We start from the raw sequence: 113,731 nt of genomic DNA, 5'->3' as shown, positions 1-113,731 counted from the left end.
GCAGTGTGGGTCGGCGACGTCCTGATCCGCAAGGAAGCCGAAGGCACCGACAGCTACGAGGCCAACCGCAACCTGCTGCTCACGGACGGCGCCCGCGCCGACTCCGTGCCGAACCTCGAGATCGAAACCGGCCTGATCAAGGGAGCCGGCCACGCCAGCGCCACCGGCCGGCTGGACGACGAGCACCTGTTCTACCTCATGGCCCGCGGCATCCCCGAGGATGTTGCCCGCCGCCTGGTGGTCCGTGGCTTCCTGCACGAGATCATCCAGCAGATCAAGGTACCGGCCCTCGAAGAGCGGCTCACCGAGGCTGTTGAGCGCGAACTCGCCGTGACGAACAACTAGACGGCGCGGAAAACAGATGACTGACCAGCCAAAGGGCGAATTTGTCTGCAAGACGGATGAAATCCAGCTCAAGCAGGCGCTCCGGATCCTGATCGATGACTACCCGGTAGCCATTGTGAAGGACTCCATGGGAGACATCCACGCCATCGGGGACACCTGCTCGCACGCGGACATCTCACTGTCCGAGGGCGAAGTGGAAGGGTGCATGATCGAATGCTGGGGCCACGGCTCCCAGTTCGACCTGCGCAGCGGTGAGCCGCTCCAGCTGCCCGCCTACGATCCCGTCCCGGTGTTCGCCGTCGAGATCGTCGGCGACGAGGTCTACGTGGACTTCACGAACGTGCTCAACGGAGCGGAAGCCCCGAACTTCAGCTAGCAGCATCCCCGGCGCGAGCCGGACACCAAGCAACAGAATCAAACTTCCAGATACAGACCGCACCACCGCCGGAGGGCGCGGTGCAGAGGAGAACAAGACCTATGTCTACTCTTGAGATCAAGGACCTGCACGTCAGCATTGACACGGAGCAGGGCACCAAGGAGATCCTGAAGGGCGTCAGCCTGACCATCAAGACCGGTCAGACCCACGCCATCATGGGCCCCAACGGTTCAGGCAAGTCCACCCTGGCATCCACCATTGCCGGGCACCCGCGCTACAAGGTCACCAGCGGAACCATCACGCTCGACGGCGAAGATGTCCTCGCGATGACCGTTGACCAGCGGGCCCGCGCCGGCGTCTTCCTGGCCATGCAGTACCCCGTGGAGGTCCCCGGTGTCAGCATGACCAACTTCCTGCGCACCGCCAAGACCGCCATCGACGGCGAAGCACCCAAGCTGCGCACCTGGACCAAGGACGTCAAGGCGGCAATGGCCCAGCTTCGCATCGACGCAGACTTCGCCGAGCGCAACGTCAACGAGGGCTTCTCCGGCGGCGAGAAGAAGCGCGTGGAGATCCTCCAGCTGGAACTCTTCAAGCCGAAGTTCGCCATCCTGGACGAGACCGACTCGGGGCTGGACGTTGACGCCCTTAAGGTTGTCTCCGAAGGCGTCAACCGTGCACACGAAACGGGCAACATGGGCACGCTGCTCATCACGCACTACACCCGCATCCTGCGCTACATCAAGCCTGACTTCGTCCACGTCTTCGTCGACGGCCAGGTTGTCGAAGAGGGCGGCCCGGAACTGGCTGACCGCCTCGAAGACGAAGGCTACGACCGTTACGCCACGGGCGCCGGCGCAGCCACCATCGCTGCTGCCGCACAGGCCTAGATAGGACTTGCCATGACCGAAATCAATGCGGCCCGCACGGGCCTCGAAGATGTCGAAGAGGCACTCAAGGACGTCATCGACCCGGAACTCGGTGTGAACATCGTGGACCTCGGGCTGTTGTACGGCCTGAAGTACTCCGACGACGACGGCGCGCTGCTGATCGACATGACGCTCACCACGGCCGCCTGCCCGCTCACCGATGTCATCGAGGAGCAGGTAGGCAAGTCCCTTGACGGCGTCGTTGACGACTGGCGCCTGAACTGGGTGTGGATGCCGCCTTGGGGTCCGGAGCGGATCACCGATGACGGCAAGGACCAGATGCGGGCCCTCGGCTTCAACATCTGAGTTTTCACCGCTTAAAGTACGACGACGGCCGGTCACCTCCCCAGCGGAGGTAGCCGGCCGTCGTCGTCCTCGATGGAATCAGAGAATGGGCGCCGAGAATGTGTCGCACTGGTTGATGTCGCCGGTCTGGTAGCCGGTGTAGAACCATTTCTGCCGCTGTTCGCTGGATCCGTGCGTCCAGGCCTCGGGCGAGACCTGTCCGGTGGCGGCTTCCTGGATCCGGTCATCGCCCACCGCTGACGCTGCCGACAGGGCATCGTTCAGGTCCTGCTGGGTGATCGGTTCCAGGAACGGCTGGCCGTCGGGTCCGGGCTGGGTTGAGGCGTGCTTTACCCAGAGGCCGGCATAGCAGTCGGCCTGGAGTTCCACGCGGACGGCGCCCGACTCGGGGCCCTGCGGGTCCTGCTGCGCGCGGTCGATGTACCCCAGCACGTTCTGGATGTGGTGGCCGAATTCGTGTGCCACCACGTACTCCTGCGCCAGGGGACCTCCCGAGGATCCGAAGCGGTCCACGAGATCCTGGAAGAACCCGGGATCGAAGTAGGCGGTGCTGTCAGCCGGGCAGTAGAAGGGGCCCACCGCGCTGGAAGCCGTCCCGCACGCGCTGTTGACGGCCTGGTCGAAGATCACAGTCTCCGGCTGCGGGTACTGCACGTTGTATTGCTGGAGATACGCCGGCCAGAACGCGTTCAGGCTGTTCACCGTGCCGGTGATCCGGCAGTCCAGCCGCGCGTCGGCGTCGGCCCCCGTGGTGCAGGCCGGGGCCGTGCCCTGGTTCTGATCAGCCGTGCCCGCCCCGCCGGTCAGGCCTTCGAGCAAGGCGGGGTTGACGCCAAGGAGCACAGCTATCAGAAGGACGATTCCGCCACCGATGCCGCCGCCGACTTTGGCCCCACGGCCCATGCCACGCCGGTCCTGAACCTGGGAAGGGTCCAGCTGCACGTTGTCATTGAAGCTCATGAAGTCACAATAGCCCTTAGCGGCACCACCGAAGCGGAGTCCGGCCGGTAAAGTTGGGACGATGCCTTTTCTCGATAGAATCCAGCGCTGGGCCGAAGAACGCCCCCATGACACCGCCGTCGTGGTGGCGGGCCGGCGCCTGCGCTGGGCTGAGCTCCGGGACGCCGCCGCAGCCGCTCTTCCGGAGACAGCTGCCGTCACCGTCCTTGCCGAGGCCAACTCCGTAGACTTTGCCGTAAGGTTCGCCGCAGCCGTTGCCGGCCGGCGGCAATGCGCCGTCCTGGACCCGACCTGGCCGGAGTCCCTGCACCAGGAGATCGTTCAACGGCTGGCACAGTCGGCCAAGCCCGGCACGGTTTCCGCAGCGGATGCCTTGGCGGACGGGCCGCCGGACTCGACGTTCCTGATCGGACTCACCTCCGGCACCACGTCAGTGCCCAAGGCGTTTACCCGGTCCAGGCAGTCCTGGCGGCAATCCTTTGACGCGTCCGTTGCGTTCTTCGGCCTCGCCCAGGACGACGTCACGCTCGCGCCCGGGCCCTTGTCCGCCAGCCTTAACCTCTATGCCCTGGCTGAGTGCCTCTACGCCGGCTCTGAATTCCAGACGCTGGAGAGTTTCGACGTCGGTGATGTCCACGCCGCCATCACGCACGACGGCGTGACCCGGCTCATCCTCGTGCCCACCATGCTGCGGCTGCTCAGTGAGCGCGGCCTGACCGGTGGCGTGGATGCCTCCGGCATCCGTACCATCATCTGCGCCGGCTCGAAGCTGGACTCACGCACCCTCGAAGCGGCACGGCGCTGGGCGCCGAACGCCACCATCTTCGAGTACTACGGCGCGTCCGAACTGAGCTTTGTCTCCGGTGTGGGGCTGGCGGCGGGGGAGCTCCTGGACGCCGGGGGAACAGGCATCGGACACCCGTTCCCGGGCGTGGACGTCAGAATCCTGGACGATGAGGGTTCCGAACTGCAGGACGGCGAAGCCGGCAATATCTGTGTCCGCAGCGGCATGGTCAGCAACGGCTACCTGTGGGGTGACGACGGCCAGGCGCTGCGCTCCTTCAACGGCTGGTTCACGGTGGGGGACCAGGGCTACCTCGCCGACGGCGAACTGCACATCCTGGGCCGGCGCGCCGACATGATCCTGACCTCGGGAAAGAACGTCTATCCGCACGAAGTGGAACTCGCCCTGGCGGCCGTGCCGGGGGTGGCTGCTGCGGTGGCCGCCGGAATACCCGATGATCTCCGCGGCCAGCGGGTGGTCGCCGGCGTCGTTCCGTCCCATGGCGGAGTCACGGCCATGCAGCTGAAGGCCGGACTCGAAAACATCCTGCCGCGGGACAAGCGGCCCCACCAGTACTTCGCGCTCTCCGAACTTCCCACCACGGACCGTGGCAAGGTCAGCCGGAACATCCTGCTCGACTGGATCGGCTCCCAGGACCCCAGGGCGCGGAACCTTGACCGCTGACCTGCAGCCCCATGGCATGCCGCCCGGCGATGGGCTGCCGGCGGACCGGCAGCCCGTGATCATCGCGGCGCGGCGTACCGCGGTCCGGCGCGCCAACGGTGCGCTGAAGGAACTGCGTGCCCACCAGCTTCTCGCACCGGTTCTGGCCAACCTCCTGGCAGACACCCACGTACCGGCCGAAGAAGTCACGGATGTGGTGATCGGCAACGCCGTGGGCGGCGGCGGCAACGTGGCCCGCCTTGCCCTGCTTGAGGCGGGCCTGCCGGTCGGTGTGCCGGGACTGACCGTTGACCGCCAGTGCGGGTCAGGCCTGGATGCCATCGTTCTGGCCGCCCGGCTGGTTGCCGCCGGCGGCAACCCCGTGTATCTCGCCGGGGGAGTGGAGAGCATCAGCACGGCTCCGCTGCGGGCCCACCGGAACGACGACGGCGAGCCTGACTTTTTTGTCCGGGCCCAGTTTGTGCCGCACAGCTTCGGCGACCCGGATATGGGGGTCGCGGCCGAGAACGTAGCGGCCCGGTTCACGGTCAGCCGGGAGCGGCAGGATGCCTCGGCGCTGCGCAGCCACCAGCGGGCGCTGGCCGCCGCCAAAGCAGGATTTTTTGCCGGCGAGATCACCACCCTGGAGACGTCCGCTGGACCCATCAGCGCCGACGACGGCCCCCGCCCCGGCCTGTCCGCCGCGGTTCTCAAGCGGTTCCCGCCCGCCTTTGTGCCGGGGGGCACTGTCACCGCCGGGAACTCATGCTTCGACGCGGACGCCGCTTCCGCCGTCGTCATCACTTCATTGCAGCGGGCACGGGAACTGGGAGTCACAGACGGGCTCCTGGTGCTGGCCACGGACACCGCCGGTGTGGACCCCGAGCTGCTGGGGATCGGCGCAGCGGTTGCCGCGGAGCGGCTCCTGCAGGCGAGGGGGCTCTCGGCTGCCAGCGTGGACCTGGTGGAATTCAACGAAGCCTTCGCGTCCCAGACCCTGGCCTGCCTGGACCAGCTGGGCATTGATCCGGACCGGGTCAACCTCGACGGCGGGGCGCTGGCATTGGGCCACGCCTACGGGGCGTCCGGGGCCGTACTGGTGACCCGGCTTCTCGCGCAGGCCCGGCGTGCCGGCAATCCTGGATCGTTGGCGCTGGCGCTCATCAGTATTGCCGGCGGCATGGGCACGGCGGCGCTGCTGCGGTACGAGTTGCTGTCCGGCGACCACAAGGCTCCCTAAGCAGCACAGGAAGGACCAAAATCAGTCCTCCGCGTCGCCCAGCCCGCGGGCAGCCAGCGCTTCGCCGGTCTGACGGGCGAAGGCCACGGTGGTGATGAAGACGGGCAGCACGAGGGCACGCGGGTTGCGCTCAAGCCCGCGGGCCCGGGCGGAATCCCTGACGTCTGCAAAGGCGCCGGCGATATACGGGATGCTGCGGAGCATGATGGCGATGGTCAGCGCAAAACGTTCAGGGTCCGCGCCAAGGCGGCGGAATGGAGTGGCCAGCGACACCACGCCGTCCAGGATCCGCTGCATGGGCGTGGTGGCCGTCAACAGGGATGCCGCCACCACGCAGACCAGGATGTTCAGGACAATCCGGGCGGCTGTGGGGGCACCGAGCTGCCACCACTGGAACAGGCCGATGACCACCAGCACCAGGGCAACAGGACGGACAGCACTCACGAGCCGCTGGGCTCCGGCGCCGGTCAGGAGAAAAAGTGCGCCGAGCGCGGCCAGCACCGCGGCGGAGACCAGCCAGTCGACCACCAGGAAAGACACCAGGCCGCAGCCCACCACCAGCAGGAACTTTACTGCCAGCGGCGTCCGGTGGATGACGGAATTCCCCGGGACGTAGTTGGCCAGCAGGAAACCGTGCCCTCTCACGGCGCGGCCAGTCCGTTGGTGACCAGCGCCCGGTACGCGTCCACGGCTGCCGCCGCGCCGCCGTCGAACATCACGCGCCCTGCCTCCACTACGAGTACGCGGTCCATTTCCAGGGCAAGGTCGAGGTCGTGCGTGGACATCACGATCTGCTGGTCGAGGCCGGACAGGGTGCGGCGCAGGAGTTCTCGGTTCCGGAGGTCCAGGAGGGTGGACGGTTCATCCAGCACCAGGACAGCGGGGTTCACGGCCAGCACAGCTGCGAGGGCCATCAGCTGGCGTTCACCGCCGGAGAGTTCGTAGATGCTTTGGTCCGCGAGCGGCAGCAGGCCGAGGCGCTCCAGGGCCGCTTCGGCCAGCCGGCGCCGCTCCGCCCCGTTGCGGACCGGGCGGCGCAGCGAAAGCTCCACGTCCTCGCGCCCTGTGGGCATCACCAGCTGCGACAAGGGATCCGTGAAGACGAACCCCACCTGCCTGCGGACCGCCCGCACGGCCCGGACAGTATCGGCGCCCTCCACCGACACGGTGCCGGAAGTTGGCTGGACCAGGCCGTTTATCAGCCGCAGCAGCGTGGACTTGCCGGACCCGTTGGCCCCGATCACGCCGATGCGCTGTTCGGTCAGCTCAAGCGTGACGTCCTGGAGCAGGGACTTGGGTTCCGGGCGGTTGTCAACGGCAACGGCCACTTCGGCCTGCCGGAATGAAATGGTTGCCATGTCGGGACTAGTTGTTGATCCGCTTCACCCGGCGGACCAGGACGTCGGGAAATGCCCGGTGCAGAGCCACGGCGATCACCGCGGCGAGGATGTTCTTAATCACGTCACCGGGGTAGAAGATCAGGTCTGCGAGGAAGGCTTCACCCAGTGACGCTTTGGTGTTCAGGGCGATCCCGGCAACTCCGAGCGTGTGCACGACGGCGATGCTGGTGACCATCGCCGACGCGAAGAACAACAGCGCCCGGGCACGTGTTGTCCGCCGGATCACCACGGTGGCGAGCCAGCCTACAACGGCTGCTGCGATGGGGAAAGCAATGATGTAGCCGGCCGACGGTCCGGCCAGGATGCCCAGGCCGCTGCGGCCCTGGCTGAAGATCGGCAGGCCGGCCAGGCCCAGGAGGGTGTACAGGCCGACGGCGGCGAAACCCCGGCCCGGGCCCAGCATCAGTCCGGTGAGCATCACCGCAAGGGTCTGGAAAGTGATGGGGATGCCGAACACGTTCGCCGCGATGCCGGGCACCATGGCGGAGCCGGCAACGAGTGCAGCGAAGACGGCGATCAGGCCTAGGTCGGTAGCGTTCCAGCGGTTCCGGAGGCGGGAAGCGGTGCCGTTGACGGCAGTGTCAGTCTGGCTCATGGGGTGTTCCTGTCGTGGTCGTACAAGCGAAGCATGGGGTGATCCTGACGTTACCGGCCGCCGTCGGGCGCCATTTTGTAGGGGACCTACTAAGCGGGAAGCCCGGGACTGACGGCAGGGCACAAACGCTGAGTCAACGCACGACGGCGGTGCTGCGGTTATGGGGTCAAGCTGGGGCCGGTAGACTTGGAAAGGCCGTTCTGTCGGCCATTCTGCCGGCTGCTTCCAGACATCACCCGTTGAGCTGCGGCGTTTCCCTGTTGTGAAAGGCCTTACCTGCTGTGATTACTGTCCAGGATCTTGAACTGCGCGCCGGCGCCCGGCTCCTCATGGACCAGGTGAGCTTCCGCATCGACAAGGGCGACAAGATCGGCCTCGTCGGCCGTAACGGCGCAGGCAAGACTACCCTGACCCGGGTGCTCGCGGGCGAAGGCCAGCCCGCCGGCGGCAAGGTTACGCGCAGCGGCGAGATCGGCTACCTGCCGCAGGATCCCCGGACCCCGGACATGGAACAGCTGGCCCGCGACCGCATCCTCTCCGCCCGCGGCCTGGACATCGCCGTCAACAAGCTCAAGCAGACCCATGAGGACATGGCCAGCGAGGACACGGAGATCCAGCGCAAGGCGATGAACCGCTATGACCGGCTGGAATCCGAGTTCCTGGCCGCCGGCGGATACGCGGCCGAGGCCGAGGCCGCCGCGATCTGCTCCAACCTGGCCCTCCCGGACCGGCTGCTGAACCAGCCGCTCAAGACCCTGTCCGGCGGCCAGCGCCGTCGTGTCGAACTCGCCCGGATCCTGTACTCGGACGCCGAAACGATGCTCCTCGATGAGCCCACCAACCACCTCGACGCGGATTCCATCACCTGGCTCCGCGAGTTCCTGAAGAACCACCAGGGCGGCCTGATCGTGATCAGCCACGACACCGAGCTGCTCGAAGCCACCGTCAACAAAGTGTTCCTGCTGGATCCCAACCGCGCCAAGGTCGACTTCTACAACATGAACTGGAAGCGCTACCTGCTCCAGCGCGAAACGGATGAGCGCGCCCGCAAGCGTGAGCGCGCCAACGCGGAGAAGAAGGCCCAGGTCCTCATCGACCAGGCCAACAAAATGCGTGCCAAGGCCACCAAGGCCGTGGCAGCGCAGAACATGGCCAAGCGTGCCGAACGTCTCCTGGGCGGCCTCGAAGCCGTCCGCGCGACCGACCGCGTGGCAGCCCTGCGCTTCCCGGATCCGTCACCCTGCGGCAAGACCCCGCTAACCGCGGACGGACTCAGCAAGTCCTACGGCTCACTGGAGATCTTCACCGACGTGGACCTGGCCATCGACCGCGGCTCCAAGGTGGTTATCCTGGGCCTCAACGGCGCCGGCAAGACCACGCTCCTGCGGATGCTTGCCGGCGTCGACAAGCCGGACACCGGCGAGGTCGTTGCGGGCCACGGCCTGAAGGTGGGCTACTACGCCCAGGAGCACGAGACGCTCGACGTGGACCGCACCGTCTTGCAAAACATGCGCTCCTCCGCCCCGGACATGAACGACGCGGAGGTCCGCAACATCCTGGGCTCGTTCCTGTTCTCCGGAGACGACGTCGACAAGCCCGCCGGTGTGCTCTCCGGCGGCGAGAAGACCCGGCTGGCCCTGGCCACCATCGTGGCCTCAAGCGCGAACGTGTTGCTCCTTGACGAGCCCACTAACAACCTCGACCCGGCCAGCCGCGCCGAAATCCTCGGGGCCCTGAGCAACTACACCGGCGCCGTCGTCCTCGTGAGCCACGATGAAGGTGCCGTCGAAGCGCTGAACCCCGAGCGTGTCGTGCTGCTGCCTGACGGCATCGAGGACCACTGGAACGAAGACTACCTGGACCTGATTACGCTGGCTTAGTCCCCAACTGCAATGCTTGCGTTCGCTGCGCGGCGTCGGTGATTTCCCGCGTGCTGGCTCGTTCCTCGCCTCTGACGCACGCTACATAAATCACCCACGCCGGTCCGCTCGTGGGCATGTCACGTTTGGGTGAGTCAGAACTAGCGGACTGTTAGTTCTTCGGCGTCTGTGATTCGCTGTAGGTCTTCGTAGGTGATGCTGAACATTGAGTTGTGGTCTCCTGCTCCCGCTCAGAGGACTTTGTGGGCTTTGAGGGAGTCGTCCAGGAGTGTCCTGATCTTTTCGGGGTGGCCTATCGGGGCTACTCCGCCTACTTCCTGGCCCGTGTGGTGCAGGACGAACGTGGCGGTGGCCCGGCGGATCTTTCCTGTTTTCACCGGACCGACAACAAGGCTGTGTCCACTTGGCAGTACTGCCCTTGCTGGTGCGCAATTAGGCACGAGCGAAGTAGCGTGGGTGATTTATGTAGCGTGCGTCAGAGGCGAGGAACGAGCCAGCACGCGGGAAATCACCCGCGTTGCGAAGCGAACGCAACTGACGAAAGCGAACGCAACCACAGGGCGCTTTTTCACTTTCGCCACGGGGGCGGCCACTTCCACACCATGCATGCGTCAGTAGCCCTGCGCGTCCAGGAGTGCGTCTTCCTCTTCTTCGGCGGTGGCCTTCTTGCGCTTGCGGGCTACGGGGGGACGACGGCGGGCGGCGGCAGCCGCTGAGTGGACGGTACTGCCCGAATCCGTCAAGCCTTCTTCGCCCTCTGCGGTGTCTTCGGCGTCAATCGCGGCATTCCTGGCCTGCTGCCGTGCGGCGTACCCGAAGCCCACGAACATCAGCACCCCAAACGCGAACCACTGCAACGAATAGGACAGGTGCGTGCCTTCTTCGGTGGCCGGCTTCGGGAACGGGAACGGCATGTCAGCGGGGGCGGGAGATTCAGACGCCAGCTGCCCGTAAGCGCCGGTGAGTACGGGATAGCCCAATTGGTCCGCGTAAGTGGGGAGATCGATGGAAGCAAGCTGGCCGTCGGGGGCGCCGCGGTCCAACTGCGGCTCGCCGTGCTTGAGGCGGACGACGGCGGTCACGGGTCCGGCGGGAGGCGCCGGGATGGAATCAGGACTGCCCGGGTTCTTGTTGCCGATGGGCAGCCAGCCGCGGTCGATCACCACGGTTTCACCGGTCTCCAGCTTGAACGGGACAACCACCTCATACCCGGGCTGCCCGTTCAGTGGACGGTTGCGGACAATCCGCTGGCCGTCGGGATCATACGTGCCCTGCAGTTCCACCTGGGTCCATTCCTTCGACGGGTCCAGGGCGGAGAACTCGTCCCTCGCCTCGTCGAAGGAGATGGGTGTGGCGGAATAGTTGGTGACCACGCGGTTGATCTCCGCGAGGGTCTCTGCGCGGCGGTCCATCTGCCAGCGGCCGAGGAAGACGCAGGCAGCGGCAAAGATGGCGGCAAGCAGGAGGTATCCCAGCCACTTGCTGGAAAAGAGGAAGCGGTACATTCAGCCGTCCTGCCCTACCGGCGCCCGGCCGGTGTCCTGCCCCGAGTCCAGGACCAGGGTTTCCTTCCAGAGCCCGCGGGTCTGGAGGTAATCTTCCAGCCAGTCACGGTGGTCATCGCAGGCAAGCCAGGTCTTGCGGCGTTCCGGCGTATGGATTTTGGGGTTATTCCAGAGCAATTGCCAGGAAGCTTCCGAGCGGCAGGCCTTGCGGGAGCACATGGCCGCCATAGCCGGCGGCGGACCAGCGGTCCCTGCAGCCAGGTCAAAAATGTTCATGAGGCGCGCCGTTCCTGTCCTTGCGTGGGTTCGTCGTCGTCATCAATGAGCTCGCCCTGGATGACCGCGGACGTGGAGTCGTCCTGTTCCGGCGGCCAATACGTGCTTTCCAGCTCGGCAAGCGGGGCCGAGTCGAGCAGCGAGTCGCTGTGGACCTCCGCCTGGTCGCTGCCATTCGCGATCACCACCGCGATCCACGGGAGGAAGACGGCGCCGGCGACCATTACGAGCTTGAACCAGCCGTCCACCACAAAAATGAGGATGAGGCAGACCATGCGGATTCCCATGGCCACCGCGTACTTGATCATGCGCTGGCGCATGTCCTCCGAGTGGGCGGCCGCCGCGTCCGTAATGCTGTGGACCCCGGAATCCCCGGAGAACCTTTCGGGATCTCCGGGCACGGACTGTCCAGCATGGTTTTCAAGGGTCACGGCTGATTGATCACGCTCCAAAGGCTTGCCTCAATTCTCTCACCATCGTCAGTGGCGCCCAAACGCGGGCTAAGATCGGAGGCAGCAAAATCACACCCCCTTACAACCGCGGCTGCACATGCCGCAGAATCCCGGAGCGTTTTATGTCTGAAGCAGCTACAGCGGCCCGCAGCGTCCTGATCACCGGTGGAAACCGCGGCATCGGCCTGGCCATCGCGCAGGCTTTTGTGGCCAACGGCGACAAGGTGGCCGTGACTTACCGGAGCGCGTCGGAGCTGCCGGCCGGGATTCTGGGCGTGAAGGCCGATGTGACTGACGAGGCCTCTGTGGATGCAGCCTTCGCCGAGGTGGAAGCTGCCCACGGTCCCGTTGAAGTCCTGGTGGCAAACGCGGGAATCACCAAGGACACACTCCTGATGCGCATGAGTGAAGATGACTTCACGTCCGTGATCGACACCAACCTCACCGGCGCTTTCCGCGTCATCAAGCGCGCCTCCAAGGGCATGATTCGGATGCGCAAGGGCCGCGTGGTCCTCATTTCCTCGGTCTCCGGCCTCTATGGCGCGCCGGGACAGATCAACTACTCGGCCTCCAAGGCCGGTCTGGTGGGCATTGCCCGGTCCCTGACCCGAGAACTCGGTTCACGCGGGATCACAGCAAACGTTGTGGCCCCCGGATTCATTAACACGGACATGACGGCGGAACTGCCCGAAGCCACCCAGAAGGGCTACCTTTCCAGCATTCCCGTCGGCCGGTTTGCCGAAGCAACGGAAGTGGCGAACGTGGTCCGCTGGATCTCCAGCGACGAGGCGGCCTACATTTCCGGCGCCGTCATCCCCGTTGACGGCGGACTCGGCATGGGCCACTGACCACAGAACACTGACCGGGAGGCCTATCAAGCAGCAGCGTCGAACGCTTCCCAGAGCCAGGCGATGACCTCGGCGTCGACGTCCCCAGCGGTGTTTAGTTCCAGGTGGTGCATCCATACGCCGTGGGACGGATGGACCACTTCCTTGAACCGGGGCGACTCAACCCGCCGGGAAAGTGCAATGGAGAGAACCGCCGGCACCCCGGTCTTGAGGTGCTGGCGTGGATTCCAGACGTATGCGAAGCCGCGCCGGTTCCGGAAGGCCACCTGGCTGGTGGTGGTGCGCACGGTGGCCGGCACGGCGTTCATGATGGCGTCGTGGACTGCCAGGCAGAGTTGAAGTCCCACCGGCGAGTTGCTGAAGACTTCGTCCGGTGTGGATGCAGTGCCGGCGCTGCCCGTCATAGGGGGAGCATACGCCGGGCTGAACGCCGCCCGGAGCCTTCGCAGAACTAGCCTGACCGGGCTTCTTTGTGGGGGTCAAACAAGCGAATACGGGGCAGGCGCTGGCATGATGGACTGCAGACCTCAGCGATTTAGACGTTTCGAACAAAGGAGCCCGTATGGGACTGCTGGACAACAAAACCGCCATCGTGACCGGATCCTCACGGGGAATCGGCGCTGAAGTGGCCAAGAACCTCGCTGCCGAGGGCGCCGCCGTCGTGGTTAATTACCGCCAGAAGGCGCCGCGCGCCAACAAGGTGGTCGCAGGAATTGAAGCTGCCGGTGGCCGTGCCACGGCTGTGGGTGCGGACCTCACCACCCAGGAAGGCGTGCAGGCCCTGGCCAGCGCTGCCATGGAGAACTTCGGTTCGCTGGACGTCCTGGTGCTCAACGCTTCCGGCGGCATGGAGTCCGGCATGGCAGACGACTACGCCCTGAAGCTGAACCGCGATGCGCAGGTCAACATGCTCAACGCCGCCGTGCCCCTGATGAAGGAAGGCTCGCGCGTGGTCTTCGTGACCAGCCACCAGGCCCACTTCATCAACTCCGTGCCCACCATGCCCGAATACGAGCCCGTGGCCCGCAGCAAGCGTGCCGGCGAGGACGCCCTGCGTGAGCTCCTTCCGAACCTGGCTGAGAAGGGCATCTCGCTGGTGGTTGTGTCCGGCGACATGATCGAAGGCACCGTCACGGCGACGCTGCTGGACCGCTCGAACCCGGGCGCCATCGAAGCCCGCCGCGCCGAGGCCGGAAAGCTCTATTCCGTGGAGGAGTTCGCTGAAGTTGTGGCCAGCATGGCGACCGCGGACGTCGAATCCGGCCACACGGAGTACGCCGGCGGCTCCGACTACTTCGGCAAGGGCGCCGAATAGCATTTCCGGGCACACCTGAAGGGCCGTATTTCCACGCGGCAACCCATCACCATGACGAGCTCCGGGCAGTACTCCTGCCCGGAGCTTTGTCTGTCGCGAAGCAACGGTGAGCCCAGGGCGTTGTCTACGCGAGCAAGGCCGCCTAGGGTTTTGTGCATGGCACAGCAACCAGAGGTGACAGGCCGTAGCTATCCGGCAGGTGTTCCGTGCTGGGTGGACACCGAGCAGCCCGATGTGGAGGCCGCCATGCAGTTCTACGGCGGAATCTTCGGGTGGGAATTCGAGGACACCGCCCCGTCCGGCGGCACCGGCAGGTACGTCATAGCCACCCTTGACGGCCAGGAGGCCGGCGCGATCACGGGCCCCGGAACCGGTGCCGCCATGTGGAACACCTACGTCTCCGTCGACGAAGCAGATGCTGCCGCGCGCCACCTGCTCTCGGTCGGCGCAACACTGAAATCGGCCCCTGCCGATGCGGGCTCAGGAGGCGTCCAGGCAGTACTGGCGGATCCCGAAGGCGCCGAGTTCCGCATCTGGCAGGCCCGCGAGCGACTCGGTGCCCAGGCGGTGAACCTTCCCGGTGGATGGAACTTCAGCGACCTGCACACCACGGACACCGAGGGGGCCATCGCTTTCTACACGAAGGCCTTCGGCTGGCAGTTCGACGACCTCGGCTTCGGCACGATGATCCGCCGCCCCGGTTACGGTGATCACCTTGAGGCCACTGTCGACCCCACCATCAGGGATCGCCAGTCGGGCGACCTGGTTCCCAGCGGTTTCGAGGACGCTGTTGCCTGGCTTGCCGCCGCGGCGCCGGGGGAGCGTCCGCAGTGGCACGTGACGTTTACTGTCGCAGACCGGGACCGTGCGGCGGAGACAGCGGAGCGCCTGGGCGCGGTCATCTTGGGGCAGGACGATAACGAGTGGACGCGCACTGTCCTGATCCGGGATCCCGGCGGAGCCGTCTTCACCGCGAGCCAGTACACGCCGCCCGCGGGCTGAGCGGACCCGGCTGATTCCACCCGGCCAGCGGGATGGAGCCTGCCGGGCTTCAGACCCCGGCGATGTGGCGCACCGCGTCGAGGTACGGCATGTTGATCGCAGAGTCCGCAACTGCCCGGACCGCAGGTTTGGCATTGAACGCCACTCCCATCCCGGCGGCCCCGAGCATGTCCAGGTCGTTGGCGCCGTCGCCCACGGCAATGGTGTGTTCCATGGCGATTCCTTCTGCGGCCGCCCACTCGCGCAGGTACTTTTCCTTCGCCGCACGGTCGATGACGGCACCGAGCACCTTGCCGGTCAGGGCCCCGTCCACAATCTCAAGTTCGTTTGCCAGCCAGTAGTCCAGGCCCAGATCCTCAGCGATGGGCCCCAGGATCTGGTTGAACCCGCCGGACACCACGGCCACCACGTGGCCTGCAGCCTTGAACGCAGCAACCAGCTCAGCGGCACCTTCGCTCAGCCTCACTTCCGCCCGGACGGAATCGACGACGGCGGCCGGCAGCCCTGCGAGCACGGCCACCCGCGCGTGGAGGCTCTGCGCGAAGTCCAGTTCACCGCGCATCGCCGCTTCGGTGACTGCCGCCACCTCCTCCCGCTTGCCCGCATAGGCCGCCAGGAGCTCGATGACTTCCTGCTGGATCAGCGTCGAATCAACGTCCATGATCAACAGCTTCCGCGGAGCCGCACGCAGGCCAGCGGGAACGATGGCGGTGTCCAGGCCATCCTGCGCCGCCTCGGCCACCGCCCGGCGGAGGGCCGAAATGCCGGCGTCCGTGCCATCCGCGACGGCGACCTCGGCAGTGTGGACCTCAAACCGGCTGTCCCCGCCCCTTGATTCGGATTGGAGCGTGGCGCCACTGCCCGTCAGGGCGGAGCGCAGCTTGTCGAGCCCGGAGGCAGTCAGTTTTGGGCCATAGCTGACCGCAGTCACGTTCGAAGTCATGGCTGCAATCTTAGCCAGCGGGGGAGAGCCGCCCGAATTGATTGCGCCATGTTGATGGCGAACCCGTGGGCCAGCCAGCAGACGGGCCGTGGCCGGGACTGTGACAAGCGTCGCTGTCCACGTTTCAGTTATCAGTCCGTCCCTGTTTTGTCCTAGTGTCTACTCCTATGAGTGATGTTCTTGAATTGGCCGCCGTCAGCGTTGTCCGTGGGTCTAAGACGCTCCTGAACAAGGTGGACTGGCAGGTCAAGGAGGGCGAGCGCTGGGTCATCCTGGGACCCAACGGCGCAGGCAAGACCACTCTCCTGCAGATTGCTGCAGCCCGTCTTCACCCCACCAGCGGCATAGCCGGCGTCCTGGAGGAAATCCTCGGCTCCGTGGACGTGTTTGAACTCCGGCCCCGCATCGGCCTGTCCTCTGCCGCACTGGCCAATCAGATTCCCGGGCACGAAACGGTCCTCAATGTTGTTGTCACCGCGGCGTACGGCGTGACGGGGCGGTGGCGTGAGGGATATGAGAGGGCTGACGAACGCCGGGCCTTCAGGCTGCTGAATGATTGGGGCATGGGGCCGTTCCTGAACCGGGCGTTCGCGTCCCTGTCCGAGGGTGAGCGCAAGCGCGTCCAGATTGCCCGAGCCCTGATGACTGACCCGGAACTCCTCCTGCTCGACGAACCTGCCGCCGGCCTGGACCTGGGTGGGCGCGAGGACCTGGTGCACCGCCTCACCGAACTGGCCCGTGATGACGCCGCTCCGGCCATTGTTCTGGTCACCCACCACCTCGAAGAAGTGCCGCCTGGCTTCACCCACGCGATGTTGCTCCGTGAATCCAACGTGGTGGCGGCAGGACCCCTCGAGGGTGTGCTCACGGCGGAGCACCTCAGCAAGACCTTCGGCGTGGAACTCGACGTCACCGTCAACGCCGGCCGCTACACCGCCACCGCCCGCCGCTAGGCCGCGGGCGCCGCCAACCGTGGATCTTCTCAGCAGCATCTTTGTGTTTTTTGCCGGCCTGTGGGCTGGCACCATAAACGCCGTTGTAGGCTCCGGCACACTGGTCACCTTCCCGGTCCTGATCGCCCTCGGCGTCACTCCGGTGGTCGCTTCCATGAGCAACGCGATGGGCCTTGTGGCCGGCACCGCAGCGGGCGCGTGGGGCTACCGCCGCGAGCTCAAGGGCCGCGGCCTGCAGCTGCTGAAGCTCCTCCCGGCGTCGCTGCTGGGCGGCATCACCGGAGCCTGGCTGCTGCTGCACCTGCCGGAGAAGGTCTTCCACTACGTCGCACCGGTCCTCCTGGTCCTTGCCCTGCTGATGGTGGTGTTCCAGCCGCGGCTGCAGGCCTGGGTCCGCAACCGCGAGGAAAACCCCGTGCACGCCATCAAGGACAAACGCCATGGCATCCTCCTGATCGTGCTGGTGTACCTGGCCGGCGTCTACGGGGGCTACTTCGTGGCCGCCCAAGGCATCCTCCTGGTCGGCATTCTGGGCGTGTTCCTCACCGGCACCATCCAGAACGCCAATGCCATGAAGAACATCCTGGTCCTCGGCGTGAACCTCGTGGCCGCAGTGTCCTACCTGCTCTTCGCGTTTGACCGGATCAACTGGCTGGTGGTGCTCCTGATTGCCGTGAGCTCCACGATCGGGGGCCTCCTGGGCTCCAAGGTGGGACGGCGGCTGTCCCCGGCTGTGCTGCGGACTGTCATCTTTGCGCTCGGCCTGATGGCGCTGGGCTTTATGATCGCCAACCTGATGAAATAATCAGCCGGTGACAATCCACTACCTTCAATCGGCCGGGGATCCCCGTGTCTCCGACTACACGCAGCTGACGGACGTGCACCTGCGGAAGCTCCGTGAACCAGCTGAGGGAATGTACATCGCCGAATCCTCTCGGGTCCTGCGCCGGGCGTTGGCGGCCGGCCACCGGCCAAGGTCGTTCTTCCTGGCGGAGAAATGGCTGGCTGACCTGCAGGATGTCCTCAGTGCCCATCCGGACGTTCCCGCCTTTATTGGCAGCGCTGCCCTGCTCGAAGAGATCACCGGGTTCCACCTCCACCGCGGCGCCATGGCGGCCATGCAACGGCCGGAACCGGTGCCCCTCCACGACTTGCTGGCCGGCGCGCGCCGGGTCGCTGTCCTGGAGGACATCGTGGACCACACCAACGTGGGTGCCATCTTCCGGTCGGCCGCGGCCCTGGACATCGATGCCGTCCTGATTTCGCCGCGCTGCGGCGATCCGCTCTACCGCCGCAGCGTCCGGGTCAGCATGGGAACGGTCTTCCAGGTGCCCTGGGCGCGGCTGGAGTCCTGGCCGCAGGACCTGTCGCTGCTTAAGGAAGCCGGCTTCACGGTGGCCGCGCTGGAACTCACCGGGGATGCCGTGGACGTGGACGCGCTTGCCGCGCGCAATCCTGACCGGCTGGCCCTGGTGCTCGGCACCGAAGGTGCCGGCATGAGCGCCGAGACGCTTGCCGCCGTCGACCTCGCCGTGAAGATCCCCATGCGCGCCGGCGTGGACTCCCTCAACGTGGCCGCCGCCTCCGCCGTGGCGTTCTGGGAACTCCGGCCCCGCGGTTCGCAGGGTCCGCGTTGATCAGCTATTATTAACAGCTGGCTGTCCTGTGCTTTCTGCCATGCGGCAGTGAAGCAGGCACCAGCCATCCCATTCATACCTGGCAGCTGGCAAAATCCAGTTGTGCGAACAAAGGCCCCATTATGAAGTCTGATATCCACCCGAAGTACGAAGCTGTTGTTTTCAACGACCTGGCTTCCGGCGTCAAGTTCCTGACCAAGTCCACCGTGTCTTCCAAGAAGACCATCGAGTGGGAAGACGGAAACACCTACCCGGTCATTGACGTCGAAATCTCCTCCGAGTCCCACCCGTTCTACACGGGCAAGCAGCGCATCATGGACTCTGCAGGCCGCGTCGAGCGCTTCAACGCTCGCTTCAAGGGCTTCGGCGGCGCGAAGTAATTCACTTCACCCCCCAAGGTTCTTTGGAAAGCCCGCACCGGCAACGGTGCGGGCTTTTTGCGTCTGGGGTTTTGTCGTTTCGGGGAGCCCCTATCGTGGGGCAGGATGGATGTCATGACTGCCTCGCCGTTTGCCGCTGAAGACCGCCCCCGCAGCCACCACGGTGAGTACAAAGTCCCCGGCGGCAAACTTGTGGTGGTGGATTTCGACGTTGTGGACGGTGTCCTCGCCGACGTCTCCCTCAGCGGCGACTTTTTCCTCGAACCCGACGAGGCTCTGCCGGCCATCAACCGGGCGCTGACAGGACTTCCGGAAAGCACGACGGCGGCGGAGCTGTCCGTGGCCGTCACCGCATCGCTGCCGCCCGGCGCCGTCCTGTTCGGCTTTTCTGCCGACGCCGTGGCCGTCACCGTTCGCCGCGCGCTGGCGAATGCCACGTCCTGGACCGACCACCACTGGAACATCATCGCTCCCACCGTGCTGCCCACGCATATCAACGTGGCCCTGGACGAGGTGCTGACCGAGGAAGTGGGCGCCGGCCGTCGCAACCCCACCCTGCGGTTCTGGGACTGGGAAGAACCATCCGTGGTGATCGGCAGTTTCCAGTCCTTCAGGAACGAGCTGGATCCCGACGGCGTCGCCCGGCACGGCATCACCGTGGTCCGGCGGATCAGCGGCGGCGGAGCCATGTTCATGGAGGCCGGCAACTGCATCACGTACTCCCTGTACCTGCCGCAGACGCTCGTGGACGGGATCAGCTTCGCGGACTCCTACACATTCCTCGACGCCTGGGTAATGGCCGCACTCGAGAAAATCGGGGTAACGGCGTTCTACGTGCCCCTGAACGACATCGCGACGGACCAGGGCAAGATCGGCGGCGCTGCCCAGAAACGCCTGGCCAACGGGGGCATGCTGCACCACGTCACCATGAGCTACGACATCGACGCCGACAAGATGGTCGAGGTGCTGCGCATCGGTAAGGAGAAGCTCTCTGACAAGGGGACGCGCAGCGCCAAGAAGCGGGTTGATCCGCTGCGCCGGCAGACCGGGCTGGCCCGCACGGAGATCATCGCGGCCATGATGGAAGTGTTCACCGAACGGTACGCCGCCACCCCCTCCGAACTCACTGCCGCCGAGCTCACTGCCGCCAGGGACCGGGTGACCACCAAGTTCGGCGCCGAGGATTGGCTGCACCGGGTCCCGTAAGAGCCCTTCCGGTGATCTACAGAGCCTGTGCGCTGAGCGCCCTCAGAAGGTGGCTCCGCTGCTCCACAATGATCCGGCGCAGCGCCCGCGGCGCGTCAGAGTTGGCCGTCAGCCAGGCATCCGTGCGGAGCACCACGCCGTGCTCCGCAGGCAAGGTCCCCGCCGGCAGATCCTGCGCCAGGGGATAGAGCCCCTGGACGATCCGGCTGGCGATTTCAATGCTCCTGTTGTCCCAGACACCGCGGAGGCACTCGAAGTACGGCTCCACATAGGGTTCCAGCAGGGCACCAGAGGCGGTGGTAAATCCAACGATGGTGGCGCTGAGCAGCTGGTTCGACAGCTCCGTCCCCTCCACGGCAGAGTGCCATGCGGCGGCCTTCACACCAGGCTCCGGACGGGCGGCGAGGGCTGTGGCGTGGCCCGCCCGGCCCGAGGCGGTGGTGTCGCGTTCGAGTTCTGCGTCCAGCTCTTCGGGGGTGGCCTGCCCGTTGGCCGCCAGGGCGTGCCAGAGGCTCCAGCGCAGCTCGGCGTCCACGGCCAGGCCGTCCACCACCACCGTGCCCTCCAGAAGGCACCTGAGCCGGGGGAGGAGGGCAGCGTTATGACGGCTGACGGCGGCGAGCGTCCGCGCCCAGGCCAGCTGGTGGTCCGAGCCCGGCGCTGCCTTACCCAGCTGGGCGTCGGCCGCCGCCAGGAAGGCGCCGCGCACCGCGTCGCGTTGGGCCAAGGGGGTGTAGCGTTCGACGGCGGTGGCGGCGTTCTCGAGGATGTTCAGCAGCACGCCGACTCCCGTTTCGGACGGGCCGAACGACGTCACGGCCTCCACGTAGCGGGAGGCCGGGCTTTCCCAGTCGCGGGCGGAGTTCCACAGCGCGGTCCAGCAGAGGGCGCGGGCCATCGGATCGGTGATGCGGTCCAGGGATGCCAAGACTGTTTCCTCGGACACCGGGTCCAGCCGGACTTTGGCGTAGGTCAGGTCATCATCGTTGACGAGCAGGAGGGCGGGCCGCGGCTGCCCGGCCAACTCCGGGACCTCTGTCCGCGCTCCGGCAACGTCCGTTTCGATGCTCCCGGTGCGGACCAGGGCGCCGTCGGCGTCGAAGTTGTACGAGCCCACGCGCAGCCGGTGCGGCCGCAGTTCCTCCCGTCCGGTAACGGGGTCCACTGCAGCCTGGACGATCGTTACGGCGCCGAGGACGCCGTCGTGCGTGTCCGTCTCCAGCGACAGTGTGTCGTGCGTGTCCGTCTCCAGCGACAGTGTGGAGATGCCGGAGGTCTGCAGCCAGGCGGCAGCCCAGCCGGCAAGGTCGCGGCCGGAAGCAGCGCTGAGGGCCTTGAGCAGGTCCGCCAGGGTGGTGTTTCCGTAGGCGTGATCGCGGAAGTACTGCCGTGAGCCGGCGATGAAAGCATCGAACCCGACGTACGCCACCAGCTGCTTGAGTACGGACGCACCCTTGGCGTAGGTGATGCCGTCAAAATTCTGTTTGGCGGCCTCAAGGTCAGGGATGTCGGCAACGATCGGGTGGGTGGTGGGCAGCTGGTCCTGGACGTAGGCCCACGCCTTGCGCTTGTTGGCGAAGTTCACCCAGGCTGTCTCCCAGTCCGTGGCACGGTCCACACCGAGGGTACCCATGTAGTCCGCAAAGGACTCCTTCAGCCACAGGTCGTCCCACCACTGCATCGTGACCAGGTCGCCGAACCACATGTGCGCCATCTCGTGCATCAGCGTGTTCGCGCGGGCCTGGTACTGCGCGTCGGTGGCGCGGGACGTGAACACGTAGCTTTCGGTGAAAGTGACCAGCCCCGGGTTTTCCATCGCGCCCAGGTTGTATTCGGGCACAAAGGCCTGATCGTATTTCCCCCACGGGTAGGGAAAATCGAAAAGCCGGTTGAAGAATTCCAGCCCGTTTTTGGTCAGCCGGAAGAGCTCCGCGGCATCGAACGATTCCGCCATGGAAGCCCGGCAGTACAGCGCCAGCGGAACCTCCAGCTGCGTGCCGTCGTCGAGCGTGGCGCTCCAGTGGTCCTGGGCTTTGAAGTACGGCCCGGCGAGCACTGTGGTGATGTATGTGGACATGGGGCGGGTGGTGGCGAAGTCCCAGCGGCTGGTGGCCGGATCGCTGGTCAGTTGTGTCCGGGCCGCTTCCACGCCGTTGGAGGCCACCTCCCAGCCGGACGGTGCCATCACGTGGAATGTGTACTCGGCCTTGAGGTCAGGCTGCTCAAAGTTCGCGAACACTCGCCGGGCGTCGGCGGGCTCATACTGCGTGTAGAGGTAGCACTGGCCGTCGGCGGGATCCACAAAGCGGTGCATGCCCTCGCCGGACCGGCTGTACAGCGCAGTGCCGGTGACGGTGAGTTGGTTCTCTGCCTGCAGGTTGTCCAGGCGGATCCGGGAACCGTCCACAACGTCGGCCACGGGCAGCGCTTTGCCGTTGAGGAACACGCTGTGGACCTCACCGGCGATGAAATCCAGAAATGTAGACGCCGCCTGCCCCTGGCCCGGCACGGCGGCGGAGAAGTGGATAACGCTGCGGCTGATGTAGCCCGCCACGTCCGGGTCCGCTGCCTGCCGCACATCCAGGGAGACGTCGTAACTGTGGGTGCTGATCAGGGCTGACCGTTGAGCGGCTTCATCGCGCTGCAGATTCTCATGTGACACTCAGCTATCTAATCACGGGACCCGGGTGTGCCGGTCACCATCCGGCTGCCGGCCTAGGCCGTCATCAGCAGGGCCGCTGCCAGGCCCAGCAGCGCGATCAGCAGCCAGGCCGCCAGCGCCGCGAGCAGCGCCCTCGCTCCGGTGTGCAGGAGCGTGCGGATCCGCACGGCCGACCCGAGCCCGAAGAGCGCCGCTCCCAGGAGAATGTCCTGCAGCCCCGCACCGGCGTCGAGCCAGCCGTCCGAAAGCCAGTCCGTGGACCGAAGCGCCACCATGGCCACAAACCCCACCACGAAGAGGGGCACCAGCGGCGGCAGTGCATGTTGTCCTGACGTGCTCATGCGGTGGTGCACGCCCGCCACGGCCACCACCGGTGCCAGGAGCAGCACTCGCGTGAGCTTAACGACGACGGCGATGCCAAGGGCTGCGGTGCCCGCGGTCTGCGCCGTGGCCACCACCTGGCCGACGTCGTGCACCGACGCACCCGTCCAGGCGCCGAAAGCGAGGGGGCTCAACTGCAGGGGATGCATCAGCAGCGGCAGGATGCCGATCGCCAGCGTGCCGCACAGTGTCACCAGCGCCACCGGCAGGACAGTATCCGCATGCCGGATCCGCCGCACGGCCGCCATGGCACCGATGGCGGACGCCCCGCAGATCGAAAAGCCGGTTGCCACCAGCAGCGCGGTCTCACGCGGCAGCCGGAACAGCCGCACCAGCAGGTAGGTGCCGCCGAAACTCAGCAGCACCACACCCGTTATCAGGACCATGGCCAGCCAGCCGAGGCCCAGGATGTCCATGATGCTCACCTTGAGGCCCAGCAGGACGATGCCGCCCCGCATCAGGTGCTTGCCCGCAAAGTCCAGGCCCGGACGCGCCCGTCCGGCGATCCACACCGCCGTGCCGGGCAGGTTCGCGGCGAGCAGGCCCAGCGCCACCGCGACGGTCATGGCGGGCAGTGCCGGCACCACGGCATGTACCGCGAAGGCCACGGCCAGCGCGGGTGTGGCCGTCAGGAGGCCGGGCAGGAGCCGGCGGGAACGCATCGTCGCGTCACGAACGCGGGCCCTCAGGCCGCTGTTCCCGCCCTCGCCGGAGCCACCGGGATTACTTGATTCTGGCACTCACCTACTTTGCCGGATAGGACACGGATTCAACGAACCGGCGCTGTCCCCGGCAACACGCCACAATGGATGGCAGTAATGATTTCGAAACAAAAAGATGGTTGGCTAAAGGACATGTCAGACCTATTTCAGGATTACTCCGAGGCCGCCGGGCGCACGGGCGCCTACGACGAGATGTTCGCCCCCGGCCAGGAGGCCCGCGATTCGTATGCGGAGGTGGCGGATGCGCTCCGCAAGCTCTCCCTCGCCGATGTCAGCGCCCGGGCGGACTCCATGGCACGGACCTTCCTGGACCGCGGTGTGACCTTTGACTTCGCGGGGGAGGAGCGGCCGTTTCCGCTCGACATCGTCCCCCGCGTTATCCCCGCTGATGAGTGGACCGTGCTGGAAAAGGGTGTGGCGCAGCGCGTCCGGGCCCTGGAAGCCTTCCTCAACGATGTCTACGACAAGATGAACGTCGTGGCAGACGGTGTCATCCCGCGCCAGCTCGTCACTACCAGCGCCCACTTCCACCGCCAGGTTCACGGCTTCGAACCGGCCGGCGGAGTCCGCGTCCACATCTCCGGCATCGATGTGGTGCGTGACGCGGCGGGCACCTTCCGTGTCCTGGAAGACAATGTGCGGGTGCCGTCCGGCGTCAGCTACGTCCTGGAAAACCGGCGGGCCATGGCCAAGGGCCTGCCCGAAGCATTCGGCCAGCAGCTCATCCGGCCCGTGGAAGAGTACCCCCGCCGGCTGCTGTCCGCCCTGCGCAAAACGGCGCCCGCCGGCGTCGACGATCCCACGGTAGTGGTGCTGACCCCCGGCGTCTTCAACAGCGCCTACTTTGAACACACCCTGCTGGCCGGCCTGATGGGCGTGGAGCTTGTGGAAGGCCGCGACCTCATCTGCCGCGGCAACCGCGTCTACATGCGCACCACGGCCGGTGAGCAGCGCGTGGACGTGATCTACAAACGCATCGACGACGAGTTCCTGGACCCGCTGCAGTTCCGCTCTGATTCCATGCTCGGCTGCCCCGGGCTGGTCAACGCCGCCCGGGCCGGCGGGGTGACCATCGCCAACGCCGTGGGCAACGGCGTGGCCGACGACAAACTTGTCTACAGCTACGTTCCGGACCTCATCCGGTACTACCTCAGCGAGGAACCTGTCATCGCGAACGTGGACACGTTCCGGCTGGAGGAGAAAGAGTCCAGGGAGTATGTCCTGGACAACCTGGCTGAGCTCGTGGTGAAGCCCGTGGACGGCTCCGGCGGCAAGGGCCTGGTCATCGGGCCGGACGCCTCCAATGATGAACTCGAGGCCCTGCGAAAGCGGGTCGTCGCTGACCCGCGTGGCTGGATCGCCCAGCCCGTACTGCAGCTTTCCACGGTGCCCACCCTCGGCGGGGACAAGTTCGGCCCGCGCCACGTGGACCTGCGCCCCTTCGCTGTCAACGACGGCGACGACGTCTGGGTACTCCCCGGCGGACTCACCAGGGTGGCGCTCAAGGAAGGCTCCCTCATTGTGAACTCCAGCCAAGGCGGCGGCTCCAAGGACACCTGGGTGCTGGCAGACTCGCCCCAGGTGCCGGTGGAAACTGTTCCGCGGCCCACCATTTCCATCCGCGAGCGGGTTTCCGTCTGGCCAGTGGAGAGCAACTGGCGCGACCGCCAGTCGGAGCAGCAGCAGTGAGCCGGGCCATCGAACCGGCACAAATGTTCACGGGTTCATTCCCACAGATTTCGGACGCGCAGGAGGTCACCGCGAATGCTTAGCCGTATTGCTGAGTCCCTATTTTGGATCGGACGCTATGTGGAACGGGCCGACGGCACCGCCCGCATCCTGGATGTGCACCTGGAACGCCTGAACCACTTGCCCATGGACGAACGCCGCAGGGTGGCCCAGGAACTGCTCGCAGTGATGGGCGCCAGGCCGCAGAGCGAGGACTTCGGCCTTCCCGAGCTCCTCCACGCGCTGGCATACGACAAAACCAGCGCAACGTCCATCGCCGGGTCGCTGGGCGCCGCACGCGAGAACGCCCGCCGTGCCCGCGAGACCGTGTCCTCGGGCCTGTGGGAAAGCCTCAACACCACCTACTACGGGCTGAGCCAGCACCGCAAGGACGTGGTAGGGACGTACCGCTTCTGCAACTGGACGCTGGAACGGACCGCCATGGTCAGCGGCTTGGCCGACACCACCGTGAGCCATGATGAAAGCTGGCTCTTCCTGGTGTTGGGCCGGTCCCTGGAGCGCGCCGACATGACCGCGCGGATGCTCTCCACCCGGGATGTCCTCTCTGCTGGCATGTCCTGGGTCAACATGCTGCGCTGCGCGGGGGCTTATGAGTCGTTCCTGCGGACCCGCCGGGCCGCCTTCGGGGACCAGCACGCCGCCGAGTTCCTCCTGCTCGACCGGCTGTTCCCGCGGTCCATCGTCTACGCCCTGCGGGACGCCGATGAGTGCCTCGCCAAGCTGGACCCTTCGGCACAGCGCGTAGGCTTCATCAACGACGCCCGCCGGATCGTGGGCCAGGCCCGCACGTTCCTCGAGTTCCACCGGACGGACGATCTGATGTCCGAACTGCCCGAACACATGGAACGCGTGCAGAAGGCCGTCTCGCAGGCCTCGGACGCCATTTCCCGTAAATACTTCAATCAGGCAGACGAACTGGCCTGGGTGGGAGAAGTTTCATGACCCGGCTGAGCATCATCCACACCACGGCTTACAAGTACAACAAGCGCGTCACGCTGTCCTACAATGAGGCACGCATGACACCCCTGACCGATCCCCAGCAGGTGGTCCTTGAATCCGTGCTCAAGGTCTCGCCGTCGCAGGCGGCCGTGAGCAACTACCGGGACTACTGGGGCACCCGGGTCACGGCTTTCGACATGCAGATGCCGCACGACCATCTTGAGGTCGTTTCCAACATCACCGTCGAAGTTCACCGGGCGGAAAAGATCCCCGCGGACGCTGACATCGCCGGTTGGGACGTCCTGGCGTCGGAGGAGTCGCTGAACAGTTTCAGCGACTGGCTGCCGCAGTCGCAGCTGAGCGGTCCCGGTGCCGAGGTGCTGGGAATCATTCCAGGCGTGGTCGAAGGCAAGAACCCGCACGAGGCTGCGATGGCCATCTTCGAGTGGATGCGCGGCGAGATGACCTACATGTCCGGTTCCACCGCGGTCACCACCAACGCCGAAGAAGCGTGGGGACAGCGGCAGGGCGTTTGCCAGGACCTCGCGCACCTCGCCATCGGTGCGCTGCGCAGTTGCGGCATTCCCGCCCGGTACGTTTCCGGGTACCTGCACCCGAGGTCGACGGCGGCCGTCGGCGAGACAGTCGCCGGCCAGTCACATGCGTGGCTGGAGTTCTGGGACGGCGAGTGGCGCAGCTGGGATCCCACGAACCACAAGCCTGCAGGGGACTACCACGTCACCGTCGCCAGGGGCCGGGACTACCGGGACGTACCACCGCTGAAGGGCATCCTGTCCGGCGGCGGCGGATCGGCGCTCAGCGTGAGCGTGGAAATCACCCGCCTCGCTTAGGCAGTCGGGGGCGTGTCCTCGTCCTGCCCAGGGTCCGGCCCAGGACTACTCCGGGGCTGCCTTGGCCGCTCCGCTGAGCTGGGTCCACCAGGTCATGGGTGCGGTGACTTTGAACCGGCGCCCGGTCACCGTACCAGGGCTCACCCGGACAAACGTGTCCTTCTTCCCGGCCTGCCATGGGAAGAGGTACAGGGCTGCGGAGTCCAGGATGCCTTCGGTTCCTGTGATGGCCTTTGCCGGTCCCTTGACCACCACGCTCCAGGCCAGGCCACTGACGGCATCCACGCCGTCGGCCTCCAACGCCACAGCGGCACCTCCCGAGGCGGCGGCCAGCTTGGTTCCAGCGCCGGTGCGGAACACTAATGTTCCGCCGTCCACCGTGTAGTTGATGGGGAAGATATCAGGCTGGCCGTCCACCAGGACGGCCAGCCTGCCGACCGAAACCGTCCGCAACAGGGCCCAGCATTCGTGGTGTTCCAGGTTCTGCACCTGGGACGTTGACTCGCCGGAGTTGGACTCTCGGGACGTTGACTCGTTGGACGCTGGGTCACCGGACATTGGGTCACCGGACATTGGCTCGCTGCTCATGCCGCCGAGCCTACGCCCAACACCCTGCGCAGGACAGTGTTCGTCCTACCAGGGGCTGGGCTTGTAGTCCTTGAGGAAGACCCCGTACTGGTCCTCGCCGTTTTCGCCCATCACGATCGGATCGTAGACGCGGGCGGCGCCGTCCACCAGATCCAGGGGCGCGTGGAAGCCCTCCTCCATGAGGCGGACCTTGGTGAAGTGCGGCCGTTCGTCAGTGATCCAGCCGGTGTCCACCGCAGTCATCAGGATCCCGTCGGCGTCCAGCATCTCCTGGGCGCTGGTGCGGGTCATCATGTTCAGGGCTGCCTTGGCCATGTTGGTGTGCGGATGCCCGGGGCCCTTGTAGGCGCGGGAGAACTGGCCTTCCATGGCGGAGACGTTGACGATGTACTTCCGGTGCGCCGTGGAGCGCTTCATGGCGTCCCGGAGCCTGCTAACCAGCAGGAACGGGGCCGTGACGTTGCAGAGCTGGACTTCCAGCATTTCAAGGGGGTCAACCTCGTCCACCACCTGGGTCCAGCTGTTGATGTCAGCCAGGTCCGGGACCAGGCCGCCGGCGTCGATCGCTGTTCCGGAGGCGATCCGCTCCAGCGAGGCCGATCCGGTGGAGAGCGCCAGCGAAGTGATGGCGTCGCCGGCCAGCACCGGATGATCCGTGACACTGCTCGCCAGGGCGAGGGGGTGTTTGTCGTGGGCGTGGCCGAAGGTCACCAGTTCCGGTCCGCCGTTGGCCGGCTCCAGGGCGGCGGGCAATGGCTCGTCCTCGGCGTCCACCAGGGGTTTGTAGGCGTTGCCGGATCGGCGCACCGTCTGGGCGGCGTTGTTGATGATGATGTCCAGGGGGCCCGCTGCGTTGAGCGAATCCGTCAGGGCCATCACCTGTGACGGGTCGCGCAGGTCGATGCCCACGATCCGGAGCCGGTGCAGCCACTCGCTGCTGTCTTCCATTGCCGCAAAACGGCGTGCGGCGTCTTTGGGGAACCTGGTGGTGATGGTGGTGTGCGCGCCATCCCGGAGCAGGCGCAGCGCGATGTACATGCCGATTTTGGCCCGCCCGCCGGTGAGCAGCGCACGCCGGCCTGTCAGGTCGGTGCGGGCATCCCGCTTGCTGTGGCTGAAGGCGGCGCATTCCGGGCAGAGCTGATGATAAAAAGCGTCCACCTGCGTGTAGTGCCTCTTGCAGATATAGCAGGGGCGGGAACGGATCAGGTGCCCGGCCACCTTGCCCGTCGCCGAGGTCTCCAGCTTGTTGCCGCGGGTCTCGTCGTCGATCCGGTCCGGTGCTGCCGTTGCCGTCTGGGCGATGACGGCCCGGTCGGCTTCGGAGATCAGGTCCCGCTTGGTGACGCGGCGGTGACGCTTCACGGCCTTGAACATCTTCCCGGTGGCACGGCGCACCGAGACATAGTCGGGGTGTTCCTCGTCGTAGACGTGGATGGTGTTCAAAACCTTGAGGCAGGCCTGGATTTCCTCAGGCGTCAGATCGGGGGAGCTCATTGTACCGATTTTACAGCCTGGCGAAGATCCAGCCTGACCGTGCCGCGGGGTTCGCAGCCCGGCCAGGCCTGGCTGTCCTTCGTTTAGGCGCGGCGGCCGCCCGGGGCGGCCTGGGCTGCTGTTTCCGCGTGGACCGCAGCGGCCTGTTCGACTGATTCGCGGAGTTCGGGGTAGTTGGCTGTGGCCGCCTTGACGGCATCCGGTACCTGGTGGAGGTTCTTTGCGGCGAGCGCACGTTCCGCGTCCCCGGGCTCGGGCACCTGCTGGCCTTTGGCGAGCACGGTGATGCCGGAGTCGGTCACCTTGAAACCGCGGGCGCGGTCCAGGTCATGGTCCAGGCCGATCGCGGCGCCGGCCGGAACCTTCACGTTTTTGTCCAGGATGGCCCGGTTGACCACGGCACCTTCGCCGATGTTCACCTTGTCCATCAGGACCGAGTCGATGACCCTGCTGCCGTTCCCCACAAAGACGTCGTTGGACAGGACGGAGCCCTCCACGACGCCGCCGGAGATGACCACGCCGCTGGACACGATGGAGTCCAGGGCGGTGCCCACGGTGTCGTTTTGCCCGCGGACGAACTTGGCGGGCGGGGAGATGCTCTGGCGTGTGTAAATGGGCCATTCCGAGTTGTAGAGGTTGAACACAGGCAACGGCGAGATGAGGTCAATGTGGGCGTCGTAGAACGAATCAATGGTGCCGACGTCGCGCCAGTAGGTCCGGTCGCGTTCCGTGGAGCCGGGGATGTCGTTGAGGGTGAAGTCGTAGACTCCGGCCTCACCCTGGCTGACGAAGTAGGGAATGATGTCCCCGCCCATGTCGTGCTTGGTGTCGAGCCGTTCGGCGTCCACGTGAAGGGCATCCACCAGCGCGTCGGCGTCGAAAACGTAGTTGCCCATGGAAGCCAGGAACTGGGTGGGATCAGCGGCCAGGCCAGGAGTTGTGGCGGGCTTTTCCACAAATGCAGCGATCTTCTGCGGGTCCTCCTGGTCCACCTCGATCACACCGAACTGGTTGGCCATGCTCAACGGCTGGCGCACGGCGGCCACAGTGGCCTTGGCGCCGCTCTGCACATGCTGCTCCACCATCTGGGCGAAGTCCATGCGGTACACGTGGTCCGCACCAACCACGACGACGATGTCGGGGTTGGCGTCATGGATCAGGTTCAGGGACTGGTAGATGGCGTTGGCGCTGCCGAGGAACCAGCTCTTGCCGACGCGCTGCTGCGCCGGCACGGAGGCCACATAATTGCCCAGCTGCGTGGACATCCGCCAGGTCTCGGAAATGTGGCGGTCAAGGCTGTGGGACTTGTACTGGGTCAGGACCACGATCTGCAGGTAGCGTGAATTCACCAGGTTGGACAGCGCAAAGTCGATCAGACGGTAACTGCCGGCAAACGGCACTGCAGGTTTCGCCCGGTCTGCCGTCAATGGCATTAGCCTGTTTCCCTCGCCGCCCGCGAGGACAATGGCCAGGACTCTTTTATTCAACGGCATGGTAGTAGCTCCTGTACGCCTTCGTAACCCCAAACAGTCCGGCATGCCCGGACTCCTTCACACTAGAACAGATAGTGCGGAACGACTACCTTGGGTAACGTGCGAATAGACATTGTGACTAAAGAGTTCCCGCCCGAGATCTACGGAGGCGCCGGAGTCCACGTGGCCGAATTGAGCAGGGTGCTTAGTAAGCATGTTGACCTGCAGGTTCGTGCCTTCGGTGCACCCCGCGACGCCGATTACCACGGTGCCGGGGTGACTTCCTATTCCGTTCCCGAAGACCTGGGCTCGGCCAACGCCGCCGTCCAGACGCTCGGGGTGGACCTGCGGATCGTGCCGGACGTGGCAGGTGCCGATCTGGTCCATTCGCACACCTGGTATGCGAACATGGCCGGCCATCTGGCGTCCCTGCTCCACGGCATCCCGCACGTATTAAGTGCCCACAGCCTGGAGCCCCTGAGGCCGTGGAAGGCCGAGCAGCTTGGCGGCGGCTACGCGTTGTCCTCCTGGGTCGAGAAAACTGCCTACGAGGCGGCAGCAGCGATCATCGCCGTTTCGGAAGGCATGCGCCAGGACATCCTTCGCAGCTACCCCGACGTTGACCCTGCCAAAGTCAGGGTGGTCCACAACGGCATCGACGTCGAACTGTGGCAGCGCGACGAAAACCAGGACGCCGTCCGCGCCCTGGGCATTGATCCGGATAAGCCGAGCGTGGTGTTTGTCGGACGCAACACGCGCCAGAAGGGCGTGCCGTACCTGTTGCGTGCCGCCGCGAAGCTTCCGGCCGATGTGCAGCTCGTGCTGTGCCTTGGCGCGGCGGATACCCCCGAGCTCGCCGCAGAAACTGCACGCCTGATCGAGGAGCTGCAGAGCCAGCGGACCGGCGTCGTCCTGATCGAACGGATGCTGCCGCGGAACGAACTCATCCAGGTCCTCAGCCACGCCACAGCGTTCGCCTGCCCGTCCATCTATGAACCGCTGGGCATCGTCAACCTCGAGGCGATGGCCTGCGGTGCTGCCGTGGTGGCCAGCGCTACGGGCGGCATTCCCGAGGTGGTCCAGCATGGCGAGACGGGCCTGTTGGTGGACCTGGAGCAGGTCACCGACGGTACCGGCACGCCGCTTGATCCGGAGAAGTTCGTGACGGAATTTGCCGCCGCTCTGACCGAGGTGGTGTCCGATCCCGAACGGGCACGTGCCATGGGCCAGGCCGGCCGGCGCCGCGCGGAGGAGCACTTCTCCTGGGACTCCATCACCGAGACCACCCTCGAGGTCTACCGCTCAGTGCTTTCCTGACGGACGGCAGGAACAGCAGCACTAGTGACCAAACAGCGAACGACGGCGCCGCCCCCACCGAGGGGACCGGCGCCGTCGTTCGTACATAACGCCTGATCCAACGCGGGGTCACAAAGTGCCCATTCCGGGGCGTCGGAGGGGCTTGAAGTGACCTCGCGTTGCTTTATCGGGAGGTAGCCGTGCGCGCCAGCAGCACCTTTTCGTCGACGGGTGCGTTGCCGCTGGCCCGCTGTGCCCTGACGTAGGCGCGGGCCTCGTCCTGCCGGGTCTTCTCGGCACCGGTGGCGATTGATGCGCGCACGTGCTCGTCGCCGTACCCGAAGGCGTCCACCAGGTCCAGGGCGTGGGGCCTGATCTTGACCAGGAGCCGGTTGATGTAATCACCCACGGTGCGTGCCCGCTGCATGGAGAGCCTGCCGTTCATCAGGTACCAGGACAGGTTCTTTTCGATCAGCGACAGGCCGAACAGGTCGCGCAGCCAGGTCAGGACCCGCTTGGTGCCGGGGTCCGTGACGTCTTCCAGGGCCGCCGTGAACGCCTCCCATTGCAGGAGCTCCGCGTGGGCCTGGGCGGCATCGATCAGCTCGTTTTGGTGCTGGTTGAAGAGGGCCGCCCCCTTTTCGACGGGCAGTCTGTTGGCGCCTTTCAGGGCCGACCCGACGTCGGCCACCATGGTCTGGACCCGGTCGGTCAGGAGGGCGCGCTGGCCTTCCTCGTCCCGGAGCGCAATGGCGGCCTTCTGGACTGATCCCGTATCAGCGACAAACTGTGCCACCTGCCGCAGGCCGGTGCGATGGATCGCCACGCCCGTTGCCTGGGCCACCACGTAGCGGGCCAGGACCCCGAAATCGACGTTCCTGAACTCCTTGGCGTAGTCGGCCAGGAGGCGCTTGGCCACAAGCTGGAGCAGGACGGTGTTGTCGCCCTCAAACGTGACATAGACGTCCAGGTCCGCCCGGAGGGAGGCGAAGCGGTTTTCGATCAGGAAGCCGGCGCCGCCGCACGCCTCGCGGCATTCCTGCAGGGTGTCAAGGGCATGCCAGGTGCTCAGCGGCTTCAGGGCTGCGGCGAGGGTTTCCAAATCCTGCCGGTCCTCGTCAGTATCGTGGGCGCCGGAAAAGACGTCGTCGAATTTCTGGAGGAGCTGCTCGTGCGCGAAGCCCGCGGCATACGTCGTGGCCAGCCGGGTAAACAGGCGCCGCTGGTGGCGCTGGTAGTCCAGAAGGACCTCTTCGTCAGTGTGCGACGACGCGTTGAACTGGCGCCGTTCGGTGGCGTAGCGGATGGCTGCTGTCAGAGCGACCTTCGACGCCGCCACGGCCGCGCCGTCCAGTGACACGCGGCCCTGGACGAGGGTTCCCAGCATGGTGAAAAAGCGGCGGCCGGGGCTGGCAATGGACGACGTGTAGGTCCCGTCAGGTGCCACATCGCCGTAGCGGTTCAGCAGGTTCGTGCGGGGGATGCGGACGTTGTCGAAATGCAGCCGGCCGTTGTCGATCCCGTTGAGGCCGCCCTTGACTCCGTCGTCCTCGCCACCGATCCCGGGCATGAACTCCTTGGTCTGGGGGTCCCGGAGGTCAACGTAGAAGGCATGCACGCCATGGTTGACGCCATTTGTCACGAGCTGGGCGAAAACGACGGCGCCGAGGCCGTCGATGGCTGCATTGCCGATGTAGTCCTTCCACGCAGCGCGGAACGGTGTGTGGACCACAAATTCCTGGGTTTCGGCGTCGTAGGTCGCGGTGGTGGCGATGCTGGCCACATCGGAACCGTGGCCGGTCTCCGTCATGGCGAAGCAGCCGGGGATCTCCAGGCTCATGATGCCTGGCAGCCATTTGGTGTGGTGCTGCTGCGTGCCCAGGTGCATCACGGCCGAGCCGAAGAGGCCCCACTGGACACCAGCCTTGATCTGCAGGGACGGGTCGGCGGTGACCAGTTCCTCGAACGCCGCGATGTTGCCGCCGTGGTCATCGGAACCGCCCAGTGCCGACGGGAAGGCCCGGTGCACGGCGCTGTTGTCCACGAGGTACTTCAACTGGCCGAAGGCTCGCGTCCGGTGTTCGGTGTGCGTCAGTCCTTCAATTTTGTGCAGTGCAGGGTCACTGGCCAGCACGCGGGATTGGCGACGGGAGTCCGCCCATTTGCCCAGGAGTTGCTCGCCGAGGGCGGCAACGTCGACGGCGGGCTGCACAGCCGAGCCGTAGTTGGCGCTGGGGCTGGTGACCGCTGGGCCCGCAGCGGCTGTATTCGTTACGGCTGTATTCGTTACGGCGGCGTCCGGGCCGGTGGGGCGGTCCACTACTTCGGTCATGTCAATGTCCTTCGTTGGTTCTGACAGGAGGGTGTGAGGTTCTTGGGGCGGAATCATGCCGCGCTGGCGGGGCTAAGCTCGGGGGCGATCCCCACGCATAACCAGGCCGTGATCTGGCGCGCCATGGCTTCCTGGTCCGGCTTCGCCGCCGAAGCCGGCGTGCTGAGCCATTGCTCACCGGCATTTCGGACCAGGCCGATGGCCGCCGTGGGCCAGTAGCCGATCACCGCTTCTTTGCCTTCGCCGAGGTGGGTCCGCATTGGCACGGCGATCATCTCCGCGATGGAATCGAAGAAGTGGCCAAGGGCTCCCGAAATGGCCGCCGATCCCTGGTGGCTGTCCGCATCCACCGGCGCATAGCGGGTGACGAAACTGTAGACATTGGGGCTGGTTTCCGCCATCTGGAGATAGGCAGAAATCATGGCCAGCAGCCCTTCCCGAGGAGTCTGGGCACCCTGTGCCGCTTCGCGGATCTTGCGCTGCATCTGGCTCAGGACCACTTCCCCGACGGCGTGCTGAAGTCCTGCCTTATCGCCGAAATAGCGGTAGAAGACCGACTTTGAGGTGCCGGCGGCCGCTGCAATCTCCTCCATGGAGGCGTCGCTGCCCAGCGCGTGGACCGCGCGGCGTGCGGACCTGATGAGCTCCCGGCGTCGTTCCTCCCGGTGGGGCTGCCAGCGGGCCGAACGGCCGTCGGCAATTGCGCCGGCAGCCGGCGTCGGGACTTCTGCGTGGAGGTTGTTCACGATACTCAGCGTATCAGGTACGCTGGGTATCGGTAACCGTCGCAGATCAGAGGAGTCACCCATGCCCGTCAATGGACAGTCCGGCACCGAACCCCACGAATTCGTCAGCCCCACGACTTCCGGCGCGGCGCGTCCAGGCCGCCGGGCCGTAATTGTGGGTGGTAACCGGATCCCGTTTGCCCGGTCCGGCGGGGCCTACACGAAGTCATCCAACCAGGACATGCTCACTGCCGCACTGGACGGTCTTATCGCCAGGTTTGGCCTCCAGGATGAGCGGATCGGCGAGGTTGCGGCGGGGGCCGTACTCAAGCACTCCCGCGACTTCAACCTCACCCGCGAGGCAGTCCTTGGTTCGGCGTTGTCGGCGGAAACCCCCGCCTACGACCTGCAGCAGGCGTGCGCCACCGGCCTCGAAACGGTTCTGGGCCTGGCCAACAAGATCAAACTGGGCCAGATCGATTCCGCCATCGCCGGTGGTGTCGACTCGGCGTCGGATGCCCCCATTGCTGTCAGTGAAGGCCTCCGCGAGATACTCCTGGACCTCAACCGCGCCAAGACACTGCCCCAGCGCCTGCAGGTACTCAGCCGCCTGCGGCCCAGGGACCTGGCCCCCGATGCTCCGAGTACGGGGGAGCCACGCACCGGCCTGTCCATGGGCGAGCACCAGGCGCTGACCACCGCGCAATGGAACATTTCGCGCGAGGCCCAGGATGAGCTGGCTTTCAACAGCCACCGCAACCTTTCCGCCGCGTATGACGCAGGATTCTTCGATGACCTCCTGACGCCATACCGAGGCCTCGCCAAGGACTCCAACCTGAGGGCGGACACCACATTGGAGAAGCTGGCTACACTCAAGCCCGTCTTCGGGAAGAGCCTCGGCGCCGAGGCCACCATGACGGCGGGAAACTCCACACCGTTGACCGACGGGGCCTCCACGGTCCTGCTCGCATCCGAAGACTGGGCTGATGCCCATGACCTGCCGAAGCTCGCCACCGTCGTGGATGGTGAAGCCGCCGCGGTGGACTTCGTCCACGGAAAGGACGGACTGCTTATGGCTCCCGCGTTTGCGGTCCCCAGGCTGCTGGCCCGCAACGGACTGACGCTGGATGACTTCGACTTCTTTGAGATCCACGAAGCCTTCGCCGGGACTGTCCTGAGCACCCTGGCCGCCTGGGAAGATGATGAGTTCGGCCGCACCCGGCTGGGACTTAAGGGTGCCTTCGGCAGCATCGAACGCACCAAGCTGAACGTCAACGGCTCCTCCCTGGCCGCGGGCCACCCGTTCGCAGCCACCGGCGGACGCATCGTGGCCTCGCTGGCCAAGATGCTGCAGGCCAAAGGCACCGTCGAGGGAAGGCCTGCGCGCGGACTTATTTCCATCTGCGCCGCCGGCGGCCAGGGCGTCGTCGCAATACTCGAAGCACTCTAGGCGCACCGGATGACGGATAAATACACCACGCTCGTCAACCAGGGCGTAGGCAAGAACATCGCCAAACGGCTGGGCCTGCCCCAGCCTGCCGTGCTGCGCCGCTTCAAGCCGGGCCAGCCCCTGGTCACCGGCCCCGTCCTCGTCCAGGGCAACACCGCCGGTGCCGACGAACTGGCCGCCAAGCTGCTCTCCTGGGACCTGGACGTCCGGCGCCACGGGGTGCCCCGCGAAAAACTTGGCGCGATCATTCTGGTCCTGGATGAGCTGACCCGGCCCGAGGATCTTGAAAAGCCTGTGCTGTCCGCCGCGGCCTCACTGCGTGATCTCGGCCCCAGCGCCCGCGTCATCACTATCTCCCGGCCGGCCGCCGAAACCGCGTCCCCTGCACAGTCGGCTGCCCGGCAAGGCGTGGATGGCTTCCTGCGGTCGCTTGCCAAGGAACTCCGGGCCGGCGCAACAGCGAACGGCATCGTCCTGGCAGGAGGTGTCCAGAGCACCAGCCCCAGCGCTCTGGCAGCCCTGCGGTTCTTTCTGTCCGGCCGGTCGGCGTTCGTGGATGGCCAGTTCCTGACTGTCTCAACCGAGCAGGGCCACCTGCCCCCAGACTTCGAGAAGCCGCTCGCCGGCAAGGTTGCCGTGGTCACCGGCGCCGCCCGCGGCATCGGGGCAGCTATTGCCCGTACCCTCCACCGGGACGGGGCCACCCTGGTCCTCGTAGACATCCCGGCAGCCGGGGACCATTTGGCCGCCGTCGCCAACGAAGTCCGCGGCACGGCGCTTCAACTGGATATCAGCAGCTCAGATGCCGGCCAGCGGATCATCGACCACGCCGTGCAGCGTCACGGCCGTCTGGACATCGTCATCCACAACGCAGGAATTACCCGGGACAAGCTGCTCGCCAATATGGACCACGGCCGCTGGACCTCCGTCCTGAACATCAACATCGCCGCCCAGCTCAGAATCAACGAAGCGCTCCTTGCTTCCGAACACTTCCGCAATTCACCACGGATTGTCTCGGTGGCATCCACCAGCGGCATCGCGGGCAACCGCGGCCAGACCAACTACGCGGCCTCCAAGGGCGGTGTGATGGGTATGGTGCGCGCTTCTGCGCCCCTTCTGGCGGTGAACGGCGGGACCATTAACGCGGTGGCGCCCGGATTCATCGAAACAGACATGACAGCACGGATCCCATTTGCCGTCCGCGAAGTGGGACGGCGGCTGAACTCGCTGCAGCAAGGTGGCCAACCCTCCGACGTAGCGGAGGCCATTGCCTTCCTGGCGAGCGACGCCGCCGGGGGCATTAACGGCGACGTGCTGCGGATCTGCGGACAGAACCTGGTGGGGGCATGAGTACTGTCCAGCCGGTCATCCTGGGGGAGATGCCGTCCCTGTCCAAGCTCTACGTCAATGCCGCCGCGCAGACCGCGCGGCGGCGCGTCTTGGGCGCGCACAACGGATCAAACCTTCCGGTCACTAGCCACGAAGTGCGCGGGGTAAGGGCCGACGTCGGCAACCTCACCGTCTACCAGCACCTCATCGGGCTGACTGCCAGGGACACCCTGCCGGCCGGATACCTCCACGCACTGGCATTCCCGCTGGCCATGAGTGTGATGAACCGCGACGATTTCCCGCTGCCACTCCTGGGCATGGTCCATCTCAGCAACCATGTGGAGCAGAGGTCGCCGGTGCTCTTCACGGAATCCCTGGACATCCAGGCCAGGGTTGAGAACCTCCGGGGCCACCGGTCCGGCACGCAACTTGACGTTGTGGCAGAGATCCGTGCCGCGGATACGCCGGACATCAAGTGGACCGGGCGCTCCTCCTACCTGGCCAAGGGTGTGTTCCTCCCCGGCATCGACAAGCCAACGACCCACAACGGCCAGGCCGATTTCACGCCTCCGGACCCCACCGCGATTTGGCATTTGGGGGTCGACACGGGAAGGGCGTATGCCGCCGTTTCAGGAGACTTCAACCCCATCCACCTGAGCGTGCTTTCTGCCAAGGCCCTAGGCATGCGCCGCTCCATCGCACACGGGATGTACCTTGCCTCGAGGGCCCTCGCGGATGTCGGGCCGGCCAAGGGCGAAACGTTCACGTGGGATGTCACGTTCGAGGCTCCAGTGTTCCTTCCTGCCCGCGTTGCCTTGGCTATCACCGCCCTGGATATCACCACGGCACAGACGCCTGGCGAAGGCTGGCAGCGGGCCGAATTTGTGGCGTGGAACCCCCGCTCCGGCCGCCGCCACTTCAGCGGCTCCGTGGCACCGCTCTAGGACGCCGGCCGCACAGCCCTGAGGATACGGTGCAGGCTCAGGAGGATGGACTCGGACGCTGTCACGGCCGAATCCTCCTGGGCCCGCTCCGCAACCGTTGCCATACCGGCCTCCACCGCCGACTTTGCGGCAGCGAACAGCCGCCGCTGGTCTGCTTCATCCTCACCGTCGAACGAGGCCAGGAGTTCACCGGTGGCGGTCATGGCCGCGGCCAGGGGCGCACTGTCGTTGAAAGGCACCGTATAAGGTGCGTCGTCTGTCCAGATGACATCGGACAGGACTTCTGTCATGTCCTGGATGTGGAACGTCACCCGCTCCAGGTCACGAAGGTTGCGGTAGTCGAGATCCACATCGCGGGGATGGAGCCGCCGGCGCGGATTGGCGCGCCGGCTCGCATCAGCCTCCTGCACGAGATGGCGGACCGTGCTGGCTGCTTCGGCCAGCTCGGTCGACCGGCGGGACCAGTCCTCGTGCTCGGGAGGCCACTTTTCAGTCAGGGCCGTTCCCATGTCAGTCAGTTGCCGCCCGAGGGCCAGCCGGAGTTTGCCCAGGCTGGTGGCCGCCGCGGTGAAGTGCAGGGGAGGAAAGACCAGGAAGTTGACGGCAATGCCCACGGCGACGCCGACGCCCATCTGGATGAGGTAGCCGAAGGAAAAGTCGTCCTTGTTGCTTCCCCCCACCAGCAGGACCAGCAGCGCCGCCGTCGGAATCCAATCGCTGCCCGAGCCGATGCGGGGGAGACCGCCGAGCAGCACGCCGAGTCCCATAACGACCGCAACAGACAGCGGTGACGGATCACCGACACTGACCAGCGCAAAGGCGAGCCCAATACCCAGGGCGAGTCCGACGAGCGCCTGGAGACCCTGCCGGAAGGATCCGGCCACGTTGCGGTACATCGACACCAGGGCGCCGAGCGGCGCGTAGTACGGGTACTCGGCAGCGGATCCCGGCATCAGGGGAGCAATGGCGAAAGCGAGGCCGGCGGCCAGCGCTGCCTTCGCCGCCAGCTGCAGGCGCTGTACTGTGAATGCCGACGAGAGACCGGCCACCGAATTCCGCATGATTCGGGTTCCAGCGGAGGGCCGGCCCTGCGGCTGCGTTTGAGTGTCACCCATCAGCCCCACACTAGGTGCACCCGTGTACTAGGACAAGGCCGACGCCGCCCGCCGGATCTCCGCAGCCAGCCTATGAGCTTTGCCCTGGGTGCGTCCGTCCTCCGCCCGCTGCGGGATGTATCCGAAGGCGAGCCCGTATGCGGGATCGGCAAACCCCAGGGCAGCGTTCGCACCCTCGTGGCCGAAGGCACGGTGGCTGCCGAAATTCCGCGACACGTGTGGCTTCATAAAGACCACGGCAAAGGCGTTGTCCAGTCCGGACAGGCGGTCCAGGCCCCACACCTGCTCCTGGGACATGGCGCTGACGGTCTCAGGGGTCAACAAGGGGTCCCGGCCGTCCACACCGGTGATGGCCGCGGCGTAGAGCCTGGCCAGGCCCTCCGCCGTACCCACACCGCCGGCGGCACTCATCCCCGCGGCGCGGACGGGCCGTTGATTGGGAAGTTCCATGATTGTGCTGACTGCCGCGTTGCTGTTAAGCCCATCCAGGCTCAGTGGATCCAGCCATGGTTGAAGGGGATCGACGTCGTAGAGGACGTCACGGTAGCGCGGTTCCAGCTCTTCGGGCAGTCCCAGGAAGAAGTCGATGCCGTAGGCCGTGCGGATGCGCTGGTCATAGAGGCTCTGCAGGCTGGTTCCCGTGACCCGCCGGCAGAGTTCCTCCATAATGATCCCGATGGTGAGGGCGTGGTATCCGAAGCAACTGCCGGGACGCCATGCGGGGCTCGTTGCTGCCAACCTTCCCGCGGCCAGGGAGGTGGTGAATTCGTCCAGGGCGATGCCTCCCTCGACTCCCATCAGGCCGGCCTGATGGGACAGGGCTTCACGCACCAGCAAGCGGTCCTTGCCATGGCAACCGAACTCGGGCCAGTAGTGCGCCACTGTCCGGTCAAGGTCCAGCAGCCCGTCCTGGACGAGCAGCGAAATCACCAGCGCCGCCACGCCCTTGGAAACTGAATACGCCCCCGTGACGGAATCCGCGGTGATGTGGGGCCCGCCGGACAGGTCCACGATCTTCACGCCGTCCCGGTAGGCCGCCAGTTGGGCGCTGTACTGCGGATCCGCGGCGAGAAGGGCCTCAAACAGATCCAAAACGCCTTCATAACCGGGTGCTGCAAAGCCAAAAGATTTCTGCATGGGGCTAGCCTAACCGGTTAGAAAGCGCTTTCCCGATCCTAAGCCGCTCCATGGCCGGGGGAAACTTCTTCCCCTAGGCGCACCGGCCCCGGGGGAGTGCCGTCACCGAACGGCCGGCCGCCCAGTGATTCCCTGCCATGGGGCTCCAGCCAGCCCGCCGGATCAGGACCCTGCGGCACCATCCGGGTGGGATTGATGTCCTCATGGACGATGTAATAGTGCTGCTTGATCTGGACAAAATCGATCGTGTCTCCGAAACCGGGAGTCTGGAAAAGATCCCGCGCGTAGCCCCACAGGGCCGGCAGTTCGGTCAGCTTCTGCCGGTTGCACTTGAAATGCCCGTGGTAAACGGCATCGAACCTGGCCAAGGTGGTGAACAGGCGGACATCCGCTTCCGTGATGGTGTCACCCACGAGGTACCGCTGTCCGGTGAGGCGTTCCTCGAGCCAGTCGAGCGCGGTCCACAGCCTGGTGTAGGCCGAGCCGTAGGCCTCCTGGGAGCCCGCAAAGCCGCAGCGGTAGACGCCGTTGTTGACCTCGGTGAAGACGCGCTTGCTGACGGAGTCAATTTCGGCGCGGAGGTGTTCCGGGTAAAGGTCAGGCGCTCCGACCCGGTGGAAACGGGTCCATTCGGTGGCAAAGTCCAGGGTGATCTGAGGGAAGCTGTTGGTGACCACCGCGCCGCTGGCAATATCAACGATCGCTGGCACCGTGATGCCGCGCGGGTAATCCGGGAAGCGCCTGAAATAGGCGCTCTGGATGCGCTCGATGCCAAGCACAGGGTCCACCCCGCCCGGATCGAGGTCAAAAGTCCACGACCGGGCATCGTGGGTAGGGCCGGGCTGGCCAAGGGAGATGGAGTCCTCCAGGCCGAGGAGCCTCCGCACAATCACGGCCCGGTTCGCCCACGGGCATGCCCGCGCCGCAATCAGCCGGTACCGGCCAGGTTCCACTGGCCACCCCGGCTCGCCGTTGATGCCGGGGCGGCCGTCGTGGGTGATCCGGTCCTCAATGTAATTCGTGTCCCGGTTGAACTCGGCACCGCCGGTCACATATGCGCCCAGGGTGCTGTGTTCGTTGCTGGTGTCCGTGCTGTCGGAAGCGGTGGCGTTCGTGGCCTGCGGCCCGCTCGGAGATTCCTGGCTCATGCGGACCAGCCTAGGCTCCGGCGGCCAGGATTGCTGAGATGGGCTGCCAGGCGACCAGCCAGGAGCCGGCAATAACGGCGACAAAGAGCGCGATCCAGATGCCGGAGGGTATGGACGTTGCGCGGTACAGCAGGTAGGCGTCGGAACTGGCCAGCCTGTCACGGCGCCGCAGGTGCACGTTGGTGAGCTTCGCGAGATCCCGGACGGCGGCCACAAGCAGCGCCACGCCAAGCACGACTGCAACATGGCCGGTGAAGCTGCTGGGCACAACAAGGACCAGCACCCCGCCGCCTGCGACGGCAAGGCCTGTGATTAGCAGCCCCGCGAAGTTCCTGATGAACACGAGCGAAACCAGGAGGATAAGGGTGCCTGTGGCCAAGGCGGCCGGACCCCAGCCGGCAAAACCGGAGGTGACCAGGGCGGCGCCGGTCAGGGCAGGTACAGGATAGCCCCAGAATCCGGACCAGACGGCGGCGGCCTTGCCCCGGCTGTAACTGGTGGTTGTGCCTGAGTGGTCCAACCGGAGCCGGATCCCGCTCAGTCTTTGGCCGCTCATGACGGCGGCGAAAGCATGGCCGAGTTCGTGCGTGGCGGTGGCCAGGAGCCCAAAGTACTTCCAGGTGGCACGGGGGATGGACAATGCAGTTGCCAGCGCCAGCACCACAGCCAGTTCGGCCACCGTGACTTGGGGGATGGCGGCACGGCTGAAGGCTTCGACGATCCGTTGCCACAATTGCTCGGGAATCAAGGTCGTTTCCCGCCGGGCCGGGAGTAGTGATTGTCAGCCATAGCCCTCTACGGTACTAGAGGGATGGTTCACCACTGTCCTTCCGCCCTGCCGCCATGGGGCGCTCAACGAATCGAGGAATGCCGTGACCACTTTGAAGGAACGCCTGCACGCTGATGTTGTGGTGCACATGAAGGAGCGGAACAAAACCGCCCTGACAACGGTGCGCAATGTCCTGGGCGAGATCGAAACACGGGAGAAGTCGGGAAAGACGCCCATTGTCCTGGACGACGCCCAGGTGACCTCGTTGTTGCAGAAAGAGGCTGCAAAGCGACGTGACACCGCAAGGATCTATATGGAAGCCGGAGAATCCGAGCGGGCCGCGGCCGAGATCGCCGAGGCCGGGATCATCGAGGCATATTTGCCTCAGCCGCTGACAGCCGCGGAAGTCGAGGCGATCGTTGACGAGACAATCGCCGGGCTGAGGAGCGAAGGCGTGGAGCCCGGAATGCGTCAGCTGGGCGCCGTGATGAAGCCTGTCACGGCCAAAGTCGCCGGACGCTTCGACGGCAAGGCGGTCAGCGAGATCGTCCGCAGCCGTCTCGCCTGAGCCGTCAGCTCGAGCCTGTTAACAGGAAAGGCACGCCTACTAAACGTGGGCGTGCCTTAACTTCCTGTTGGCGGAACTCGGCCGCCACGGAAGAATATCCGGGTTTCTTGAATCAGCCTTCGCAGTCAGTGCAGTAGCTGTGTCCGTCTTTCTGCCGCGCAATCTGGGAGCGGTGCCGGACCAGGAAGCAGGAGTAGCACGTGAACTCGTCCTCAGCCTGCGGGATAACCTGCACGACCAGTTCCTCGGCCACGAATTCGCCGCCCGGAACGCCGGCGCCATCCAGCCCGTCGGCCTCATCGAGCTCGAGGACGACGCTGCGGGCGTCCGGAGCATTGGCGGACTGCAGTGCCTCGAGTGAGTTGTCCTGCGACTCCTTGACGTCGGAGCGAAGTTCGTCGTAATCGGTTGCCACTTAGGTGTATCTCTTTTCTTTGGTTCGTCTGTCGCGTATGCAACGTACAGCATCCGGCGGGTATTCCCCAATAGCCTGGCAAGAAAATTTCTCTGTGGAGCCTATATTTCCGTGCAAACACCAGCCGGGATCGGCGTCGGGTGACATTGGGCACCATGGTGTCCAGGAATGAAAGTCAGCGCACGGCCGCCGTCAGGCAAGGCTTAGGTGGGTTCCTTGGCCAAGGCTTTGGTCTGAGGCGGGGTAAGCCGCCCAAGGCGCTCGTCGAGCGTCACGCGCAGCCTGGCGGCAGCCACCTGAACCCGGTGCTCGGCAGGGGCGTCCTTCTTGGCTGGTGTCGAGGCGGCGTTCCGGGGCGGTTGGACGTTCCTGTGTTCGGAGGCACCTGCGCCCACCGTCCGGCCACCATTGTCCCCTCCAGCCACGTTCTCCCAAGCCGTGTCGAACAGTTTGAGCTCTTCGGTACGGGCCAGCTCACTGCGCGCCAGGACGTTCAAAGTCGCAAGCCCCAGGGCGCTGGTTCCTTTATCTTCGTCCAAGGCCCGGTCCAGGGCCCACTGGGTGCGTCGCCACCATTCCGCCCGGCTGTCCGCCTCTGTCTTTTGCCGCAGTGCCTGCTCGTCGGCTTCGCGCTTCTGATCCAACGCTGTCTTATCGGCCGAAGTTCGCTGGGCCAGCGTGCGCGAGTTGATGTAGAAGGCCAAGAGTGCCGCAATCAGGACAGCCAACGGTCCAAGCCCGGCAAGGATCACCCACCAGTCGGCCGGCCCGGAATGGACAACGACTTCAAGCGGGCCAGGCGGCGGGGTTGGATTCACGGCTCCAGCTTAGGCCGTCGACGGAGGCCTGAAGCATTTGCCCGCAGCCACGATGGCGTCGATCTGCACGCGCGCTCCGAGTGGAAGTCCGGCCACGTGGAGGGTTGTACGCGCAGGGAATGGCTTGGGAAAGTGACGGGCATAGGCAGCGTTGATGATATGGAAGTCGTCGTAGTCGGTCAGGTAAATGGTGGTGCGCAGGACGTGGGCCAGAGAAAGATGCACATCAGTCAGCAGCGTCTCCAGGTTGCTGAGCATGGACTCGCACTGCTCTTCAATCCCCGGGCCGACAAGTATACCGTCGTCGGCGCTCTGGCCAATGATCCCGGCTGTGTAGGCGGTGTCTCCGTGGCGTACGAGATGCGAAAACGGGGCAGGCGACTGATGAAGGTTAGGGCTGAAGTGATGGGCAGACCTGATCTCCTCAGCGTTCGGGACAGCCCATAGGGGCTCAGGGTTTTTTGAGGTCTGGCTTGTTTGCCGATCCGCTATCGGTTCGAGTTCCTGGAACAGCGTCACTTGAAGGCCTGCCGGCGCTGCAAGCCGGGAGTTCAAGGACTGCCAGGGAGTTATCCGCGGAGTCGCGATCAGTTCTGCTCCTGCGTTCACAAGGTCTGCCGTTACGGCCGCCGTGTCCTCCACTTCGAAGGCTACCCGGAGTCTGGCGCTGGGCTGCCCGTCCGATTCCACGCTGTCGATGAGGTTAACCTGGGCGGGGTTGGACAGCTCAAGCGTCGCCCGCCCGGCACCAAGTATTGTCACGCGCGCGTCCCCCTCTCCTTCATAGGCCTCTTGCTCGGGGAGTCCCAGGACATCACGGTAGAACGTGAGTGCCGCCTCGTAGTCCTCGGCTTCGACAACGAGGCGGAGCTGGCGGACGGGTGCCTTGGCGTTTTCCGTAGTCATGTTTGTACCGTAGTGCTTTGCTTCCCCCGGAAGCGGGCCTCGCGTGCGTGGAAACAGAAAAAAACCCCTGAAATCCGTGGATTTCAGGGGTTTTCCCATTTGTGCGCGGAGGGGGACTTGAACCCCCACCCCCTTTCGAGGACTAGCACCTCAAGCTAGCGCGTCTGCCATTCCGCCACCCGCGCAGGTGGTAATTCGGAGATCGTTTCCGCCTTTCGGCGTTTCGCTTTTCTCCGAAGCAGCGAGAAAAACTCTAACACGAACTTTCCGAAAACATGGAATCGGGGCTGATGGGTAGGCTGAGGGCACACGAGAACGCAGGTTGTTTGCAGCCTTCCCACTGCCCAAGGAGTTTCTATGTCTGACATCCGTGCCGAGGATGAAGTTGTCCGGATCTGCCAGGAACTCATCCGGATAGATACCTCGAACTACGGTGACGGCTCGGGTCCGGGGGAGCGGGTGGCCGCGGAATACACAGCCGGGCTCATCGAGGAAGTAGGACTCGCAGCCGAGATCTTCGAGTCGGCGCCCGGCCGCGCAAGTGTTGTGACCCGGATGGCCGGTGAAGATCCGTCCGCCAGCGCGTTAGTGGTGCACGGGCACCTCGATGTAGTGCCCGCCCTGCGTGAACAGTGGTCGGTGGATCCCTTTGGCGCGGAGCTCAAAGACGGACTCATCTGGGGCCGCGGAGCCGTGGACATGAAGGACATGGACGCCATGATCCTTGCTGTGATGCGGGATTTGGCCAGATCCGGGCGCAAACCCAGGCGCGACATTATCTTTGCCTTCTTCGCCGACGAGGAGGCCGGCGGTGAGTACGGCGCCCGCTACGCAGTCGACAAGCGGCCCGAGCTCTTCGAAGGCGCAACCGAAGCCATCTCGGAGGTAGGCGGCTTCTCGGCAACCATCGGCGGGCAGCGCACCTACCTCCTGCAGACGGCGGAGAAGGGCATCTCCTGGCTCCGGCTGGTGGCGCACGGCCGGGCTGGTCACGGCTCCCAGATCAATATCGACAACGCCGTCACCCGGCTGGCTGCGGCGGTAACCCGGATCGGCGAATACAAGTGGCCGATTGAGCTGACGCCCACTACGCGGCAGTTCCTGGACGGCGTGACTGAACTCACGGGTGTGGAATTCGATCCGGACAATCCGGACCGCCTGCTCGACCAGCTCGGCACCGTGGCGCGCTTTGTGGGGGCAACCCTGCAGAACACCACCAATCCCACGCTGCTCAAGGGCGGCTACAAGCACAACGTCATCCCCGAATCGGCTGAGGCCCTGGTGGACTGCCGGACGCTCCCGGGCCAGCAGGACCACGTGCTGGAGGTCGTGCGGGAGCTTGCCGGTTCCGGTGTCGAGGTCAGCTACGTTCACAGCGACGTCTCGCTTGAGGTCCCGTTCGCCGGAAACCTGGTGGATTCCATGATCGACGCCCTGCACACCGAGGATCCGGGGGCGAAAGTGCTTCCCTATACGCTCTCCGGCGGCACGGACAACAAGTCATTGAGCCGGCTCGGTATCACCGGCTACGGCTTCGCTCCCCTCCAGCTGCCCGACGATCTCGATTTCACCGGCATGTTCCATGGCGTGGACGAGCGCGTCCCGGTAGATTCGCTGAAGTTCGGTGCCCGGGTGCTCAACACGCTCCTCACCAACTACTGAGCCGGCCCGGACGTGACGCCCGAGGAAATCCTCCCGGAGCCGCTGCTCGAGGCAATCCGTGGCCGGGCTGCGGGCTATGACCGGGACAACACCTTCTTCTTTGAAGACCTTGAGGAGCTGACCGCCGCCGGCTACCTCAACCTCTTTGTGCCGGCGTCCGACGGCGGCCTGGGGCTTGGGCTCGAGGCGGCAGCGCAGTGCCAGCGGCGGCTGGCAACGGCGGCCCCGGCCACCGCCTTGGCCATCAACATGCATCTGGTTTGGACCGGCGTCGCCCACGTCCTGGCCGCAAGGGGCGACTATTCCCTTGGCTTCGTCCTGCAGGAGGCCGCCCACGGCGAGATCTTCGCCTTCGGCAATTCCGAAGCCGGCAATGATTCGGTACTTTTTGATTCAAAAACGGCAGCTGTTCCCCTGCCGGGCGGAGCATACAGCTTCACGGGTACCAAGATCTTCACGAGTCTTTCGCCCGCCTGGACCCGGCTGGGAATCTTCGGCAAGGACGGACAGGCCAGGGAAGGCGAAGGGGAGCTGGTGCACGGGTTCATCACCCGGGAGGCCGCGGGCTACGCCATCCTGGATGACTGGAACACCCTGGGCATGCGGGCCAGCCAGTCAAACACCACCGTTCTGGACGGCGCCGAGGTCCCGGCGGAGAGGATCTTCCGCAAACTTCCGGTGGGACCTAACGCCGATCCGCTGATTTTCGCCATCTTCGCGTGCTTCGAGACATTGCTGGCTGCCGTGTACACCGGCATTGGCGAACGTGCCCTGAACCTGGGTGTTGAGGCGGTCAAGCGCCGCACGTCCTTCAAGAACGCCGGCCGCAGCTATGCGCAGGATCCGGATATCCGCTGGAAGATCGCGGAGGCCGCCATGGCCATGGATAACCTCTACCCCCAGCTGCTGACCGTCAGCCGCGATGTGGATGCGCTCGTTGAGCACGGGCCGCAATGGTTTCCCAAACTTGTGGGGCTGAAGGTCAATGCAACAGAAACGGCCCGCCGCGTTGTGGACATGGCCATCAGGGTGAGTGGCGGCTCCAGCTACTTTCGTGGGTCGGAGCTTGAACGCCTGTACCGGGACGTACTGGCGGGGATGTTCCACCCATCAGATAATGAGTCGGCGCACAACACCGTGGCGAACGCGTGGCTGGGTCCGTTGGAGGACTGAACAGGCCGCTGGCCGGATAATCCCTATACGGTCCGTTGGCCGGATAATGTCTATACGGTCCGCTGGACCTGCATCACCCGGCGGCGGAGCCAGAAGCGCCTGCCGCCGCCCAAATACAGCTTGCTGCGTTCCAGCTCCCACTTGCCGTACTCGGAATGCTCCACGAGCCGGCGCCTGGCGTCAGGCAGCGAATCATCAGGGCTGACCGTCAGAACGAGGTACTCGTACTGCCTCAGAATGTCCCGTTCCCGCTGGACCGAGCTGGTGAGAAAATGTTCCTTCATTGCTCTCCATTTTCGTCCTTTTCCGGCTAACGTGAAGTCATGAGCATCGATCCGCGTGTCGCGCTTCAGTCCTTGACAACCGCATTGGAAGAACACCTTATAGCAGCATCCAACCGGCGTGGCGATGGCGATCCCGCGGTGGAAGCGGCTTTTTTTGCGGTCTCGGATGCGTTCGAGGTTTATGAAGACGCACTCTACGAGGCTTACAACGAAGTTACACCCCTTCAGGTCTTCGATGATGAAGAAGACGAGGACGATAAAGCCCGCATCGACGACGACGAGGACCTGGAAATTCTCGAGGACTGAGGACTCCACGCCGCCATCGCGGGCAATGCCCTAACTCTGCGGCCCTGAACGGCGCATCCGCCGGGCACGGAAACTCAGCCGGGCAGGGAAACGTCCTCGAGCGCGCGGGCAATTTCGGGCGGCAGCCTCGTCAGTTGGGCGGCCATGATTTCTTTCGCCTGCACGGGAGTCCTGGGCCCGACGATGGCCGTGGCCACGCCATGCTGGGACAACAGCCAGCTCAGCGAGACATCCAGCGGTGTCCGGCCCAGGCCCTTGGCCGCCATGGCCACGGCTTCCACCACGCTGGACGGCTGCGCCTCCAGATACGGCTCTACGTAGGGTGCGGAGTCTGTCCTTGCCGCCCGGGAATCGGCGGGAATGGCGCCGCGGTACTTGCCGGTCAGGACGCCGCGTCCCAGCGGAGCCCAGGCCATCAGCCCCAGGCCGGCATCTTCGACGGCGGGAACCAGTTCCGCTTCCGCCTTTCGCTGCAGGAGTGAATATTCAGCCTGCGCGGCTACGAGCGGAAATCCGGCCACCGCCGCGGCCTTGGCGCTTTGCCACCCGTTGAAGTTGGAGATGCCCGCATAGCGGGCGCGGCCGCTCCGGAGCGCGAATTCAAGTGCGGACAGGGTCTCGTCCAGCGGGACGTTGCCGTCCCACGCCTGGGCAAACCAGATATCCACGTAGTCAGTCCCCAGCCTTGCCAGGCTGGCGTCCAGTCCGGTGAGCATCGCGTTGCGCGACGTGTCCACCGTGCGCCGGCCGTCCGACGTCGACATCCCCGCCTTGGTGGAAATGCAGACTTCGGTGCGGGAGACGACGTCACCCAGGAGAGTGCCGATCATCGCCTCGGCGCGGCCGTCGGAGTAAGACGCCGCGGTATCTATGAGTTTTCCGCCACCATCGACAAATGTCCGCAATATCTCCGAGGCGTCCTGTTCGTCGGTATCGCCGGACCAGGACATGGTGCCGAGGGAAAGGGCGGAGACTCGCAATCCACTGTTGCCGACGTAACGCTGCTGCATAGCTGCAAGCTTACGGGGAATCAACAGTGTCCATGACGTAGGGTCTTAGCGTGAACTGGTTTGAGGCGGCCCTGCTGGGCCTAGTGCAGGGACTGACCGAATTTCTACCGATTTCATCGAGCGCGCACCTGCGGATTGTGGGGCAGTTCCTGCCCAACGCATCCGATCCCGGAGCCGCGTTTACCGCCATCACGCAGCTTGGTACCGAAACGGCCGTGGTGATCTACTTCTGGCGCGACATCGTGCGGATCGTCAAGGCTTGGGCGGGATCGCTGACCGGAAAAGTCTCCCGGCAGGACCCGGATGCCCGCATGGGCTGGCTGGTGATCCTGGGCAGCCTCCCCATCATCGTGCTGGGTCTGCTGTTCCAGGACCAGATCGAGTCGGTGCTGAGGAGCCTGTGGCTCGTAGCCACCATGCTGATCGTCTTCGGGCTCTTTCTGGCCGTGGCCGACGCGATCGGAAAGCAGGACCGGGACCTCACCCAGCTCACCTACAAACACGGCATTTTGTACGGCTTCGCCCAGGCCCTGGCTCTTATTCCCGGCGTGTCGCGATCCGGCGGCACCATCACCGCAGGTCTCCTGATGGGCTACACACGCGAAGCCGCCGCGCGGTATTCGTTCCTCCTGGCTATCCCGGCGGTGTTCGGCAGCGGCCTTTACCAGCTGTACAAAGTGGTCTCCAAGGAAGGCATTACCGGCCCCTACGGCCTTCCGGAGACGGCGCTGGCCACCGTCATCGCCTTGGTAGTGGGCTACGTGATCATCGGCTGGTTCCTCAAGTTCATTTCCACCCGAAGCTACCGGCTCTTCGTCTGGTACCGGATCTTCCTGGGCCTGGCCCTGTATCTTTTGCTCGGTTTCAATGTCATCAGCCCCTAGCCGTAGGCTTAGGCTGTGAAATCCTGGACCTCCCGCCCTGTCCCTGCGCTGCCCGGCGCCATGCCTGCCATCCGGCTGTTCGACACCGCAAAGGGGAGTGAGGTCACGCTCCGGGCCGGGGGAGAGCAATCCATGTACGTCTGCGGGATCACTCCCTACGACGCAACCCACATGGGCCATGCGGCCAGCTACGTGGCCTTCGATCTGCTGAACAGGGCCTGGCGTGACGCCGGCCAGCAGGTTTCCTACGTCCAGAACGTCACCGACGTCGACGACCCCCTGCTGGAGCGCGCGACTGCCACCGGGGTGGACTGGCGGGACCTGGCCGCGAGCCAGATTGAACTCTTCCAGACCGACATGGAGGCCCTGAACGTCCTCTCGCCGGACCACTACGTGGGTGCCGTCGAATCAGTTGACATCATTGTTCCGGCCATCGAACGGCTGGTCCGGCTGGGGCTGGCCTACCGCGTCCCTGGTTCGGCAGGGGAGCCCGACGGCGACGTCTACTACGACGTCGAAGCTGCCGGCAAGCAGTCGGTCGCCCCGGATGCCTGGACCCTGGGCTCCATCTCCCGCCTCGGTGAGGCCGAAATGCTGGAACTGTTCGCCGAACGCGGCGGCGACCCGGGCCGGGCCGGCAAGCGGCAGGCCCTGGACCCCCTGCTCTGGCGGGTTGCCCGTGACGGCGAGCCCAGCTGGCCGGGCGGCGAGTTGGGCCAGGGCCGGCCTGGCTGGCACATCGAATGCACGGTCATCGCCCAGCGGTACCTGCCGGCTCCCTTCACTGTCCAGGGCGGCGGCTCTGACCTCATCTTCCCGCACCACGAGATGGGCGCCGGTCACGCCTATTCGCTCGCCGAAGTGCCGCTGGCCCACCATTATGCCCACGCCGGCATGGTGGGCCTGGACGGCGAAAAGATGAGCAAGTCCAAGGGCAACCTGGTCCTGGTGTCCAAACTTCGGGCCGAGGGAGAAGATCCGGCAGCCATCCGCCTGGCCATCCTGGCCCACCATTACCGTTCAGACTGGTCCTGGACCGCTGACGGCTTTGAGGCTTCGAAGGACCGGCTGGCGGCGTGGCGCAGCGCCCTCGCCACTGCCACGGAAGGATCGGCGTCCGGCCTGATCGCAGAAATGCGGTCCGCCCTTGCAGCTGACCTGAACGCACCGGCCGCCCTGGAAGCTGTTGACCGCTGGGCTGCCTCGGCGGACTCCGCCGCGGCAGCGGGCAGCCAGCACGATCAGGCCCTGGTCAGGGACGCCCTGGACGCCTTGCTCGGCGTCGTACTTTAGGGCTTGTCCCGGCCCCGACGCTTGAGATAGCGCTCAAACTCCCGCGCGATGGATTCACCGCTCGCCTCCGGAAGATCGGCCGTATCTTTTGCCTCTTCCAGCTGGCGGACGTACGCGGCGATCTCCGGATCCTCGGTAGCCAACTCATCGACGCCGCGCTCCCACGCAGCTGCCTCTTCCGCCAGTTCGTGCGTGTCCAGCGGGACCTGGATCAATTCCTCGACCCGGTGCAGGAGAGCCAGCTGCGCCTTGGGTGACGGGGCCTGGGCCACATAATGCGGGACGGCTGCCCAGAGGGAAACAGTAGGAAGGCCCGCCAGGAGGGACACTTCGGACAGTACTCCGACTATGCCGACGGGACCTTCATATTGGGATGCTTCAAGGTTGAGGCGTTCCCGCAACACAGCGTCGTCAGAGGAGGTGCTGACCGGAATGGGCCTGCTGTGCGGAACGTCTGCCAGAAGGGCCCCCACCAGGACCACGTAGTCCACCTTCAGCGCTTCAGCGTGGACCAGCAGTTCCGCCGTATAGGCCCGCCACTTGTAGGACGGCTCAATGCCCTGGACGAAAATGACGTCCACGTTCGAATCCGGCGCACTGGCCTTGTAGATCCGTGTGGATGGCCACTTGATCTTGCGTTCCCCCGAGGCGTTCCTGCGGACCGTAGGACGCGTGAACTGGAAATCGTAGTATTCGTCGGCGTCAATGGACGCGACCTTCTTGCCGCCCCAAACCCTGTTCAGGTAGCGCAAGGAATCACTGGCGGCTTCGCCGGCATCGTTCCAGCCTTCAAATGCGGCCAGCATCACAGTAATGCGCTCCCCGTCCGCCACTGGCAGCAGGAACTGCTCCGGTTCAGGTGCGGCACCCGGTTCCGCGGTGTCTCCGTCGAAGCTATTCATCTCATCACCCTACGTCCAAGAACCGGCGCGACGCATTGAATGAAGAGCCAAAAAGTGCGCCAGGGCGCTTGCGGGCCCGAAGGCAATGCTGATATTCGCCGAGGGCGTATCCACCGGCTGGCGCTCAGGTGCGCCCCGTAGACTGGGACCATGCGATCCCTACCCTCCGTTTCCCCGCTCCGAGCCGTTCTTTGGGATATGGACGGCACCATTGTGGACACTGAACGCTACTGGATTGCCGCCGAGCACGCCCTCGTTGAAGCGCATGGCGGCACTTGGTCGCACGGGCAGGCCATGCAGCTCGTGGGTCAGTCGCTGACGTATTCGGCCGGAATCCTGCAGGCAGCCGGTGTCCGGCTGGAGCGCCGGGAGATCATCGACACCCTGACCTCTGAGGTCATCAGGAGCGTCCGGCACTCTGTTCCCTGGCGTCCCGGAGCGCGGGAACTGCTGGATGACCTGCACGTCGCCGGAGTACGATGCGCGCTGGTGACCATGTCGGAGGAGCCGTTGGCCCGCGAAATTGTCGCGAGCCTGCCCAAGCCCTACTTCGAATTCCTGGTCACGGGGGACACCGTCACCCAGGGCAAACCGCACCCGGAAGCATACTTGAAGGCAGTGGAGCTGCTTCAGGAAGCGGACCCGGACCTGACCGTGGATCACTGCGTCGCCCTGGAGGACTCCGCGCCGGGAGTGGCTGCTGCTGTGGCCTCGGGCGTCGCCACCGTCGCCATTCCGCACATTGTCCCGATCCCCGACGATCCCAGGCACACCATCTGGGAATCCTTGGCCGGCCGCACCGTTTCCGAGCTGGAGGCCATCGCCGCGGGCAGCCTGGCCGCCGCGGCGGCTGGATCTGCAGTGCTCGTGACGGGGACCCCGTCATGAGCTCCCAGCCCGCCCCCGCCCGCCGCGAAGGAATACCGCTCGGCCGGATCGCCGGAATCCCGGTCATTCTGGCCTACTCGTGGTTTGTGATCGCCGCCTTTACCGTCATTGTCTACGGGCCCCTGCTGTTGGAGCAGAATCCGGCACTGGGCATCTCCGCCTACTACATGGCGTTCGCGTACGCCCTGCTGCTTCTGATCTCCGTCCTGGTCCACGAACTGGCGCACGCCCTCACGGCCAAGATCTACGGCTGGCCCACGCAGAAGATCGTGCTGAATCTCTGGGGTGGTCACACCCAGTTTGAGAATTTCACGGCGACGCCGGCGCGCTCGGTCATCGTGGCCTTGGCAGGGCCGGCAGCCAACCTGGTCCTCGCCGGCGGTGCCTGGGTGGTCCTTTCCACCACCAACATGGGCACCGTGGCCGAGATCCTCACGAACATCTTTATGTGGGCCAACTTCGTCATCGGCATCTTCAACGTCCTGCCCGGACTCCCGCTGGACGGCGGCAGGATCGTTGAGTCGGCCGTCTGGAAAGCAACCGGGAGCCAGGCCAAAGGCACCGTCGCCGCCGGCTGGGCTGGGCGCGTCATCGTGGTGGCCTTGGGCTTCTGGTTCATTGCGCGGCCGCTGCTGGCCGGTGAGACACCCGATTTCAGCCTCCTGATGATCACCGTCCTCGTCGGCGGCTTCCTCTGGATGGGTGCCAGCGCCGCAATCCAGCAGGGCACCCTGCGCGGAAGGATGCATCTGGTCAGCGCCGCTGCCCTGGCGGCTCCCGCCGTCGGAATTCCAGCCACCGCAGTGGTGGCGGACATCCGCAGGCTGTCACCGGACGGCTCACGCGCCGTTGTCGTCTGCGGGCCGGATGGACGCCCGCAGGGTGTTGTGGATCCCGGTGCCCTCGCCGCGGTTCCTGACTACGCCGCCGCCTCCACGCCTGCCACGGCAGTGTCCTATGCCCTCGCGGCGGGAGCCTACGTACCTGAGTCGTCCCAGGGGCAGGAACTGATCCAGTACCTTTCCCAGCTGGACGGTCACGAATATGCCGTGGTGGACCATCACGGAACGGTCACCGGCCTTCTGGCGCAGAACGTGGTGGTGGCCGCCATCACCGGCAAGGCTGACCCGTCAAATAGGCATCCTCAGGGTCAAAGCCGGTAGAGTTACGTGCCGGCCGTGCATTGCCGCCGCGTGGCCGCCCGGAGGCCTGCGCCACACCCGGCGGACCTATTTCGATGCGTGGCCCCACAGTTTTACAGGAGCGAGGAAAATCCATGAGCAGCGAAACTGCCGCCGAAGCCGCAGCACCAACCACCGGTGTTGCCGCCAATGGCACCCAGCCGGTGGGAGCTGCCCGCCGCCGCGGGCCTTTCCGTGAAGGCGAACGGGTCCAGCTGACCGACGAGCGCGGCCGCATGAACACGATCTCTCTCGAAAGCGGCGGCGCCTTCCACACGCACCGCGGCTTCCTGAACCACGACGAGATCATCGGAAAAGCAGATGGCTCAGTCGTCGTGAACAACGTCGGCCAGCAGTACCAGACGCTGCGCCCCCTCCTCTCGGACTTTGTCCTCTCCATGCCGCGTGGCGCCGCAGTGGTCTACCCGAAGGACGCCGGCCAGATCGTCACCATGGCCGATATCTTCCCCGGCGCCAGGGTTGTTGAAGCCGGCGTTGGCTCCGGAGCGCTGTCCATCTCGCTGCTCCGGGCCGTTGGCGACAACGGCTACCTCCACTCCTTCGAGCGCCGTGAGGAATTTGCGGACATCGCCCGCGGGAATGTGGAAACCATCTTTGGCGGCCCGCACCCGGCGTGGAAGATCTCCCTCGGCGACTTCCAGGAGGAAGTAGTCCGCAGCGAGGCACCCGGATCCGTGGACCGTGTCGTGCTGGACATGCTGGCACCCTGGGAGTGCCTTGATGCCGTCGCCACTGTCCTCGCACCCGGCGGCGTCTGGATCAACTACGTTGCCACGGTCACCCAGCTCTCCCGGACCGCGGAGGCCATCAGGGCCGATGGCCGCTTCACCGAACCCGATGCCTGGGAGTCCATGGTCCGCGGGTGGCACCTTGAGGGCCTGGCTGTCCGTCCGGACCACCGGATGGTGGCCCACACCGGCTTCCTGCTGGTGACCCGCCGGCTTGCCGACGGCGTCACCGGTATCTCCGTCAAGCGCCGTCCCTCCAAGACCGGCTTCAACGAAGAAGACGTCAACGCCTGGACACCCGGTGCCGTCGGCGAACGCCTCGTCTCAGACAAGAAGCTGCGCCGGGCCGCGCGCGATGCCATTGCCGGCACCAACGTCAAGGACGAACCGGAGATCACGAACTAGTCCACATTTCGGGAGTCTCCAGCAGTACCTGCCAACTTGGGGCTAAGGTCTTAAGAAGAAGAGCAGGAAGGGGCTGATGCACCATGGAGACACCGAATCAGGACTCCGGACGTACACCGGCGGAGCAGTCGGCCGCCAACGAACTGACGGCTGCGGAGCGGCAGGCCAATGTCCTCCGCGACAAGCTCAGGCACATTGACCGCCAGCTTGCGGCCGCCACGCAGAACAACACGAAGCTGGTCAGCATGCTGGAAGCGGCCAAGGCCGAGATTCTGCGGCTGAAAAATGCCCTGGACCAGGAGGGCCAGCCCCCGTACAGCTTCGGCACCGTCCTGCAGCTCAATCCCAGGCGGCTGCCGTCAGCGGGCAACAGCGGCCAGGCTGCCACCGAGGAATCGGTGGACATTTTCAACGCCGGCCGGAAGATGCGGGTGGGCATCAGCCCCCTGGTCAACATCAGCCAGCTGGCGGTCGGCCAGGAGGTCCTCCTCAATGAGGCACTGCTGGTTGTTGCCGGCCTCGGCTATGAACGCGCCGGTGAACTCGCCACCCTCAAGGAAATGCTCGGAACGGACCGCGCACTGGTGGTGGGGCGGGCGGATGAGGAGCGTGTCATCAGGCTCTCCGGAGCCCTGCTCACCGAAAAGCTCAGGGTGGGGGACGCACTGTCCATCGACTCGCGCACCGGTTACGCCCTCGAAAAAGTGCCCCGCTCCGAAGTGGAGAACCTGGTCCTCGAAGAAGTCCCCGACATCACGTACGAGGACATCGGCGGCCTTGGTCCGCAGATCGAGCAGATCCGGGACGCAGTGGAACTGCCGTTCCTGCACCCGGACCTCTACCGCGAGCATGGGCTGAAAGCCCCGAAGGGCATTCTGTTGTACGGTCCGCCAGGGTGCGGCAAGACCCTGATTGCGAAGGCTGTTGCCAACTCCCTCGCCGCCCGCGCCGCGGAACGGTCCGGCAATGTGGACCTGAAGAGCTATTTCCTCAACATCAAGGGTCCGGAGCTTCTGGACAAGTACGTGGGCGAGACAGAGCGCCACATCCGCCTGATTTTCTCCCGAGCCCGCGAGAAGGCCTCTGACGGCAGCCCCGTAGTGGTTTTCTTTGACGAAATGGATTCGCTGTTCCGGACGCGTGGAACCGGGATCTCCTCCGACGTCGAGACCACCATCGTCCCGCAGCTGCTGAGTGAGATCGACGGCGTGGAGCGGCTGGACAACGTCATTGTTATCGGTGCATCCAACCGCGAGGACATGATCGACCCCGCGATCCTCCGCCCCGGCCGCCTGGACGTGAAAGTCAAAATCCAGCGCCCCGACGCAGAGGCCGCGGCCGATATCTTCAACAAATACATCACCACGGACCTGCCGTTCCACGAGTCCGACCTCGCCGAACACAACGGCGACGTCCAGGCGACAGTGGACGCCATGGTCCAGCGGACGGTTGAAGCCATGTACTCCACGGAGAAGTCCAACGAGTACCTGGAAGTCACCTACGCCAACGGCGATACGGAAATGCTCTACTTCAAGGACTTCAATTCAGGCGCCGTAGTCCAGAACGTTGTGGACCGGGCCAAGAAGTACGCCATCAAGGATCTCCTGACACTGCACCAAAAAGGTCTTCGGATCGAGCACCTGCTGCGTGCCGTAGTGGATGAATTCCGCGAGCACGAGGACATGCCCAACACCACCAACCCGGACGACTGGGCCCGGATCTCAGGTAAGAAGGGCGAACGGATCACCTACATCCGCACCATCGTGCAGGGTAAGGCAGGTCAGGAGCCCGGCAAGTCCATCGAAACGATGCCGAACACAGGACAGTACCTGTGACGGCAGCCCCGGAACGCGCCGGCGGGGGAGGGCTCCCGGCCGGCGGGGCCATGCGCGTCATGGGGGCGGAAACGGAATACGGCATCCACGCCCCGTCCGCGCCTGGAGCAAACGCCACCATGATGTCCGCCCGCGTTGTCCAGGCTTATGCCCAGGTGACCCGGCAAAGGGCGGCAGGAGGGGCAGAGACCCGGTGGGATTACACGGACGAGGAGCCCCTCCACGACGCCCGTGGCTGGACCCTGGAAAGGGCCTCGGCCCACCCCAGCCAGCTGACAGACCAGCCGCCGGTACTCGACGCCGAAGCGGTGGCGCTTGCCTACGGCCGCGAGGAATTGGAACTGGACGGCGAGGACGAGTCCGGCAGCCTCCTGATGAACATGGTCCTGGGCAACGGAGCCCGCCTGTACGTTGATCATGCCCACCCGGAGTACTCCAGTGCCGAGGTGACCAACCCCCGCGATGCGGTGATCTGGGATGCAGCCGGGGACCTCGTCGCGCTGGCGGCTGTCCGCCGCCTGGCCGCGGATCCCGAGCTCCCTCCGGTCAACCTGTACAAAAACAATACGGACAACAAATCCGTCTCCTACGGCTCCCATGAGAACTACCTCATGCCACGCTCGGTACCCTTCGGGGACATCGTGCGGGGGCTGACGCCGTTCTTCGTCACCCGGCAGATCATCTGCGGCGCCGGGCGGGTGGGCCTGGGGCAGGACAGCTCCACGCCTGGGTACCAGATCAGCCAGCGCGCAGACTTCTTCGAGGCGGAGGTGGGCCTGGAAACCACCATCCGGCGTCCCATCATCAACACCCGGGATGAGCCGCACGCCACCGCCGACAAATACCGGCGCCTGCATGTGATCATCGGGGACGCCAACCTGAGCCAATCCTCGAACTACCTCAAGTTCGGCACCACCGCCATGGTCCTGAGCCTGATCGAGGCCGGGCTGGCGCCCAGGGTGGAGGTCCACGAACCCGTCGCAGCCCTCCAGGCAGTCAGCCACGATACGTCGCTGACAGCCAAACTCAGGCTGCTGGACGGGCGCCGCGTGACGGCCCTGGACCTGCAATGGATCTACCACGAGGCGGCGGCCAAGCTGGCGCAAGACACCGGCGTTGCCGATGCCGTGGACGGGGACGGCCATACGCATCAGGTGCTGGAGCGCTGGGCTGCCACGCTGACCCAGCTCGATTCCGACAGGAACGCGGCGGCCACCTCCGTGGAGTGGTTGGCCAAGCTCTCCCTCCTCGAGGGTTACCGGAACCGCGACAACCTTGCCTGGGGTGACGCGAGGCTCGGCCTCGTGGACCTGCAGTGGGCAGACATCAGGCCGGAGAAGGGACTGTACTACCGGTTCCTGGCACGGAACCGCATGCAGCGGATCGTCGACGACGGAGCCATCGCCGCAGCGATGACCGAACCGCCGTCGGACACGCGTGCCTTCTTCCGCGGACGCTGCATCAGCAGCTTCGGCAAGGACGTCGTGGGGGCCAGCTGGGACTCGGTCATCTTCGATGTGCCGGGCTACGGCCGGCTTCAGCGCGTGCCGACCCGGGAGCCCCTGCGCGGTACCAAGGCCCTCACGGGAGGGCTCTTTGCCCGCCACCGGACGGCAGGTCCGTTCCTCGCCGAACTTTTGGGGCATAACACCGCTCCGCCTGCGGCGTAAACCGCGCCGTCGGGCGGACAGCGTGGCAATATTGGCGTATCAGCAGATCCGTCCGGATCCGAGGATTTTTTAGAGGAGTGATCACCATGGCAGGCCAGGAGCAGCAGAAGCCACAATCACACGACAGCCAGGTCGAGGACGAGATCCCGGAGGCACCGCCGGCAGCCCCGGAAGCCCAGGCATCGGCTGCCACCCAGGGCGTCGACGACCTCCTTGATGAAATCGACGGCGTCCTGGAGTCCAACGCAGAGGAGTTCGTCCGCGCCTTCGTCCAAAAGGGCGGCCAGTAACCCGGATCCGGATGGGTGGCGGAAGCCGCGTCCGGCCGGAATCTGTACCGACGTTGAAGGACCACGTACAAGGAGTGCATCAGTGCAGGAAACAACCGCCAACCAGGTAGCCGGCAACGCGACATCCTCATTCACCGAGCATCTGCAGCGCGACCGGCCGGACCTGCTTCCGTACCACCGTGCCATGCCTGCTGCTGCGGCGGCGGCGACTCCGCTGCAGGTACCCCATGCCACCACGATCGTGGCGATGAGTTATGGCGGCGGTGTCCTGATGGCCGGTGACCGGCGGGCCACCATGGGCAACGTCATTGCCAGCCGGCACATCGAAAAGGTGTTTCCGGCCGACAGGTATTCGGTGTTGGGAATCGCCGGCACGGCCGGCATTGCGATTGACCTGACGCGGCTCTTCCAGGTGGAGCTGGAGCACTACGAAAAGATCGAGGGCACGCTGCTGAGCCTCGACGGCAAAGCCAACCGGCTGGGGGCCATGATCCGCGGGAACCTGCCGATGGCCCTGCAGGGACTCGCGGTCGTGCCGCTGTTCGCCGGCTTCGACACGACTGCCGGCGTGGGCCGGCTCTTCTCCTACGACGTCACCGGCGGCAGGTACGAGGAACGCGAGCACCATACGGTCGGCTCCGGTTCCGTTTTTGCCCGCGGCGCGCTGAAGAAGCTCTGGCGGCCCAACCTGGCCGAAGCCGAGGCCGTCTCCGTGGCGGTCGAGTCCCTTTACGACGCGGCCGACGACGACTCCGCCACAGGTGGGCCGGATCCCGTCCGCCAATTGTGGCCGGTGGTGTACACCGTGAACAGGGATGGCGCGCGGCGGATCCCCGAATCCGAGCTCGCCGCTGTGGCGGGCAGGATTATCGAAGCCAGGTCCGCCGAACGGCGGGAGGCCTAAGATGACGCAGCAGTTCTATGTCTCGCCTGAACAACTGATGAAGGACCGTGCGGACTTCGCACGGAAGGGCATCGCCCGCGGCAGGTCCGTGGTGGTCATCAGCTGCCAGGACGGTATTGCCCTGGTCGCTGAGAACCCCTCACCCTCACTGCATAAGATCGGCGAAATCTACGACAAAATCGCGTTTGCTGCCGTCGGCAAGTACAACGAATTCGAAAGCCTGCGCCAGGCCGGAGTGCGGTATGCGGATGTCCGTGGTTACTCCTACGACCGCGAGGACGTCACTGCACGCGGGCTCGCGAGTGTCTACGCGCAGAGCCTCGGTGCCGTCTTCACCGCGGAACAGAAACCCTTCGAAGTGGAACTGGCCGTCGCCGAGGTTGGCCCCACGCCGGAACTGGACCACCTCTACCGGCTCACCTTCGACGGGTCCATCGCCGACGAGCACGGCTTCATCGTGATGGGCGGCCAGGCGGAGCGTGTCTCGGCGGTCATCGCCGAGGGCTGGCGACCGTCGCTGCGTTTCGCAGGCGCTGTCCGCCTGGCTACCCGCGGCCTGACCAGCGGCCCAGACCCGGCCGCTGAACAGGGCGAAGCGGGAGGAACCCTTCCCGCCAAGGCCGTGGAGGTTGCCGTGCTGGACCGGCAGTCGGAGACCTCCAGGGGTTTCCGCAGAGCCTTCCGGCGGCTCAACGATTCTGATATCACGGCGCTGCTTGCTGAGGAGGACTGAGATGGACAAGAGAATCTTCGGTATCGAGACCGAGTTCGGAATCTCGTATTCGAGCCCCGATTCGAGGCCGTTGGCCCCGGAAGAAGTGGCCCGGTACCTGTTCCGCAAGGTGGTCAGCTGGGGACGGTCATCCAACGTGTTCCTGACCAACGGCTCCCGGTTGTACCTCGACGTCGGCTCACACCCTGAGTACGCCACGGCCGAATGTGATGACCTGGCCCAGCTCATTGCGCACGACCGCGCGGGTGAGCTGATTCTCGACGACCTCGTTGACGAGGCACAGGCAAGGCTGGCCGCGGAAGGATTCAACGGCACGGTCTACCTGTTCAAGAACAACACCGATTCGGCCGGCAACTCCTACGGCAGCCATGAAAATTACCTCATCCCGCGCCGCGGCGAATTTTCCCGGCTCGCGGAGATCCTGATTCCCTTCCTAGTGACCCGCCAGCTGATCGCCGGCGCAGGGAAAATCCTGAAGACTCCGCACGGGGCCACGTACGCGTTTTCCCAGCGGGCAGACCACATCTGGGAGGGTGTCTCCTCGGCAACCACCCGGTCACGGCCCATCATCAACACCCGCGATGAACCGCACGCCGACGCCGAATTCTTCCGCCGGCTCCATGTCATTGTGGGCGACTCCAACATGTCCGAAACCACAGCCCTGCTCAAGGTCGGCACCGTGGACCTCATCCTGCGCATGATTGAGGCGGGAGTGATCATGCGCGACATGAGGATGGAAAACCCCATCCGCAGCATCCGCGAGATTTCCCACGACCTCAGTGGAAGGGCGCTGGTCCGTCTGGCCAACGGCCGCCAGCTCACGGCCCTGGAGATCCAGCAGGAGTACCTCACCAAGGTCACGGCCTTTGTTCAGGAGCAAGGGGCCCACAATCCCCACGTACCGTTCATCCTTGATCTTTGGCAACGGACCCTGAACGCCATCGAGAGCGGTGACACCAGCACCATCGACACGGAAATCGACTGGGCCATCAAGAAAAAACTGATGGACAACTACCGGCAGCGGCACGGCCTGGGCCTGGACGCGCCCAGGATTGCCCAGCTGGATCTTACGTACCATGACATTTCGCGGAGCCGCGGGCTGTACTACATCCTGCAGTCCCGGGGTGCGGTTCGGCGGGTTGTGGACGATACCGTGATCAAAGACGCCGTGGACGTGCCGCCGCAATCCACGCGGGCCAAGCTGAGGGGCGATTTCGTCCGGCGCGCCCAGGAACTGGGCAGGGATTACACGGTTGATTGGGTGCACCTGAAGCTGAACGACCGCGCGCACCAGACCATCCTGTGCAAGGATCCCTTCCGAAGCGTCGATGAGAGGGTGGATGCCCTGCTGGGCTCTATGGGCTGACGTTCAGGTTCACGGGCTATCCTTGATGGGGCCGTTCCTTGGCCTTGCAGCGGTGCCGGGCGCCTGATTCCGGTTCCGCGTCCACCCTGCCCCGACGAAAGTTCTCTTACGTGCGCCGACTCCTAGCAATCCTGATCCCCGGCCTGCTGCTGCTTACCGCTTGTGGCGGTTCGCCCGCAGCACCGGAACCCACCAGCCAGTCTGCCGGTGACACTGCCAAGTTCGACTCCCTGAAACTGACGGACAACGGGGACAAGAAGGCTCCCGGTGTCGAGTTCTCCAAGCCCCTCGAAGTCACCGAACCCACCATCAAGGTGGTCGCCGAAGGTGACGGTGACCGGGTCAAAGAGAACCAGATCGCAAACATCTCCATCCTCGCGCTCAGCGGTGCGGACGGATCCACGCTGGAGGACACCTTCCCCGGCGAGCCCGAACCCCTGCAGCTGAACGAGGACCTGAAGACCGGAAGCCCGGTTATCTACAGCGCGTTTGTTGGCTCCAAGGTCGGCTCGAGCCTTGCCCTGGCCATCCCGGGCCAGGCCGCAACCGCTGAAGGCGCCCCCGCCCAGCCAACGCAGCTTCTCCTGATCAAGGTGCTCTCCACCAAGGACGCACCGCAGACCGTCGCTCCGCTCGCAAAGCCCGAAGGCGAGACTGTCACCCCGCCGGCCGGCCTGCCGACCGTGAAGGACAATGACCAGGGCGTGCCGGAGATCTCCGTTGACGGAATCGCCGCGCCCACAGCACTCGTGTCCCAGGACCTGATCAAGGGCACCGGCGCGGAAGTTAAGGAAACCGACACGTTGACCGTCAACTATGTTGGCGTGAACCTCGTGGGCGGCACTAAATTTGATTCAAGCTTTGACCGCGGCGAGCCGGCCAGCTTCCCGTTGACCGGCGTCATTCCGGGCTGGACCCAGGGACTGGCGGGAAAGACGGTGGGCTCCCGGGTCCTCCTGGTGGTCCCCAAGGACCTCGCGTACGGTGATGCCGGCCAGGGCGAAGCCAAGGGTGACCTTGTCTTCGTTGTGGACATCCTCGGCGTCAAGTAAACAGCAACACATCACCCACCCAAATAATCAAAGGAGCAACCATGTCATTTGGTCAGCGCGATTTCGACCGCCAGAAGCCGGAAATTGACTTCCCGCAAGGCGATGTCCCCACCGAACTGGTTATCACCGACCTCATCGAGGGTGACGGTGCCGAGGCCAAAAAGGGCGACACTGTCTCCACCCACTACGTCGGTGTGGCCTGGTCCACCGGCGAAGAGTTCGACGCTTCCTGGGGCCGCGGCGCCCCGCTGGACTTCCGTGTGGGCGTGGGCCAGGTCATCCAGGGCTGGGACCAGGGCTTGCTGGGCATGAAGGTGGGCGGCCGCCGCCGCCTGGAGATTCCTTCCGAACTGGCGTACGGCTCCCGCGGGGCCGGCGGAGCCATTGGCCCCAACGAAGCGCTGATCTTCGTGGTGGACCTCGTGGGCGTCCGCTGACCGAAGCATCGTAACGCCGGAAGGCGCGGTAACAATCAGGGTTTTGTTTTCCTGTTGGTTGCCGCGCTTTCTGCTTTCCGCGGAGGAGTTTAGTAACGTAGCCAGCGTGTCCGTCTCCCGTACTGAACGCCTGCTGAACCTCCTGATAGCCCTGCTGAACACCAAATACGGCCTGCGCCGGGCAGAGTTGCGGGCGAAGGTCTACCATGACACGTCCGGCAACGACGTGGCCTTCGGCAGGATGTTTGAGCGGGACAAGAATGACCTCCGGCAGTTCGGCTTCGATGTGGAAACCGTCACGGACCTCGGCTGGAGCGAAGATGATCCGGCCACCACCCGCTACCGCATCGGCAAGGAATCGAACCGCCTGCCTGATGTCCAGCTCAACCCGGGGGAGTGGACCGTCCTCCTCCTGGCGTCCCAGTTGTGGGAGCGTGCCGCCCTGGGAACCGCCGCTGCCAGCGCCCTCCGCAAGCTCCAGGCCTCCGGTACCGTGTCCGACGTCGAACTTCCGGTTGGTGTTCAGCCGCGGATCCGGCCGGCGGGCCAGGCCTTTGATGATGTGGTGGCTGCCATGCACGCCCAGCACCCCGTCAGCTTTGCCTACCTGGCAGGCACCACCGGCAAGGAAGAGCAACGGACGGTGGAGCCGTGGGGCCTCGGCAGCCGCTTCGGCCAGTGGTATCTGACCGGCTACGACCGCTCGCGCAAGGCACCGCGCCACTTCCGGCTCTCCCGGTTCACGGGCCCCGTCACGGTGCTGGAGAAGGAAACCTACCCGGCGCCGCCGAACTTCAATGTCCGCGCAGAACTGGACCGGCTTCCGGAGCTCCCGCTCCGGACCGCCGTCGTGGACGTCCGGGAGGGCCGCCTCCTTGGCCTGCGCCGGCGCGCCACGCCGGTTGCCGACGGGAGTGCGGGAACGCCCGACGCCGGCTACGAACGGCTGCAGGTCAACTTCAGGGACGCTGAGGTGCTGGCCGAGGAGCTCGCATCCTATGGCCCGGACGCTGTGGCACATGCTCCCGACGAGCTGGTCGCAGCCGTGCGGCACCGGCTGCGCAACGCGGCCGCCTTCTGCGCTGCTCCCACCCCTGCCTATCTGTTTGCGGACGCACCGCGGGGCCGCGCCGTCCGCAAACGCACCTCTGAGGACCAGCTCAAACGCATGCTGCAGCTGGTTCCGTTCCTGGTCCACAACCAGGGACTGCACATCCAGGACGTCGCCGCCCGCTTCGGTGTCACGGCAGGGGAGCTGGAAAGCGACCTGCGGATCCTCATCTGCTCCGGCCTTCCCGAGGGATACCCTGACGACCTCCTCGACATCCATTGGGAGGAAGGCCACGTTTACATCACCCAGGACCTGGATCTCAAGAGGCCGGTCCGGTTCACTGTGGACGAGGCCTGCGCGCTGCTGACCGGGCTCGAGACGCTCAATGGGCTTCCCGAACTTGCTGAGGGCGGTGCATTGGAGTCGGTGACCCTCAAGCTGATGGCAGCGGCCGGCGAAGAAGGGCTGCGGGCCGGTTCGCTTGCCGGTCCGGAGGTGGGACCCGCGGATTCGGCCGTCCTTGACGTTGTCCGTGGTGCAATCCAGGAGCGGTCGCAGCTGCGGCTCGTGTACGTTTCCGCCCAGCGCGACCAGGTCTCCGAACGGGACGTGGATCCGCTCCGCCTGTATTCCCTGGACAACACCTGGTACTTCGAGGCCTACTGCCATTCGGCCCAGGGGCTGCGGAACTTCAGGCTGGACCGGGTCCAGGAGGTCCACCCGAACGGAAATCCCTCATCCACGCAGGTCCGGCCCGGCGAAGGCTTCCCGGCCAAGCTGTTCACCCCCAACGACGACGACACCACGGTCCTCGTACAGCTCACCAGGCAGGGCGCCGGCTTGGCAGACGACTATTACGCCGAACGTGTGGCGCCCCTTCCCGACGGCGGCCTCGTGGCCGAGATCCGGTTTGGCAGCACTGCCTGGCTGCCCATGTTCGTGGCCCAGCACGGCGGGGCCGCCAGGATCCTCGAACCTTCCGAGCTTGGAGCGGCGGCGCTGGACTGGATCGAGGCGGCCCTGGCCCGGTACGGCGGCTAGACTCGTCAGCATGCCTTGGTGGTCCTGGATCCTGATCTGGATTGCGCTTATTGCGCTCTCCCTGCTCTTCTATGTCCTCCTGGGCATCCGGCTGTACCGCCAGTTCATGGCGGTAATGAAGGACCTGGGCGCCGCCGGAGCCAAAGTGGCGCACTTGGCGCCGGCAGCGGCCACCGTCGATGACGGCTCCCAGCCGCTAGGGTCGGCTCAGCCCGGTGCGGCTGTTTTTGCCTCACCGGCCCAGATGCGTCATGATTACGACGCATCCAAGTCATCCCGCCGGGAGGGCCGCCGCCAGAGGCGCGTCCAGCGTAAGCACGACCGGGGCCAGCCCCAGTCGCTTCGCGATCTCAATCTCAGTTAGACGTAGGATGTTGTTAGAGGAAAGGATTTCCCGTGGGAAGACTCTTTGATGGCCCGTGGCCAATTGTCATTATCATCGTCGTTGCGCTGCTGCTTTTCGCCGCGCCCAAACTCCCTGCCATGGCCCGCAGCCTTGGCCAGTCCATGCGGATCATCAAGTCCGAGGTCAAGGAAATGAAGAACGACGGCAAAACCGACTCCACCGACACAGCTTCCGGCCCGGTGGAAGGCAAGATCGTTAACCACCCGCCGGCGAAGCCCGGTGAGCCGACGGACGGCACTGACGTTCCGCCGTCGACCCGCGCCTAACCCGAGGTGGCACTGACGCGGGGCCGTAAGTCCAACCCTGAGGGGCGGATGGCTCTTTGGGACCACCTCAAAGAGCTAAAGAACCGGCTGATCAAATCGGCGATTGCTGTGCTGCTTGCCGGCGTGGGTGGCTGGTTTCTTTACGATCCAGTTGTGGCCAGCCTGTCGGACCCGCTGATTTCCATTGCCCGGGATACTGGGCGCACTGCGGTCCTGAACTTCGCGACCATCGCAGATCCTTTTGCCTTCAAGATCCAGATTGCCATCCAGATAGGGCTGGTTATCTCCAGCCCTGTCTGGATCTATCAAGTGTGGGCTTTTATCACCCCGGGTCTGACCAAGAAGGAACGCGGCTACACGCTCGGCTTTATGGCGGCCGCTGTGCCGCTGTTCCTGGCCGGCGTGTTTGTGGCCTGGCTGGTGTTCCCCACCGTAGTCAGGGCGCTGCTACAGTTCACACCCGCCACCGGCGCCAACAACATCTCGGCCACCGACTATCTGACGTTCGCTACCCAGATGTTGCTCATCCTCGGGATCTCTTTCCTGGTCCCCGTGATCCTGGTCGGCGTCAACATGGCCGGCGTCGTCAGGGGCCGGACCATTCTCAAAGCCTGGCGGATTATCGTTTTCCTGGTCTTTGTCCTGGCCGCGCTGGCTGCACCAGGCACGGACGCCTTGTCCATGTTCCTGTTGGCTGCGCCGCTGCTGATTCTGTTCTTCGCGGCCATCGGGCTCTGCATCTTCAACGACAAGCGCCGCGAGAAGCGCGTGGCGAAACAGGCTGCTGAGACGGACGCGACAGCCGACATCGCGACGCCCGGCAGCGAACTGAATAACCTGTAGCGCGCGGCGCACTAGGCTTGAGGCATGTCCTCTATTTCCGGGCCACTCTCGCCCTCTGAAAGCTACCGGGCCAGCGCGGAACGCACGGCCGAAGCGGGCACCTACCTCGGCGGGTTTGTCCGCACCCTTGATTTTGAACTTGACGAATTCCAGCGCCTCGCCTGCCGGTCCCTCCAGGACGGCAAGGGAGTGCTGGTGGCTGCCCCCACAGGTGCCGGCAAAACCATCGTGGGCGAATTTGCCATCTATCTCGCGTTGGAACGAAACCTCAAGGCCTTCTACACCACCCCGATCAAGGCACTGAGCAACCAAAAATTCACGGAACTCTCCGAAAAGTACGGGGCGGAAAACGTCGGTCTCCTGACGGGGGACACCAGCATCAATGGCGACGCCCCCGTGGTGGTCATGACCACGGAAGTCCTCCGGAACATGCTCTACGCGGACTCGGACACCCTGGATGACCTCGGCTTTGTGGTCATGGACGAAGTCCACTACCTCGCGGACCGCTTCCGTGGTGCCGTCTGGGAGGAAGTCATCATCCACCTCCCCAGCGAAGTCCAGGTAGCTTCCCTCAGCGCCACAGTTTCCAACGCAGAAGAATTCGGCGCCTGGCTGGATACCGTGCGCGGCGACACCGACATCATTGTCTCCGAGCACCGCCCGGTTCCCCTGTGGCAGCACGTCATGGTGGGCCGGGACATCGTGGACCTGTTCGCCGGAGAAACCACCTTCGACGAAATCGCCCCGCCCGCGGATGCGGAGACCGGAGCTCCACTACCGGTCCAGGAGCGGCTCACCTCGGCCACGAAAGACGCGGACGGGCCGGGGTTCGAGGTCAATCCGGACCTGCTCAAGATGGCCCGCAGCGAAGGCCAGCAAAGTTTCGCCGGACGCTTCGGCCACGGCGGACGAAGCCAGCGCCGGCAGCACCGGCAGCGGACAGAGGACCGCCCCCGGCAGGGAGCCCAGCCCGGCGCCGTCCGGAAGGCCAGCCGGCCCCAAGTAATTGCCAGCCTGGACCGGCAGGACCTGCTGCCCGCCATCACGTTTATCTTCTCGCGGGCAGGCTGCGATGCCGCCGTTGCCCAATGTGTCTCGTCCGGACTCTGGCTGACCACGGAGAAGGAGCAGCAGATCATTGCGCAGCGCGTTGATGAGGCCGGGCAGGACATCCCGTCAGAGGATCTGGACGTCCTCGGCTTCTGGACGTGGCGGGATGGCCTGCTGCGTGGTTTCGCGGCCCACCATGCCGGCATGCTTCCCACGTTCAAGGAAGTAGTGGAGAAGCTATTCGTCGAGGGCCTAGTCAAGGCTGTGTTCGCCACCGAAACGCTGGCCCTGGGCGTCAACATGCCGGCCCGATCCGTGGTCCTGGAAAAGCTCGACAAGTTCAATGGCGAAGCCCATGTGGACATCACCGCGGGGGAGTACACGCAGCTGACCGGCCGCGCGGGCCGCCGCGGCATCGACATCGAAGGACATGCCGTTGTCCTGTGGCAGCCGGGCACGGACCCTGCCGCTGTTGCCGGCCTCGCCTCGCGGCGTACGTATCCGCTGAACTCAAGCTTCCGGCCGACGTACAACATGAGCATCAACCTGTTGGCGCAGTTTGGCCGCGCCCGTGCGCGGGAAATCCTTGAATCCTCCTTCGCGCAGTTCCAGGCTGACCGGTCCGTTGTCGGACTTGCCAAGCAGGTGCGCAGCCGCGAAGAGTCCCTCGCGGGATACGCAAAATCCATGACCTGCCACCTCGGAGACTTCACCGAGTATGCCCGGTTGCGCCGTGAACTGTCCGACGCCGAGAATGTCACCTCCCGCAGCAAGTCCCGGGCTCATAAGTCGCTGAATGAAGACTCCCTGGCGCGGCTGATGCCCGGCGACGTGGTGGACGTCCCGGGCGGGCGGGCGCCCGGACCGGCGATTGTGCTCAGCTCGGACCACAGCGGCAGGGAGCCCCGGCCTGCCATCCTGACGCTCGACAACCAGCTCAGGCGAATCGGCTCCGAGGACCTTGAGGGCCCCATCGCGCCCCTGACACGGATCCGGATTCCGAAGTCGTTCAACGCAAAGGTCCCGAAATCCCGGCGTGACCTCGCATCGTCGGCCAGGAATGCACTGCGCGAGAACCGCCCGCCTGCCCCCGGCCGCAGCACCGATTTTGGCCTGGGGTCCGTTTTGCCCCATCAGGAGAAACGCATCACGGCGCTTCGCCGGGCGCTCCGGGCCCACCCCTGCCACGGCTGCAGCGAGCGTGAAGACCACGCCCGCTGGTCTGAGCGCTGGTGGAAGCTGCGCCGGGAGACGGATGCCCTGGTCCGGCAGATCCAGGGCCGGACCAACACCATTGCCAAGACCTTCGATCGCGTCTGTGATGTCCTCTCCGCCTACGGCTACCTGGAAGCAGGAGCTGACGGGCGCCTGGCCATCAGCCCGGATGGCCAGCGGCTCCGCCGGATCTACGGCGAGAAGGACCTGCTGATTTCGCAAGCACTGCGGCTGGGCGCACTCAACGACCTGGACGCCGTCGAAGTAGCGGCCCTGGCCAGCGTCCTGGTCTACCAGGCCAAACGCGAGGACAGGGGCCTCCGCCCCCGGATGCCCAGCGTCTCGCTTGAATCGTCCGTGGATGTGGTGATCCGGGAATGGTCGGCCCTGGAGGACGTGGAAGAGTCGAACAAACTTCCGCTGACTGCCGAACCCGAACTCGGTCTTGTCTGGCCGATGTACAAATGGGCCAAGGGACGGCACCTCCAGGAAGTCCTCAACGGCACGGACCTGGCGGCAGGCGACTTCGTCCGCTGGGTCAAACAGGTCATCGACCTCCTGGACCAGCTCGCCAAGATTCCCGGCCTGGATCCGCGCGTCTCCAGGCTTTGCGCAGAAGCAATATCACTCATCCGCCGCGGCGTCGTGGCCTACTCTTCCGTACTTTGATGTCCCGGCTCTGATGCACCGACAGCCTGCCTTCTTCCCCCTAGCCCCAGGAGCTTCGCCCGCATGACCACTGAACGTTCCACCACGCCCGCGCCGCACGAGCGGAAGGTGGTCCTGTACCGCAACGGCTCGGTCTACACAGCAGCAGACCCCTTTGCCACCGCCATGCTGGTTGACGGCGACACCGTGGCCTGGGTCGGCTCCGAGCAGGCGGCATCCTCCATCGCTGACAGCTCCATGGAGATCATCGACCTCCATGGCGCCCTCGTAGCGCCGGGGTTTGTTGACTCCCACGTCCACCTCACGGAAACCGGCATCGCACTGGGTTCCCTCCAGCTGGGCGGGATCCGTTCCGCCCGGCAATTACTCGATGCCGTGGCCGCAGCCAAAGGCGACGGCCCCCTGCTGGGTCATGGCTGGGATGAATCCACGTGGGAGGACCCGGCCCTGCCGGCGGCCGAGGAGCTTGAGCAGGCGGCCGGCGGCAGGCCGGTGTTCCTGGCCAGGGTGGATGCGCATTCGGCGTTGGTCTCTTCCTCCTTGGCTGCCGCCGCCGGGCTTGGCGGACTGGACGGCTACAGTGCGGGTTCACAAGTGAAGCGGGCCGCCCATACAGCGGCCCGCCAGGAAGCACGGCGGCTCCCGGAGGCCAGCCTCCTGACCTACCAGCGGCGCGCCCTGACCGAAGCGGCCGAAAACGGTTATGTGGCACTGGCGGAGATGGCCGCGCCGCATATAGGCGGAGTTTCCGACCTTCGCCTTGCCGCCGCGTGGAACACGGCGGCCGGAGAGGCCATGCCGGAAATCCTGCCGTACTGGGGCGAACTGGCCACCTCCGAGGAGCAGGCCCGGGCGCTGCTGGACGAACTGGGCGTATCCGTGCGCGGCCTGGCAGGCGACCTGAACATTGACGGTTCCCTCGGCTCCAGGACAGCGGCACTGAGGGCCGGCTACAGCGACGCGGCGGGGGAGCGGGGCAGCCTCTACCTCTCGGCAGAGCAGGCCGGCGCCCACCTGGCGGCCTGCTCGCTGCTGGGCATCCAGGGCGGCTTCCACGTCATCGGCGACGCGGGACTTGATGCCGCGCTGGAGGCACTGGAACTCGCGGCCGCCGAAGTGGGCGAACAACGGATCCGTGCCGCCGGCCACCGCTTCGAACATGTGGAAGTCGCAGACCCCAAATCAGTGCAACAGCTGGCCCGCTACTCCGTCACAGTCAGCGCCCAGCCACGGTTCGACGCTGACTGGGGGAACGAAGGCGGCATGTATGAGCAGCGCCTGGGGAGCCGGAGCCGCTCCATGAACCCGTTTGCCTCGTTCTATGCTGCCGGTGTTCCTATCTGCTTCGGCAGCGACAGCCCGGTGACACCACTGCGCCCGTGGTCCAGCGTGCGTGCCTGCCTGGAACACCACAACCACGCTGAACGGATCTCGGCCCGCGCAGCGTTCCTCGGCCACACCCGCGCGGGGTGGCGGGCAGCAAAGCACCACAACCCGATGGCCGGGCAACTGGTTCCCGGCGCACCAGCCAGTTTCGCTGTTTGGGATGCTGAGGAGCTCATGGTCCAGGTGGCGGACGGCCGCGTCCAGTCCTGGAGCACGGATCCGCGTGCCCGCACGCCCCTTCTCCCGGCACTTGATACCGGCGTGGACCCGGTGTGCCTGCAGACCGTGAAGGACGGCGTGGAGCTGCATTCGAGTCCGGCACTGCGCTCTTGACCGGACACACCGGCCAACGCTCCCATAAAGCGCCCTATAATAGGTAGTTGCGCCTGACCGCCAGCTACTCCGCTACGGTTCAGCCGCTCCGACCGCTCCCGTCCAGGAAGGCCCTTTGTGCGCGTCCTCACCATCATTCCTACTTACAACGAGCTGGAATCGCTGCCCAAGACTCTTCAACGCCTCCGCGCAGCCGTACCGGCCTCGGACGTACTGGTGGTGGACGACAACAGCCCGGACGGCACCGGTCAGCTTGCGGACGGCTTTGCCGCCGAGGATGCACAGGTTCACGTCCTGCACCGCAAAGGCAAGGCAGGCCTGGGAGCCGCCTACATTGCCGGGTTCAAATGGGGACTCGAGGCAGGCTACGACGTCCTGGTGGAAATGGATGCGGACGGCTCACACCAGCCCGAACAGCTTCCCCAACTGCTGGAAGCCGTTGATCAGGGCGCGGACCTTGCCATGGGATCCCGCTGGGTACCCGGTGGCAGCGTGGTCAACTGGCCGCTGTACCGGCAGGCGATTTCACGCACTGGCAGCACGTACGCCCGGCTGATGCTGGGCCTGAAGATCAAGGACGTCACCGGCGGCTACCGCGCCTTCCGGCGGACCACGCTGGAAAAACTGAACCTCGACCTTGTCGATTCAGTGGGCTACGGCTTCCAGGTTGACTTGGCGTGGCGTGTAGCCAAGCTGGGCCTCAGGATCGAGGAACGCCCCATTACGTTCGTGGAGCGCGAGCTCGGAGCGTCAAAGATGAGCGGCAACATTGTTGTTGAGGCCATGGTCAACGTCACCAGGTGGGGCCTGCAGGCACGCTGGAACAAGCTCACAGGCAAGAAGGATCCGGCCCAGGGCTGACCTGCAACGCCGTTAGGACAAAGATAAGGGGCCGGGCCGGCAAACGTGATCACGTTGCCGGCCCGGCCCTTCTTAATCGTTCAGATCGCGTCAATCGATGACGCTATGACCTCGGCGGGAGGCCGTGACCGCCGCTGGGGTCAGGCGCTGCGCCGTTCGCCACGGCGTTCGCGCAGGATGGTCAGCCGGTCCTCGAGGATCTGCTCCAGCTCCGGAAGGGAACGGCGCTCCAGGAGCATGTCCCAGTGCGTACGGACAGCCTTTTCGTTGCTGGTGTCCGGACGTTCGCCATCGACGAGGAGCGCTTCCTTGCCGGTCTTGGAAACCCACACAGGAGGAATTTCAGCCTCTGAAGAGAACGTCACGAAGACCTGCTCGCCGTCCTCGCACCGGTATTCGACGCGCTGGCGCGGAGCCGGCTCAACGCCGGACTCGGTCTCCATGCTCTGCGCGCCAAGGCGCATACCCCGCAGGCTGCGATCGCTCATGTTTTCTCCCTCTGGTCGGTTCGCGGAGCAGGACTCCACGCAAGCCGGAACGGCATAACCGCCCCGGACTACTGTGTGCACTGTGCTGCATCATAAGATTCAACGCATTGCGAAGCTTTCTTGTTCCAGCGGATCTGGTCCGACCGGACAAATACTCAACTATACCGGCCTGGGGCCTAGCCGCAAAACGGGAGGGGACCCGCGACCAAGCGCGAATCCCCTCCCGCCCCGTATGAGGCAAATCCGTGTCAGGACCCAGGCTGTTTAGCGGGTTCCTCGTCGAACAGCCCGCCGCCGCCCGCGGTCGGACCAGGATTAGTACCCCCGAGCGCCTGGCCGATGCCCTTGAGTGCCTCGCCAATTTCGCTGGGAACGATCCACAGCTTGTTTGATGATCCCTCTGCGATTTTCGGAAGCGTCTGAAGGTACTGGTAGGCCAGGAGCTTCTGGTCGGGGTTGCCCTTGTGGATGGCGTCAAAGACCTTCTGGATGGCCTGTGCCTCACCGTCTGCGCGGAGGATGGCCGCCTTGGCGTCGCCCTCAGCCGCAAGGATCGATGCTTGCCGCTGGCCCTCGGCCGTCAGGATGGCGGACTGCTTGGTGCCTTCGGCCGTGAGGATCGCAGCGCGGCGGTCTCGCTCGGCCCGCATCTGCTTCTCCATCGAGTCCTGGATCGAGTGGGGCGGGTCAATGGCCTTGAGCTCCACGCGCGAGACCCGGATGCCCCAGCGGCCGGTTGCCTCGTCCAAGACACCGCGCAGCTGGCCGTTGATCTGGTCGCGGGATGTGAGCGCCTCTTCCAGGTTCAGGCCGCCCACAACATTACGCAGGGTGGTAGTGGTGAGCTGCTCCACGGCCTGGATGTAATTGGCAATCTCATAGGTGGCGGCGCGCGGGTCAGTGACCTGGAAGTACACCACAGTGTCGATGGACACCACCAGGTTGTCTTCGGTGATGACCGGTTGCGGTGGAAAGGACACCACCTGCTCCCTCAGGTCCAGGAGCGGCAGGAGCCGGTCCACAAACGGGATCAGGATGGTGAGTCCCGGGTTAAGGGTCCGCTGGTACTTGCCGAGCCGTTCAACGACGCCGGCCCTCGCCTGCGGGATAATCCGCACCGAGCGGACCAAGACAATGATCACGAACACGATCAGGACCACCAGCACAATGGCCAGGGCGGCTCCTCCTGCGTTATCCATACGACTCCTATTCCCCAATTGTTAGGCTGTACTTAGGACTGAGTGGCCTGCTCCGGCTGGGCGGAAACCACAGCCGTGGCCCCGTCGATGGCGGAGACCACCGCCTTCTGGCCGGCAGGCAGGACGCCACCGGAGGACCGGGCGCTCCAGACATCGCCCCCGATCTTGACGAGGCCGCCGGTGGAGCTGACTGCTTCCATCACCAGGGCCTGCTCGCCGATGAGCCGGTCAATGTTGGTGCGCTGGTCGGCGGGTCCCTTTTTCAGATGGCTTAGTGCCACCGGGCGGACAAAGGCGATCATCAGCAGGGAGACCACGCAGAACACCACAATCTGCAGCCACAGGTCAGCGCCGGCAAAATCTGCGACGAGCGCGGCAACTGTTCCGCCGCCGAGCATGATGAAGAACAGGTCAAGGGTGATCATTTCGATCACTGCGAACGCGAGGAAGGCGGTGAGCCACAGGGCCCACCAGTTTTCGCCGAGCCATTCAAACATTCCGTCCCCCTTGACCATTCGGTAGCTGTCTATTTATCCTAGTCCGCCGGAAAGCAGGACGGCAGGTTGCGTGAAGGGCAGCGGTTGAACGTGGCCAAGTCGTTACGGTGCGGACCGTGCCGGACGGAAGACCGTGATCCGGAATCGTGCCTCCACCTGGGTCGACACCCCACCACTCCCGATTTTGGCTGCAATGGCCGTGCGGTCCAGGTGGTGCCCGGCCGGACCCATGAAGGCCAGGTCAGCCAGCTCGCCGGGCGTTAGCATCATCAGGATATCCAGGTCCCGGGTGGACTCGGCGGCGAAGTGCGGCGAGAGGGATTCTGCCAGCCGCGCGTCCTTGTCGTCCTCGATGGACAGCATCCCTGCCTGGGCGGCAACGGCGGCAAGGTGTCCGGCGCGCGGCGTCACCACCACCAGCCTTCCGCCGGGGCGGAGGACCCGGGCGAATTCGGCGGCGTTGCGGGGGGCGAAGATCACCGTGATGGCGTCGACGGCGGCGTCGGCCACCGGGAGCGGCTGCCACACATCGCAGGCAAGGCTGATCGCCTCGGGGTTGAGGCGCGCGGCGCGGCGGAGCGCGAACTTGGAGATGTCGAGCGCGACGGCGGCGTAGCTGGCCGTGCGCCGCTGCACCTCATCCAGCACCACCCTGAGATAGTGGCCGGTCCCCGTACCCGAATCGAGGACTGTGAATGGTTCGCCCGGGCTTATCCCGGGCGCGACGGCGGCCGCGACGGCGTCTGCCAGGGGGCGGTAATGTCCGCCGTCGAGGAAAGCGAACCGGGCCGCCACCATCCCTGCGGTGTCGGCTTCAAAGACTGTCCCCTTGCCCACCAGCAGGTTGAAGTAGCCCTGCTTCGCCGCGTCGAAGCCGTGCCCGGATCCGCAGACCAAGGCCTTGCGGGCCGCGTCACCCGGCCCGCCCCGGACATTCAGTGCGGCGCCGCACACGGGGCAGCGCAGCGGAGGGAGAGGGCTTGATGGCATACGGACCATCTTAGGGCGGGGAGCGGGCCGGCGCGGAGCCCGCGCGGGAGTGTTCCGGCCGCATGTTCGCTTGGGGGAAAGCCGCACGTTAGGCTCACGTGGGTGAAGCCAGAACACCTCCCGCTGCTCAATTCCGTCTCCGCGCCGGCGGTTCACCCGGACGGCAGCCGTGCTGTTGTGTCGGTGACCAGGCCGGATTTCACTGCTGATTCCTACGTGGGCCAGCTGTGGAACATCCCGTTGAACCAGGAGCAGCTGCCGCGGCGAATAACCAGGGGCTTCCGGGACACCGGCCCTGCCTTCTCTCCTGATGGACTGGTCCTCGCCTTCCTCCGGACAGGCGGACCATCATCGAAAGCGCAGCTCGTCGTGGTGGAGGCCGGCGGCGGTGAACCCCAGGTCATTACCGACAGGCTGCTCGGAGTGGAATCCTTCGCCTGGTCTCCTGATTCGCACCGGATAGTCTTCAGCTCCCGCGAGCCCGAGGCCGGACGGTACGGCAGCAGCGAAGCCATCACCGCGGAGGCGGAGGCCCCACGGCTGATCTCCTCCTACCAGTACAGGCTGAACAGCGTTGGCTACACGCGCGACAAGCCGCAGCAGCTGTTCATCGTGGACGTCCCGGAACTCGGCGGCGAACCGCTGGCACCGCCTGCGGCTCCGTCGCTGCCGGAAGCCCGGCAGCTCACGTCGCTCGCCACGGACGCCAGCTCCGGAGTTTTCAGCGCAGACGGATCAGCCGTCTACTTTGTGGCAGCACCGCCGGAGAACGATGACGATTTGGCCACCTTGGTCTACAGGGTGCCGGTCACCGGCGGCGACCCCCTCCCTGTGGATAAGGGAGTAGCCGCACCTCAAACCGTATCGGAGGTCCGGCAGTCCCGGGACGGCAGATGGCTGTTCTACATTGCCCGGGACCTGGGCGGCTCCGGCCGGGACTTCGTGGCACGTAACGCCGTGCTGTACTGCGTTACGGCCGACGGCGGCGTGCCGGTCGCGCTGACCGACCCTGAGCTGATGGACGTTGCCGCCCCGGGTGCCCGGATTGAGCTCCGCGGCCCGGACCACGCCCTGGTCCTGAACAACGCGCAAGGCTCAGTTGAGCTCCTCGAGCTGGGGGCGACGGGCGGGCATGCCCTGCTGGTGCACGGTGACAAGGTGGTGACGGGGGCTGCCTGGGCGGGTGGTTCGCTGCTCGTCGTATTCGGCGATCCGTCTACTCACGGGGACGTCGGAGTGCTCGACGACGGGCAGCTGCGGCTGCTGACAGACTTTTCGGCCGTTCTGCGGACACAGACGGACATTGTGGTTCCACAGGAGCTGACGTTTGAGGCACCCGATGGCTATCCCGTCCATGGCTGGCTCGTCAGGCCTGCGGGTAAGGGTCCGCACCCGGTCCTGTTGAACATCCATGGCGGGCCGTTTGCCCAGTTCACCGTTGCCCTGTTCGACGAAGCCCAGGTGTACGCGGCTGCGGGCTATGCCGTGCTGATGTGCAATCCGCGCGGCTCTGCCGGCTACGGCCGGGAACACGGGCTGGCCATCAAGGGCCGCTTTGGCACCGACGACATGGAGGATGTCCTCGCGTTCCTGGACGGGGCGCTGGCCAAATTTCCGGCGCTGGACGCGGGCCGGCTGGGCATCATGGGCGGCTCGTACGGCGGATACCTGACCGCCTGGACCATCGCGCACCACCACAGGTTCCAGGGTGCCATTGTGGAGCGTGGATTCCTGGACCCGGTCAGTTTCGAGGGCTCGGCCGACATTGGCTGGTACTTCGGCAGCGAATATCTCGGCAGCTCAACGGTGGGGGTCGCCGCGCAAAGCCCGTTCGAGCACGTGGGCATCGTGCAGACCCCGACGCTGGTCATCCACAGCGAAAACGATCTCAGGTGTCCGCTGGAGCAGGGCCAGCGGTATTTCACGGCCCTGAAGCGGCGGGGTGTGGAAGCCCAGCTGCTGGTGTTCCCGGGCGAGGACCATGAACTTTCCCGGTCAGGCAGGCCGCAGCACCGGCGTCAGAGATTCGAGCACATCCTGCGCTGGTGGGCTCGGTTCCTCCCGACCGACGCAAATCCGGCAGACGCACCGCCGGAGTGACGAGGAGGCGTGCTGGAGTGCAGGCGCGTCAGGGGTTCTCGGGCAGGAAGCCCAGGGCTGCACGCGCCTTTCCGATCCCCGGCTCGGCCCAGTTGGCGGCGTACTCGGCGTTGGAGCTCAAGGACCTCAACTCGGCGCGGTCAACGTAGAGGGTGCCATGGAGGTGATCGGTTTCGTGCTGCACAATTCTCGCCTGCCAGCCCTCGAATTCCCGTTCCGACGCCCGGCCTCCGGGGGTGTCGAACCGGAGCAGCACCCGTTCTGGCCGTACTACCACTGCCTGCAGGCCGGTCAGGGAGAGGCACCCCTCGAAGAACGCGGCGCTTTCCGTTCCGACGGCCGTGTAGTGCGGGTTGATGATGGTGAGGAACTCCAGCGGGCTACGGTGCCGCAGTGCAGCGGCCTCGGGGTCGACGTCGTACTGGTCCTCAAGGACTGCCAGCTGCAGCGGGATTCCGAGTTGCGGGGCGGCCAGCCCCACACCAGGGGCTTCGTGCATCACGTCGCGCATGAGGGCAATCAACTGGTCCAGCTCGGCGGCGCTGATCTGGCCGTCGAAGGACGCGGCCCGCTGGCGGAGTACGGGATTCCCGGCCTGGACGATGGGCGGCAGCGATCCCGCAGACAGGATTTCCTGCACCCGTTCCCTCAGGTGCGCAGGAGTGAATGAAGTGGGCGGTGATACAGCGGTCATGCGGAAAGCCTAGCGGCGGACGCCGCAGGGCGTCGGCCGCGTCGGCTAATGTCGATGCCATGGCTGAACTGATTGCGTCCGAACCCAACGCACTGGAACTTGTCCTGGACTTTATCCGGACCCTGGAAGCCGGCGGTGACGGCGGGGCCATCGGCCGTTTCCTCGCTGCGGACTTCGTGTTGGTCGAGGCGCCGCATCTACTCGCGGCTGAAGGCTCCATGCGGACGCGGGACCAGGCGATGGCTGGCCTCGATCAAAGCGGCGAAGTAGTGGCGGACCAGAAGTTCGAGATCCGCCGCACTACCTGCGAAGGCGGTCGGGTTGTGGTGGAGGCCGACTGGTCGGCGCGGACGCTGATGGACCTGCGGTACTGGGATGCCGGGGAGACCATCCGCGCCCGGACGTCGTCGGTCTTTGAAGTCCGGGACGGCCTGATCATCAGCCAGGACAGTTACGACTGCTACTTCGTGAATTCCTGACCCGGAGCCCTTCGGCGCGGGGGTTACTGCATGGTAAACCGGCGGGCCACCAGCCTGTTGGCCGCCGGAAAGCCGGACACGGCGCTGACTGCCCGGTTCCTCAAGGCCACGAGCGGCCGCCCCAGCGGGCGCCCCAGCGTCATATTCACTTCGGACTGCCATCGTGCCACCGACGCGGCCTTACGACGCCGGGCGGAATAGGCGTGCAGGCGCTGGCCAACCGGTTTCCCCGCCAGGGCATCACAGATGATCGGCGCGAGTTCCGCCGCGTCCAGCCAGCCAAGGTTCATGCCTTGGCCGCCGATGGGGCTTATTTCATGGGCAGCATCACCGATCAGGACGGCCCGCCCCGAGACTGATCGGCACGCCACCGTGGAGCGCGGGCTGAAGCTACTGAGCATGGTGTTGGTGGCCGGGTCCGGCCGGATCCCCGTGCGGTGGTGGACCAACCGTGCCAGTTCGACGGCGTCCGGGACCGGTTCGGGCCGGGGAACCCTCACTACCCAGCGGCGGAGACCGCCCGGCAGCGGAAAGGATTCCACTATCCCTTCGGCTTCGAGGTACAGGACGGCTTCGTTCAGGTTTTTGCCGGTACCTTCGAAATCACCCATCACATAATGGTCGGGATAGGTTCGGGACGTGGCCGGGATGCCCAGCAGGCTGCGCATCAGGGACCGAGAGCCGTCGGCGGCGACCAAAAACCGTGAGGTGATCCGGGTGCCGGCACCCCCTGTCTTGGTGGCGGCAGCACGGACGGTGACCAGTCCGCCGTCGTCCGCTATTTCCGTCACCCTGGCGCCCCTGACGAGCGCCGCACCGTCGAGTTCGTCTACACGCCGCTCCAGCAGGGATTCCGTTGTGACCTGGGCGAGCGACAGGACAAACGGGAAGCGCTCCGAGACCGACGCGAAAGACATTGACCCTACGGTCTTCGCGCCGCTGACTGCAATGCCGCCGCGGATCTGCACGCCGGCATCAACCATGGCGCTGGCCACCGATGCCCTGTTCAGCGCCGCGAGGGCGGGGGGATGGATGCCGATGGCTCGCGAGTGGTGTTCCCGGTGGAGCCGCTGTTCAAGGACCTGGACCGCGACGCCTTCCTGAAGCAGCAGGGCGGCGAGATACAGACCCACGGGTCCGCCGCCGACGATCACCACGTCAGCCATCGGGATGGTCCGGACCGTGCATGAGGACCTGATGGAAAGGGGAGTGGCGCGCCACCTGCCAGCCGGGGGGAGCGGCGGCGGTGAGTTCCGCCGGGGTGTAGCTGCGCCTGATCGAGGTCAGGCCGTCCGCACGGATGAACGAGCCGCGGAAGGGGAGGGCCGCCAGGGAGAAAAGTGCGTAGGCTGCGATGTTCCGGCGGAGGTCGTTGTGCAGGGAAATCCGGCGCGCCAGGGCTTGCGAATCTGCCAGGAGCTGAGCCAGGTCCGCTGGTTGGAGGTGGTGGATGACGTGGTTCGAGATGACGACGTCGAACCGGCGACCTTCGCGGACCATGTCGGCACTGTCCGCCTGGCGGAACCGGACTGAGGCGTGGTGGGGGCGGCGTAACGAGTAGCTGTATGCCCTGGCGTCCGGGTCAATGCCGGTGACCTCGAGCAGCAGTTTGTCCCGGGCGGACCAGAGGGCGAGCTGGCGTGCCAGGTCCCCGCCGCCGCATCCTATGTCGAGGAGCGTGGTTTCAGAGTCGTGGGAGAGCAGAGGGCGAAGCTCGCGGCAGTACAGCTGCCGCCAGCCGGAGAAGAGCCGGTTCACCAGTCCGAATTGCCGGTACGTGAGCTCCAGTTTGGTGGGATCACAGTCCGGCAGGTCCATCATTTCCACTGCGTCCGCAGCCCTTTGCCGCATCAGGGACACAGGTCAGACCAGCGACGAGGCCGCCTCTGGCTGCACCGCCCGTTTCCCGGTGGCTGCCTGGCGGAGTTTCGTGAAGAGCCCGGTCTCCACCGTGAGTCCGGGGCCGAACGCCATGGAGCAGATGCGTTCCTCACCCTCCACCGGCGGCTGCTCCAGGATGTGCCTGAGGACAAACAGCACGGTGGCACTGCTCATGTTGCCGTAGTCCCGCAACGTATCCCGTGCCGGAACGAGTTGCTCGTCGGTGAGTTCAAGGCGCGTCTGGACCTTGTCAAGGATGCTCCGGCCGCCGGGATGGATGGCCCAATGGCGGATGTCCCGGTAGGGGAGTCCGCGCAGCGAGGGATCCCGGGCCAGCAGCGGCGCGAGGGCGCCGATGATGTGATCGTCGATGATGTGGGGGACGTAGTTGCCCAGCACCATTTCGAAGCCATGGTCGCCGATGTTCCAGGCCATGGATTCCTCGCCCACCGGCGTAAGGACGGTTTCGAAGTGGTCCAGTTGCATCAGCGCAGGCGCGTCCGGATCGTTCCGGGCCGTAATGATGGCTGCCGCCGCGCCGTCGGCGAACAGCGCCGAACCCATGATGGTGTCGGGATCGTTCGAAGTCCGCACGTGCAGGGAGCACAGCTCGGCACAGACCACCAGGACAACGGCCTGCGGATCTGCTTCGCAGAACGACTTGGCGGCCCGCAGCGCCGGAAAGGCGGCATAGCAGCCCATGAATCCGAGGTGATAACGCTGGACGGCAGGGTCCAACCCCAACGCACGGACGATCTTATAGTCAGGACCGGGGTTGAAGAATCCTGTGCAGGAGACGGTAATGACGTGGGTTATGTCAAGCAAGGACAGATCCGGGCAGGCGTTCACGGCAGCCCGGGCGGACTCGATGAAAAGTTTGGTGACCTCCCGTGCGAAGAACTCGTTGCGCACCTTGGTGGTGGGGTTCAGGAGCAGGCCCGTAGATGGATCAAAGAACTGCGGATCGTCCGAACGGAACGCCATGGTCATTTCTTGGACGGCGGTATGGCGCGTATCGATGGCGGCTGAATCGAAGCAAGTACTCACCAGTCGCGAGCCCAGCCTGGTCAGGCCAGGCTGAGCTGCAAAAACGTCCCGGGCTTCGGTCTGAACCAGCACGGTGGGCGGAACAGCAGTTTCGAGTGAACGCACGTAGACCGTCATTGGTTCATTCTTGGCGAGCACACCGGATTAGACAATGGCCGGGCTGGCCGGGGAGCCGTTTCCTGTGCCGCCGGCCGGTGTTCCGGACACAAAAGCGGGGGCCGGCGAATTTGTGATTCTCTGCGCTATTTGGCGTGTTTTTCGCGGCGATATTTGGCGCGGTCAGTCGCTGTAGAGAACATCGGGCAGACCCATGACGGGCCAAGCCGGGTGATTTTTGCGCTGCACGGCCTGATGAAGGGCCAAGGCTGTCTGCAGCGCGGTCGGCGCCCCGGTGAAGACGGTGTAGCCGGCTATGGCGCGGGAGTAGTCATCGAGTACGACGGTCAGCCATGGGCGGGCGGAGGCGCCGGCGGTGTCGACGATCTCGATGTCCAGCTCGGTGTGGTCGCATTGCCACTGCTCGTTCGCGCGCCTGGCGGTGCGCCGATAGACCAGCTCGAATCTGTCCCGGTACGCGGCGTCGCCTTCGAGCGCCAGGGTTCGCAGCCCAGGATCGATGGCGGCAACGACCGCCCGGACCGTCGAGTAGCCGGGGGCAGGCATGCCGCGGTCGAGCGCGACGGCACTAATCCGTCGATGGATGAACGCGATGGTTGGTGCCGGGCGGCGAAGCGCGAGGCCTTCGATCGCGCCAACGATCTCAGGCGGGACCGAATGGCTGCCTCGGTCCGAGCGTGGCCGGCGGCCCAGTGCCCTAACCGAGCCGTCGGCGCGGAGCACAGCCGTCCACCGCTGTAGCGTGCGGAGGGGGACGCCGGCCTGACTGGAGATCCTGGCAAGGGGAACTCCGTCGTCGAGGTGCTGCCGGAGCAGCGACGCGCGGTCTTCGGCCGACAGCCCATGCTTCATAACCGGGAAGCCGCCTGTTGATGGCGGTAAAGCGTTGCGCGGCTCCAGCCCACCAAACGAGCCGCGTCCTCAGCGGTGCGTCCCTTCGCGCGAGCGTCCTGGGCGATCTTGAGCTTGTCGGCGACGACCAGCGGATCGGACATGGGCCGGCCAAAGCGGGTGCCGCCCTGGCGCGCCGCGGCGATGCCAGCGTTCACGCGTTCGACGATCAGCTCCCGTTCGTACTCAGCCAGCGTCGCGAGCATATTCAGCATCAGGCGGCCCGACGTTGTTGTGGGATCAATTCCGTCCGAGACAGACCTCAGGTACACGCCGCGATCCCGCAGCAGGTTCACCGTGTTCAAAACATCAATCAAGGATCGCCCGAGCCTATCCACCCGCCAAACCACGACGGTATCGCCCGGCTCCACATATGCAAGGAGCTTCTTCATCCCGGGCCGCTCAATAGCGGCCTTACTTCCGGAGGTGACGTCGGCGAACACGTCACGCTTCTGCACCCCGGCATCGACCAGTGCATCGAGTTGCAACTTCGCATCCTGGCCCGAGGTACTGACGCGCGTATACCCGAGATGTCTCACCCCGGCCATTGTGCCTCAGAAACCCCCGAGCGGCACCCTCCTGAGACGATTCACGGTGAGACACCTTTACAAGACGCTGGACGGCCCGGCATGGCGCAGATTCCTGTGACCCTCTCGAAGTGAGACGCCGGTGTCTCGAAAAGCTTTAGGTTACGAGACGGAGGCTACCGCCAAGATCTCTCGGGCGAGTTAGACGCGGGCGGTGAAAAGCTGCCCCAAATTTGGCGCCGTACAACTCTTCATTGTCACGGGTTCTGTGCCGGAGGAGACTTGAGGCGACGGCATCCCACCTCGGGGCCACCCGGCTGCGGGGCCTCACAGTACCCTGTAGCGGCTTGGTGGATCGATGAGCTCCATGACACCCCTCGAAGGTGAGCAGAAGGTGTGGAAGTGAGCAGCGGGGTGTGTCGTAAATCAGGGCGTCAGCGGGTAGCGGCGCTCATTGTCAGCCTGGGATTGGCGTTTTGGGTCGGCGGCTGCACCTATGAGGAGCCGGATGGGGAGCATCCGCTTCCCGGTTCGGCCTTTCCGGTGCCTTCGACTTCGGAATCTGAATTATCTGTTGCCCCACGCGAAGGCTGGGGCCCTGATGCCCTGTTCTACACCGATGCGGGAAACCTATATGTCGGGGAAAACAGATGGCCACCGGCTCGCGTGGCGTCATTCACAACGACTTCCACTGGTGTGGTCTATGTGGATGCCGAGACATCGAGGCTTGTTTGGGCAGACTGGGAAAACAGCATCAGGAGGCTCGGCTGGCTGGAACCCAAAGAAACCCGCGCGGGCCGTCAATGGGGTGAGTTTCGGGACATTCGGGACATAGTCGGTAACCCCAGCCATGACCTGGTCTCTTGGGTCCAAAGGGGCGAATACAGCGGGGACATCGTCGTCGTGCGTCCAAGCACCGGGAAGGTGCTCGCCCAGGCAGCGATCCCGTCTCTAGCCGCCGAAAAAAGTGTGGTTTACGGATCAATCGATGATGCCGCTGTCTACTACGCAACCTCGCCCGGTGGAGGGGCCACGGGGGATGTGTGGGTTTGGCGGTGGGCCGCCGGCGAAGCTCCTCAACTGAGCGACCGGCCCGTTGCCGATGTCAGTGGAGACATTTGGGCGGTGGAGAGGGAGGATCGCATCGATTTCGAGAACGCTGACGGAACCGTCTTGTCATCGGTCCACTCTTCCTATGGAGACCGAACGGCTTTCGGCAGTGGCCTCAGCCCTGGTGGCCACTTTTGGTACGCCCCGGCCTATGACCTGATTGTCGAGACTGCGACCGGGGCAGCAGTCAAGATCGGGCGCGGTTTCCAGCAGCGCTACGGCTGGGCCGGGCCTGAAGAGTTGGCCCTGATCGGTCCAGGTATCTCGGTTTGCTCGGCGGTATCGGGAAAATGCGAGGGACCATTCAAGTCCATGAACACGACGGGCTACACCTACCACTTCGGACTTCCACTCAACTAAGAGACCGGGCTAACCATCCCTCCCAAAAGCGTTGACGTCAGGCAGCCATGCATGCCCAAGGGCCTGGGCAGAGTGCCCGGGCCCTTGCGCAGCATCCCGCTTGGATGCCAAGGAGATGCAGGTCAAAACACCACTGGAGGCAGCACGAATCGCCAGATATTGAGGGCCATACGAGGCGCAGGGTGTTTCGCGGTTGCGTCTCGAATCCCTGGCATTACAAGACAGTCGACGGAGCAGACCGCCCGACCTTCTGACAGTGCGGGGATGCCGTTCTGCAGCAGCTGAACGGCACCAAACGTGCCTTTTAGCGCTGCGAAAATAACGCCATTTACCGCTGCGATTCACAGGCGAATTGTCCGCCAGCTTGTCGGGCTGGGTGCTAGAGCTGGCTTCAACGCCGGCGTTGGCCAGCCCCGATTACTGAGCGGATGAGTTCGGGACGCCGGTTATGGCGCCATCGGACCTGACGTGCGGCAACATCCAACGGAAGCCCCGGAGTCACCCGCTAAACGTCGGCTTAATGCAGGCCACTCTCCGCTCTCCGATAACGCCGATAATCTACATTATGTAAAGTTGTACTCTGCGTATCTCATCGGATGAATCATTCAGGCCCTCTCCCGCGGAATTCCGCGCCGCGCGTTGGACCCGCCTTGCGCCGCGGCGTTCAGGGGTTGTATCCGACTCCAATCGATGTTCCCAGTCATGACTGGGCGGGCCGGGTCAGTGCGCCGAATGACAGAAAAAACGCCTCTGACCTGCGGATTTGCTGAGATGATGCATTTAATGAAACATTGATTCAGATTTTGGAGCAGGTTTAGGAGGCGGAATGGCAGTCGATGGATCCGGACGGGTGCACCTTCTGGGCTCCGTCCAGCTGCTTCATCCTGAACAGCAGTCCTTCGATCAGATGCTCGATGGCTGGCGGAACCAGCAGCTGTCTCGGAACCTGAAGTTCGACACCATTGACCAGCGCATCCGGTATGTTCGCAGGTTCGTGGATCATGTGAATGAATTTCCGTGGCATTGGACGCCGGCCCATGTCGAGGAGTATTTCGGGGACCTGCGCTCGATCCGGCACTTGAGCCACTCGACGCTTCGGGCCCACCAGTCCGCGCTGCGTCACTTCACGTCGTACATCGCCAATCCCGATTATGGCTGGGACCGGGTCTGCGAAGAGCGCTTTGGTACCCATCCGGCCCAGGTCTTCTATGAGTGGAACACGGCCACCCATGTGCAGGAATTCGAAGGCCGACCCTCCAAGCGTGCCTACACGAAAGAGGAACTCCAGAGGCTTTTTGACCACGCCGATGACGAGGTTCAAGTCATTGAGGCCTCGGGCAAGAAGGGTTGGCAGGCGGCCTACCGCGACGCTGTGATGCTCAAAATGGCTTACTCCTACGGCCTTCGGTTCAATGAGCTGCGGCACCTGCAGACCGTCGATTTCGCAACCAACCCGCACGCGCGCAAGTTCGGGAAATTCGGTGTTTGCAAGGTCCGGTTCGGCAAGTCCCGCAAGGCATCACCGCCCAAGCCCCGCAGCGTCCTGACGGTCTTCGACTGGACCGCCGGCGTCCTTGAGGATTGGCTAGCCAACGGCCGAGGGACCCTTCACACCCTCGATCTCTTCCCCAGCGAACGCGGCGGCCTGATCGTCGAGTCCACCCTGCTGCGGCGGCTCCGGCGGTATCTGGACGAGCTGGGGATGCCTGCGGACGGGTTGGATCTGCATTCCCTGCGGCGCTCTTATGCCACGCACCTGTTGGAGGCCGGATGGGATCCTAGATTCGTGCAATATCAAATGGGCCACGAGTACGCCTCGACCACAGGCATCTACCAATTTGTCAGCGACGACTTCCGCAGCACCACGCTGCGGGCGTCCCTGGACCGCACGATGGACCAGGCACTCGGCAACAAATCGGGAGGTCAGCGATGAAGCGCGAGGTCGAATACACGTGGCGGCTGTCCGAGCTGATGGCAGCACGCGGTCTTCACAACACCACCGATCTCATCCCCCTGCTCGCCGAGCGCGGAATCATCCTGTCCCGGCCCCAGGTCTACCGCATCGTCAACCAGAAGCCCGAGCGGGTCGCTCTGCAGGTCATCGCTGCGATATGCGACATCTTCTCCTGCGGCCCCGAGGACCTCATCACCGTCACCGCCGCCGACGTCCGGGCACGCAAGACCGGAACCGGCAACTCCCCCAACGTCGTCGACCTGAACCGCACCGTCCGCCCGCGCCGGGCCCGCATCATCGACGATGACCACTGAACTCCCGGAAGGACTCATCCCGCGCAAAACCGTCCGCGGACGGCCTCGCACAAGCGGAACCGTCCAGTGCGCCCGCTGCGGCCGCAACGCCGGCAAGACCCGGGCGAGCTGGCCGGAAGGCAAGATCTGCGGTCCCTGCTTCACCGTGGCGACCCGCACCCACGGCACCTGCCCCGACTGCGGCCACCACAGGCTACTCCCCGGCCCACCCGCACAGGATGGAGGACCACGGTGCGCCCCCTGCGCCGGTATCCTCCACAACTTCCACTGCGCCCGCTGCAACCACGAAGGTGAGTTCTACCGCCGCGGCATCTGCGCCCGCTGCGCACTCAGGGACGACCTCACCGCCTTGCTGCTCACGAATCCGGCGGATCGGACACCCGCAAACCGCCTGGTCGATGTCCTCTGCCAAGCTGATCGACCGGAAAGCATCATCACCTGGAAACGCTCCGCCAAGGTCCAGGCGCTCCTGACGGCCGTCTCGAGCGGACAGACTCCCCTGAGCCACGAAGGCCTCGACAGTCACCGCGATACGGCGGGACGGGCAGCCGACCATCTCCGGGCCCTACTCGTGCATCACGGGCTCCTCCCCCACCAGGACCCCTATCTGAGCCGCTTCGAAGCCTGGATCGACGTCAAGCTGCGCCCCATGCCGGCCGAAGTTGCCAAACCCGTCGAGCATTTCGCCAAATGGCACCACCTCCGACGCATCCGTGCCATGGCAACCCCGGGCAAAACGGCCCAGGGGCCGGTGCACTCCGCCAAACAGGAAATCACCGAAACCATCAAGTTCCTCGACTGGCTCTGGCAGACCCATCACCGCACAGCCGCCACCTGCACCCAGCAGGACGTGGACACCTGGCTCACGACCGGGCCGACCACGAGGAAAGCCATCCGGACTTTCTTCATCTTCGCGAAAAAGACCGGCACGAACTTGCGAGTCGAAATCGGGCACTACGCCGCTAAAGGCCGGCCTGCCATCCCGCAGGAACAACGCCTTGCCTGGCTAAAGGAACTGCTCACCGGCACCAGCGAGTCCCTGCCCTACAGAGTCGCCGGGACATTGCTCCTCCTCTATGCCCAACCCCTGGTCCGGGTGGCCGCGCTCCGCACCGACGCGGTCAACATCAATGACACCACCGGCACGATCACGATCTCCCTAGGCACGCATCCAGTGCCTGTCCCGCAGCCTTTCGCGGAACTCCTCAGCCATCACCTCCGGAACCGCCCCAACCTCCGAACAGCATCAGGTACAGAAAGCCACTGGCTCTTCCCCGGAAGCCGGGCAGGCCAGCACCTCCACCCGAACACGATCATGCTCAGGCTCCGTGGCCTCGGAATTGAACTGCTCGGATCACGCAACACGGCACTGGACGAGCACCTCTCCGTCACACCGCCACCCTTGGTCGCCGACGCACTCGGCTACAGCTACCAGGTCACCTTCCTCCACGCCGACGCAGCAGGTGACGCATGGTCCCGCTACGTCGGGCAAACGAGGCCCAAATAGAGAAGCTCCAAACTAGATGGCGTTTCTGTGCGAGGCTGGAATATGCGGCCAATCACAAACTCCGAGCAGCAAATCCTCGACCGGCTTCTGGCACTGGATTTCGAAGGCGCCCGGGAACTCCGCAAGCAAGCGATGCATATTCAGGGAGTCGAACCGAATTGCACATGCGGTTGCCCCTCTTTCACACCATTTGTGGATCGTTCACAGGCGCCGCCGGCATCCGGGTCCCGCCTCCTGCCAGTCGAACTTCAGGAGTTTGGGCGGCCCTCCGGTATCGAGCGCACAGTGATTTGTTTCCTTGATGACAATGGATACATCGGGAACCTCGAATGCGTGTACTACGACGATGCGATCGCCGAGTGGCCGCCGATGGACAGCTCCGTGGTGCTACTTTCCGACTCCGATCACAACCTGACCTCTGCGCTCCTGCCCACTGGCGCCCAAGTGAGGCCAGGCGATGCCAACGACTACTGGGTCTCCTTTAACCACGTGGATTCGGGATACAGCGCCGTGACGCAGAGTGGATGGGCTGAGACCTTCAACTCCAGCGGCAGGCTGATCTCCCGAGCCCGTTCCACATAATGCGCCGACGTCGATGACGCATGCCGTTGCTGAGAATTCGACCAGCGAATGCGCACAAACCTGATACGCAGGGGTGCCAGTAGACTCAATCGCCATGGAGCACCACGGCCTTGCTGTTCGGCTTTCAGAACTGCCATGCCACCCAGCCTCGGCCTTCTATCCATGAATAATTGTCACGTGGACAACAATTTATCGCGCATCCAAAATGCCGTGGCGCATGCGCCCTCCATCAGCGGCATCAAGATAGTCGGAATCGACGGGCCCTCGGGGTCTGGCAAGAGCACCCTCGCGGGCAAATTGGCTTTCTTGCTGAAAGCACCGGTCATTCAAATCGATGACTTCGTTTCCTGGAACGACTTTTCCGGGTGGTGGCCCAGACTCGAGGCCCAGGTTCTGGACCCGCTACTGCGCAGGCGGCCTGCCGTCTACCAGCAACGGGACTGGGAGAGCGACGAATTCGGCGATTCTCTTGGGATGTGGGCCACGGTGGACTGGAGTCCGGTGGTAATCATCGAAGGAGTCACGTGTACTCGCCAATCGAGCGTAGGAAAAATCGCGGTCACCATTTGGGTGGAGGCGCCGAAAGAGGAGCGTCTCCGACGCGGCATAGAACGAGACGGAGAAGACCACCGAGGACTGTGGGATAAATGGATGGAGACAGAGCGCAAGTTCTTTGACTGGGACGAGACTCGCAGTCGAGCTGACATCATTGTGCCTGGAACTTAGCCAGACAATTCCCATCGCCGAGCAGGGACAGAACACGAGCGATCTCAGTCTTCGGAGCCGACACCAGTCCATCCCAAAAGGGAGATTACCTCTGAAGCGACATCTTTCACGCCGCGGTCGTCCGTAGATATCCGGTGCACCCATGCCGGCGTCGAGAAGTCGAGTTCGCGGGCTGCGGCAATACTTCGCTCGAGATGGTCTTGGAAGTCGCTTCCCTGGATGCGTCCTCGCAACCGGGCTGCGGCTGCCTCGTCGCTGGAAGTCAGAAGCACCGCTGTCACCTTGGGATCGTCACCCATGGCGGCGGCCAACTCCTCCGTGAATCGGACACTCACAGTATTGGTGTAGATCATCCGCAGGTAACCAAGATCCCGATAATTTCCCCAAACAGCAGCCAGATTCCGTTCGGCCAGTTGATATTCCCACGGAGGCGGGAACGCCAGGTCCAGGTTGTCGCCTTCAATCACGCAATGTTTGATTTCAGCTTGAGCGAGCTCGGCATGGAGCTCAAAGGCCAGCGAACTCTTACCCACGCCGGCGCGGCCACCAATGAAAAGAACCTCACTGCGCATGTTCACCATCCGAGTATCGTCCAAAATGGGACGCCCCTGAAATCAGTAAGGAATTACCCCCGGGCCGCTGCAGCGGCGAACTCCCTACCAACGGCTTTCAGGTTCCTCGGACGGATTCCGCAAATCGAAGCTTCGTGTCACAGCCGACTCATAATCCGATACGGATGACCTTCCGCTGTCGGTTGATCTAGGCTTCGGAAATGGACAATTTTGTCGGAAGTATCTTCCTGAATGGAACAGTCGGCGCCGGCAAGACGACGGTAGCTGGTTGTATCGGGAGGATCTTGCGACAGAAAGCCGTTGCCCACGCCATCATCGATCTGGATTCGATACGCCAGGCCTGGCCAGCACCACCGAGCGATAGATTCAACCATGAGCTCGAGATGGTCAATCTCGCATCGCTGGTCGGAAATTATGCTGACGCCGGCGTCGAGGCATTCGTACTTGCTGGCGTCATTGAGGATGCCACCGAAATTCCGCGCTATCGAAAGGCGTTGGGAGGCAGGCCACTTGAAATCTGTCGGATTACCGCCGATGAATCGGTCCTCCGGACCCGCCTGAACGCCCGCCACCAGAATGACCCCGACGGGCTTCTCTGGCACTTGAACCGGGCTGTCGAGCTAGAGAACATCCTAGTGAATCAGTCACTGGATGACTTCGTGGTGGATTCTTCGGACAAGTCAGCAGAAGTGGTGGCACGGGAAGTCTTGGAGCTGGCCGTCCAGGGTCCCCTAACGGCAGATTGCACTAGGAACAAGTGCATACTTCGCGGATGATCGCAAAGATCGGGTTCTACGCTTTGGGCCAACTGTGGTGAGACAGCACCGGCATATCTGTCTCGCCACAGTCGGCCCACCCGCACGCTTTGGGCGCTCGTTGGGTCACTTTAGATGAGACAGGACACCCGCAGCCGTTGTCCTGTCTCACCTAAGGTGACGCGATCTCAAGATAGATGAAGCATTGGCCTGGTACGTCTCAAGTTGAACCATTGGCTGGCGCGTCTCACTTTAGATGACGCATCCTGGCCGCCGGGATGGCTAGAATCCGGGCTATGGCAAGCCCAGTGGTCCCATCCGGACCACGCCCCCGAATGCACAATCCGGAAATGTTAACTGAACGGGATTCGGCTTAGCCCTCGTCGTTGTGATAATCGAAGGTGACCGTTGCCGGTGGGGGTCCCTCCAACATTTCCTGCGTCAATCCGTGGACGTCCATGATGCGTTCCCGGAACCACACGTCGTAGGGATCGTCCGACTGCGCGAGCCCTTGGAAGGCCTTGGCGAGATCCTTGGCCTCTTGAAAGAGGCAGACGAAGTCCCCCTCCGGAGTCTGCATGAGCGATGCGACTTCGCGAACCACTCCCATGCGCTTTCGGGACCGGTCGTGCTCTTCCCACCTTGGCCCCTTGGCTTCATCATCGAACGCCTTCCAGGCCTCCAGTTTGCCGGGCAGAATCGGGGCGAACCAAGTAATGCACTCCATGACAGTTTCCCTTTCCTAGGATCGATTACGGGCCGATCCTATTCCTTTCGGGGGGAGCGGTACATAGCAGCTTTGGTGCACTGTCCACGCCGGCAAATAGTGCCGTGACGCACATTCAGGGATCTCGACCTTGCAACGAGCCTTTTGTAGAGCGCCCGGCGCACGGTGGTGGCGGAACGACCGACACCTCGATCATGGCGCTGGCGGCAAACTAGTATCGGAGGCCCATGGCGCCGAAGCCGAGGATAAAGACCACCGGACGGCCGGACGCTGCTAAATCAAGAAACCTTAGAGCCGCGGTGTTTCCGCCACTCCGACTTCTCTCAGCATTCCCCCGGCTTTCTACGTCAGGCCGCCGGGGCCGGGGTGATCCACGACGGCAAATGTGTTTCAGGCTACGGCAACGACCCGTTGCCGGGGAGGCCCGGACTGCCCCGAGCTTCCTAACCGTCATAAGCCGTCTGAAGTGCGGCGATATCAAGCTTCTGCATCCCGAGCATGGCCTGCATTGCCCGCTGGGCACCCTCCGGATCCGGACCGCCAATCAGTGAGCCCAGGACCGACGGCACGATCTGCCAGGACACGCCGTAGCGGTCCTTCAGCCAGCCGCACATGCTCTCCGCCCCGCCGTCCGTCAGCGCCGACCAGTAGCGGTCCACTTCCGCCTGGTCGGAACAGTCGACCACAAATGAGACGGCTTCCGTGAAGTTGGCCGGCGCTCCCCCGTTGAGCGCCATGAACTTTCGGCCTTCGATCTCAAACTCCACTGTGATGACTTGCCCGGCCTGACCGGGACCGCCCTCGCCGAACCGCGAGACGTCCAGAATCCTGGAGTCGCCGAAGACTGACACATAGAACTTGGCGGCCTCTTCGGCCTGGTTCTCGAACCACAGGCATGTGGAAATCTTCTGCATGGTTGCTCCCTTCCGGCTAGAGCCTAGTCCGGGGCCGCATCCGGCACAACGGCCGGTGGATGCCGGCTGACCAGCCCCACCGTGTTCCCTTCCGAGTCACGGATGAAGGCCATCCACTCATCGGTTCCCGCCGGACCCAGGGTGGCGTCTCCATGGTGGAAGATCACCTGCGGCCGCGCAACTACTTCCACTCCCCTGCCCTGCAGGACGCTGATGCTAGTCCGGACGTCCTCCACCTCCAGATACAGGACCGACGACGGTGCGCCGCGCTCCAGCAGGAGCCGGACGCCGTCGAGATCGAAGAACAGCAGTCCCGGCGGGTCGTAGACCGCCGCTGGCTGCACCCCGAGCAGTTGTGAATAGAACTCTGCGGCCCGCTGGAGGTCATGTGCCTGCTGGGCCACCTGGATCAGGCGCACTGTGCCTCCCGCTTGATAAACACCGCTGTTGTCCCACCCATCTTCCGTAATCCCCCGTAGCCGGGCAAGCATCAGGACCAGGCCGCTGCCGTCGCCGGGTTAGGCTCGAAGCCATGACCTGGACCCAGCACCAATCCTTGACCGGCGGCAGGCGCGCCATCACCGTGGCGGCACTGTCCGACGTCGTCCTCATCCTCGTTTTCGCGGCCATCGGCAGGGATGCCCACCAGCGCGGCGACGTCGTCACCGGCGTGTTCCTCACCGCATGGCCGTTCCTGGCCGGGGCCGCCATCGCCTGGTTGGCGGGGCGGGCCTGGCAGCGTCCGCTGTCCATGGCAACCGGCGTCGTGATCTGGCTTGGCGCCGTTGCCGGCGGCATGATCCTGAGGGCAGTGACGGGACAGAGTGTGGTGGTGGCGTTCGTGGTTGTTGCGCTCTTGAGCCTGGGGCTGTTCCTGGTGGGCTACCGGGCACTTCTTGCGCTGGTACGCAGGCATAGAAAGAGGTGAAGGCACCGCCGGCCACGCGTCCGGTCCACGCCTGTTGGACACGGCGCATGTAATAGGCTGGCATCACCACAGAGTCTTGCCGGGCACAGCTACGGCCAACAGATCCGGAAGGATTGAACAGTGATCACCGCATTCGTTCTGATCAAGACCGACGCCGCGCGCATCCCGGAAACCGCCGAGGAAATTTCCGCGATCCCAGGCATCAGCGAGGTCTATTCCGTAACGGGCGAATGGGACCTCATCGCCGTTGCCCGCGTCGCCCGGCACGAGGACCTGGCCGACGTCATTGCCGACAAGCTGTCGAAGGTACCAGCGGTGGTTCACACCACCACACACATTGCGTTCCGTGCCTACTCGCAACACGATCTCGACGCGGCATTCTCTCTCGGCTTCGAACAGTAGGAACACTTCCCTAAAAAGGATGCGGGCCCGGCTGTAAAGCCGGGCCCGCATCCTTTCCTGTACCTATGTCAAGGCCGCGTCAGGGAAACCCACTTATCGAGGACCGCAGCGGCAGCACCGGTATCAATCGACTCCGCGGCCCGGGCAAGCGCCGAACGCATGCGCTCCAGGAACGGGCCGTCGGACAACTCATCAAAAGCCACCAGCCCGGCGGCCGCATTAAGCAGCACGGCATCCCGCGCTGCACCGCTCTTACCGGCCAGGACATCACGGACGACGGCGGCGTTCGCCTGGGCGTCGCCGCCACGGAGTTCCTCCACCGTCGCAGGACGGATGCCCAGCTCGGCCGGCTCAAAATTCAGCTCAGTGACAGCGCCGTCACGGATTTCCCAGACGGTTGAGGGGCCCGTGGTGGTCAGTTCATCCAGTCCGTCATTGCCACGGAAAACCAGGCCACGGCTGCCGCGCTTCGCCAGGACGCCCGCCACCAGCGGAGCCATCCGGGCATTCGCCACTCCCACGGCGGAGGCCTGAACAAGGGCCGGGTTGGTCAGCGGGCCCAGGAAATTAAACGCGGTGGGGATGGCGAGCTCCCGGCGGGGTACGGCGGTGTGACGGAAGGACGGGTGGAATACCTGTGCGAAGCAGAAAGTGATTCCAGCCTCCCCCGCGTTGCGTGCCACCTGGGCCACCGGGAGATCGAGCCTGACCCCTAGCGCTTCAAGCACGTCAGCCGATCCGGAGGACGATGACGCTGCTCGGTTGCCGTGCTTTACGACCTTCGCTCCGGCGCCCGCAGCAACGAGGGCGGACATGGTGGAAATGTTGACCGTATTGAGCTGGTCACCGCCGGTACCAACGATGTCCAGCTTCTCACCAGGGATATCAATGGGTGTTGCATGGCGCAGCATCGCTTCCACCAGGCCCGAGATTTCGTCCACGGTTTCACCCTTGGCACTGAGGGCAACCAGGAATCCGGCGATCTGCGCGGGGGTGGCCTCCCCGGACATGATTCTGTCCATCGCCCAAGCGGTATTGTCCGCAGTGAGGTCAGTGCCGTTGATAAGAGCCGAGATGAGCCGCGGCCAGGTGTTGCTGTCCGCCGGCGCGGTTGCCTGAGAAGTCACCTTCTGATGCTATCGAGCCACCTCGGACCTGACCAATGTGAACGTCGCCGGGAACTTTTCACAGTGATTTCGCGTCTTTGTAGAAAAAGTCCCCCGAAAAGGCGGTTCGCGTTGGGAACTACGGACTTTTATAGACATAATGTCTATGTGACATCTGCGACCCATGCCCCCAGTACCCCGGCGCACCCCACGCTGAACCGCCCCAATATGGTTTCTGTCGGAACCGTAGTCTGGCTGTCCAGTGAGTTGATGTTCTTCGCCGGTCTCTTCGCCATGTACTTCACGCTGCGCTCCACGAGCGGACAGATGTGGGCGGAAGAGACAGCCAAGCTCAACTTCCCCTTTGCGCTCGTCAACACGATCGTCCTCGTGGCCAGTTCCTTTACTTGCCAGATGGGCGTCTTCGCCGCCGAACGGCTGCAGCCTCGCAAAACAGGCGGCCCGTTCCAGTTCTCCCGCTGGGGCATGAACGAATGGTTCACGCTGACCTTCATCATGGGTGCGTTCTTCGTCGCCGGCCAGGCAACTGAATACGCAATGCTTGTTTCAGAGCACGTTTCGCTCTCATCCAACGCCTACGGCTCAGCGTTCTACATGACCACCGGCTTCCACGGCCTGCACGTCATCGGCGGCCTCATAGCTTTCCTCTTCATCATCGGGCGCTCGTTCGCAGCAAAGAAGTTCGGCCACTTCGAAGCAACTTCCGCGATCGTCACGTCTTACTACTGGCACTTTGTGGACGTTGTCTGGATCGGCCTCTTCCTGGTCATCTACGTACTGAAGTAGTCAAGCTTTGATTCCTTTTCTACAAGAGGCAGAATTTCAAGAAGCGGCTCACGGAGCCGGCGCACGATCGAATAAAGGAACCACCACGTGAAGGCTCTCTCGCAAAAGCGGCGTCACCCACTCGCAGTAATCGCGCTGCTACTGATGGGACTCCTCGTCACTGGTGGGCTGTACGCCGTTGCCACCACCGTCAACGAGGCCAAGGCATCCACCACCAGCTTCAGCGCCAATGACACCGCCGAAGGCGAAAAGCTCTTTGAAGCTAACTGCGCCACCTGCCACGGCATGGGCGCGAGCGGCAGCCAGGATGGCCCCTCGCTGGTTGGCGTCGGTGCCGCGTCCGTTGATTTCCAGGTGGGTACCGGGCGGATGCCCATGCAGATGAACGGTCCCCAGGCGTACAAAAAGCCGGCCCAGTTCAACGAGGCCCAGACCCACCAGCTTTCAGCCTACGTAGCTTCCCTGGGAGCCGGCCCGGCAATTCCTGAAGAACACCTGCTTGATGAGCAGGGTGACGCCGCCAAGGGTGGCGAGCTCTTCCGCGTGAACTGCGCGATGTGCCACAACGCAGCAGCAGCCGGCGGTGCACTCACCCGCGGCAAGTTCGCTCCCGCCCTTGCCGATGTATCCGGCAAGCACATCTACGAAGCGATGGTCACCGGGCCGCAGAACATGCCCGTCTTCAGTGACACAAACGTCACCCCTGAGGGCAAGCGCGACATCGTCACGTTCCTGAAGCAGATCGAGGCCAACGGCTCCCCCGGTGGCGCTGACCTCGGCGCCCTCGGTCCCGTCTCTGAAGGCCTCTTCGTCTGGATTGCAGGCCTGGGTGTCATCATCGCCTTCACCATCTGGCTTACTTCCCGGACGTCTTAGGCGCTACGGGAATCTTAAGAACTTCTGCTGCCCAGTCAGCAGTTTGAAATTGAAAACTAACCCGGCAGACGCCGGGACGAGAGAAGGATGAGGCGAATTATGGGCAACCATAGTGACGGCAGTCCGAACCACTCGGGCACCGTAGCTACGGCTGGTCAGAATGAGGTGGAGAAGTTCCAGGATCCTGGAATTCCCCCGCACCGTTTGCGCCTGGCCGACACGGACCCGAAGGCCGCAAAGCGTGCAGAACGGCAGGTCGCCGTACTTTTCGGCGCGTCAGTTGTCGGCACCCTGATCTTCCTGGTGGCGTACTTTGCCATCGACTTGGGCGATGGCACAAGTATCGCCACCATACGGCTGCAGAACGCCCTGCTGGGCCTTGGCACCGCGTTTGCGATGCTCGGCATCGGCACCGGTATTGTGCACTGGGCCAAGGCCCTGATGCCGGACCATGAAGTCTCCGAAGAACGCCATCCCATCCGCACCGAAGAAGACCGCTTGGCGGCAGTCCGGATCGTGGATGACATCGTGGAAGAGACCGGCATCAAGCGCCGCCCGCTCATCCGCAACACCCTGCTCGGCGCTGTGGCCCTGGCCCCGCTTCCCGCAATTGCGGTTTTCGGTGACCTCGGCCCCCGCCCCGACCGGGCGCTGGCCCACACCATGTGGGCACCGCAGGAAGGCAAGCTCAAGCGCCTCACCCGCGACCCCGACGGCACACCCATCAAGGCCTCTGACGTCACCATCGGGTCGGCTTTCCACGTTATTCCTGAGGGCCTGAACGAATTGCATGAAGGCAAGCTCAACGAAAAGGCCAAGGCAGTTGTACTGCTGATGCGCCTGGATCCCGCCTCGCTGAACCCCTCGGCGGGCCGCGAAGACTGGAGCTACAACGGGATCGTTGCCTACTCCAAGATCTGCACCCACGTCGGTTGCCCCGTTGCTCTGTACGAGCAGCAGACGCACCACCTGCTGTGCCCGTGCCACCAGTCCACTTTTGACCTCACGAACGAGTGCAAAGTGATCTTTGGCCCCGCCAGCCGGCCCCTCCCCCAGCTGCCGATTGCAGTGGACGCCGAGGGCTACCTGGTCGCAACCAGCGACTTCAATGAACCTGTAGGACCGAGTTACTGGGAGCGTGATGAGCATGAGCGCAGCATCAAGAGCTGAAGCCCCCGCCTTCGTCGCCAAGACTAAAGCCGGACGCATCACTGATTTTGTTGACGCGCGAGTTGGCGGATCAGGAATCCTGCGCGAATTCGGACGCAAGGTCTTTCCCGACCACTGGTCGTTTATGTTTGGCGAAGTAGCCCTCTACTCCTTCGTTATCCTCTTGCTTTCGGGCACCTTCCTGACCTTCTTCTTCGATCCGTCCATGGCGGAAACGCACTACGACGGGTCTTACCTGCCGTTGAAGAACGTCGAAATGTCCGTGGCGTACAGCACCTCGCTGGATATTTCCTTCGACGTCCGCGGTGGCCTGTTCATGCGCCAGGTGCACCACTGGGCTGCACTGCTTTTCGTAGCGTCGATCGCCGTCCACATGCTGCGCGTCTTCTTCACGGGCGCCTTCCGTAAACCGCGTGAAATGAACTGGGTTGTTGGCAGCGTCCTCCTGATCCTCGCCATGGCAGCCGGCTTCACCGGATACTCCCTCCCCGATGACCTGCTCTCCGGCAACGGCCTGCGGATCATCGACGGCGTTATGAAGGCAATCCCGGTTGTCGGGACCTATATTTCCTTCTTCTTCTTCGGTGGCGAGTTCCCGGGGACGGCTGTGATCGGCCGCCTTTACATGCTGCACATCCTGCTCGTACCCGCGCTCATCCTGTTGATGATCGTTCTGCACCTGTTCATGGTGGTTGTGCACAAGCACACCCAGTACCCCGGCCCGGGCCGCAACGACGGCAACGTTGTTGGCTACCCGCTTGGCCCCGTGTACGCAGCCAAGGCCGGCGGCTTCTTCTTCATCGTCTTCGGTGTAATTGCCCTGATGGCTGGCTTCTTCACGATCAACCCGATCTGGAACTACGGCCCGTACGATCCCTCGCCGGTGTCTGCCGGTACCCAGCCTGACTGGTACATCGGGTTCGTTGACGGTGCCCTGAGGCTTATGCCCGGTGTCATCGGTGATTTCCAGTTCGAGTACGTTGTCTTCGGCTACGTGCTGACGCTGAACGTCCTGTTGCCGGCCTTGATACCGGCAGGCATCCTGTTCACGGTGATGTTCATGTACCCGTGGATCGAAAGCTGGATCACCAAGGACACCCGCGAACACCACGTCCTGGACCGTCCGCGGAACGCCCCCACCCGCACCGCCATCGGCGTCGCCGGTTTCGTCTGGTACTGCGTGATGTGGGCAGCCGCTGGCTCGGACCTTATCGCCACACACTTCCACGTGTCCCTGAACGATGTGACGTACTGGCTTCGCGCGTTGTTCTTCATCGGCCCGGTCATCGCGTTTATGGTTGCCAAGCGGGTAGCCCTCGCCCTCCAGCGCAAGGACCGCGAAATCGCCCTCCATGGCCGGGAAACAGGACGCATTGTCCGCCTTCCGCATGGCGAATTCATCGAAGTGCATGCGCCCCTGGATGAGTACAAGCGCTACAAGCTCGTTGGATTCGAATCCCCCTCGCCGCTGCCAGCGGTCCCCAACGACCACGGCATTGTGACGCGCAAGGAAAAGCAGCGTGCTTTCCTGTCCAAGTGGTTCTTCGAGGACCGTGTAGCACCGGCCACGCCTGCAGAGCTGGAGGCCGCACACGGCCACCACGCCCACCCGGCAGTTGAGGCCGGCGAGGAAACCAAGAGCCTCAGCCACTAACTCACAGCAGCTATGCTCCAACGGGAAAGGCCCGGTCCACTTGGACCGGGCCTTTCCCGTTGCTGGCTGCCGCCGCTGTTGTCAGCTGGCGGCCCGCTACTAGTGGTTGCGGTAACCCAGCGACTGGTTCCGGGCAGGCCTCGCACCTGGCCGCTGGAGGGGTACCCATAGCTTGTAGCGGTCGGCCCGGTAGTACGAAACTGAGTAGTCCACCATCGCCCGGGCAACAAAGGCGTGCCTCTGAATCTTGAGCAAGGGGGTGCCGACGTCGACGTTGAGCAGGCGCGCCGTAGAGGGGGAAGCGGCCGTCGCCTCGATCATGTCCTCCCCCCACTCCATCACAAGGCCGAACTGCTCACTCAGCACGTTGTAGAGCGATGTTGGGGGCTCGCCGTCCAAAAGTCCCGGGACGCGCTGCGCCGGGATGAAGTTCTCGTCCACGCTCATCGGCTCACCGTCCGCCAACAGCAGCCGACGGAAACGCACCAGTGGCGTCCCCTCCTCCACCTGCAGTTCGCGGGCCAGGAAGGCGCTGGCGCCGATCTGTTCAAAGCTCAGGACCTTGGCGGCCGGCACCATGCCGCGGCGTTGCATCTCTTCGCTGTACGAGGTGAGCTTTACCTGAAGGTCCAGTTTGGGCTTTCGTACGAACGTGCCGAGGCCGACAACCCGCTCGAGGACTTCCTCGCCGACCAAAGCGTCGATGGCCTGCCGGACAGTCATCCGGGCCAGGCCGAACCGCAAGGCAAGATCCCGTTCCGAGGGCAGCGCAGAACCTGGCGGGCAGGAATCGCTGATGTAGGCCCGGAGGATCTCCCTGAGCTGGATATAGATGGCGGTCCCGCTGCTGCGGTCGATCTCGCCGGCAACGGCGCCGGCATCAGCAGCCACGGAGGTACGTCCTTGCTTCAGTTTTCACTATCCAAGCTTAAGGCAAGCAGCACCGCTGGACTAGACCAGTTCCAGCAACCGACCGGTCCCACTCCCCCGTTTCGTCGCGCGGCCATCCAGCCGGATATATTGGACAGGAAATTCAGCGATGACGGTGTGGGGTCCGTCAGGAGATCGGAGACCCCTTGCCAGTGCATAAGGCCGTTGTGTCAGCGTCAGTCGGCTTGCATGCCCGTCCCGCAGCAATGTTCGTCAGGGCAGTGACTGAAACCGGACTTCCCGTCACCATCCGCAGGGCCGGCATCCAGGGTGTCGACGCCCGTTCCCTGCTGGAAGTCATGACTGCCGACTTTCCCTTCGGCTGCGAAGTAGAGCTTTCAGTCCCCGAAGGCGCCCTCAGCGGTCCCGTCAGTCACCGCGACGCCGAGGAGGCCTTACGGATGCTGGCTGAGATCCTGGAGTCACAGGGAGCCCGCTAGCCCCTCCCAGGGGCCATTGTCCCGTGACTCCCGCGCCAAATCGACGCTCCAACCGAATTGACAAGAACGACGTCGGGCCCCACCAGAAGGTGGGGCCCGACGTCGTACTTTGCAAAATCTCTGCTGAAGCTCAGCGGCTCCTAGTGGGCGTGGTCCCCACGGCTGTACTCGAAGACCCAGCCGACGAGGGCTACGACTGCGAGGCCGGCTGCGATGAAGAGGATCCACCAACCCACTGCAAGGCCAAGGAATCCCCCCGCACAGGCGAGGCCCAGGACCAGCGGCCACCAGCTCCAGGGGCTGAAGTGCCCCTGTTCGCCGGCGCCCTCGTGGATCTCGGCGTCATTGCGGTCCTCGGGACGCATCCCGATGCGCTTACCGGTGAAGCCAAGGTAGCCGCCGATCATTCCGGAGAGTCCGCCCACCAGGAGGATCCCGAGGGTTCCTACCCACTCATGCCAGTTGGTCAGGAAACCGTAGACCAGGGAAACCGGTACGAAGAAGAAGACTCCGGCTCCAAATATCCATGATTCGATTTTCACTTGGCGGTGTCCTTCTGGTCGGCGTTACCGAGCACCGCTGCTGCGGCTGCAGGCGATTCAACGGTATGTACCTGCGAGAGCTCCGGGTGGTGGAGGTCCAGGGCGGGACGCTCTGAACGGATCCGGGGCAGCGAGGTGAAGTTGTGGCGCGGCGGCGGGCAGGAGGTAGCCCACTCAAGCGACGCTCCGAAGCCCCAGGGATCGTCCACCTCGACGCGCTCGGAGCTGCGCCAGGTGATGTAGACGTTCCAGAAGAAGGGAATCAGGGATGCGCCCAGCACAAACGAGGAGATGGTTGAGAACTGGTTCATCCAGGTGAAGTTGTCCTCCACCAGGTAATCGGCGTAGCGGCGGGGCATGCCTTCAACGCCCAGCCAGTGCTGGATGAGGAACGTGCCGTGGAAGCCGAGGAACAGCAGCCAGAAGTGGATCTTTCCGAGGCGTTCGTTGAGCATCTTCCCGGTCCACTTGGGCCACCAGAAGTAGAAGCCTGCGAACATCGCGAACACCACGGTGCCGAACACCACGTAGTGGAAGTGCGCCACCACGAAGTAGGAGTCAGAAACGTGGAAGTCCAGCGGCGGCGAAGCCAGGATGATCCCGGTCAGGCCACCGAAGAGGAACGTGATGAGGAAGCCGATGCTCCACAGCATGGGAGTCTCGAATGTAATGGACCCCCGCCACATGGTGCCGATCCAGTTGAAGAACTTCACGCCCGTAGGTACTGCGATCAGCATGGTCATAAAGGCGAAGAACGGCAGCAGCACCGAACCGGTCACGTACATGTGGTGCGCCCACACGGTCACGGACAGGGCCGCAATGGCGATGGTGGCGTACACCAGGCCCTTGTAGCCGAAGATCGGTTTGCGGCTGAAGACCGGGAAGATCTCGGACACAATGCCGAAGAACGGCAGCGCAATGATGTACACCTCGGGGTGGCCGAAGAACCAGAACAGGTGCTGCCACAGGACCGCCCCGCCGTTCTCCGGATCGAAGATGTGGGCACCGAAGCGGCGATCCGCGCCGAGCGCGAACAGTGCCGCAGCCAGCGGCGGGAAGGCCATCAGCACGAGGATGGACGTCACGAGTGCGTTCCAGGTGAAGATGGGCATCCGCCACATGGTCATGCCCGGAGCACGCATGCAGATGATGGTGGTGATGAAGTTGACCGCGCCCAGGATGGTGCCGAAGCCGGACAGCGCCAGGCCGAAGACCCACAGGTCACCACCGATGCCAGGGCTGAACGTCGTGTTGGACAGCGGCGCGTAGGCGAACCAGCCGAACGACGCCGCACCCTGCGGGGTGATGAAACCGGACACCGCGATGGTGGAGCCAAAGAGGAAGAACCAGAAGGCCAGTGCGTTCAGCCGCGGGAACGCGACGTCGGGGGCACCGATCTGCAGGGGCATGATGACGTTGGTGAAGCCGGCGAACAGCGGCGTCGCGAACATCAGCAGCATGACGGTGCCGTGCATCGTGAACAGCTGGTTGTACTGCTCTTTGGTCTGCAGGATCTGCATGCCCGGTTCGAACAGTTCAGCCCGGATGAGCAGAGCCATGACGCCACCGAGGCAGAAGAACACAAACGACGCGATCAGGTACATGTACCCGATGGTCTTGTGGTCGGTGGAGGTGATCCAGTTGACGACGATGCGTCCCTTGGACTTAGGAACTACGGGAGCCTCAAGGGTTCCGGCAGGTGCGGTCTGGGTATAAGTAGCCACGTCGCTCCCCTTACTTAATTTCGTTCAGGTTCGGGTTGCGGTCATACTCTTCGCCGAGGAGTCCCGTGTTGCCATCTGCCTTGAGCTTGTCCATGTGAGCCTGGAATTCGGTCTCAGAGACAACCTTGACGCGGAACAGCATTTCGGAGTGGTACTCGCCGCAGAGCTCGGCGCACTTGCCGTCGTAGGTTCCCTCTTTAGTGGGCGTGAACCTGATGTAGTTGGTCTTGCCGGGGATCATGTCGCGCTTCTGCAGGAAGGCGGGAACCCAGAAAGAGTGGATGACATCGCGGGAGTTCAGTTCGAGGTCAACGGACTTTCCAACCGGCAGGTAGAGCGTCGGCAGCGCTTCCTTGTCGATGGTGTTGCCCGTCAGGTGTGCCTGGACTCCAGCTTCGTGGACATCCTCGGTTACGACCTCGCCGGACTTGTAGTTGAAGTCCCAGGCCCACTGCTTGCCGCGTACGTCAACAACGACGTCGGCCGGCTTGGAGCGGTCATCGATGGCCTGCTGGTCGCGGTCGGTGAAGTAGAAGAACACCAGGACCATGAACAGCGGGATGGTCAGGTAAAAGACCTCCAGCGGGAGATTAAAGCTGGTCTGCCGCGGGAAACCCGTGGTGCCCTTGCGGCGGCGGTAGGCGACAAGGCACCAAACGATCAAACCCCACGTGATGATGCCCACAACAAGGGCTGCAATCCATGAGTTGACCCAGAGGTCCATGATCCGGTCAGTGTGATTGGTGGTGCCACGCTCGGTGGGCAGCCACCCCTTCTCTACCTCTGGCGAACATCCAGTCAAAACCAACGCGCCGGCAACTGCCAAGCCTGAGATCGTAGTGATCGTTTTGCGTCGGCTGCCGGTTCGGTTCTGCGAACTCACAGACGGCCCTTCCTACTTGTTGCTGTTGCCCGGCCACCCAAGGGGCCGTCCGGGCACACTAAAAGTTTTACTACTCGGTGTAGAGCTTACCGCTCTGCCGGGCGTTTCGCCCACATGTCGGCGCCGTGCCTCCGTGCCGTTTTTGGCAGACGGAAAGCAGGCGCCGGCATCGGGCGAAAGAACCGGGTCAGTGGAAGGAATCACCACAGGCGCAGGAGCCACCGGCATTGGGGTTGTCGATGGTGAAGCCCTGCTTGGAGATGGTGTCCTCGAAATCGATGCTGGCACCGCTGAGGTACGGCACGCTCATCTTGTCCACCACAACTTCGACGCCGTCGTAGTCACGGACGGCGTCTCCGTCAAGGAGTCGCTCGTCGAAGTAGAGCTGGTAGATGAGGCCGGAGCAGCCGCCGGGCTGGACGGCAACGCGCAGGCGGAGATCGGTCCGGCCTTCCTGCTCCAGGAGGCTGCGCACCTTGCCTGCTGCGACGTCGGTCAGTTTGACCTCATGTGCGGCCAGTTCATCGCTGGCAGCGCTGGTGGTCTCGGTGATGTTCTCGTTGGTTGCGGTGCTCATTTGGCCTACCTTAGGACGGTCCTGGCGGCCCCGCGTCAGCGGTGCCTGCCCCTACGGATACGGTACGGGCTATAGCTACATGCTACTTCGGTCAGCCCTGTAGCTCTAACTCCTGACGTAACCAAGCCTGCCCGCTGATTGTTCCCAACGGTGGAGGAATGCCGGCATCAGAGGGACACGGGATTCAGGCCACGCCTTCTGCGTTCAGCCGGGCGAGCAGCAGCGCCTCGGCGACCACGGCGTTCTTGAAATCACCAATGTGAAGGGACTCGTTGGCACTGTGGGCACGGGAATCGGGATCCTCAACACCGGTCACGAGGATCTGGACGTCCGGATAGACGTCCAGCAGGTCCGCAATAAATGGAATCGAGCCGCCGATCCCCATCTCCACCGCCGGAACACCCCAGGCCTCCCCCAGCGCCCACATGGCGAACGTCGCCGCCTTGGAGGATGTATCAGCGAGGAACGACTTTCCGCTTTCCCCGGGAGTGAACACCACCTTTGCCCCAAAGGGCGCATTGGCCTGGACGTGGCGTTGAACGGCTTCCATCGCTGCCGCCGGATCCTGGCCGGGCGCCAGGCGCAGGCTGAACTTAGCACGCGCCCGCGGCAGGAGCGTGTTCGAGGCCACGTCCACGGCGGGCGCATCGAAGCCGATGATGGACAGCGCGGGCTTAGTCCACAGCCGTGCGGCGATGCTTCCGGTGCCGGCCAGCCGGACGCCGTCGAGAACGGAGGAATCAGCACGGTACTCCGCTTCGGTGAGCTCCACGCCGACGTTGTCATTCGATACGAGGCCTTTGATGGCCACGTTGCCGTCAGCGTCGTGGAGGGTGGCAATCAAACGGGACAGCAGGGTTGGCGCGTCCAGCACGGGTCCGCCGAACATGCCCGAGTGGACAGCATGCTCCAGCACCTGGACTTCAATGGTTCCGTCCACAAGGCCGCGCAAGCTGGTGGTCAGGGCGGGAATGCCCACCTTCCAGTTGCTGGAGTCGGCCACCACGATCACATCGGCCCGCAGCAGTTCCCGGTGCGTTTCCAGGAAGGAACGGAAGGTGGGAGAACCAGCTTCCTCCTCACCTTCGAAGAAGAACGTCACACCAAGGCCGAATTCCGTGCCCAGAACCTCGATCGCTGCAGCATAGGCGGCCACATGGGCCATGATCCCGGCCTTGTCGTCAGCAGCGCCACGGCCGTACAACCTGCCCTCCCGTTCGACGGCGGCGAAAGGCTCCGTTTCCCACAGCGCCGGATCCCCCGGCGGCTGGACGTCGTGGTGGGCGTACAGCAGAATGGTCGGCTTTCCTTCGGCCGCCTGTCGGCGTGCGACGACGGCAGGTCCGCCGGGGGTGCCGTCCTCCTTGTTACTGCGAAGGACCTGGACATCCTCAAGGCCGGCGGCGCGCAGCAGTTCCGCTACGGCCTGCGCGCTGGCTTCCAAGGGCGCAGGATCGAAACTCGGCCAGGCGATGCCGGGAATGGCCACAAGTTCCTTGAGCCGGTCGAGGGTAGTGTCGAAGGAACCTGCCACGGAGAGCCTGAGTCCGTCCGCGTCGATGGCCGGTGCAGGGTGGCCGGGGCCGGGGGTGTTGGCGTCGGACGGACTGGCTGCTGGAGTGGGAGTCATGGCGAACACAATACCCGCGCCGAATCTCCTTGGGCCGCAAGGTATTCTGTTCACGTGTTCGGACGTAAAAAGGAAGCGCCAACGGCGCAGCAATCAATAGACCAGCAGGCCGCTGAAGCGGCAGCCCGGCAGGATGCCGCGTTGGGCAAGGGTGCGCCCACGCCCAAGCGTAAAGCCCAGGAGGCTGCCCGCAAACGGCCCCTGGTGCCGGAGGACCGCAAGGCGTCCAAGGCCGCTGAGCGCCAGGCCATCCAGGACCAGCGGACCAAAATGCGCCAGGCGCTCGACACAGGTGATGAAAAGTTCCTGCCCCTGCGCGACAAGGGTCCACAGAAGCGTTATGCCCGCGACTACGTGGATGCGCGCTTCAGCCTGGGCGAATACCTGATGTTCGGCGCCCTGGTATTTGTCATCATTTCCCTCATTGTTCCGGCTTCCAGCGAGCAGATGGTTTATGTCCTGGGCGGTTTTTGGGTGATGTTCCTGGCCGTGTTTGTGGATGTGTTCATTCTGTCCAGGCAGCTCCGCAAGAAGCTGACCGAGAAGTTCGGCGGGGTTGAGCGTGGCACGGTTTGGTACGGCTCGATGCGGTCCCTGCAGTTCCGCAAGCTGCGCCTGCCCAAGCCGCTCGTGAAGCGCGGCCAATACCCGTCCTGACGTGCAGGCCGGGTCAGACCCGGCAGCGCTCCTCCCTTAAACAACGAAAACCCCGGTGGTCCAACCACCGGGGTTTTGTTGTGTGAGTCAACGGTTGCGTCGCGCTTTCGCCAGGTCGCGGTTGATCCGCGCCGCCCAGAACGGCCCCTCGTACAGGAACGCCGTGTAGCCCTGGACCAGCGTGGCCCCGGCATCCAGACGGTCCTGGACGTCCTTCGCCGTCTCGACGCCGCCGACGGCCACCAGCGTGATCGCGCCCCCGGTGGCCTCCTTGAGCCGGCGAAGGACTTCCAATGAACGCTGCTTCAGCGGTGCCCCGGACAGGCCCCCGGCGCCGCATTCGACCACTTTCGCAGCCGGCGACGCCAGCCCCTCACGCCCGATCGTGGTGTTGGTGGCGATAATGCCATCCAGCTTAAGGTCCAGGGCCAGTTTGGCGACGTCGTCGATGTCCTCATCGCTGAGGTCCGGTGCGATCTTGACCAGCAGCGGGACGTGCCGGCCTGCCGCCTTGTCCGCCTCGTCCCCCACCGCGGTCAGCAGCGGGCGGAGTGTCTGGACATCCTGGAGAAGGCGCAGCCCGGGCGTGTTGGGTGAGCTGACATTGACCACCAGGTAGTCCGCGGCCGGCGCCAGGCTCCGGGCGCTGATCAGGTAATCGGCCACTGCGTCGTCGAGTTCCACCACCTTGCTCTTGCCGATGTTAACCCCGATCACGGGTCGCACGTTAGGGTGCCTGCGCTGCAGGGCGGCGCGTGCCGCTTTGAGGCGCGGTTCGACGGCGGCGGCGCCATCGTTGTTGAACCCCATCCGGTTAATGACAGCCCGGTCCTCGATCAGCCTGAAAAGGCGTGGCTTCTCGTTGCCCGGCTGCGCCTGCCCGGTGATGGTCCCTACTTCGACATGGCCAAAGCCAAGTTCGGTGAGGGCCTCGATGCCGAATCCCTCCTTGTCGAACCCGGCTGCGAGACCGAACGGGGATGGGAAGGTCAGCCCAAAGGCAGAAGTCTGCAGTGAGGCCGCGGGTGCCGTGAACCGGTGCAGCAGCCGTCCTGCGCCGGAAGTATTGGCAAGCTTGATTCCCTTGAATCCGATCTTGTGGGCGCGTTCCGCGTCCATCCACGAAAAGGCCAGCCTGAAGAATGTCGGATATACGCGCATGGCTCTAGTTTTCCGTCTCGGACGGTCCAGACCAAACCGGGCCGCCATACATGCGGCTCCGGCTAGCATAAAGCCATGAGGTGGCAGCCAGATATCCTCGGTGCTGGCTTCGAAGCCTGCACCTTCGAGGCCGGGGGCGAAGACGGCGTCCAGCGCACCGCCACGCTGGTGCGCTTCCGTCCGGCGAAGGAACCGGCAGCCACCGGCCGGCGCCGGACAGTGCTGTTCCTCCATGGTTGGAGCGACTACTTCTTCAATGTGGACCTGGCGCAGTTTTGGACACACAGCGGCTACGAGTTCTACGCCCTCGACATGCACAACCACGGCCGCAGCCTGCGCCCGGAGACGCCGGGCGGCTACGTGGCGAACCTGGCGGACTATGACGCCGAGATCGAAGCGGCCATCGCCATCATCCGGGCCGACACGCACACGCCGGAACCGGAAGCCAAGGCCTCCCTCACGCTGATGGGCCACTCCACCGGCGGCCTGGTGGCCGCCCTCTGGGTCAGCAACCACCCCGGAGCGGCATCCCAGCTGGTGTTAAACAGTCCCTGGCTGGAGATGCACGGCAGCTCGCTGGTCCGCCGTGCTGCGTCCACGATGGTGGGACCCGTGGCGCGGTTCCGGCCGGAGGCTGTCCTGCGGCTGCCCGAGCGGGGGTTCTATTGGCGGACCATCAGCAGTTCAGCCGACGGCGAGTGGCCGCTGGACGACAGGTTCCGTCCGCCCATGGCATTTCCGCTCCGCGCGGGCTGGCTCAGCGCCATCCTGGCCGGCCACACCAAGGTGGCCCGTGGCCTGGACATCGACATACCCATCCTGGTGCTGCTGTCCCGGGGAAGCGCCACCGGGCCGTTCTGGTCCGAGGAAATGCGGCGCACCGACGCGGTACTGGACGTCAACATCATCGCCCTCCGCGCCCTGACACTGGGGCGCAGTGTCACGGTGGAACGGATCGACGGCGCGCTCCACGACGTCTTCCTCTCCCCTGCCAAAGTGCGGGCAGACGCCTATGCGCGGCTCGCCCGCTGGCTCCGGGGTTACGGTACGGCTGAACCCGGTGCGGCGTCGACGGCGCCGCCGTAGCGCCGGTCCCGCTGGGCGTAGATTTCGACGGCGTCCCACAGGGTCCGCCGGTCGACGTCGGGCCACAGCGTGTCCATAAAGACGAACTCGGCATACGCGGACTGCCAGAGTAGGAAATTGGAGAGCCGCTGCTCCCCCGAGCTCCGCAGGAACAGGTCCACGTCCGGCAGGTCCGGTTCGTCCAGGTACTTCTGGATGGTTTTCTCGGTGATGGCCCCGGGTTTGAGCCGGCCTGCGGCAACCTCGGCGGCGATAGCCGATACGGCGTCCGTGATTTCCGCCCGGCCGCCGTAATTAACACACATGTTCAACGTGCACGTGCTGTTGGCCGCGGTAAATTCCTCAGCCTCTTCCAGTTCGCGGATCACCGAGCCCCACAGCCTGGGACGCCGGCCGGACCACCGCACGCGGACACCCCAGTCGTCCAGCTGGTTCCGCTGCCTTCGTAGCACGTCCTTGTTAAAACCCATCAGGAAGCGGACCTCTTCGGGTGACCGGCGCCAGTTTTCGGTGGAAAACGCATAGACGCTTACGTATTCGATGCCGAGTTCGATAGCGCCCGCCATCACGTCCAGCAGGGCGGGCTCGCCGGCTTTGTGTCCCTCGATCCGCGGCAGGCCCCGCTGGTTGGCCCAACGGCCGTTGCCGTCCATCACAATGGCAACATGGCGGGGGATGAATTCTGCGGGGATCGCCGGGGCAACCGCGCCGGACGGGTGCGGATACGGTGCCACCACAGGGGTGGTCCGCTGCCGCGAAGTACTCTTCTTTTTTCCCAAGGCCACTGTCAGCCACGCTCCACATGTTTGAGGGATTTCAGGACACGTTCAAGGTGCCATTGCAGGTATACGGCCACCAGCCCCGCAGCTTCCCGTCGGTGCGGCACGTCCGAGCCATCCGCCGTCGTCCAGTCCCCGGTCAGCAGGGCACCCAGGAGCACAACGGTCTCCGCGGCCGGCGCAGGCGAACCGGGTGGCCTGCAGTCAGCGCAGACCATACCGCCGAGCGGAGCCGAAAAAGCCGTATGCGGGCCGGGCCGGCCGCAGCGGGCGCAGTCGGTAAAACTCGGAGCCCAGCCTCCGGTGGAAAGGGCCCGCAGGAGATACGAATCCAGGATCAGTCCCGGCGCGTGCTCGGCCCGGGAGAGCGAGGCCAGCGCCCCCACCAGCAGGTTGTACTGGGCGGTGCCCGCTTCGCCGTCGACGTCGGTGAGTTTTTCCGCAGTTTCGGTCATGGCTGCTGCAACGGTGTAGCGGCCATAGTCAGCGGCGATGTTGCTGCCGTAGGCGCCCTTGGCAACAGCCTGCGTGACGATGTCCAGTGTCTTTCCGGAGACCAGCTGGAGGTCGGCAACCATAAATGGCTCCAGCCGCGCCCCAAACTTGCTGCTGGTCCGCCGCACACCCTTGGCGACGGCGCGGATCTGGCCGTGGTGCTTGGTCAGCAGCGTGATGATGCGGTCAGCCTCGCCCAGCTTGTGGGTACGGAGCACCACGGCGTCATCCCGGTAGGACCGGGCAGCAAAGGATTGTTGGGCCACGGTTAATCTTCGCACTGAGTTCCGGAAAGCCGGCAACGCCGGTGCGTTGCGCGCCGGGAATCCCGGCGCGCAACGTGTTCCGAATCAGGCCCGGGAATCCCGGATGGCACGGTTGACTGCGGAAATGACGGCCTTGAGCGAGGACATGCTGGTGTTTGCATCAATACCGACGCCCCACAGGACCCGCTCCCCCACGGCACACTCGACATAGGCTGCGGCCATGGCGCTGCCGCCTTCCGAAAGGGCATGCTCGCTGTAGTCCAGCACCCGGACATCGACGCCATCCTCGCGCAGGATGCTCAACAGCGCGGCGATGGGCCCGTTTCCGGTGCCCGTGCGACGGGCCTGGACACCATCAACGGTGAGCGAGGCGTGCAGGGTCATCCCGCCGTCGTCATCGGTTTCGGTGCTGACGGAACCGAGTGAGTAACGGCCCCACTGGCCCTCCGCCTGGCTGGAGGGCAGGTACTCGTCCTGGAAGTGCTGCCACAACTGGGCGCCGCTGACTTCGCCGCCCACGGTATCGGTCTTCTTCTGGATCACGCCGGAGAATTCCATCTGGGCACGGCGCGGCAGGTCCAGGCTGTGTTCGTTCTTGAGCAGGTAGGCCACGCCACCCTTGCCGGACTGCGAGTTGACGCGGATGACGGCCTCGTAGCTGCGGCCCAGGTCCTTAGGGTCAACGGGCAGGTACGGGACCTGCCAGGTGAAGTCCGCGACGTCCTTGCCGGCGGCGGCAGCATCCTTCTCCAGCGCCTCGAAGCCCTTCTTGATGGCGTCCTGGTGTGAGCCGGAGAAAGCGGTGAAGACGAGGTCGCCGCCGTAGGGGGAACGCTCGGCGACGGGGAGCTGGTTGCAGTACTCCACGGTGCGCCGGATCTCGTCGATGTCGGAGAAGTCGATCATGGGATCGATGCCCTGGACGAACATGTTCAGGCCCAGGGTGACGAGGTCCACGTTGCCGGTTCGCTCGCCGTTGCCGAACAGGCAGCCCTCAATCCGGTCCGCGCCGGCCAGGTACCCCAGTTCGGCGGCGGCCACGCCGGTACCCCGGTCATTGTGCGGGTGCAGGGACAGGATGATGCCTTCACGCGGGTGCAGGTTCCGGCTCATCCACTCAATGGAATCGGCGTACACGTTCGGAGTGGCCATTTCCACGGTGGCAGGCAGGTTGATGATGACCTGGCTGTCGGCGGATGCCTCGAAAACGTCGGCGATGGCGTTGCAGACCCGG

115 protein-coding genes, 1 tRNA gene and 1 pseudogene (2 of these 117 only partly in view) are annotated in these 113,731 nt (G+C 64.6%); 64 read left to right on the top strand and 53 right to left on the bottom strand.

What is annotated here, in order from left to right:
- From sufD to AU252_RS21905, 4 genes are all read left to right on the top strand, one after another.
- A protein-coding gene (gene sufD, locus AU252_RS21920; protein WP_058932512.1) for a Fe-S cluster assembly protein SufD crosses the window boundary here: on the top strand, positions 1-345 show its end. Its footprint begins 942 nt before the window's first position; 345 of the gene's 1,287 nt are visible here — the last part of the coding sequence; its start codon lies beyond the left edge, outside the window; the stop codon is at positions 343-345.
- Positions 346-361: 16 nt separating this feature from the next.
- A complete protein-coding gene (locus AU252_RS21915) occupies positions 362-721 on the top strand; it encodes a non-heme iron oxygenase ferredoxin subunit (RefSeq protein ID WP_056339825.1) in 360 nt (119 codons plus the stop codon).
- A 101-nt stretch (positions 722-822) separates the two neighbouring features.
- A complete protein-coding gene (sufC, locus tag AU252_RS21910) occupies positions 823-1,611 on the top strand; it encodes a Fe-S cluster assembly ATPase SufC (RefSeq protein ID WP_058932511.1) in 789 nt (262 codons plus the stop codon).
- Between the two features lie 12 nt (positions 1,612-1,623).
- Positions 1,624-1,956: a metal-sulfur cluster assembly factor gene (locus tag AU252_RS21905; protein WP_056339832.1), complete on the top strand. Its 333-nt coding sequence runs from the start codon at positions 1,624-1,626 to the stop codon at positions 1,954-1,956.
- A gap of 78 nt (positions 1,957-2,034) precedes the next feature.
- Here AU252_RS21905 and ypfJ read toward each other — a convergent pair whose 3' ends face one another.
- Entirely contained in the window at positions 2,035-2,916 is an 882-nt protein-coding gene (ypfJ, locus tag AU252_RS21900) for a KPN_02809 family neutral zinc metallopeptidase (RefSeq protein ID WP_058932510.1), read from the bottom strand.
- A gap of 61 nt (positions 2,917-2,977) precedes the next feature.
- Between ypfJ and AU252_RS21895 the strand changes: the two genes are divergently transcribed.
- Both AU252_RS21895 and AU252_RS21890 read left to right on the top strand, forming a co-directional pair.
- Positions 2,978-4,384: a class I adenylate-forming enzyme family protein gene (locus AU252_RS21895; RefSeq protein WP_058932509.1), complete on the top strand. Its 1,407-nt coding sequence runs from the start codon at positions 2,978-2,980 to the stop codon at positions 4,382-4,384.
- A 16-nt stretch (positions 4,385-4,400) separates the two neighbouring features.
- Positions 4,401-5,603 (top strand): thiolase family protein, encoded by a 1,203-nt coding sequence (locus AU252_RS21890; RefSeq protein ID WP_058933103.1) that lies wholly within the window; start codon positions 4,401-4,403, stop codon positions 5,601-5,603.
- A 21-nt stretch (positions 5,604-5,624) separates the two neighbouring features.
- Here AU252_RS21890 and AU252_RS21885 read toward each other — a convergent pair whose 3' ends face one another.
- Genes AU252_RS21885 through AU252_RS21875 form a run of 3 tightly spaced genes read right to left on the bottom strand, consistent with a single transcriptional unit; the run spans position 5,625 to position 7,598 of the window.
- Positions 5,625-6,248: an energy-coupling factor transporter transmembrane component T family protein gene (locus AU252_RS21885; protein ID WP_058932508.1), complete on the bottom strand. Its 624-nt coding sequence runs from the start codon at positions 6,246-6,248 to the stop codon at positions 5,625-5,627.
- Positions 6,245-6,961: an energy-coupling factor ABC transporter ATP-binding protein gene (locus AU252_RS21880; RefSeq protein WP_058932507.1), complete on the bottom strand. Its 717-nt coding sequence runs from the start codon at positions 6,959-6,961 to the stop codon at positions 6,245-6,247. Before AU252_RS21880 ends, AU252_RS21885 begins: the two co-directional genes overlap by 4 nt.
- Positions 6,962-6,968: 7 nt before the next feature.
- A complete protein-coding gene (locus AU252_RS21875; protein ID WP_058932506.1) occupies positions 6,969-7,598 on the bottom strand; it encodes a biotin transporter BioY in 630 nt (209 codons plus the stop codon).
- Between the two features lie 281 nt (positions 7,599-7,879).
- Here AU252_RS21875 and AU252_RS21870 point away from each other — a divergent pair, with 281 nt between their 5' ends.
- Positions 7,880-9,478, top strand: coding sequence for an ABC-F family ATP-binding cassette domain-containing protein (locus tag AU252_RS21870; protein ID WP_056339851.1), 1,599 nt, complete (start codon positions 7,880-7,882; stop codon positions 9,476-9,478).
- Positions 9,479-9,618: 140 nt separating this feature from the next.
- Here AU252_RS21870 and AU252_RS21865 read toward each other — a convergent pair.
- From AU252_RS21865 to AU252_RS21850, 4 genes and pseudogenes are all read right to left on the bottom strand, one after another.
- Positions 9,619-9,849: pseudogene (locus AU252_RS21865) on the bottom strand (YbaK/EbsC family protein); the annotation flags it as partial.
- A gap of 240 nt (positions 9,850-10,089) precedes the next feature.
- Positions 10,090-10,983 (bottom strand): SURF1 family cytochrome oxidase biogenesis protein, encoded by an 894-nt coding sequence (locus tag AU252_RS21860; RefSeq protein WP_058932505.1) that lies wholly within the window; start codon positions 10,981-10,983, stop codon positions 10,090-10,092.
- Positions 10,984-11,259, bottom strand: coding sequence for a hypothetical protein (locus AU252_RS21855; RefSeq protein WP_058932504.1), 276 nt, complete (start codon positions 11,257-11,259; stop codon positions 10,984-10,986).
- Complete coding sequence (locus AU252_RS21850; RefSeq protein WP_058932503.1) at positions 11,256-11,690, bottom strand: DUF3099 domain-containing protein; 435 nt, start codon at positions 11,688-11,690, stop codon at positions 11,256-11,258. Before AU252_RS21850 ends, AU252_RS21855 begins: the two co-directional genes overlap by 4 nt.
- 143 nt (positions 11,691-11,833) lie before the next feature.
- On the opposite strand from AU252_RS21850, the gene fabG reads away from it, so the two are divergent.
- Complete coding sequence (fabG, locus tag AU252_RS21845; protein ID WP_058932502.1) at positions 11,834-12,559, top strand: 3-oxoacyl-ACP reductase FabG; 726 nt, start codon at positions 11,834-11,836, stop codon at positions 12,557-12,559.
- Between the two features lie 26 nt (positions 12,560-12,585).
- On the opposite strand, the gene AU252_RS21840 is transcribed toward fabG, so the two are convergent.
- Positions 12,586-12,963: a DUF5655 domain-containing protein gene (locus tag AU252_RS21840; protein ID WP_058932501.1), complete on the bottom strand. Its 378-nt coding sequence runs from the start codon at positions 12,961-12,963 to the stop codon at positions 12,586-12,588.
- 158 nt (positions 12,964-13,121) lie between these two features.
- Between AU252_RS21840 and AU252_RS21835 the strand changes: the two genes are divergently transcribed.
- On the top strand, positions 13,122-13,874 hold the full coding sequence (locus AU252_RS21835; RefSeq protein WP_058932500.1) for an SDR family oxidoreductase: 753 nt from the start codon (positions 13,122-13,124) through the stop codon (positions 13,872-13,874).
- Positions 13,875-14,030: 156 nt separating this feature from the next.
- Complete coding sequence (locus tag AU252_RS21830; protein ID WP_058932499.1) at positions 14,031-14,876, top strand: VOC family protein; 846 nt, start codon at positions 14,031-14,033, stop codon at positions 14,874-14,876.
- A 49-nt stretch (positions 14,877-14,925) separates the two neighbouring features.
- Here the strand turns inward: AU252_RS21830 and serB are convergent, their stop codons facing one another.
- Positions 14,926-15,819: a phosphoserine phosphatase SerB gene (gene serB, locus AU252_RS21825; RefSeq protein ID WP_058932498.1), complete on the bottom strand. Its 894-nt coding sequence runs from the start codon at positions 15,817-15,819 to the stop codon at positions 14,926-14,928.
- A 167-nt stretch (positions 15,820-15,986) separates the two neighbouring features.
- Here serB and AU252_RS21820 point away from each other — a divergent pair, with 167 nt between their 5' ends.
- From AU252_RS21820 to AU252_RS21800, 5 genes are all read left to right on the top strand, one after another.
- Positions 15,987-16,772, top strand: a complete 786-nt coding sequence (locus AU252_RS21820) for an ABC transporter ATP-binding protein (RefSeq protein WP_058932497.1) — start codon at positions 15,987-15,989, stop codon at positions 16,770-16,772.
- 19 nt (positions 16,773-16,791) lie between these two features.
- Complete coding sequence (locus AU252_RS21815; RefSeq protein WP_058932496.1) at positions 16,792-17,577, top strand: sulfite exporter TauE/SafE family protein; 786 nt, start codon at positions 16,792-16,794, stop codon at positions 17,575-17,577.
- 7 nt (positions 17,578-17,584) lie between these two features.
- The gene (locus AU252_RS21810; protein ID WP_058932495.1) at positions 17,585-18,409 is read left to right on the top strand and encodes a TrmH family RNA methyltransferase; all 825 of its coding nucleotides are present in this window, start codon (positions 17,585-17,587) and stop codon (positions 18,407-18,409) included.
- 122 nt (positions 18,410-18,531) lie between these two features.
- A complete protein-coding gene (locus AU252_RS21805) occupies positions 18,532-18,789 on the top strand; it encodes a type B 50S ribosomal protein L31 (protein ID WP_056339888.1) in 258 nt (85 codons plus the stop codon).
- Between the two features lie 114 nt (positions 18,790-18,903).
- The gene (locus AU252_RS21800) at positions 18,904-19,995 is read left to right on the top strand and encodes a lipoate--protein ligase family protein (RefSeq protein ID WP_058932494.1); all 1,092 of its coding nucleotides are present in this window, start codon (positions 18,904-18,906) and stop codon (positions 19,993-19,995) included.
- A 16-nt stretch (positions 19,996-20,011) separates the two neighbouring features.
- Here the strand turns inward: AU252_RS21800 and pepN are convergent, their stop codons facing one another.
- Positions 20,012-22,657 carry an aminopeptidase N gene (pepN, locus tag AU252_RS21795; protein ID WP_058932493.1) on the bottom strand — a complete coding sequence of 882 codons (2,646 nt, stop codon included), beginning with the start codon at positions 22,655-22,657 and terminating at the stop codon, positions 20,012-20,014.
- 53 nt (positions 22,658-22,710) lie between these two features.
- Entirely contained in the window at positions 22,711-23,700 is a 990-nt protein-coding gene (locus tag AU252_RS21790; protein WP_058932492.1) for a YeiH family protein, read from the bottom strand.
- A gap of 192 nt (positions 23,701-23,892) precedes the next feature.
- Between AU252_RS21790 and AU252_RS21785 the strand changes: the two genes are divergently transcribed.
- From AU252_RS21785 to AU252_RS21775, 3 genes are all read left to right on the top strand, one after another.
- Positions 23,893-25,449, top strand: coding sequence for a circularly permuted type 2 ATP-grasp protein (locus tag AU252_RS21785; protein ID WP_058932491.1), 1,557 nt, complete (start codon positions 23,893-23,895; stop codon positions 25,447-25,449).
- A 75-nt stretch (positions 25,450-25,524) separates the two neighbouring features.
- Positions 25,525-26,451 (top strand): alpha-E domain-containing protein, encoded by a 927-nt coding sequence (locus AU252_RS21780; RefSeq protein WP_056339904.1) that lies wholly within the window; start codon positions 25,525-25,527, stop codon positions 26,449-26,451.
- Positions 26,448-27,299 (top strand): transglutaminase family protein, encoded by an 852-nt coding sequence (locus tag AU252_RS21775; protein WP_058932490.1) that lies wholly within the window; start codon positions 26,448-26,450, stop codon positions 27,297-27,299. Before AU252_RS21780 ends, AU252_RS21775 begins: the two co-directional genes overlap by 4 nt.
- Positions 27,300-27,344: 45 nt before the next feature.
- Here the strand turns inward: AU252_RS21775 and AU252_RS21770 are convergent, their stop codons facing one another.
- The 3 genes from AU252_RS21770 to glgC all read right to left on the bottom strand — a co-directional run bounded on the left by AU252_RS21770 (position 27,345) and on the right by glgC (position 30,877).
- On the bottom strand, positions 27,345-27,788 hold the full coding sequence (locus tag AU252_RS21770; protein ID WP_058933102.1) for a pyridoxamine 5'-phosphate oxidase family protein: 444 nt from the start codon (positions 27,786-27,788) through the stop codon (positions 27,345-27,347).
- A gap of 144 nt (positions 27,789-27,932) precedes the next feature.
- Entirely contained in the window at positions 27,933-29,384 is a 1,452-nt protein-coding gene (locus AU252_RS21765) for an SDR family oxidoreductase (protein ID WP_058932489.1), read from the bottom strand.
- Between the two features lie 83 nt (positions 29,385-29,467).
- Positions 29,468-30,877 (bottom strand): glucose-1-phosphate adenylyltransferase, encoded by a 1,410-nt coding sequence (glgC, locus tag AU252_RS21760; RefSeq protein ID WP_058932488.1) that lies wholly within the window; start codon positions 30,875-30,877, stop codon positions 29,468-29,470.
- A gap of 99 nt (positions 30,878-30,976) precedes the next feature.
- Here glgC and glgA point away from each other — a divergent pair, with 99 nt between their 5' ends.
- A complete protein-coding gene (glgA, locus tag AU252_RS21755) occupies positions 30,977-32,173 on the top strand; it encodes a glycogen synthase (protein WP_058932487.1) in 1,197 nt (398 codons plus the stop codon).
- 163 nt (positions 32,174-32,336) lie between these two features.
- On the opposite strand, the gene AU252_RS21750 is transcribed toward glgA, so the two are convergent.
- Complete coding sequence (locus AU252_RS21750) at positions 32,337-34,484, bottom strand: acyl-CoA dehydrogenase (RefSeq protein ID WP_058932486.1); 2,148 nt, start codon at positions 34,482-34,484, stop codon at positions 32,337-32,339.
- Between the two features lie 53 nt (positions 34,485-34,537).
- Positions 34,538-35,230 carry a TetR/AcrR family transcriptional regulator gene (locus AU252_RS21745; RefSeq protein ID WP_430929458.1) on the bottom strand — a complete coding sequence of 231 codons (693 nt, stop codon included), beginning with the start codon at positions 35,228-35,230 and terminating at the stop codon, positions 34,538-34,540.
- A 61-nt stretch (positions 35,231-35,291) separates the two neighbouring features.
- Between AU252_RS21745 and AU252_RS21740 the strand changes: the two genes are divergently transcribed.
- From AU252_RS21740 to AU252_RS21730, 3 genes are read left to right on the top strand one after another with little or no spacing between them, the layout of a single operon-like run.
- Entirely contained in the window at positions 35,292-36,659 is a 1,368-nt protein-coding gene (locus AU252_RS21740; protein ID WP_058932485.1) for an acetyl-CoA C-acetyltransferase, read from the top strand.
- A gap of 9 nt (positions 36,660-36,668) precedes the next feature.
- Entirely contained in the window at positions 36,669-38,009 is a 1,341-nt protein-coding gene (locus AU252_RS21735) for a 3-oxoacyl-ACP reductase (RefSeq protein ID WP_058932484.1), read from the top strand.
- Entirely contained in the window at positions 38,006-38,932 is a 927-nt protein-coding gene (locus tag AU252_RS21730; protein ID WP_058932483.1) for a MaoC family dehydratase, read from the top strand. Before AU252_RS21735 ends, AU252_RS21730 begins: the two co-directional genes overlap by 4 nt.
- On the opposite strand, the gene AU252_RS21725 is transcribed toward AU252_RS21730, so the two are convergent.
- The 4 genes from AU252_RS21725 to AU252_RS21710 all read right to left on the bottom strand — a co-directional run bounded on the left by AU252_RS21725 (position 38,929) and on the right by AU252_RS21710 (position 43,080).
- A complete protein-coding gene (locus tag AU252_RS21725) occupies positions 38,929-39,993 on the bottom strand; it encodes an FUSC family protein (protein WP_058932482.1) in 1,065 nt (354 codons plus the stop codon). The genes AU252_RS21730 and AU252_RS21725 overlap by 4 nt on opposite strands.
- A gap of 81 nt (positions 39,994-40,074) precedes the next feature.
- Positions 40,075-41,184, bottom strand: a complete 1,110-nt coding sequence (locus AU252_RS21720; protein WP_058932481.1) for a serine hydrolase domain-containing protein — start codon at positions 41,182-41,184, stop codon at positions 40,075-40,077.
- A gap of 38 nt (positions 41,185-41,222) precedes the next feature.
- Positions 41,223-42,332, bottom strand: a complete 1,110-nt coding sequence (locus tag AU252_RS21715; protein WP_058932480.1) for a glutathione S-transferase family protein — start codon at positions 42,330-42,332, stop codon at positions 41,223-41,225.
- A gap of 10 nt (positions 42,333-42,342) precedes the next feature.
- On the bottom strand, positions 42,343-43,080 hold the full coding sequence (locus tag AU252_RS21710; protein ID WP_430929457.1) for a M50 family metallopeptidase: 738 nt from the start codon (positions 43,078-43,080) through the stop codon (positions 42,343-42,345).
- A gap of 124 nt (positions 43,081-43,204) precedes the next feature.
- On the opposite strand from AU252_RS21710, the gene AU252_RS21705 reads away from it, so the two are divergent.
- Entirely contained in the window at positions 43,205-43,669 is a 465-nt protein-coding gene (locus AU252_RS21705) for a GatB/YqeY domain-containing protein (RefSeq protein WP_058932479.1), read from the top strand.
- Between the two features lie 112 nt (positions 43,670-43,781).
- Here the strand turns inward: AU252_RS21705 and AU252_RS21700 are convergent, their stop codons facing one another.
- The 4 genes from AU252_RS21700 to AU252_RS21680 all read right to left on the bottom strand — a co-directional run bounded on the left by AU252_RS21700 (position 43,782) and on the right by AU252_RS21680 (position 45,993).
- On the bottom strand, positions 43,782-44,084 hold the full coding sequence (locus AU252_RS21700; RefSeq protein WP_056339942.1) for a DUF4193 domain-containing protein: 303 nt from the start codon (positions 44,082-44,084) through the stop codon (positions 43,782-43,784).
- A gap of 203 nt (positions 44,085-44,287) precedes the next feature.
- Entirely contained in the window at positions 44,288-44,902 is a 615-nt protein-coding gene (locus tag AU252_RS21690) for a hypothetical protein (protein ID WP_240484252.1), read from the bottom strand.
- Positions 44,903-44,911: 9 nt separating this feature from the next.
- Positions 44,912-45,808: a Rid family hydrolase gene (locus tag AU252_RS24015; protein WP_157769048.1), complete on the bottom strand. Its 897-nt coding sequence runs from the start codon at positions 45,806-45,808 to the stop codon at positions 44,912-44,914.
- Positions 45,809-45,910: 102 nt separating this feature from the next.
- Positions 45,911-45,993 (bottom strand) — tRNA-Leu (locus AU252_RS21680).
- 172 nt (positions 45,994-46,165) lie between these two features.
- On the opposite strand from AU252_RS21680, the gene AU252_RS21675 reads away from it, so the two are divergent.
- Complete coding sequence (locus tag AU252_RS21675) at positions 46,166-47,470, top strand: M20/M25/M40 family metallo-hydrolase (protein WP_058932478.1); 1,305 nt, start codon at positions 46,166-46,168, stop codon at positions 47,468-47,470.
- Positions 47,471-47,482: 12 nt separating this feature from the next.
- Positions 47,483-48,643 (top strand): acyl-CoA dehydrogenase family protein, encoded by a 1,161-nt coding sequence (locus tag AU252_RS21670; RefSeq protein WP_058932477.1) that lies wholly within the window; start codon positions 47,483-47,485, stop codon positions 48,641-48,643.
- 50 nt (positions 48,644-48,693) lie between these two features.
- On the opposite strand, the gene AU252_RS21665 is transcribed toward AU252_RS21670, so the two are convergent.
- Entirely contained in the window at positions 48,694-48,927 is a 234-nt protein-coding gene (locus AU252_RS21665; protein WP_056339951.1) for a DUF5703 family protein, read from the bottom strand.
- 39 nt (positions 48,928-48,966) lie between these two features.
- On the opposite strand from AU252_RS21665, the gene AU252_RS21660 reads away from it, so the two are divergent.
- Positions 48,967-49,233 (top strand): hypothetical protein, encoded by a 267-nt coding sequence (locus AU252_RS21660; protein ID WP_058932476.1) that lies wholly within the window; start codon positions 48,967-48,969, stop codon positions 49,231-49,233.
- 74 nt (positions 49,234-49,307) lie between these two features.
- On the opposite strand, the gene AU252_RS21655 is transcribed toward AU252_RS21660, so the two are convergent.
- The gene (locus tag AU252_RS21655) at positions 49,308-50,243 is read right to left on the bottom strand and encodes an aldo/keto reductase (RefSeq protein ID WP_058932475.1); all 936 of its coding nucleotides are present in this window, start codon (positions 50,241-50,243) and stop codon (positions 49,308-49,310) included.
- A 50-nt stretch (positions 50,244-50,293) separates the two neighbouring features.
- Here AU252_RS21655 and AU252_RS21650 point away from each other — a divergent pair, with 50 nt between their 5' ends.
- Both AU252_RS21650 and mshC read left to right on the top strand, forming a co-directional pair.
- Positions 50,294-51,127, top strand: coding sequence for an undecaprenyl-diphosphate phosphatase (locus AU252_RS21650; RefSeq protein ID WP_058932474.1), 834 nt, complete (start codon positions 50,294-50,296; stop codon positions 51,125-51,127).
- A 15-nt stretch (positions 51,128-51,142) separates the two neighbouring features.
- Positions 51,143-52,420 carry a cysteine--1-D-myo-inosityl 2-amino-2-deoxy-alpha-D-glucopyranoside ligase gene (mshC, locus tag AU252_RS21645; protein WP_058932473.1) on the top strand — a complete coding sequence of 426 codons (1,278 nt, stop codon included), beginning with the start codon at positions 51,143-51,145 and terminating at the stop codon, positions 52,418-52,420.
- Here the strand turns inward: mshC and AU252_RS21640 are convergent.
- On the bottom strand, positions 52,417-53,322 hold the full coding sequence (locus AU252_RS21640) for a PAC2 family protein (RefSeq protein WP_056339966.1): 906 nt from the start codon (positions 53,320-53,322) through the stop codon (positions 52,417-52,419). The two genes, mshC and AU252_RS21640, sit on opposite strands and share 4 nt — an antisense overlap.
- 150 nt (positions 53,323-53,472) lie before the next feature.
- Here AU252_RS21640 and AU252_RS21635 point away from each other — a divergent pair, with 150 nt between their 5' ends.
- From AU252_RS21635 to AU252_RS21550, 18 genes are all read left to right on the top strand, one after another.
- Positions 53,473-54,210 carry an HAD family hydrolase gene (locus tag AU252_RS21635; RefSeq protein WP_058932472.1) on the top strand — a complete coding sequence of 246 codons (738 nt, stop codon included), beginning with the start codon at positions 53,473-53,475 and terminating at the stop codon, positions 54,208-54,210.
- A complete protein-coding gene (locus AU252_RS21630) occupies positions 54,207-55,373 on the top strand; it encodes a site-2 protease family protein (protein WP_058932471.1) in 1,167 nt (388 codons plus the stop codon). The genes AU252_RS21635 and AU252_RS21630 overlap by 4 nt, the downstream gene beginning before the upstream one ends.
- A 113-nt stretch (positions 55,374-55,486) precedes the next feature.
- Positions 55,487-56,545, top strand: a complete 1,059-nt coding sequence (locus AU252_RS21625) for a tRNA (adenine-N1)-methyltransferase (protein WP_056339975.1) — start codon at positions 55,487-55,489, stop codon at positions 56,543-56,545.
- Positions 56,546-56,628: 83 nt separating this feature from the next.
- Positions 56,629-58,380, top strand: coding sequence for a proteasome ATPase (gene arc, locus AU252_RS21620; protein ID WP_056339978.1), 1,752 nt, complete (start codon positions 56,629-56,631; stop codon positions 58,378-58,380).
- Complete coding sequence (gene dop / locus AU252_RS21615) at positions 58,377-60,050, top strand: depupylase/deamidase Dop (RefSeq protein ID WP_058932470.1); 1,674 nt, start codon at positions 58,377-58,379, stop codon at positions 60,048-60,050. The genes arc and dop overlap by 4 nt, the downstream gene beginning before the upstream one ends.
- An 86-nt stretch (positions 60,051-60,136) precedes the next feature.
- On the top strand, positions 60,137-60,340 hold the full coding sequence (locus AU252_RS21610) for a ubiquitin-like protein Pup (RefSeq protein ID WP_056339984.1): 204 nt from the start codon (positions 60,137-60,139) through the stop codon (positions 60,338-60,340).
- An 82-nt stretch (positions 60,341-60,422) separates the two neighbouring features.
- Positions 60,423-61,244, top strand: coding sequence for a proteasome subunit beta (gene prcB, locus AU252_RS21605; protein WP_058932469.1), 822 nt, complete (start codon positions 60,423-60,425; stop codon positions 61,242-61,244).
- Between the two features lies 1 nt (position 61,245).
- Positions 61,246-61,977: a proteasome subunit alpha gene (gene prcA / locus AU252_RS21600; RefSeq protein WP_058932468.1), complete on the top strand. Its 732-nt coding sequence runs from the start codon at positions 61,246-61,248 to the stop codon at positions 61,975-61,977.
- Between the two features lies 1 nt (position 61,978).
- Complete coding sequence (gene pafA, locus AU252_RS21595; RefSeq protein ID WP_056339994.1) at positions 61,979-63,343, top strand: Pup--protein ligase; 1,365 nt, start codon at positions 61,979-61,981, stop codon at positions 63,341-63,343.
- A gap of 110 nt (positions 63,344-63,453) precedes the next feature.
- Positions 63,454-64,395: an FKBP-type peptidyl-prolyl cis-trans isomerase gene (locus tag AU252_RS21590; RefSeq protein ID WP_058932467.1), complete on the top strand. Its 942-nt coding sequence runs from the start codon at positions 63,454-63,456 to the stop codon at positions 64,393-64,395.
- Positions 64,396-64,436: 41 nt separating this feature from the next.
- Positions 64,437-64,832 carry an FKBP-type peptidyl-prolyl cis-trans isomerase gene (locus tag AU252_RS21585; RefSeq protein WP_056340002.1) on the top strand — a complete coding sequence of 132 codons (396 nt, stop codon included), beginning with the start codon at positions 64,437-64,439 and terminating at the stop codon, positions 64,830-64,832.
- Positions 64,833-64,938: 106 nt separating this feature from the next.
- A complete protein-coding gene (locus AU252_RS21580) occupies positions 64,939-66,924 on the top strand; it encodes a helix-turn-helix transcriptional regulator (RefSeq protein ID WP_058932466.1) in 1,986 nt (661 codons plus the stop codon).
- A 10-nt stretch (positions 66,925-66,934) separates the two neighbouring features.
- Positions 66,935-67,288, top strand: coding sequence for a hypothetical protein (locus AU252_RS21575; RefSeq protein ID WP_058932465.1), 354 nt, complete (start codon positions 66,935-66,937; stop codon positions 67,286-67,288).
- Between the two features lie 32 nt (positions 67,289-67,320).
- Positions 67,321-67,596 (top strand): Sec-independent protein translocase subunit TatA, encoded by a 276-nt coding sequence (gene tatA / locus AU252_RS21570; protein ID WP_056340008.1) that lies wholly within the window; start codon positions 67,321-67,323, stop codon positions 67,594-67,596.
- 48 nt (positions 67,597-67,644) lie between these two features.
- On the top strand, positions 67,645-68,439 hold the full coding sequence (gene tatC / locus AU252_RS21565; protein WP_058932464.1) for a twin-arginine translocase subunit TatC: 795 nt from the start codon (positions 67,645-67,647) through the stop codon (positions 68,437-68,439).
- A gap of 24 nt (positions 68,440-68,463) precedes the next feature.
- Positions 68,464-71,373 (top strand): DEAD/DEAH box helicase, encoded by a 2,910-nt coding sequence (locus AU252_RS21560; protein ID WP_058932463.1) that lies wholly within the window; start codon positions 68,464-68,466, stop codon positions 71,371-71,373.
- 63 nt (positions 71,374-71,436) lie between these two features.
- Positions 71,437-73,092, top strand: coding sequence for an amidohydrolase (locus AU252_RS21555; protein WP_058932462.1), 1,656 nt, complete (start codon positions 71,437-71,439; stop codon positions 73,090-73,092).
- Positions 73,093-73,209: 117 nt separating this feature from the next.
- Positions 73,210-73,953, top strand: a complete 744-nt coding sequence (locus AU252_RS21550; RefSeq protein ID WP_058932461.1) for a polyprenol monophosphomannose synthase — start codon at positions 73,210-73,212, stop codon at positions 73,951-73,953.
- 140 nt (positions 73,954-74,093) lie between these two features.
- Here the strand turns inward: AU252_RS21550 and AU252_RS21545 are convergent, their stop codons facing one another.
- The 4 genes from AU252_RS21545 to AU252_RS21530 form a co-directional block, all read right to left on the bottom strand.
- Positions 74,094-74,441 carry an RNA polymerase-binding protein RbpA gene (locus AU252_RS21545; RefSeq protein WP_003802221.1) on the bottom strand — a complete coding sequence of 116 codons (348 nt, stop codon included), beginning with the start codon at positions 74,439-74,441 and terminating at the stop codon, positions 74,094-74,096.
- Positions 74,442-74,689: 248 nt separating this feature from the next.
- Positions 74,690-75,640 (bottom strand): SPFH domain-containing protein, encoded by a 951-nt coding sequence (locus tag AU252_RS21540; RefSeq protein WP_058932460.1) that lies wholly within the window; start codon positions 75,638-75,640, stop codon positions 74,690-74,692.
- A 32-nt stretch (positions 75,641-75,672) separates the two neighbouring features.
- Entirely contained in the window at positions 75,673-76,137 is a 465-nt protein-coding gene (locus AU252_RS21535) for an NfeD family protein (RefSeq protein ID WP_058933099.1), read from the bottom strand.
- A gap of 102 nt (positions 76,138-76,239) precedes the next feature.
- The gene (locus tag AU252_RS21530) at positions 76,240-77,127 is read right to left on the bottom strand and encodes a methyltransferase domain-containing protein (protein ID WP_058932459.1); all 888 of its coding nucleotides are present in this window, start codon (positions 77,125-77,127) and stop codon (positions 76,240-76,242) included.
- 102 nt (positions 77,128-77,229) lie between these two features.
- Between AU252_RS21530 and AU252_RS21525 the strand changes: the two genes are divergently transcribed.
- Positions 77,230-79,227: a S9 family peptidase gene (locus AU252_RS21525; protein ID WP_058932458.1), complete on the top strand. Its 1,998-nt coding sequence runs from the start codon at positions 77,230-77,232 to the stop codon at positions 79,225-79,227.
- Between the two features lie 28 nt (positions 79,228-79,255).
- On the opposite strand, the gene AU252_RS21520 is transcribed toward AU252_RS21525, so the two are convergent.
- On the bottom strand, positions 79,256-79,921 hold the full coding sequence (locus AU252_RS21520) for a peptide deformylase (protein ID WP_058932457.1): 666 nt from the start codon (positions 79,919-79,921) through the stop codon (positions 79,256-79,258).
- Positions 79,922-79,980: 59 nt separating this feature from the next.
- Between AU252_RS21520 and AU252_RS21515 the strand changes: the two genes are divergently transcribed.
- Positions 79,981-80,400 (top strand): nuclear transport factor 2 family protein, encoded by a 420-nt coding sequence (locus AU252_RS21515; protein ID WP_205630602.1) that lies wholly within the window; start codon positions 79,981-79,983, stop codon positions 80,398-80,400.
- 23 nt (positions 80,401-80,423) lie between these two features.
- Here the strand turns inward: AU252_RS21515 and AU252_RS21510 are convergent, their stop codons facing one another.
- The 5 genes from AU252_RS21510 to AU252_RS21490 form a co-directional block, all read right to left on the bottom strand.
- Entirely contained in the window at positions 80,424-81,566 is a 1,143-nt protein-coding gene (locus AU252_RS21510) for an FAD-dependent oxidoreductase (protein ID WP_058932456.1), read from the bottom strand.
- Positions 81,559-82,218, bottom strand: a complete 660-nt coding sequence (locus AU252_RS21505) for a class I SAM-dependent methyltransferase (RefSeq protein WP_240484425.1) — start codon at positions 82,216-82,218, stop codon at positions 81,559-81,561. Before AU252_RS21505 ends, AU252_RS21510 begins: the two co-directional genes overlap by 8 nt.
- 45 nt (positions 82,219-82,263) lie before the next feature.
- The gene (locus AU252_RS21500; protein ID WP_058932454.1) at positions 82,264-83,445 is read right to left on the bottom strand and encodes a type III polyketide synthase; all 1,182 of its coding nucleotides are present in this window, start codon (positions 83,443-83,445) and stop codon (positions 82,264-82,266) included.
- Between the two features lie 162 nt (positions 83,446-83,607).
- Entirely contained in the window at positions 83,608-84,297 is a 690-nt protein-coding gene (locus AU252_RS21495; protein ID WP_157769047.1) for a leucine zipper domain-containing protein, read from the bottom strand.
- On the bottom strand, positions 84,294-84,884 hold the full coding sequence (locus AU252_RS21490) for a recombinase family protein (protein ID WP_058932453.1): 591 nt from the start codon (positions 84,882-84,884) through the stop codon (positions 84,294-84,296). The genes AU252_RS21495 and AU252_RS21490 overlap by 4 nt, the downstream gene beginning before the upstream one ends.
- A 381-nt stretch (positions 84,885-85,265) precedes the next feature.
- Between AU252_RS21490 and AU252_RS21485 the strand changes: the two genes are divergently transcribed.
- The 6 genes from AU252_RS21485 to AU252_RS21460 all read left to right on the top strand — a co-directional run bounded on the left by AU252_RS21485 (position 85,266) and on the right by AU252_RS21460 (position 91,416).
- On the top strand, positions 85,266-86,333 hold the full coding sequence (locus AU252_RS21485) for a hypothetical protein (protein WP_157769046.1): 1,068 nt from the start codon (positions 85,266-85,268) through the stop codon (positions 86,331-86,333).
- Positions 86,334-87,159: 826 nt separating this feature from the next.
- Positions 87,160-88,266, top strand: coding sequence for a tyrosine-type recombinase/integrase (locus AU252_RS21480; RefSeq protein ID WP_058932451.1), 1,107 nt, complete (start codon positions 87,160-87,162; stop codon positions 88,264-88,266).
- Entirely contained in the window at positions 88,263-88,601 is a 339-nt protein-coding gene (locus AU252_RS21475; RefSeq protein ID WP_058930822.1) for a helix-turn-helix domain-containing protein, read from the top strand. Before AU252_RS21480 ends, AU252_RS21475 begins: the two co-directional genes overlap by 4 nt.
- Positions 88,591-90,108, top strand: coding sequence for a recombinase XerD (locus AU252_RS21470; protein WP_205630601.1), 1,518 nt, complete (start codon positions 88,591-88,593; stop codon positions 90,106-90,108). Before AU252_RS21475 ends, AU252_RS21470 begins: the two co-directional genes overlap by 11 nt.
- A 333-nt stretch (positions 90,109-90,441) precedes the next feature.
- Complete coding sequence (locus AU252_RS21465) at positions 90,442-90,690, top strand: hypothetical protein (RefSeq protein ID WP_157769045.1); 249 nt, start codon at positions 90,442-90,444, stop codon at positions 90,688-90,690.
- 177 nt (positions 90,691-90,867) lie between these two features.
- Positions 90,868-91,416 carry a uridine kinase family protein gene (locus AU252_RS21460; RefSeq protein WP_205630600.1) on the top strand — a complete coding sequence of 183 codons (549 nt, stop codon included), beginning with the start codon at positions 90,868-90,870 and terminating at the stop codon, positions 91,414-91,416.
- A 44-nt stretch (positions 91,417-91,460) separates the two neighbouring features.
- Here the strand turns inward: AU252_RS21460 and AU252_RS21455 are convergent, their stop codons facing one another.
- Entirely contained in the window at positions 91,461-91,997 is a 537-nt protein-coding gene (locus tag AU252_RS21455; RefSeq protein WP_058932449.1) for an adenylyl-sulfate kinase, read from the bottom strand.
- Positions 91,998-92,188: 191 nt separating this feature from the next.
- Here AU252_RS21455 and AU252_RS21450 point away from each other — a divergent pair, with 191 nt between their 5' ends.
- Positions 92,189-92,764, top strand: coding sequence for an AAA family ATPase (locus AU252_RS21450; RefSeq protein WP_157769044.1), 576 nt, complete (start codon positions 92,189-92,191; stop codon positions 92,762-92,764).
- 352 nt (positions 92,765-93,116) lie between these two features.
- Here AU252_RS21450 and AU252_RS21445 read toward each other — a convergent pair whose 3' ends face one another.
- The 3 genes from AU252_RS21445 to AU252_RS21435 form a co-directional block, all read right to left on the bottom strand.
- On the bottom strand, positions 93,117-93,470 hold the full coding sequence (locus AU252_RS21445) for a DUF6176 family protein (protein ID WP_058932448.1): 354 nt from the start codon (positions 93,468-93,470) through the stop codon (positions 93,117-93,119).
- A 443-nt stretch (positions 93,471-93,913) separates the two neighbouring features.
- Positions 93,914-94,384, bottom strand: coding sequence for a VOC family protein (locus AU252_RS21440; protein ID WP_058932447.1), 471 nt, complete (start codon positions 94,382-94,384; stop codon positions 93,914-93,916).
- Between the two features lie 23 nt (positions 94,385-94,407).
- Positions 94,408-94,803 (bottom strand): VOC family protein, encoded by a 396-nt coding sequence (locus AU252_RS21435; protein WP_058932446.1) that lies wholly within the window; start codon positions 94,801-94,803, stop codon positions 94,408-94,410.
- 113 nt (positions 94,804-94,916) lie between these two features.
- Here AU252_RS21435 and AU252_RS21430 point away from each other — a divergent pair, with 113 nt between their 5' ends.
- Positions 94,917-95,312 carry a DUF3054 domain-containing protein gene (locus AU252_RS21430; RefSeq protein ID WP_058932445.1) on the top strand — a complete coding sequence of 132 codons (396 nt, stop codon included), beginning with the start codon at positions 94,917-94,919 and terminating at the stop codon, positions 95,310-95,312.
- Between the two features lie 120 nt (positions 95,313-95,432).
- Positions 95,433-95,714, top strand: a complete 282-nt coding sequence (locus tag AU252_RS21425) for an Lrp/AsnC family transcriptional regulator (RefSeq protein ID WP_058932444.1) — start codon at positions 95,433-95,435, stop codon at positions 95,712-95,714.
- A gap of 68 nt (positions 95,715-95,782) precedes the next feature.
- Here AU252_RS21425 and trpD read toward each other — a convergent pair whose 3' ends face one another.
- A complete protein-coding gene (gene trpD / locus AU252_RS21420; protein ID WP_058932443.1) occupies positions 95,783-96,841 on the bottom strand; it encodes an anthranilate phosphoribosyltransferase in 1,059 nt (352 codons plus the stop codon).
- A gap of 147 nt (positions 96,842-96,988) precedes the next feature.
- Between trpD and ctaE the strand changes: the two genes are divergently transcribed.
- The 4 genes from ctaE (at position 96,989) to qcrB (ending at position 101,327) form a co-directional block, all read left to right on the top strand.
- The gene (gene ctaE / locus AU252_RS21415) at positions 96,989-97,627 is read left to right on the top strand and encodes an aa3-type cytochrome oxidase subunit III (protein ID WP_205630599.1); all 639 of its coding nucleotides are present in this window, start codon (positions 96,989-96,991) and stop codon (positions 97,625-97,627) included.
- A gap of 87 nt (positions 97,628-97,714) precedes the next feature.
- Positions 97,715-98,503 (top strand): cytochrome bc1 complex diheme cytochrome c subunit, encoded by a 789-nt coding sequence (gene qcrC, locus AU252_RS21410; protein WP_058932441.1) that lies wholly within the window; start codon positions 97,715-97,717, stop codon positions 98,501-98,503.
- Between the two features lie 99 nt (positions 98,504-98,602).
- On the top strand, positions 98,603-99,673 hold the full coding sequence (gene qcrA, locus AU252_RS21405) for a cytochrome bc1 complex Rieske iron-sulfur subunit (protein ID WP_058932440.1): 1,071 nt from the start codon (positions 98,603-98,605) through the stop codon (positions 99,671-99,673).
- Positions 99,651-101,327 carry a cytochrome bc1 complex cytochrome b subunit gene (qcrB, locus tag AU252_RS21400; RefSeq protein ID WP_058932439.1) on the top strand — a complete coding sequence of 559 codons (1,677 nt, stop codon included), beginning with the start codon at positions 99,651-99,653 and terminating at the stop codon, positions 101,325-101,327. Before qcrA ends, qcrB begins: the two co-directional genes overlap by 23 nt.
- Positions 101,328-101,426: 99 nt before the next feature.
- Here the strand turns inward: qcrB and AU252_RS21395 are convergent, their stop codons facing one another.
- The gene (locus tag AU252_RS21395; protein WP_058932438.1) at positions 101,427-102,218 is read right to left on the bottom strand and encodes a GntR family transcriptional regulator; all 792 of its coding nucleotides are present in this window, start codon (positions 102,216-102,218) and stop codon (positions 101,427-101,429) included.
- 191 nt (positions 102,219-102,409) lie between these two features.
- Between AU252_RS21395 and AU252_RS21390 the strand changes: the two genes are divergently transcribed.
- On the top strand, positions 102,410-102,697 hold the full coding sequence (locus AU252_RS21390) for an HPr family phosphocarrier protein (protein WP_346425691.1): 288 nt from the start codon (positions 102,410-102,412) through the stop codon (positions 102,695-102,697).
- A 140-nt stretch (positions 102,698-102,837) separates the two neighbouring features.
- On the opposite strand, the gene AU252_RS21385 is transcribed toward AU252_RS21390, so the two are convergent.
- The 5 genes from AU252_RS21385 to AU252_RS21365 all read right to left on the bottom strand — a co-directional run bounded on the left by AU252_RS21385 (position 102,838) and on the right by AU252_RS21365 (position 108,053).
- Positions 102,838-103,239 carry a cytochrome c oxidase subunit 4 gene (locus tag AU252_RS21385; protein ID WP_058932436.1) on the bottom strand — a complete coding sequence of 134 codons (402 nt, stop codon included), beginning with the start codon at positions 103,237-103,239 and terminating at the stop codon, positions 102,838-102,840.
- Positions 103,236-104,963: an aa3-type cytochrome oxidase subunit I gene (gene ctaD / locus AU252_RS21380; protein WP_058932435.1), complete on the bottom strand. Its 1,728-nt coding sequence runs from the start codon at positions 104,961-104,963 to the stop codon at positions 103,236-103,238. The genes AU252_RS21385 and ctaD overlap by 4 nt, the downstream gene beginning before the upstream one ends.
- A 10-nt stretch (positions 104,964-104,973) precedes the next feature.
- Positions 104,974-105,846, bottom strand: a complete 873-nt coding sequence (ctaC, locus tag AU252_RS21375) for an aa3-type cytochrome oxidase subunit II (protein WP_058932434.1) — start codon at positions 105,844-105,846, stop codon at positions 104,974-104,976.
- A gap of 187 nt (positions 105,847-106,033) precedes the next feature.
- Positions 106,034-106,423 (bottom strand): HesB/IscA family protein, encoded by a 390-nt coding sequence (locus tag AU252_RS21370; protein ID WP_056340087.1) that lies wholly within the window; start codon positions 106,421-106,423, stop codon positions 106,034-106,036.
- 184 nt (positions 106,424-106,607) lie between these two features.
- The gene (locus tag AU252_RS21365) at positions 106,608-108,053 is read right to left on the bottom strand and encodes a dipeptidase (protein ID WP_058932433.1); all 1,446 of its coding nucleotides are present in this window, start codon (positions 108,051-108,053) and stop codon (positions 106,608-106,610) included.
- Positions 108,054-108,107: 54 nt separating this feature from the next.
- On the opposite strand from AU252_RS21365, the gene AU252_RS21360 reads away from it, so the two are divergent.
- The gene (locus tag AU252_RS21360; protein WP_058932432.1) at positions 108,108-108,710 is read left to right on the top strand and encodes a DUF3043 domain-containing protein; all 603 of its coding nucleotides are present in this window, start codon (positions 108,108-108,110) and stop codon (positions 108,708-108,710) included.
- Between the two features lie 87 nt (positions 108,711-108,797).
- On the opposite strand, the gene AU252_RS21355 is transcribed toward AU252_RS21360, so the two are convergent.
- The gene (locus AU252_RS21355; RefSeq protein WP_058932431.1) at positions 108,798-109,871 is read right to left on the bottom strand and encodes a quinone-dependent dihydroorotate dehydrogenase; all 1,074 of its coding nucleotides are present in this window, start codon (positions 109,869-109,871) and stop codon (positions 108,798-108,800) included.
- A gap of 75 nt (positions 109,872-109,946) precedes the next feature.
- Between AU252_RS21355 and AU252_RS21350 the strand changes: the two genes are divergently transcribed.
- Positions 109,947-110,957 carry an alpha/beta hydrolase gene (locus AU252_RS21350; RefSeq protein WP_058932430.1) on the top strand — a complete coding sequence of 337 codons (1,011 nt, stop codon included), beginning with the start codon at positions 109,947-109,949 and terminating at the stop codon, positions 110,955-110,957.
- Here AU252_RS21350 and AU252_RS21345 read toward each other — a convergent pair.
- From AU252_RS21345 to leuA, 3 genes are all read right to left on the bottom strand, one after another.
- A complete protein-coding gene (locus AU252_RS21345) occupies positions 110,912-111,742 on the bottom strand; it encodes an isoprenyl transferase (RefSeq protein WP_058932429.1) in 831 nt (276 codons plus the stop codon). The two genes, AU252_RS21350 and AU252_RS21345, sit on opposite strands and share 46 nt — an antisense overlap.
- Positions 111,743-111,744: 2 nt before the next feature.
- Positions 111,745-112,497 carry a DNA repair protein RecO gene (gene recO / locus AU252_RS21340; protein ID WP_058932428.1) on the bottom strand — a complete coding sequence of 251 codons (753 nt, stop codon included), beginning with the start codon at positions 112,495-112,497 and terminating at the stop codon, positions 111,745-111,747.
- An 84-nt stretch (positions 112,498-112,581) separates the two neighbouring features.
- A protein-coding gene (leuA, locus tag AU252_RS21335) for a 2-isopropylmalate synthase (RefSeq protein WP_058932427.1) crosses the window boundary here: on the bottom strand, positions 112,582-113,731 show its 3' portion. 590 nt of this gene lie beyond the right edge of the window; the window shows 1,150 of its 1,740 coding nt (coding positions 591-1,740); its start codon lies off the right edge, out of view — the gene reads right to left on this strand; the stop codon is at positions 112,582-112,584.

The organism is Pseudarthrobacter sulfonivorans (assembly GCF_001484605.1).
Taxonomy (GTDB): domain Bacteria; phylum Actinomycetota; class Actinomycetes; order Actinomycetales; family Micrococcaceae; genus Arthrobacter; species Arthrobacter sulfonivorans_A.
Note: the sequence above shows the minus strand (reverse complement) of the source record. Positions and strands in the feature narration are given on the sequence as shown.

Bases quoted from the DNA above. Each gene is read 5' to 3' on its own strand.
- AU252_RS21625 (WP_056339975.1), top strand. From the start codon at position 55,487: ATGAGCAGCGAAACTGCCGCCGAAGCCGCAGCACCAACCACCGGTGTT.
- AU252_RS21520 (WP_058932457.1), bottom strand. From the start codon at position 79,921: ATGACCGCTGTATCACCGCCCACTTCATTCACTCCTGCGCACCTGAGG.
- sufC (WP_058932511.1), top strand. From the start codon at position 823: ATGTCTACTCTTGAGATCAAGGACCTGCACGTCAGCATTGACACGGAG.
- AU252_RS21655 (WP_058932475.1), bottom strand. From the start codon at position 50,243: ATGCAGCAGCGTTACGTCGGCAACAGTGGATTGCGAGTCTCCGCCCTT.
- AU252_RS21915 (WP_056339825.1), top strand. From the start codon at position 362: ATGACTGACCAGCCAAAGGGCGAATTTGTCTGCAAGACGGATGAAATC.
- AU252_RS24015 (WP_157769048.1), bottom strand. From the start codon at position 45,808: ATGACTACGGAAAACGCCAAGGCACCCGTCCGCCAGCTCCGCCTCGTT.
- AU252_RS21610 (WP_056339984.1), top strand. From the start codon at position 60,137: ATGGCAGGCCAGGAGCAGCAGAAGCCACAATCACACGACAGCCAGGTC.
- AU252_RS21805 (WP_056339888.1), top strand. From the start codon at position 18,532: ATGAAGTCTGATATCCACCCGAAGTACGAAGCTGTTGTTTTCAACGAC.
- AU252_RS21725 (WP_058932482.1), bottom strand. From the start codon at position 39,993: ATGCGGAATTCGGTGGCCGGTCTCTCGTCGGCATTCACAGTACAGCGC.
- AU252_RS21455 (WP_058932449.1), bottom strand. From the start codon at position 91,997: ATGGTGAACATGCGCAGTGAGGTTCTTTTCATTGGTGGCCGCGCCGGC.
- AU252_RS21820 (WP_058932497.1), top strand. From the start codon at position 15,987: ATGAGTGATGTTCTTGAATTGGCCGCCGTCAGCGTTGTCCGTGGGTCT.
- AU252_RS21495 (WP_157769047.1), bottom strand. From the start codon at position 84,297: ATGAAGCATGGGCTGTCGGCCGAAGACCGCGCGTCGCTGCTCCGGCAG.
- ypfJ (WP_058932510.1), bottom strand. From the start codon at position 2,916: ATGAGCTTCAATGACAACGTGCAGCTGGACCCTTCCCAGGTTCAGGAC.
- qcrB (WP_058932439.1), top strand. From the start codon at position 99,651: ATGAGCGCAGCATCAAGAGCTGAAGCCCCCGCCTTCGTCGCCAAGACT.
- AU252_RS21720 (WP_058932481.1), bottom strand. From the start codon at position 41,184: ATGCAGAAATCTTTTGGCTTTGCAGCACCCGGTTATGAAGGCGTTTTG.
- AU252_RS21365 (WP_058932433.1), bottom strand. From the start codon at position 108,053: ATGACTCCCACTCCAGCAGCCAGTCCGTCCGACGCCAACACCCCCGGC.
- AU252_RS21370 (WP_056340087.1), bottom strand. From the start codon at position 106,423: ATGAGCACCGCAACCAACGAGAACATCACCGAGACCACCAGCGCTGCC.
- pafA (WP_056339994.1), top strand. From the start codon at position 61,979: ATGGACAAGAGAATCTTCGGTATCGAGACCGAGTTCGGAATCTCGTAT.
- AU252_RS21545 (WP_003802221.1), bottom strand. From the start codon at position 74,441: ATGAGCGATCGCAGCCTGCGGGGTATGCGCCTTGGCGCGCAGAGCATG.
- AU252_RS21575 (WP_058932465.1), top strand. From the start codon at position 66,935: ATGCCTTGGTGGTCCTGGATCCTGATCTGGATTGCGCTTATTGCGCTC.
- AU252_RS21350 (WP_058932430.1), top strand. From the start codon at position 109,947: ATGAGGTGGCAGCCAGATATCCTCGGTGCTGGCTTCGAAGCCTGCACC.
- AU252_RS21855 (WP_058932504.1), bottom strand. From the start codon at position 11,259: ATGAACATTTTTGACCTGGCTGCAGGGACCGCTGGTCCGCCGCCGGCT.
- AU252_RS21780 (WP_056339904.1), top strand. From the start codon at position 25,525: ATGCTTAGCCGTATTGCTGAGTCCCTATTTTGGATCGGACGCTATGTG.
- AU252_RS21490 (WP_058932453.1), bottom strand. From the start codon at position 84,884: ATGGCCGGGGTGAGACATCTCGGGTATACGCGCGTCAGTACCTCGGGC.
- glgC (WP_058932488.1), bottom strand. From the start codon at position 30,877: ATGCCGTTGAATAAAAGAGTCCTGGCCATTGTCCTCGCGGGCGGCGAG.
- AU252_RS21510 (WP_058932456.1), bottom strand. From the start codon at position 81,566: ATGGCTGACGTGGTGATCGTCGGCGGCGGACCCGTGGGTCTGTATCTC.
- AU252_RS21500 (WP_058932454.1), bottom strand. From the start codon at position 83,445: ATGACGGTCTACGTGCGTTCACTCGAAACTGCTGTTCCGCCCACCGTG.
- serB (WP_058932498.1), bottom strand. From the start codon at position 15,819: ATGACTTCGAACGTGACTGCGGTCAGCTATGGCCCAAAACTGACTGCC.
- AU252_RS21880 (WP_058932507.1), bottom strand. From the start codon at position 6,961: ATGGCAACCATTTCATTCCGGCAGGCCGAAGTGGCCGTTGCCGTTGAC.
- AU252_RS21560 (WP_058932463.1), top strand. From the start codon at position 68,464: ATGTCCTCTATTTCCGGGCCACTCTCGCCCTCTGAAAGCTACCGGGCC.
- AU252_RS21675 (WP_058932478.1), top strand. From the start codon at position 46,166: ATGTCTGACATCCGTGCCGAGGATGAAGTTGTCCGGATCTGCCAGGAA.
- AU252_RS21430 (WP_058932445.1), top strand. From the start codon at position 94,917: ATGACCTGGACCCAGCACCAATCCTTGACCGGCGGCAGGCGCGCCATC.
- AU252_RS21535 (WP_058933099.1), bottom strand. From the start codon at position 76,137: ATGTTTGAATGGCTCGGCGAAAACTGGTGGGCCCTGTGGCTCACCGCC.
- AU252_RS21775 (WP_058932490.1), top strand. From the start codon at position 26,448: ATGACCCGGCTGAGCATCATCCACACCACGGCTTACAAGTACAACAAG.
- qcrA (WP_058932440.1), top strand. From the start codon at position 98,603: ATGGGCAACCATAGTGACGGCAGTCCGAACCACTCGGGCACCGTAGCT.
- AU252_RS21830 (WP_058932499.1), top strand. From the start codon at position 14,031: ATGGCACAGCAACCAGAGGTGACAGGCCGTAGCTATCCGGCAGGTGTT.
- AU252_RS21470 (WP_205630601.1), top strand. From the start codon at position 88,591: ATGACCACTGAACTCCCGGAAGGACTCATCCCGCGCAAAACCGTCCGC.
- AU252_RS21665 (WP_056339951.1), bottom strand. From the start codon at position 48,927: ATGAAGGAACATTTTCTCACCAGCTCGGTCCAGCGGGAACGGGACATT.
- AU252_RS21475 (WP_058930822.1), top strand. From the start codon at position 88,263: ATGAAGCGCGAGGTCGAATACACGTGGCGGCTGTCCGAGCTGATGGCA.
- AU252_RS21505 (WP_240484425.1), bottom strand. From the start codon at position 82,218: ATGGACCTGCCGGACTGTGATCCCACCAAACTGGAGCTCACGTACCGG.
- AU252_RS21840 (WP_058932501.1), bottom strand. From the start codon at position 12,963: ATGACGGGCAGCGCCGGCACTGCATCCACACCGGACGAAGTCTTCAGC.
- AU252_RS21835 (WP_058932500.1), top strand. From the start codon at position 13,122: ATGGGACTGCTGGACAACAAAACCGCCATCGTGACCGGATCCTCACGG.
- AU252_RS21800 (WP_058932494.1), top strand. From the start codon at position 18,904: ATGACTGCCTCGCCGTTTGCCGCTGAAGACCGCCCCCGCAGCCACCAC.
- AU252_RS21750 (WP_058932486.1), bottom strand. From the start codon at position 34,484: ATGACCGAAGTAGTGGACCGCCCCACCGGCCCGGACGCCGCCGTAACG.
- AU252_RS21445 (WP_058932448.1), bottom strand. From the start codon at position 93,470: ATGGAGTGCATTACTTGGTTCGCCCCGATTCTGCCCGGCAAACTGGAG.
- prcA (WP_058932468.1), top strand. From the start codon at position 61,246: ATGACGCAGCAGTTCTATGTCTCGCCTGAACAACTGATGAAGGACCGT.
- AU252_RS21740 (WP_058932485.1), top strand. From the start codon at position 35,292: ATGCCCGTCAATGGACAGTCCGGCACCGAACCCCACGAATTCGTCAGC.
- AU252_RS21480 (WP_058932451.1), top strand. From the start codon at position 87,160: ATGGCAGTCGATGGATCCGGACGGGTGCACCTTCTGGGCTCCGTCCAG.
- fabG (WP_058932502.1), top strand. From the start codon at position 11,834: ATGTCTGAAGCAGCTACAGCGGCCCGCAGCGTCCTGATCACCGGTGGA.
- AU252_RS21790 (WP_058932492.1), bottom strand. From the start codon at position 23,700: ATGCGTTCCCGCCGGCTCCTGCCCGGCCTCCTGACGGCCACACCCGCG.
- AU252_RS21585 (WP_056340002.1), top strand. From the start codon at position 64,437: ATGTCATTTGGTCAGCGCGATTTCGACCGCCAGAAGCCGGAAATTGAC.
- AU252_RS21640 (WP_056339966.1), bottom strand. From the start codon at position 53,322: ATGAATAGCTTCGACGGAGACACCGCGGAACCGGGTGCCGCACCTGAA.
- AU252_RS21895 (WP_058932509.1), top strand. From the start codon at position 2,978: ATGCCTTTTCTCGATAGAATCCAGCGCTGGGCCGAAGAACGCCCCCAT.
- AU252_RS21530 (WP_058932459.1), bottom strand. From the start codon at position 77,127: ATGCCATCAAGCCCTCTCCCTCCGCTGCGCTGCCCCGTGTGCGGCGCC.
- AU252_RS21730 (WP_058932483.1), top strand. From the start codon at position 38,006: ATGAGTACTGTCCAGCCGGTCATCCTGGGGGAGATGCCGTCCCTGTCC.
- AU252_RS21355 (WP_058932431.1), bottom strand. From the start codon at position 109,871: ATGCGCGTATATCCGACATTCTTCAGGCTGGCCTTTTCGTGGATGGAC.
- AU252_RS21875 (WP_058932506.1), bottom strand. From the start codon at position 7,598: ATGAGCCAGACTGACACTGCCGTCAACGGCACCGCTTCCCGCCTCCGG.
- AU252_RS21905 (WP_056339832.1), top strand. From the start codon at position 1,624: ATGACCGAAATCAATGCGGCCCGCACGGGCCTCGAAGATGTCGAAGAG.
- AU252_RS21540 (WP_058932460.1), bottom strand. From the start codon at position 75,640: ATGGATAACGCAGGAGGAGCCGCCCTGGCCATTGTGCTGGTGGTCCTG.
- AU252_RS21515 (WP_205630602.1), top strand. From the start codon at position 79,981: ATGGCTGAACTGATTGCGTCCGAACCCAACGCACTGGAACTTGTCCTG.
- AU252_RS21635 (WP_058932472.1), top strand. From the start codon at position 53,473: ATGCGATCCCTACCCTCCGTTTCCCCGCTCCGAGCCGTTCTTTGGGAT.
- AU252_RS21440 (WP_058932447.1), bottom strand. From the start codon at position 94,384: ATGCAGAAGATTTCCACATGCCTGTGGTTCGAGAACCAGGCCGAAGAG.
- AU252_RS21890 (WP_058933103.1), top strand. From the start codon at position 4,401: ATGCCGCCCGGCGATGGGCTGCCGGCGGACCGGCAGCCCGTGATCATC.
- AU252_RS21715 (WP_058932480.1), bottom strand. From the start codon at position 42,332: ATGAGCCAGGAATCTCCGAGCGGGCCGCAGGCCACGAACGCCACCGCT.
- AU252_RS21630 (WP_058932471.1), top strand. From the start codon at position 54,207: ATGAGCTCCCAGCCCGCCCCCGCCCGCCGCGAAGGAATACCGCTCGGC.
- AU252_RS21785 (WP_058932491.1), top strand. From the start codon at position 23,893: ATGTCAGACCTATTTCAGGATTACTCCGAGGCCGCCGGGCGCACGGGC.
- AU252_RS21860 (WP_058932505.1), bottom strand. From the start codon at position 10,983: ATGTACCGCTTCCTCTTTTCCAGCAAGTGGCTGGGATACCTCCTGCTT.
- AU252_RS21450 (WP_157769044.1), top strand. From the start codon at position 92,189: ATGGACAATTTTGTCGGAAGTATCTTCCTGAATGGAACAGTCGGCGCC.
- AU252_RS21765 (WP_058932489.1), bottom strand. From the start codon at position 29,384: ATGAGCTCCCCCGATCTGACGCCTGAGGAAATCCAGGCCTGCCTCAAG.
- AU252_RS21735 (WP_058932484.1), top strand. From the start codon at position 36,669: ATGACGGATAAATACACCACGCTCGTCAACCAGGGCGTAGGCAAGAAC.
- tatC (WP_058932464.1), top strand. From the start codon at position 67,645: ATGGCTCTTTGGGACCACCTCAAAGAGCTAAAGAACCGGCTGATCAAA.
- AU252_RS21660 (WP_058932476.1), top strand. From the start codon at position 48,967: ATGAGCATCGATCCGCGTGTCGCGCTTCAGTCCTTGACAACCGCATTG.
- AU252_RS21555 (WP_058932462.1), top strand. From the start codon at position 71,437: ATGACCACTGAACGTTCCACCACGCCCGCGCCGCACGAGCGGAAGGTG.
- arc (WP_056339978.1), top strand. From the start codon at position 56,629: ATGGAGACACCGAATCAGGACTCCGGACGTACACCGGCGGAGCAGTCG.